General features: G+C 72.6%; 93 protein-coding genes and 1 pseudogene (2 of these 94 running past the window's edge). 61 read left to right on the top strand and 33 right to left on the bottom strand.

Going from position 1 to position 115343, the window contains the following annotated elements; genetic code table 11:
• Both ACFVGW_RS21170 and ACFVGW_RS21165 read right to left on the bottom strand, forming a co-directional pair.
• Positions 1-65 carry the 5' end (the start) of a flavin reductase family protein gene (locus ACFVGW_RS21170; protein WP_383223495.1) on the bottom strand. It extends 451 nt beyond the left edge of the window, so 65 of the gene's 516 nt are visible here — the first part of the coding sequence; it begins with the start codon at positions 63-65; its stop codon lies off the left edge, out of view.
• 197 nt (positions 66-262) lie between these two features.
• A complete protein-coding gene (locus ACFVGW_RS21165) occupies positions 263-580 on the bottom strand; it encodes a TlpA family protein disulfide reductase (RefSeq protein ID WP_385853082.1) in 318 nt (105 codons plus the stop codon).
• A gap of 225 nt (positions 581-805) precedes the next feature.
• Between ACFVGW_RS21165 and ACFVGW_RS21160 the strand changes: the two genes are divergently transcribed.
• Positions 806-1528 carry a lysophospholipid acyltransferase family protein gene (locus ACFVGW_RS21160; protein ID WP_352187585.1) on the top strand — a complete coding sequence of 241 codons (723 nt, stop codon included), beginning with the start codon at positions 806-808 and terminating at the stop codon, positions 1526-1528.
• A 212-nt stretch (positions 1529-1740) separates the two neighbouring features.
• Here ACFVGW_RS21160 and ACFVGW_RS21155 read toward each other — a convergent pair whose 3' ends face one another.
• From ACFVGW_RS21155 to ACFVGW_RS21135, 5 genes are all read right to left on the bottom strand, one after another.
• Positions 1741-2433, bottom strand: a complete 693-nt coding sequence (locus ACFVGW_RS21155) for a B3/4 domain-containing protein (RefSeq protein WP_385853081.1) — start codon at positions 2431-2433, stop codon at positions 1741-1743.
• Positions 2434-2446: 13 nt separating this feature from the next.
• Positions 2447-3025 (bottom strand): transglutaminase family protein, encoded by a 579-nt coding sequence (locus ACFVGW_RS21150; RefSeq protein WP_385853080.1) that lies wholly within the window; start codon positions 3023-3025, stop codon positions 2447-2449.
• Between the two features lie 82 nt (positions 3026-3107).
• Complete coding sequence (locus ACFVGW_RS21145; protein WP_385853124.1) at positions 3108-4187, bottom strand: threonine aldolase family protein; 1080 nt, start codon at positions 4185-4187, stop codon at positions 3108-3110.
• Positions 4184-4942, bottom strand: a complete 759-nt coding sequence (locus ACFVGW_RS21140) for an SDR family NAD(P)-dependent oxidoreductase (RefSeq protein WP_383223508.1) — start codon at positions 4940-4942, stop codon at positions 4184-4186. The genes ACFVGW_RS21145 and ACFVGW_RS21140 overlap by 4 nt, the downstream gene beginning before the upstream one ends.
• Before the next feature lie 29 nt (positions 4943-4971).
• A complete protein-coding gene (locus tag ACFVGW_RS21135; protein WP_385853079.1) occupies positions 4972-6378 on the bottom strand; it encodes a DUF6421 family protein in 1407 nt (468 codons plus the stop codon).
• Between the two features lie 361 nt (positions 6379-6739).
• On the opposite strand from ACFVGW_RS21135, the gene ACFVGW_RS21130 reads away from it, so the two are divergent.
• Positions 6740-7423: a glycerophosphodiester phosphodiesterase gene (locus ACFVGW_RS21130; protein ID WP_385853078.1), complete on the top strand. Its 684-nt coding sequence runs from the start codon at positions 6740-6742 to the stop codon at positions 7421-7423.
• Positions 7424-7517: 94 nt separating this feature from the next.
• Here ACFVGW_RS21130 and ACFVGW_RS21125 read toward each other — a convergent pair whose 3' ends face one another.
• Positions 7518-8069, bottom strand: a complete 552-nt coding sequence (locus ACFVGW_RS21125; protein WP_385853077.1) for a GNAT family N-acetyltransferase — start codon at positions 8067-8069, stop codon at positions 7518-7520.
• Positions 8070-8213: 144 nt separating this feature from the next.
• On the opposite strand from ACFVGW_RS21125, the gene ACFVGW_RS21120 reads away from it, so the two are divergent.
• From ACFVGW_RS21120 to ACFVGW_RS21105, 4 genes are all read left to right on the top strand, one after another.
• Positions 8214-8813: a DUF5134 domain-containing protein gene (locus ACFVGW_RS21120; protein WP_385853076.1), complete on the top strand. Its 600-nt coding sequence runs from the start codon at positions 8214-8216 to the stop codon at positions 8811-8813.
• An 86-nt stretch (positions 8814-8899) separates the two neighbouring features.
• Positions 8900-9835: a M56 family metallopeptidase gene (locus ACFVGW_RS21115; protein ID WP_385853075.1), complete on the top strand. Its 936-nt coding sequence runs from the start codon at positions 8900-8902 to the stop codon at positions 9833-9835.
• 54 nt (positions 9836-9889) lie between these two features.
• Positions 9890-10591: a phosphatase PAP2 family protein gene (locus ACFVGW_RS21110; RefSeq protein WP_385853074.1), complete on the top strand. Its 702-nt coding sequence runs from the start codon at positions 9890-9892 to the stop codon at positions 10589-10591.
• A gap of 129 nt (positions 10592-10720) precedes the next feature.
• On the top strand, positions 10721-11395 hold the full coding sequence (locus tag ACFVGW_RS21105) for a TetR/AcrR family transcriptional regulator (RefSeq protein WP_385853073.1): 675 nt from the start codon (positions 10721-10723) through the stop codon (positions 11393-11395).
• Here ACFVGW_RS21105 and ACFVGW_RS21100 read toward each other — a convergent pair.
• Complete coding sequence (locus ACFVGW_RS21100; protein WP_385853072.1) at positions 11371-12903, bottom strand: LVIVD repeat-containing protein; 1533 nt, start codon at positions 12901-12903, stop codon at positions 11371-11373. The genes ACFVGW_RS21105 and ACFVGW_RS21100 overlap by 25 nt on opposite strands.
• Before the next feature lie 202 nt (positions 12904-13105).
• Here ACFVGW_RS21100 and ACFVGW_RS21095 point away from each other — a divergent pair, with 202 nt between their 5' ends.
• Complete coding sequence (locus ACFVGW_RS21095; protein WP_385853071.1) at positions 13106-13765, top strand: DUF305 domain-containing protein; 660 nt, start codon at positions 13106-13108, stop codon at positions 13763-13765.
• Positions 13766-13865: 100 nt separating this feature from the next.
• Positions 13866-15245 (top strand): FAD-dependent oxidoreductase, encoded by a 1380-nt coding sequence (locus tag ACFVGW_RS21090; protein WP_385853070.1) that lies wholly within the window; start codon positions 13866-13868, stop codon positions 15243-15245.
• Positions 15246-15327: 82 nt separating this feature from the next.
• On the opposite strand, the gene ACFVGW_RS21085 is transcribed toward ACFVGW_RS21090, so the two are convergent.
• Positions 15328-15684 carry an ArsR/SmtB family transcription factor gene (locus tag ACFVGW_RS21085; protein ID WP_385853069.1) on the bottom strand — a complete coding sequence of 119 codons (357 nt, stop codon included), beginning with the start codon at positions 15682-15684 and terminating at the stop codon, positions 15328-15330.
• A gap of 118 nt (positions 15685-15802) precedes the next feature.
• On the opposite strand from ACFVGW_RS21085, the gene ACFVGW_RS21080 reads away from it, so the two are divergent.
• From ACFVGW_RS21080 to ACFVGW_RS21060, 5 genes are all read left to right on the top strand, one after another.
• The gene (locus ACFVGW_RS21080; protein ID WP_385853068.1) at positions 15803-16885 is read left to right on the top strand and encodes an NADH:flavin oxidoreductase/NADH oxidase; all 1083 of its coding nucleotides are present in this window, start codon (positions 15803-15805) and stop codon (positions 16883-16885) included.
• 179 nt (positions 16886-17064) lie between these two features.
• Positions 17065-18150: a WD40/YVTN/BNR-like repeat-containing protein gene (locus ACFVGW_RS21075; RefSeq protein ID WP_385853067.1), complete on the top strand. Its 1086-nt coding sequence runs from the start codon at positions 17065-17067 to the stop codon at positions 18148-18150.
• 34 nt (positions 18151-18184) lie between these two features.
• Positions 18185-18862, top strand: a complete 678-nt coding sequence (locus ACFVGW_RS21070; RefSeq protein WP_383223535.1) for a uracil-DNA glycosylase — start codon at positions 18185-18187, stop codon at positions 18860-18862.
• The gene (locus ACFVGW_RS21065; RefSeq protein WP_385853066.1) at positions 18859-19836 is read left to right on the top strand and encodes an N-acetylglucosamine kinase; all 978 of its coding nucleotides are present in this window, start codon (positions 18859-18861) and stop codon (positions 19834-19836) included. The genes ACFVGW_RS21070 and ACFVGW_RS21065 overlap by 4 nt, the downstream gene beginning before the upstream one ends.
• 87 nt (positions 19837-19923) lie before the next feature.
• A complete protein-coding gene (locus tag ACFVGW_RS21060) occupies positions 19924-20847 on the top strand; it encodes a hypothetical protein (RefSeq protein ID WP_352187603.1) in 924 nt (307 codons plus the stop codon).
• Positions 20848-20914: 67 nt separating this feature from the next.
• On the opposite strand, the gene ACFVGW_RS21055 is transcribed toward ACFVGW_RS21060, so the two are convergent.
• Complete coding sequence (locus tag ACFVGW_RS21055; protein WP_385853065.1) at positions 20915-21970, bottom strand: lactonase family protein; 1056 nt, start codon at positions 21968-21970, stop codon at positions 20915-20917.
• Between the two features lie 311 nt (positions 21971-22281).
• Positions 22282-23826 (bottom strand): FUSC family protein, encoded by a 1545-nt coding sequence (locus ACFVGW_RS21050; protein WP_385853064.1) that lies wholly within the window; start codon positions 23824-23826, stop codon positions 22282-22284.
• Positions 23827-24096: 270 nt separating this feature from the next.
• Here ACFVGW_RS21050 and ACFVGW_RS21045 point away from each other — a divergent pair, with 270 nt between their 5' ends.
• Together ACFVGW_RS21045 and ACFVGW_RS21040 are read left to right on the top strand one after the other, a co-directional pair.
• On the top strand, positions 24097-24579 hold the full coding sequence (locus ACFVGW_RS21045) for an Lrp/AsnC family transcriptional regulator (protein WP_352187606.1): 483 nt from the start codon (positions 24097-24099) through the stop codon (positions 24577-24579).
• 41 nt (positions 24580-24620) lie between these two features.
• Positions 24621-25316: an HAD family hydrolase gene (locus tag ACFVGW_RS21040; RefSeq protein WP_385853063.1), complete on the top strand. Its 696-nt coding sequence runs from the start codon at positions 24621-24623 to the stop codon at positions 25314-25316.
• Between the two features lie 29 nt (positions 25317-25345).
• Here the strand turns inward: ACFVGW_RS21040 and ACFVGW_RS21035 are convergent, their stop codons facing one another.
• The 3 genes from ACFVGW_RS21035 to ACFVGW_RS21025 form a co-directional block, all read right to left on the bottom strand.
• Positions 25346-26134 carry a TIGR01458 family HAD-type hydrolase gene (locus ACFVGW_RS21035; protein ID WP_385853062.1) on the bottom strand — a complete coding sequence of 263 codons (789 nt, stop codon included), beginning with the start codon at positions 26132-26134 and terminating at the stop codon, positions 25346-25348.
• 215 nt (positions 26135-26349) lie between these two features.
• Positions 26350-28782 (bottom strand): discoidin domain-containing protein, encoded by a 2433-nt coding sequence (locus ACFVGW_RS21030; RefSeq protein WP_385853061.1) that lies wholly within the window; start codon positions 28780-28782, stop codon positions 26350-26352.
• 211 nt (positions 28783-28993) lie between these two features.
• Complete coding sequence (locus tag ACFVGW_RS21025) at positions 28994-30025, bottom strand: LacI family DNA-binding transcriptional regulator (protein WP_385853060.1); 1032 nt, start codon at positions 30023-30025, stop codon at positions 28994-28996.
• A gap of 123 nt (positions 30026-30148) precedes the next feature.
• Between ACFVGW_RS21025 and ACFVGW_RS21020 the strand changes: the two genes are divergently transcribed.
• From ACFVGW_RS21020 to ACFVGW_RS21000, 5 genes are read left to right on the top strand one after another with little or no spacing between them, the layout of a single operon-like run.
• Positions 30149-31438, top strand: coding sequence for an ABC transporter substrate-binding protein (locus tag ACFVGW_RS21020; protein WP_385853059.1), 1290 nt, complete (start codon positions 30149-30151; stop codon positions 31436-31438).
• Positions 31439-31442: 4 nt separating this feature from the next.
• Entirely contained in the window at positions 31443-32315 is an 873-nt protein-coding gene (locus tag ACFVGW_RS21015) for a sugar ABC transporter permease (RefSeq protein WP_352187612.1), read from the top strand.
• A gap of 2 nt (positions 32316-32317) precedes the next feature.
• Positions 32318-33172, top strand: a complete 855-nt coding sequence (locus ACFVGW_RS21010) for a carbohydrate ABC transporter permease (RefSeq protein WP_385853058.1) — start codon at positions 32318-32320, stop codon at positions 33170-33172.
• Positions 33169-34458, top strand: a complete 1290-nt coding sequence (locus tag ACFVGW_RS21005; protein WP_385853057.1) for a glycosyl hydrolase — start codon at positions 33169-33171, stop codon at positions 34456-34458. Before ACFVGW_RS21010 ends, ACFVGW_RS21005 begins: the two co-directional genes overlap by 4 nt.
• 34 nt (positions 34459-34492) lie before the next feature.
• Positions 34493-37546, top strand: coding sequence for an alpha-mannosidase (locus ACFVGW_RS21000; RefSeq protein ID WP_385853056.1), 3054 nt, complete (start codon positions 34493-34495; stop codon positions 37544-37546).
• Here the strand turns inward: ACFVGW_RS21000 and ACFVGW_RS20995 are convergent.
• The 3 genes and pseudogenes from ACFVGW_RS20995 to ACFVGW_RS20985 all read right to left on the bottom strand — a co-directional run.
• A pseudogene (locus tag ACFVGW_RS20995) lies at positions 37537-38850 on the bottom strand (MFS transporter); the annotation flags it as partial. The gene ACFVGW_RS21000 and the pseudogene ACFVGW_RS20995 overlap by 10 nt on opposite strands.
• An 89-nt stretch (positions 38851-38939) precedes the next feature.
• Positions 38940-39299, bottom strand: coding sequence for an ArsR/SmtB family transcription factor (locus tag ACFVGW_RS20990; protein ID WP_385853055.1), 360 nt, complete (start codon positions 39297-39299; stop codon positions 38940-38942).
• A gap of 113 nt (positions 39300-39412) precedes the next feature.
• Positions 39413-39634, bottom strand: a complete 222-nt coding sequence (locus tag ACFVGW_RS20985; protein ID WP_383223567.1) for a hypothetical protein — start codon at positions 39632-39634, stop codon at positions 39413-39415.
• Between the two features lie 278 nt (positions 39635-39912).
• On the opposite strand from ACFVGW_RS20985, the gene ACFVGW_RS20980 reads away from it, so the two are divergent.
• The gene (locus tag ACFVGW_RS20980; protein ID WP_385853054.1) at positions 39913-40821 is read left to right on the top strand and encodes an ATP-binding cassette domain-containing protein; all 909 of its coding nucleotides are present in this window, start codon (positions 39913-39915) and stop codon (positions 40819-40821) included.
• 37 nt (positions 40822-40858) lie between these two features.
• On the opposite strand, the gene ACFVGW_RS20975 is transcribed toward ACFVGW_RS20980, so the two are convergent.
• A complete protein-coding gene (locus ACFVGW_RS20975) occupies positions 40859-41236 on the bottom strand; it encodes a VOC family protein (protein WP_383288475.1) in 378 nt (125 codons plus the stop codon).
• A 157-nt stretch (positions 41237-41393) separates the two neighbouring features.
• Positions 41394-44567: a BTAD domain-containing putative transcriptional regulator gene (locus tag ACFVGW_RS20970; protein ID WP_385853053.1), complete on the bottom strand. Its 3174-nt coding sequence runs from the start codon at positions 44565-44567 to the stop codon at positions 41394-41396.
• Positions 44568-44781: 214 nt separating this feature from the next.
• Here ACFVGW_RS20970 and ACFVGW_RS20965 point away from each other — a divergent pair, with 214 nt between their 5' ends.
• Both ACFVGW_RS20965 and ACFVGW_RS20960 read left to right on the top strand, forming a co-directional pair.
• On the top strand, positions 44782-45468 hold the full coding sequence (locus tag ACFVGW_RS20965) for a DUF6338 family protein (protein ID WP_385853052.1): 687 nt from the start codon (positions 44782-44784) through the stop codon (positions 45466-45468).
• Positions 45443-45610, top strand: coding sequence for a hypothetical protein (locus tag ACFVGW_RS20960; RefSeq protein ID WP_385853051.1), 168 nt, complete (start codon positions 45443-45445; stop codon positions 45608-45610). Before ACFVGW_RS20965 ends, ACFVGW_RS20960 begins: the two co-directional genes overlap by 26 nt.
• Before the next feature lie 20 nt (positions 45611-45630).
• On the opposite strand, the gene ACFVGW_RS20955 is transcribed toward ACFVGW_RS20960, so the two are convergent.
• Positions 45631-50574, bottom strand: coding sequence for a CHAT domain-containing protein (locus ACFVGW_RS20955; RefSeq protein ID WP_385853050.1), 4944 nt, complete (start codon positions 50572-50574; stop codon positions 45631-45633).
• Between the two features lie 85 nt (positions 50575-50659).
• Positions 50660-51355, bottom strand: a complete 696-nt coding sequence (locus ACFVGW_RS20950; RefSeq protein WP_385853049.1) for a TetR/AcrR family transcriptional regulator — start codon at positions 51353-51355, stop codon at positions 50660-50662.
• Positions 51356-51455: 100 nt separating this feature from the next.
• Here ACFVGW_RS20950 and ACFVGW_RS20945 point away from each other — a divergent pair, with 100 nt between their 5' ends.
• The 8 genes from ACFVGW_RS20945 to ACFVGW_RS20910 all read left to right on the top strand — a co-directional run bounded on the left by ACFVGW_RS20945 (position 51456) and on the right by ACFVGW_RS20910 (position 60995).
• A complete protein-coding gene (locus tag ACFVGW_RS20945) occupies positions 51456-53090 on the top strand; it encodes an amidohydrolase (RefSeq protein ID WP_385853048.1) in 1635 nt (544 codons plus the stop codon).
• Between the two features lie 251 nt (positions 53091-53341).
• Positions 53342-54976, top strand: coding sequence for an ABC transporter substrate-binding protein (locus ACFVGW_RS20940; RefSeq protein WP_385853047.1), 1635 nt, complete (start codon positions 53342-53344; stop codon positions 54974-54976).
• Entirely contained in the window at positions 54973-55926 is a 954-nt protein-coding gene (locus tag ACFVGW_RS20935) for an ABC transporter permease (RefSeq protein WP_385853046.1), read from the top strand. The genes ACFVGW_RS20940 and ACFVGW_RS20935 overlap by 4 nt, the downstream gene beginning before the upstream one ends.
• The gene (locus ACFVGW_RS20930; RefSeq protein ID WP_385853045.1) at positions 55923-56801 is read left to right on the top strand and encodes an ABC transporter permease; all 879 of its coding nucleotides are present in this window, start codon (positions 55923-55925) and stop codon (positions 56799-56801) included. Before ACFVGW_RS20935 ends, ACFVGW_RS20930 begins: the two co-directional genes overlap by 4 nt.
• 50 nt (positions 56802-56851) lie before the next feature.
• Positions 56852-57859, top strand: coding sequence for an ABC transporter ATP-binding protein (locus ACFVGW_RS20925; protein ID WP_385853044.1), 1008 nt, complete (start codon positions 56852-56854; stop codon positions 57857-57859).
• 65 nt (positions 57860-57924) lie between these two features.
• A complete protein-coding gene (locus tag ACFVGW_RS20920) occupies positions 57925-58692 on the top strand; it encodes an ABC transporter ATP-binding protein (RefSeq protein ID WP_385853123.1) in 768 nt (255 codons plus the stop codon).
• The gene (locus ACFVGW_RS20915; protein ID WP_385853043.1) at positions 58673-59566 is read left to right on the top strand and encodes an IS5 family transposase; all 894 of its coding nucleotides are present in this window, start codon (positions 58673-58675) and stop codon (positions 59564-59566) included. Before ACFVGW_RS20920 ends, ACFVGW_RS20915 begins: the two co-directional genes overlap by 20 nt.
• A 388-nt stretch (positions 59567-59954) precedes the next feature.
• Positions 59955-60995, top strand: coding sequence for an SGNH/GDSL hydrolase family protein (locus ACFVGW_RS20910; protein ID WP_385853042.1), 1041 nt, complete (start codon positions 59955-59957; stop codon positions 60993-60995).
• 242 nt (positions 60996-61237) lie between these two features.
• Here ACFVGW_RS20910 and ACFVGW_RS20905 read toward each other — a convergent pair whose 3' ends face one another.
• Both ACFVGW_RS20905 and ACFVGW_RS20900 read right to left on the bottom strand, forming a co-directional pair.
• Positions 61238-62476, bottom strand: a complete 1239-nt coding sequence (locus ACFVGW_RS20905) for a hypothetical protein (RefSeq protein WP_385853041.1) — start codon at positions 62474-62476, stop codon at positions 61238-61240.
• 674 nt (positions 62477-63150) lie between these two features.
• Positions 63151-64104 (bottom strand): hypothetical protein, encoded by a 954-nt coding sequence (locus tag ACFVGW_RS20900; protein ID WP_385853040.1) that lies wholly within the window; start codon positions 64102-64104, stop codon positions 63151-63153.
• Between the two features lie 649 nt (positions 64105-64753).
• Between ACFVGW_RS20900 and ACFVGW_RS20895 the strand changes: the two genes are divergently transcribed.
• The 7 genes from ACFVGW_RS20895 to ACFVGW_RS20865 all read left to right on the top strand — a co-directional run bounded on the left by ACFVGW_RS20895 (position 64754) and on the right by ACFVGW_RS20865 (position 74691).
• On the top strand, positions 64754-65509 hold the full coding sequence (locus ACFVGW_RS20895) for a (Fe-S)-binding protein (protein ID WP_385853039.1): 756 nt from the start codon (positions 64754-64756) through the stop codon (positions 65507-65509).
• Positions 65506-66939: a LutB/LldF family L-lactate oxidation iron-sulfur protein gene (locus ACFVGW_RS20890; protein WP_385853038.1), complete on the top strand. Its 1434-nt coding sequence runs from the start codon at positions 65506-65508 to the stop codon at positions 66937-66939. The genes ACFVGW_RS20895 and ACFVGW_RS20890 overlap by 4 nt, the downstream gene beginning before the upstream one ends.
• Positions 66936-67619 carry a lactate utilization protein C gene (locus ACFVGW_RS20885; RefSeq protein WP_385853037.1) on the top strand — a complete coding sequence of 228 codons (684 nt, stop codon included), beginning with the start codon at positions 66936-66938 and terminating at the stop codon, positions 67617-67619. Before ACFVGW_RS20890 ends, ACFVGW_RS20885 begins: the two co-directional genes overlap by 4 nt.
• Positions 67620-67702: 83 nt before the next feature.
• The gene (locus ACFVGW_RS20880) at positions 67703-68101 is read left to right on the top strand and encodes a CU044_2847 family protein (RefSeq protein WP_385853036.1); all 399 of its coding nucleotides are present in this window, start codon (positions 67703-67705) and stop codon (positions 68099-68101) included.
• Between the two features lie 2 nt (positions 68102-68103).
• Positions 68104-70308 (top strand): trypsin-like peptidase domain-containing protein, encoded by a 2205-nt coding sequence (locus tag ACFVGW_RS20875; protein ID WP_385853035.1) that lies wholly within the window; start codon positions 68104-68106, stop codon positions 70306-70308.
• Between the two features lie 82 nt (positions 70309-70390).
• Complete coding sequence (locus ACFVGW_RS20870) at positions 70391-71410, top strand: AAA family ATPase (protein WP_385853034.1); 1020 nt, start codon at positions 70391-70393, stop codon at positions 71408-71410.
• 8 nt (positions 71411-71418) lie between these two features.
• On the top strand, positions 71419-74691 hold the full coding sequence (locus ACFVGW_RS20865) for an SAV_2336 N-terminal domain-related protein (protein ID WP_385853033.1): 3273 nt from the start codon (positions 71419-71421) through the stop codon (positions 74689-74691).
• Positions 74692-74760: 69 nt separating this feature from the next.
• Here ACFVGW_RS20865 and ACFVGW_RS20860 read toward each other — a convergent pair whose 3' ends face one another.
• Entirely contained in the window at positions 74761-75069 is a 309-nt protein-coding gene (locus tag ACFVGW_RS20860; RefSeq protein WP_385853032.1) for a hypothetical protein, read from the bottom strand.
• Between the two features lie 354 nt (positions 75070-75423).
• Here ACFVGW_RS20860 and ACFVGW_RS20855 point away from each other — a divergent pair, with 354 nt between their 5' ends.
• From ACFVGW_RS20855 to ACFVGW_RS20830, 6 genes are all read left to right on the top strand, one after another.
• Complete coding sequence (locus ACFVGW_RS20855) at positions 75424-76191, top strand: GntR family transcriptional regulator (RefSeq protein ID WP_383223621.1); 768 nt, start codon at positions 75424-75426, stop codon at positions 76189-76191.
• Positions 76192-76237: 46 nt separating this feature from the next.
• Complete coding sequence (locus ACFVGW_RS20850) at positions 76238-76465, top strand: ferredoxin family protein (RefSeq protein WP_125741086.1); 228 nt, start codon at positions 76238-76240, stop codon at positions 76463-76465.
• Positions 76466-76479: 14 nt separating this feature from the next.
• The gene (locus ACFVGW_RS20845; protein WP_385853031.1) at positions 76480-77853 is read left to right on the top strand and encodes an ABC transporter substrate-binding protein; all 1374 of its coding nucleotides are present in this window, start codon (positions 76480-76482) and stop codon (positions 77851-77853) included.
• Positions 77850-78740, top strand: a complete 891-nt coding sequence (locus ACFVGW_RS20840) for an ABC transporter permease (RefSeq protein ID WP_385853030.1) — start codon at positions 77850-77852, stop codon at positions 78738-78740. Before ACFVGW_RS20845 ends, ACFVGW_RS20840 begins: the two co-directional genes overlap by 4 nt.
• The gene (locus ACFVGW_RS20835; protein ID WP_383310918.1) at positions 78737-79492 is read left to right on the top strand and encodes an ABC transporter ATP-binding protein; all 756 of its coding nucleotides are present in this window, start codon (positions 78737-78739) and stop codon (positions 79490-79492) included. The genes ACFVGW_RS20840 and ACFVGW_RS20835 overlap by 4 nt, the downstream gene beginning before the upstream one ends.
• Before the next feature lie 88 nt (positions 79493-79580).
• Positions 79581-82382: a fumarate reductase/succinate dehydrogenase flavoprotein subunit gene (locus ACFVGW_RS20830; protein ID WP_385853029.1), complete on the top strand. Its 2802-nt coding sequence runs from the start codon at positions 79581-79583 to the stop codon at positions 82380-82382.
• A gap of 14 nt (positions 82383-82396) precedes the next feature.
• Here the strand turns inward: ACFVGW_RS20830 and ACFVGW_RS20825 are convergent, their stop codons facing one another.
• Genes ACFVGW_RS20825 through ACFVGW_RS20815 form a run of 3 tightly spaced genes read right to left on the bottom strand, consistent with a single transcriptional unit; the run spans position 82397 to position 85116 of the window.
• Complete coding sequence (locus ACFVGW_RS20825; protein WP_385853028.1) at positions 82397-83173, bottom strand: class E sortase; 777 nt, start codon at positions 83171-83173, stop codon at positions 82397-82399.
• A 50-nt stretch (positions 83174-83223) separates the two neighbouring features.
• Complete coding sequence (locus ACFVGW_RS20820) at positions 83224-83934, bottom strand: hypothetical protein (RefSeq protein WP_385853027.1); 711 nt, start codon at positions 83932-83934, stop codon at positions 83224-83226.
• A 3-nt stretch (positions 83935-83937) separates the two neighbouring features.
• Positions 83938-85116, bottom strand: coding sequence for an ABC transporter substrate-binding protein (locus ACFVGW_RS20815; RefSeq protein WP_385853026.1), 1179 nt, complete (start codon positions 85114-85116; stop codon positions 83938-83940).
• Between the two features lie 246 nt (positions 85117-85362).
• On the opposite strand from ACFVGW_RS20815, the gene ACFVGW_RS20810 reads away from it, so the two are divergent.
• The 9 genes from ACFVGW_RS20810 (at position 85363) to ACFVGW_RS20770 (ending at position 98808) form a co-directional block, all read left to right on the top strand.
• A complete protein-coding gene (locus ACFVGW_RS20810) occupies positions 85363-86406 on the top strand; it encodes an iron-containing redox enzyme family protein (protein WP_385853025.1) in 1044 nt (347 codons plus the stop codon).
• A gap of 56 nt (positions 86407-86462) precedes the next feature.
• Complete coding sequence (locus tag ACFVGW_RS20805; protein WP_383223643.1) at positions 86463-87149, top strand: 2OG-Fe dioxygenase family protein; 687 nt, start codon at positions 86463-86465, stop codon at positions 87147-87149.
• Positions 87150-87224: 75 nt separating this feature from the next.
• Positions 87225-88145, top strand: coding sequence for a diaminopimelate epimerase (gene dapF / locus ACFVGW_RS20800; protein ID WP_385853024.1), 921 nt, complete (start codon positions 87225-87227; stop codon positions 88143-88145).
• Entirely contained in the window at positions 88142-89260 is a 1119-nt protein-coding gene (locus tag ACFVGW_RS20795) for a pyridoxal phosphate-dependent aminotransferase (RefSeq protein WP_385853023.1), read from the top strand. The genes dapF and ACFVGW_RS20795 overlap by 4 nt, the downstream gene beginning before the upstream one ends.
• 358 nt (positions 89261-89618) lie before the next feature.
• Positions 89619-92792, top strand: coding sequence for an amino acid adenylation domain-containing protein (locus tag ACFVGW_RS20790; protein WP_385853022.1), 3174 nt, complete (start codon positions 89619-89621; stop codon positions 92790-92792).
• On the top strand, positions 92785-94248 hold the full coding sequence (glyA, locus tag ACFVGW_RS20785; protein WP_385853021.1) for a serine hydroxymethyltransferase: 1464 nt from the start codon (positions 92785-92787) through the stop codon (positions 94246-94248). Before ACFVGW_RS20790 ends, glyA begins: the two co-directional genes overlap by 8 nt.
• Positions 94245-96680 (top strand): amino acid adenylation domain-containing protein, encoded by a 2436-nt coding sequence (locus tag ACFVGW_RS20780; protein ID WP_385853020.1) that lies wholly within the window; start codon positions 94245-94247, stop codon positions 96678-96680. Before glyA ends, ACFVGW_RS20780 begins: the two co-directional genes overlap by 4 nt.
• Complete coding sequence (locus ACFVGW_RS20775; RefSeq protein WP_385853019.1) at positions 96677-97492, top strand: alpha/beta fold hydrolase; 816 nt, start codon at positions 96677-96679, stop codon at positions 97490-97492. Before ACFVGW_RS20780 ends, ACFVGW_RS20775 begins: the two co-directional genes overlap by 4 nt.
• Positions 97489-98808: an MFS transporter gene (locus tag ACFVGW_RS20770; RefSeq protein WP_383288394.1), complete on the top strand. Its 1320-nt coding sequence runs from the start codon at positions 97489-97491 to the stop codon at positions 98806-98808. Before ACFVGW_RS20775 ends, ACFVGW_RS20770 begins: the two co-directional genes overlap by 4 nt.
• Here the strand turns inward: ACFVGW_RS20770 and ACFVGW_RS20765 are convergent.
• The 3 genes from ACFVGW_RS20765 to ACFVGW_RS20755 form a co-directional block, all read right to left on the bottom strand.
• The gene (locus ACFVGW_RS20765; protein WP_385853018.1) at positions 98795-100765 is read right to left on the bottom strand and encodes a BTAD domain-containing putative transcriptional regulator; all 1971 of its coding nucleotides are present in this window, start codon (positions 100763-100765) and stop codon (positions 98795-98797) included. The genes ACFVGW_RS20770 and ACFVGW_RS20765 overlap by 14 nt on opposite strands.
• Before the next feature lie 476 nt (positions 100766-101241).
• Positions 101242-101967 carry a LuxR C-terminal-related transcriptional regulator gene (locus ACFVGW_RS20760; protein WP_385853017.1) on the bottom strand — a complete coding sequence of 242 codons (726 nt, stop codon included), beginning with the start codon at positions 101965-101967 and terminating at the stop codon, positions 101242-101244.
• Positions 101951-102658: a sensor histidine kinase gene (locus ACFVGW_RS20755; protein ID WP_385853016.1), complete on the bottom strand. Its 708-nt coding sequence runs from the start codon at positions 102656-102658 to the stop codon at positions 101951-101953. Before ACFVGW_RS20755 ends, ACFVGW_RS20760 begins: the two co-directional genes overlap by 17 nt.
• A 1019-nt stretch (positions 102659-103677) precedes the next feature.
• Here ACFVGW_RS20755 and ACFVGW_RS20750 point away from each other — a divergent pair.
• The 3 genes from ACFVGW_RS20750 to ACFVGW_RS20740 all read left to right on the top strand — a co-directional run bounded on the left by ACFVGW_RS20750 (position 103678) and on the right by ACFVGW_RS20740 (position 107456).
• Complete coding sequence (locus tag ACFVGW_RS20750; RefSeq protein WP_385853015.1) at positions 103678-104412, top strand: MerR family transcriptional regulator; 735 nt, start codon at positions 103678-103680, stop codon at positions 104410-104412.
• 79 nt (positions 104413-104491) lie between these two features.
• Positions 104492-106069 (top strand): M28 family peptidase, encoded by a 1578-nt coding sequence (locus ACFVGW_RS20745; protein ID WP_385853014.1) that lies wholly within the window; start codon positions 104492-104494, stop codon positions 106067-106069.
• 187 nt (positions 106070-106256) lie between these two features.
• Positions 106257-107456, top strand: a complete 1200-nt coding sequence (locus ACFVGW_RS20740; protein ID WP_385853013.1) for a cysteine desulfurase-like protein — start codon at positions 106257-106259, stop codon at positions 107454-107456.
• A 203-nt stretch (positions 107457-107659) separates the two neighbouring features.
• Here ACFVGW_RS20740 and ACFVGW_RS20735 read toward each other — a convergent pair whose 3' ends face one another.
• Complete coding sequence (locus ACFVGW_RS20735) at positions 107660-108586, bottom strand: MurR/RpiR family transcriptional regulator (protein ID WP_385853012.1); 927 nt, start codon at positions 108584-108586, stop codon at positions 107660-107662.
• 177 nt (positions 108587-108763) lie between these two features.
• On the opposite strand from ACFVGW_RS20735, the gene ACFVGW_RS20730 reads away from it, so the two are divergent.
• The gene (locus ACFVGW_RS20730; RefSeq protein WP_385853011.1) at positions 108764-109540 is read left to right on the top strand and encodes a hypothetical protein; all 777 of its coding nucleotides are present in this window, start codon (positions 108764-108766) and stop codon (positions 109538-109540) included.
• A gap of 53 nt (positions 109541-109593) precedes the next feature.
• Positions 109594-110412: an SDR family NAD(P)-dependent oxidoreductase gene (locus ACFVGW_RS20725; protein WP_385853010.1), complete on the top strand. Its 819-nt coding sequence runs from the start codon at positions 109594-109596 to the stop codon at positions 110410-110412.
• A 59-nt stretch (positions 110413-110471) separates the two neighbouring features.
• Here the strand turns inward: ACFVGW_RS20725 and ACFVGW_RS20720 are convergent, their stop codons facing one another.
• Positions 110472-111014, bottom strand: coding sequence for an FABP family protein (locus ACFVGW_RS20720; RefSeq protein ID WP_385853009.1), 543 nt, complete (start codon positions 111012-111014; stop codon positions 110472-110474).
• 199 nt (positions 111015-111213) lie between these two features.
• Here ACFVGW_RS20720 and ACFVGW_RS20715 point away from each other — a divergent pair, with 199 nt between their 5' ends.
• The 3 genes from ACFVGW_RS20715 to ACFVGW_RS20705 form a co-directional block, all read left to right on the top strand.
• Positions 111214-113349, top strand: coding sequence for a DUF4139 domain-containing protein (locus ACFVGW_RS20715; protein WP_385853008.1), 2136 nt, complete (start codon positions 111214-111216; stop codon positions 113347-113349).
• 5 nt (positions 113350-113354) lie between these two features.
• Positions 113355-114980: a mucoidy inhibitor MuiA family protein gene (locus tag ACFVGW_RS20710; RefSeq protein ID WP_385853007.1), complete on the top strand. Its 1626-nt coding sequence runs from the start codon at positions 113355-113357 to the stop codon at positions 114978-114980.
• A 227-nt stretch (positions 114981-115207) separates the two neighbouring features.
• Positions 115208-115343, top strand: partial view of a VOC family protein gene (locus ACFVGW_RS20705; RefSeq protein WP_383223693.1) — the beginning only. 338 nt of this gene lie beyond the right edge of the window; the window shows 136 of its 474 coding nt (coding positions 1-136); its start codon is at positions 115208-115210; its stop codon lies beyond the right edge, outside the window.

Below are 115343 nucleotides of genomic sequence, written 5' to 3'. Positions count from 1 at the left end.
CGGAGGAGGTCGGGAGAGGCCAGGCGAGGGGCGCCGACGGTGCGGAGTTCGGGCGAAACCGTCATCGGGTTGTCCTTCTGCGAGGGGAGCGTTCGAGGGGTCCTGGGGTTCTCAGACACCCGGACAGCGCGCGCTCGCGTGACGGGCCAGGTCGACGTGGACCCGCCCGTGGAGAAGGAGTTCTGAAGGCACATCGTCAGACTGGCGATCGATGGCAGGTGCAGTCAAGTGGGTACCGGGATGTGGGAGATGTGTCACCGCGTCAGACCGCCCGCCCCAGCGCGGTGATCACGTCCGCGCGGCGAGGCTGCCCGGAGGCACGGACGACGACCCGTCCGGCGCGGTCGAGGACGAGCACGGTGGGCGTGCGGACGATGTCGTACTTCCGTACGAGATCGAGCCGTTCCTCGGCGTCTATCTCGACGTGCCCCACGCCCTCGACCATCCGGGCGACCTCGGCGAGGGTGCGGCGCGTGGCGCGACAGGGCTGACAGAAGGCGGTGGAGAACTGGACGAGTGTGGCCCGCTCACCCAGCTCGACCCCGTCCTCGCCGCCGAACCCCTCGGACTGTGCTGCCATGTCTCCGTCTTCCTGTCGCCCGCCACTCCCCCGTGCAGCGCCCCACGCCGCCGATCGATTCCCGTCACGGCCACCGGGCGTGACGATTATCTCTCCGTACGAAGCCGTCAGGACTGGTCACGGGGGCCCACATGGGGCACGATCTGCCCAAAGCCGAAAACCTACGGCTGCGTAACTTCCGCCGGGAGAACCCTCCCCAGGCACAGAAGAAGGGGTTCCTCTCAGATGGCAGAACTCGTGTATCGGCCGGTCATCGGTGCCGCACTGACCATGTTCAAGGCACTTGACCTCAAGATCGACACGCAGGGTTCGGAGCACATCCCGCGCACGGGTGGCGCGGTGCTCGTCAGCAACCACATCAGCTATCTGGACTTCATCTTCACGGGCCTGGCCGCGCTGCCGCAGAAGCGTCTGGTGCGCTTCATGGCCAAGGACTCGGTCTTCCGGCACAAGGTCTCGGGCCCGCTGATGCGCGGCATGAAGCACATCCCGGTGGACCGCTCGCAGGGCGAGCACGCCTACAAGCACGCGCTGGAATCGCTGAAGGCCGGGGAGATCATCGGCGTCTTCCCCGAGGCGACCATCTCCCAGTCCTTCACGCTGAAGAGCTTCAAGTCGGGTGCGGCGCGGCTGGCACAGGAGGCCGGGGTGCCGCTGATCCCGATGGCGCTCTGGGGCACGCAGCGGATCTGGACCAAGGGCCGTCCGCGGAACTTCAAGCGCAGCCACATCCCGGTGACGATCCGGGTGGGCGAGCCGGTGGAGGCTCCCACCGACCAGTACGCGGGTGCCATCACCCGGCGCCTGCGCGAGCGCTGCCAGGAGCTCCTGGAGGCGGCGCAGCGCGCCTATCCCGTCCGCCCCAAGGACGCGGGCGACACCTGGTGGGTGCCCGCGCACCTCGGGGGTACGGCGCCGACCCCGGCCGAGGTGAAGGACGCCGGCTGACGCCGGACCGCCGGCACCGGGCCCCACGGGCGGGCGCGGCCGGCCGGGCCGCCCCCACCCGAAGAAACGTCACTCCGGACGACCGGCGGTGAGCTGACGCGGGAAACCCTGCCGCCGTACAGCTGCCGCGGCACGCCGACCCCGGTGCGCTGGCCCCGGTCGCCGACCCCCGTGCGCCGGCCCCGGTCGCCGGCCCCGAACCGTAACGGGGCTTACTCCGGGTCGCGGACGGTGATCCGCGCCCCGGGGCTCAGCTTCTCCAGCGACTCGGCGAGCTCCGCGCCGGCGGCGAGGAGCTCGCTGCGCGTCATGGGCGTCAGCGACTCCAACAGGAAGATCGCGTCGACGGTGTCGTCGTCGATCCGCGTGCGCGGCCCCTGGCGCCAGTTCCAGCGGCGGCAGGTGACGCCCGCCTCGTCGCGCCAGACGATCTCGCCCGGCTCCGGGTGCTCGACCGTCTCCTCGCCGCCCGCCATGGTTACGAACGGCTCGTCGCCGGCGGCCCGTACGAGGCTCATGCCGCCCTGGATGCGGTCGAGGTCCTCGCCGCCGGCCGGGACGAGGTACGCGACGCTGATCGCGTTGTAGGCGTCGACGAGCCGGTTGATCCGGGGCAGTCCGCCGTCGGCGAGCGCCCGCCTGGCGAGGGCCTCCGCGGAGTTGCGCGTACGCGAGGGCTTGGCCCCGAACGCGGAGTACGCCGCGCGCCAGGCCGCGATGTGCGGGTCCTGGTCCGGGGTCCGGCCCGCGAGCCGCTCGGCGAGACGGCGGGCCGCGTCGTCGAGCAGGGCCGAACTGGTCTCGTCGCTGGGGCCGTTGACGAGCCCGTGGGCCTCGACGGCGAGGTGGGTGAAGCCGGGCACGAGGGCACGCACCTCGTCGGAGACCGTCAGGGTGAGGGGCATCGTCGTCCTTGCGTCAGAGGTCGGTCGGAAGGGTCCGCAGGAGCTCCAGACTGTCCGGCGCGGACCGCATGGCGCTCAGCACTCCCGCATGCGGTACAGAATACAGCACTGGATAGTCCATCTCATTGAACTCGGGGTCCGGCAGGAAGGCCAGCCGTTCCTGCTCCAGCGAGAACTCCGCCTCCTGACCCGGCAACCCCCCGCGCGGATCCTGCCGGTGCCACGTCTCCGTACCGGGCAACCGGATCGCGACCAGCCCGTGCAGCACCTCGAACTTCTGGTAGCAGAGCGCCGCCGGGATCGACTCGGCACGCAGCAGCGCGACGAGCGCGTGCGCCTTGGCGTGGCAGATTCCGGTGCGCCGCGCGAGGACGTCGGAGGCGCGCCAGGTGACGCGCGGGTCGCCGGTGTCGCTCGAGTGCGGGATCTCGTCCCGCACGTGAACGAACGCGGCCCGGGCGTATGCGTATACGTCAGGGTTCCCGGCCCGCAGCGCGGCGGCCGTCTCGCGCACGACGGGGTGCTCATGGTCGATGACCTCGTCCGCGACAAGATACGAGGAGAGGTCGGGGTGCTTCTGGATCAGCTCCATAGCCGGGGACCCTAGGAAAACGACCGGCCGGAAGTCAATGACTTTCCGGCCGGTCGCATACCTATGCCATGCGGGAGAGACGCTACCGCGCCATCTCCTCCTTCAGGGCCTGGAGGAAGGCGTCGACGTCGTCCTCCGTGGTGTCGAAGGAGCACATCCAGCGCACATCGCCTGCGGCCTCGTCCCAGAAGTAGAAGCGGAACCGCTTCTGCAGACGGGTGCTCACCTCGTGCGGGAGCCGCGCGAAGACCGCGTTGGCCTGCACCGGATAGAGGATCTCCACCCCGTCCACCTCGCGCACGCCGGCCGCGAGGCGCTGGGCCATCGCGTTGGCGTGCGAGGCGTTGCGCAGCCACAGGTCCTTGGCGAGCAGCGCCTCCAGCTGCACCGACACGAACCGCATCTTGGACGCGAGCTGCATGGACAGCTTGCGCAGATGCTTCATGTGGCTGACCGCGTCCGGGTTCAGGACGACCACGGCCTCGCCGAACATCATGCCGTTCTTGGTGCCGCCGTAGGAGATCACGTCGACACCGACCGCGTTGGTGAACGCCCGCATCGGCACGTTCAGGGAGGCGGCGGCGTTGGCTATCCGGGCGCCGTCGAGGTGCACCTTCATGCCCTTGGCGTGGGCGTGCTCCACGATGGCCCGGATCTCGTCCACGGTGTAGACGGTGCCCAGCTCGGTGTTCTGGGTGATCGAGACGACCTGCGGCATGGCGCGGTGCTCGTCCTCCCAGCCCCAGGCCTGCCGGTCGATCAGCTCGGGTGTGAGCTTGCCGTCCGGGGTGGGCACGGTGAGCAGCTTGAGGCCGCCCATCCGCTCCGGGGCGCCGCCCTCGTCCACGTTGATGTGCGCGGACTCGGCGCAGATCACGGCGCCCCAGCGGTCGGTCAGCGCCTGGAGGGCGGTGACGTTCGCGCCGGTGCCGTTGAACACCGGGAAGGCCTCGGCGCTCGGACCGAAGTGGCTGTGCATGATGCGCTGGAGGTGCTCGGTGTAGTCGTCCTCGCCGTAGGCGACCTGATGGCCGCCGTTGGCGACCGCGATGGCCGCGAGCACTTCCGGGTGGACGCCGGCGTAGTTGTCGCTGGCGAAGCCCCGGACCGACGGGTCGTGGTGACGACGGGCGTCGGTCCTGGAGGGCAGGGCCGGGGTCACGGCTTGGGGGTCAGCCACAGACGCTGTCCATTCACTTCCTGTGCGGGCCGGTCCCAGACGGCGACGATCTCGGCGGCCAGATCGTCGACGTCGGTGAAGCCCGCGAACTTCGCATTCGGGCGCTCGGCGCGCATGGCGTCGTGCACCAGTGCCTTGATCACCAGGATGGCAGCCGCGGCCTGGGGGCCCTCGTCGCCCCCCGCCTTGCGGAAGTCGTCGCCCATGGCGAGCGTCCACGCCTCGGCCGCCGCCTTGGCCGCGGCGTAGGCCGCGTTGCCGGCGGTGGGCTTGGAGGCGCCCGCGGCGCTGATCAGCAGATAGCGGCCCCGGTCGCTGCGGCCCAGCGCATCGCGGAAGGCCAGGGAGGTGGACTGGACCGTGCGGATGAGGAGCTTCTCCAGGAAGTTCCAGTCGGCGAGGTCGGTCTCGCCGAAGGAGGCGCTGCCGCGCCAGCCGCCGACGAGGTGGATGAGCCCGTCGATCCGGCCGAACTCCTTCTCGGTCTTGTCGGCCCACTCCCGGGCCGCACCGAGATCGAAGAGGTCGACCGTGTCGCCGATGACCGTGGCGCCGCCGTGGGCGTACCGCGCGGCGTCGACCGCCTCGGCCAGGCGGGCCGGGTCGGCGTCGGCTCCGACGACGATGGCGCCGGCGTCGGCGAGGCGCATCAGCGTCGCCCGGCCGGCAGGTCCGGCGGCTCCCGCGACCGCGATGACGGCACCCTCCAGCGGCCCGCCGTTCCCGTTGTCGTTCATGGTCGTCCCCTCCTTCTCCGTGACTGGGTTCACGCGGCAGCCTGCCCGGTCCGCGAAGCGTTCGCGGCGGTGATGCCCTTGGTGGAGGCGATCACGTTCTTGAGCTTCTTGGACAGGGCCTCATAGAACATGCTGAGCGGAAACTCGTCCGGAAGCACGTCGTCGACGAGCTTGCGGGGCGGGAGGGTCAGGTCCAGGGCGTCGGGGCCCTTGGCCCACTTCGATCCGGGGTGCGGAGCGAGGTAGGTGGAGACCAGGTCGTACGCCTTGAGCCAGTGGACCAGCTTCGGGCGGTCGATGCCGTCGCGGTACAGCTTCTCGATCTCGGCGCAGAGCTGGTTGGTGACCTCGGGGGCACGGTTCCAGTCGATCTTGAGCTTGTTGTCGGTCCAGCGCACGACGTCGTGCTTGTGCAGGTACGCGAAGAGGAGCTGGCCGCCCACACCGTCGTAGTTCCGGTTGCGGTCACCGGTGACCGGGAAGCGGAACATCCGGTCGAAGAGGACGGCGTACTGCACGTCACGGCCGTGGGAGTTGCCCTCGGCCTCCAGCTTCACGGCCTCCTTGAAGGCGGTGAGGTCGCACCGCAGCTCCTCCAGGCCGTACATCCAGAACGGCTGGCGCTGCTTGATCATGAACGGGTCGAACGGCAGGTCGCCGTGGCTGTGGGTGCGGTCGTGGACCATGTCCCAGAGCACGAACGCGGCCTCGCAGCGCTTCTGGTCCTGGACCATGGCCGCGATGTCCTCGGGCAGGTCGATGCCCAGGATGTCGACGGAGGCCTCGGTGACCTTGCGGAAGCGGGCGGCCTCGCGGTCGCAGAAGATGCCGCCCCAGCTGAAGCGCTCGGGGGCCTCGCGTACGGCGACGGTCTCGGGGAAGAGGACGGCGGAGTTGGTGTCGTACCCGGCGGTGAAGTCCTCGAAGGTGATGCCGCAGAAGAGCGGGTTGTCGAAGCGGGTGCGCTCCAGCTCGGAGAGCCACTCCGGCCACACCATGCGCAGCACGACCGCCTCGAGGTTGCGGTCCGGGTTGCCGTTCTGGGTGTACATCGGGAAGAGCGCCAGGTGCTGGAGCCCGTCCTGACGGTCGGCGGCGGGCTGGAAGGCCAGCAGGGAGTCGAGGAAGTCGGGGACCTCGAAGCCGCCCTTGGCCCACGTGCGCAGGTCGGCGACGAGCGCGCGGTGGTAGGCGGCGTCGTGCGGGAGCAGCGGGGAGAGCTGCTCGACCGCGTCGACGATCCGCTCGACCGTGCTCTCGGCCTGGGCGCGGGACGGCGCGCCCTCGGCCTCGAAGTCGATGGAGCCGTCCTTGCTCTGCCAGGGGCGGATCTCCTCCACGGCATTCTTGAGCTCGGGCCAGGCAGGGTGGTCGACCACCGGAGCAGCGGTGAGTATCCCCCCACCGGTCGCGTCCTGCACAAGAATTTCCGTCATGTCACTTCCTCCACAGGAGAACCTCGCGTCAAGACACCGTAACCGGCGGCGGTTCCTCCGGACAAGAGGGGGAAGAGAAATTATCCTGCCCCACCCCCATGGTCACCGTTAAATTTCCTGCGCGAGGGGGTTTGAGCGCTCGCATCCCTCGCTCTGGCGGCCGAGCCCCGGAGCCGCACACCACGGACGCCCCCGGGTCGGGCGAGGGCGGCGACGGGGGAGATCATCGGCCGGAGGGGGGCCTTCCGACGGCACGCGCGCATGCGCTTCCTTCTTGCGGTGAAGTCATTAGGCTGCGCCCCGAGCCGCACCGGGAGCCCGGAGGGACCTGGGCCCGGACATCGACGGAAGCGAGAAGATCTTGAGTTTCCTCACCATCGGTCACCGCGGAGTCATGGGCGTCGAGCCCGAGAACACCCTGCGTTCCTTCGTCCGCGCCGAACAGTCCGGTATGGACGTCATCGAGCTGGACCTCCATCTGAGCAAGGACGGCGCCCTCGTCGTCATGCACGACGCCGATGTCGGCCGGACCACCGACGGCAGCGGCCCGATCGCCGAGAAGACCCTGGCGGAGCTGCGCGAGCTCGACGCGGGGCACGGGGAGCGCGTCCCCGTCTTCGAAGAGGTCCTGGACGCGGTGCGGTCCCCGCTCCAGGCGGAGATCAAGGACGTCGCGGCTGCCAGGACGCTCGCCGAGGTGATGAACCGGCGCGACCTGGTCGGCCGCGTGGAGGTCCTCTCCTTCCACGACGAGGCGCTCGCCGAGGTCGCCCGGCTGGTCCCCGGAGCCCGTACGGCGCTGGTCGCGGAGGAGTGGGGCGCGGACATCGTGGACCGGGCGAAGGCCGTCGGGGCCGGCGCGCTCGTCCTGAGCATCCAGCACCTGACCCTGGAGACGGTCGAGCACGCCCACCGTGAGGGGCTGCGGGTGATCGGCTGGGTGGTGAACACCCAGGACCACCTGCGGCTGGTCCGCGCCCTGGAGCTGGACGGTGCGACCACCGACTATCCGGAGATCCGCCGCACCGGCCGCTTCACGGCCTGAGCCGCGGGTCGGGGGCCGCGGCCCCAGGCCGACGGGCCCAGGCCGACGGGCCCAGGCCGACGGGCTCAAGGCCCGCGGCTCCAGGTCCCCGGCCTCAGGCCAGCGGCTTCACCAGGAGCTCGAACTGCAGGTCGTCCCGCTGCGGGACGCCGAAGCGCTCGTCGCCGTACGGGAACGGCGTCATCCGTCCCGTACGGCGGTAGCCGCGCCGCTCGTACCAGGCGATGAGCTCCTCGCGCACCGAGATCACGGTCATGTGCATCTCGCCCACACCCCAGATCTCCCGCACCCGGCGCTCGGCCTCTTCGATGATGCGACGGCCGAGGCCCGCGCCCTGGAGCTCGGGGCGGACGGCGAACATACCGAAGTAGGCGGCCTCACCCCGGTGTTCGAGCTGGCAGCAGGCGACGATCCCGCCGTCCCGCTCCACCACCATCAGCCGGCTGCCCGGGGTGGTGATCACCGCCCGCACACCCTCCGCGTCGGTCCGCTGCCCCTGCAGGATGTCCGCCTCGGTGGTCCAGCCGGCCCGGCTGGAGTCGCCGCGGTACGCCGACTCGACGAGCGGCACGAGGGCCGCGACATCGTCCTCCACCGCGTCGCGGTAGGTGATCCGGTCGGTGTCCTGCGGCGTGGCGGTGTCCATGCTGTTCGGGTCTCCCCTCGGAGGCGCTGGCGATCCCCCCGAGCGTAGCGCCCCGGCGTGTGCTCCCCCACGTACGCCTGTGCGCTCGCGTGCGCCCGGCCGGGCGTGGGCATCGACGGGGAGGGAGACCTGGGGAGGTGTGCCGTGCACGGACCGGCCTTGTCGGCCTGGCTGATGCTGACGCTGTGCGGTGCGAGCGGGGCGTACTGCCTGCTGCGCGCGCGTCGCTGCGCGGGTGAGGAGCGCGGGGCGGCGGCGGGCGAGGCGGTGATGGGCTTCGGCATGGCCGCGATGGCGCTGCCCGCCGCGGTCGTGACACCACCGTCGTGGTGGTGGTCGGTGTACGCGGCGGTGTTCGGGGCGGCGGCGCTGCACGCGCTGGTGTCGGTGCGGCGCGGCGGACACCATCTGCACCATCTGGTGGGGTCGCTGGCGATGGTCTACATGGCGTGGCCGGTCCAGGGCGCGGCGCACGGGGCGCACGGGAGCGGCGGGGGCGGCGGAAGTGCCCCTCTGGTGACGGCGGTACTGCTCCTGTACTACGTCGCGTACGTGCTCCGCTCGGGCGCCCGACTGGTTCCGGTGACGGTCTCGACGGGGGCGCCGGCGGTGGCCTCGGTGACGGCCTCGACCGCTCTGTCCGCAGGCGGACCCGCGCCGGCGTGGGTCGTACGGCCCGAGTTCACGCTCGTGTGCCGGCTGTCGATGGCCCTCGCGATGCTGGCGATGCTCGTCGCGCTGTGAGCCGGCGCGCGGGGCCGGGCCGTGGCGTACGTCACTTGACGCGCCCGGCCGTACCCGCGCGTAGCACGGCCTCATAGTCTTGCGTCATGTTGGTCTCCCTCGCGTTGCTCGCGCTCGGCGTCCTGACGGCCGCCGTGGCCCCGCGGCTGCTGTCGCGGTCCGACTGGGCGGAACGCGAGCCCGTGGTGGCGTTGTGGATGTGGCAGTGCGTGGTGGCGGCGGTGCTGCTGTGTTTCGCGCTGTCGATGACGTTCAGCGCGGCGGCGGCCTGGCAGGGAGTGCGGGGCCACGTCTTCGTCGGCGCGCCGAGCCGGGTGATCGAGGCGTACGAACTGGGCGCCCACCAGCCCTGGTCGGGGGCGCTCGCCGTGATTCTCGCCTGTGGCGGGCTGTGGACCGGCGCGATGCTGACCCGGGAGATCCGGGGGGCGCGGGCGCGCCGTCGGCAGCGGCGCGGCGAACTGCTCGTCCGTTCCCCGCTGTTGCCCGGCGAGGAGCCGGGAAGCGGCCGACTGGTGGTCCTGGAGGGCGAACGTCCCGACGCCTGGTGGCTGCCGGGTACCACGCCGCAGTTGGTCATCACGACGGCGGCGCTGCGCCGGCTGAAGGGGCGCCAGCTCGACGCCGTCCTCGCCCACGAGCAGGGACACGCCCGGGCGCGCCACGACTGGCTGCTGCACTGCTCGGGCGCGCTCGCGGGCGGGTTCCCGGGGATCCCGGTCTTCGCGGCCTTCCGTGACCAGATGCACCGGCTGGTGGAGCTGGCGGCCGACGATGTCGCCTCGCGGCGGTTCGGGCGGCTGACGATCGCGCTGGCGCTGGTCGAACTCAACGAGGAGCGCGGGGTGTTCGGCCCCGGCTCGGCACCCGGCGCGGACCTCCCCGGGCGGGTGAACCGCCTGCTGACGGCCGCGCCCCGGCTCACCGCGGGGAGGCGGCTGCGGCTGACGGCCGCCGCGGCACTGGTGCCCGTGGTGCCGGTCCTGGTGGCGTTCGTCCCCGCGCTGAAGGCGCTCGGGTAACGCGGACGGCGCGGACGCGGGTGTGCCGGCGCGAACGTCGGGGAAGATCGGCCCATGCGCTCCTCCGCCCTGGTCTCCGGTGCCCTCGCCGTGCTGCTGCTCGTCCTTGTGGTGGTGGGCTGGCCCCCGCTTCTCTCCCTGGACCGGTCGGTCGCCGACGCGCTGCACCGCAGTGCGCTCGCCGAGCCCGGGTTCACACATGCCAACCGGATCCTCACCGACTGGGTGTGGGACCCGTGGACGATGCGCGCGCTGATCACCGCCACCGTCCTCGTGCTGTGGTGGCGCCGCGAGCGGTGGCTGGCCCTGTGGGTGGCGGCGGCGACGCTCTTCGCGTCGGGGGTCCAGCAGGGGCTGAAGGCGGCGGTCGGCAGGCCGCGGCCCGGCTGGCCCGACCCGGTCGACTCGGCGCAGTACGCGGCCTTCCCGTCCGGACACGCGATGACCGAGACGGTGGGCTGCGGGCTGCTGCTCTGGGTGCTCGCCCTGCACTGGCGGGAGACCTGGCGTGGCTGGAGCGTGCTCGCCGTGGCCGCACTGGTGTCGGTGCTCGGGGTGGGGTGGACCCGGATCTACCTGGGCGTGCACTGGCTGTCGGACGTCGTGGCCGGCTGGCTCCTGGGCTGGTGCGTGGCCGCCGCGGCGATCGTCACGTACCGCCGGTACGGCGCCGTGTGGCACGAGAGGGCCGCGAGGAGATCCGACCGGGCGGATCCTCCGGGGACGGACGGGGGCAGAATGGGAGAAACAACGTGAAGCCGCCTGTTCTGGACGATCCCCCGCGTCGCCCAGAACAGACGGCATACCCACTGACCAGCCATGAGGGCGCGACAGCAGGCTGCGCTGAGTATATTGGCTGTGAGCCAGTCAACGCAGGAGTCCAGCATGTCCCCGCGTAGCCCAGAGGTCAATGAAGAGCTTCGGCGACGCTCACGTGAGCGGCTTCTCCAGGCCACGGTCGAGCTTGTGTCGGAGCGCGGGTACGAGGCGACGACGCTGGGCGACATCGCCGAGCGGGCCGGTTCGGCCCGGGGACTGATCTCGTACTACTTCCCCGGCAAGCGCCATCTGCTGCAGTCGGCGGTGCACCGGCTGATGCACCTCACCCTGGAGGAGGCGCTGGAGCGCGAGCCGCGCACGGAGGACGGGCGCGAGCGGATGGCGCGCGCCATCGACGCCGTACTCGGCCTGGCCGTGGACCATCCGGTGCTGATGCGGACGCACATGGCGGGCATCCTCCAGGCCGAGGGCTTCGTGCAGTGCCCGGAGCAGCAGCGGCTGGCGTTCCTGCTGCGGGACACGATGGCGCGGTACGGCTCCGCGAACGTGGACGCGGACTATCCGCTGCTGCGCGCCCTGCTGATGGGCGCTGTCGTGGCGGTGCTGCTGCCGGGGGCGCCGATGCCGGTGACCCGGCTGCGGGGGGAGCTGTTCCAGCGGTACGGACTGGACTGGGAGCAGGGCATGCCGCCGGACGGTGGTCCGCCCGACGGCATGCCGTTCACGGCTTCGGTGTTACCGGTCCGTGTGCCGCGTCAGTCCTCGAAGTCGTCGAAGTAGTCCGGCTGGGTCTGGACGTTGAGCGCGTCCATCCGGATCCGCTTCGCCGGGTCCGTGCGACGGTCGTCGAGCTTCAGGACGTCGAAGCCCTTCGCGATGTCGTTCGAGTAGATGTAGCCGTTGTAGTAGTACGCGGACCACGAACCGCCCGTGCTGATGGTGGTGGCGGAGAGCGGACCGCGCTCGAAGTAGGCGATCTCCTTCGGCTTGCGGGAGTCGGTGAAGTCCCAGACGGACACACCGCCCTGGTACCACGCCTGGACCATGAGGTCCTTGCCCTTGACCGGGATCAGCGAGCCGTTGTGGGCGACGCAGTTCTCGGTGTCGGCCTGGTGGCGCGGGATCTTGAAGTAGCTGCGGAAGACGAGTTCGCGGTGCTCGCCCTTGCCGACGATGTCGTAGATGCCGTCCGCGCCACGGTTCGGGCCCACGACCTCGTTGCAGGTCGCGCCGCCGCCACCGCCGAGCTCGTCGGTGAAGACGACCTTGTTCGCCTTCTGGTTGAAGGTCGCCGAGTGCCAGAACGCGAAGTTGACGTTGTCCTGGACCCGGTCGATGACCTTGGGCCGTTCCGGGTCCTCGATGTCGAAGAGGATGCCGTCGCCCATGCAGGCGCCGGCCGCGAGGTCCTTGCTCGGCAGCACCGTGATGTCGTGGCAGCCGGTGGTCTTGGAGACGCCCGGGTTGGTCGGACCACCGGGGTTGCCGCCGCCGTCCGGGCCCTCACCGGGGAAGAGGACGGGGAAGGAGACGATCGCGGACTTCTCCGGGGCCTTGCGCGGCACCTTGATGACCGAGATGCCGTCGTGCGGCGGCTGGCAGTCCGGGAACGCCGCGTTGGGCGAGTAGGACGAGACGTAGACGTACACGTCCCGCTTCTTGGGCACCAGGGTGTGGGTGTGCGAACCGCAGGCGGTCTCGACGGCGGCGACGTACCTCGGGTTCCTGATGTCGCTGATGTCGAAGATCTTCATGCCCTCCCAGGAGGACTTCTCCGTGGCCGGCTGGCTGACGCTGGCACAGGAGTTGTCGCTGCGGGAGGAGTCGGTGGAGAGGAAGACGAGGTTACCGGAGACGGAGATGTCGTTCTGCGAGCCGGGGCACAGCACCTGGGCGACCGTCTTCGGGGCGCGCGGGTTGCTGATGTCGAAGATCCGGAAGCCGTCGTAGTTGCCCGCGAAGGCGTACTTGCCCTGGAAGGCCAGGTCGGAGTTGGTGCCCGCGAGAGCGTCCTTGGGGATGTTCACGAGGTGCTGGATGTTGTCGCTGTGCACGATCTCGTCCACGCCGGGTATCTCGCCGCTCTGGATGGCGGACCGGGCTTCGGCCGCCTGCTCCGAGGAGACGGTGCCCTGCGACGCGGTGGCGTCACCCGGGTCGGGCGTGGCGGCCGCGGGACCTGCGGCGAGCAGGCTGACCAGCAGTCCGGCCGCGGCGGTCGCCACACCCAGGCCTCTGATCCGAGCACGCGGGGTGCGCGTGATGCGGGTGGTTCGCAACGAAGTCACTCCGTCCTCCCTTGTATCCGTTCGTAGTTGAACGGTTGATGGACCCCGGCAGTATCGTCCTTAGCGTGCACATCTCAACAGATGGCAACACACATGTCATGAAGGTTTTTGATCGACTTCTCGTGGAAGCGTGCTAGGAACAGTCCCCCGGCCATGCCTCGGCCCCCTGCCCCTGCCCCCGGAACCACCCCTGGAGGTCGCCTTGTTGAACCGCCGTAACCGCGGAGCCGTCGCCGTGGCGCTCACCGCCGTCGCCGTGCTGGCGCTCGCCGCCTGCGAATCGGGCTCCGGCTCCGGCCCGGGAGGCGAGCCGCAGAGCCAGGGATCCACCGGGCCCGCGGTCGTGGCACCGGGGAAACCGGGCGAGCCGGCGCGGAGAATATCCCCCGCGGAGGCGTCCAAGCTGCTGCCCGACGGCAAGCCCAACGCGGCGGACTTCACCTACGCCCAGATGATGGTCGTCCATCACCGGCAGGCGCTCACGATGACCGCTCTCGTGCCGGAGCGGGCCGAGTCCGAGCAGATCAAGAAGCTGGCGGAGCGGATCGCGGCGGCGCAGAAGCCGGAGATCGGTGCGATGGAGGGTTGGCTGAAAACCAACGGCGGCCCGCGCGAGCAGACCGGGCACGACCACCACACGATGCCGGGGATGGCGACGGAGGCTCAGCTCACGGCCCTCAGGAACGCGAAGGGCACAGCCTTCGACGAGTTGTTCCTGAAGCTGATGATCACGCACCACGACGGCGCGGTGACGATGGCGGCGGAGGTGCTGGGGAACGGGAACAACGTGCTCGTGGAGGAGATGGCGAACGACGTGATCGCGCAGCAGACGGCGGAGATCAACCGGATGCGGTCGATGTAGGCGCGGGCCGGGTCGTGTCGCGCACCTCCCCTCAGGGGGCTTCCGGTGAGATGCTGGAAGCCTCTCGGCGGGCTTCCCCGCGGCGGGAAGGAGTACGGACGTGCTTCGTGTCGCTGTCGTCGGTTCCGGTCCCAGCGGGGTCTACACGGCCCAGTCGCTGGTCCAGCAGTCGACGGTGCCCGGGATCCGGGTCGACGTCCTGGACCGGCTGCCGTGCCCGTACGGACTGGTCCGTTACGGGGTCGCACCCGACCACGAGAAGATCAAGTCGCTGCAGCAGAACCTCCGCGCGGTCCTGGAGGACGAGCGGATCACCTTCGTCGGAGACGTCGAGATCGGCACGCGGGGGCTGACCCCGGCCCGTCTCCTGGAGCTGTACCACGCGGTCGTGTACTGCGTGGGCGCGGCACGGGACCGGCGCCTCGGGGTGCCGGGCGAGGACCTGGCGGGCAGCTGTTCGGCCACCGACTTCGTCTCCTGGTACAGCGCGCACCCCGACGCCTCCGCCAACGGTTTCACCGGCTCCGGGACCGGCCTGCACGGCCGTTCTGCGGTCGTCATCGGCGTGGGCAACGTGGCGGTGGACGTCACCAGGATCCTGGCGCGGGGCGTGGACGAGCTGCGGCCGACGGACGTGCCCGAGGGCGCGCTCAGGGCGCTGGAGGCCAGCCGGGTGCGCGAGGTGCACATGGTCGGGCGGCGCGGGCCCGGGCAGGCGAAGTTCACCACGAAGGAGCTGCGGGAGCTGGGCGGGCTCCCGGGTGTGCGGGTCGGGGTGGAGGCGGCCGACCTGGCCCTGGATCCGTCGTTCGCCGACCCCTCGGGCCTGCCCGCGGTGAACCGGCGGAACCTGGAGGTCGTCCGGGGCTGGGCGGCCGGCGACGCGGACGGGGACGACGTGGCGCGCGCGATCCGGCTCCGGTTCTTCCTGCGCCCCGTGGAACTGCTCGGCGAGAACGGCCGTGTGGCCGCGGTCCGTTTCGAGCGGACCGAACCTGACGGCGCCGGGGGCGTGCGGGGCACCGGCCGCTTCGAGGAGATCGAGGCCCAACTGGTCCTGAGGGCCGTCGGGTACAAGGGGGTGCCGCTGCCCGGGCTGCCCTTCGACGAGGCCCGGGGCACCGTACCGAACGAGGCGGGGCGGGTCCTGCGGGAGGGCTCCCCGTCACTCGGCGAGTACGTGGCCGGCTGGATCAAGCGGGGTCCGACGGGCGTCATCGGCACGAACCGTCCGTGCGCGAAGGAGACGGTGGCGTCGCTGCTGGCCGACGCGGCGGAGCTGGCGGACCGCGAGGTGGCGGGAGACCCGCTCGGCGCGTTGCGCGACCTGGGGCACGAGCCGGTCGCCTGGCGGGGCTGGCTCTCGATCGAAGAGGCGGAGTCGGCCCTCGGTCACGCGCTGGGCCGCGGCCGAGTGAAGATCCCCGACTGGGCGGGGCTGCGGGCCGCCGCCCGCGAGGACGCGGCCGGGCACGGCTGAGAGGGCCGTACCCGCCGAGCAGCGTTGGCGGGCTCCGGCGGTGCGGCGCCCGACCGTTTCCGGTCGGGCCGTGGCTGGCTGTTCAGCTGTGCGACCTGTTCAGCCGGGCGACCTGGGCCTCTGCCGCTGCCAGGACGCTGTCGAGGAGGCCGGGGAAGAGAGCGTCGAGGTCGTCCCGGCGCAGGGCGTTCAGCTTGGCGGTCCCCTGGTAGCCCTGCCGGATGACGCCGCTCTCGCGCAGCACGCGGAAGTGGTGCGTCGTCGTCGACTTGGTGACCGGCAGGTCGAAGAACGAGCAGCTCAACGCGGTTCCCTCGCGGGCCATCTCGCTGACGATCCGCAGCCGCACCGCGTCCGACAGAGCGTGCAGCACACCTTCGAGCCGGATCTCCTCGCGCGCGGGGTGGTCGAGGGCGCGAGCGCTGGTCGCGGTCGTCACGGCGGCTCCACTTCGTTCGGGGACCACCATTGTACGATGACAGTCGTAGTTTGACAGGTGCCGTACTACGACGGCTATCGTACGAACGACCCGAAGGCCCCGCAGGAGGAGTTCCGTCATGACCGTCGCCCTGTTCGAGCCGTACACCCTCAGGTCCCTGACCATCCCGAACCGGGTGTGGATGGCCCCCATGGACCAGTACTCGGCGGAGCCGTCCGGTCCGGAGACGGGCGTCGCGAACGACTGGCACTTCGCCCACTACGCCGCCCGCGGCACCGGAGGGACCGGACTGATCGTCGTCGAGGCGACCGCGGTGGCCCCCGAAGGCCGGATCAGCCCCTTCGACCTCGGCATCTGGAACGACACCCAGGCGGAGGCGCTGGGCCGGATCGCGCGCTTCCTCAAGGAGCACGGCACCGTGCCCGCCCTTCAGCTCGGCCACGGCGGCCGCAAGGCGTCCACCCGGCGCCCCTGGGAGGGCCGCGGCCCCGTCGCCCCCGGCGACCACGGCTGGCAGCCGCTCGCGCCGAGCCCGCTCGCGTTCGCCGAGGGCCATCCCGTCCCGACCGAGCTGACCATCGACCAGATCGCCGCGATCCCCGGCATGTTCGCCGAGGCGGCCCGCCGCGCGCTCGCCGCCGGCTTCGAGGTGGTCGAGGTGCACGGCGCACACGGCTATCTGATCAGCAGCTTCCTCTCCCCGTACGCCAACCACCGCACCGACGCCTACGGCGGCTCCTTCGAGAACCGCACCCGCCTGGCCCTCGACGTCGTGGACGCGGTACGGGGCGTGTGGCCCGACGAGCTGCCCCTCTTCTTCAAGATCTCGGCCACCGACTGGCTGGAGGGCGAGGGCTGGACCGCCGACGAGACCGTCCGCTTCGCGCACCTGCTGCGTGCGCACGGAGTGGATCTCCTCGACGTCTCCAGCGGCGGCAACGGCGGACCGGCCCGGATCCCGCTCGGCCCCGGCTATCAGGTGCCGATGGCGGCGCGGGTCAAGGCCGAGACCGGCCTGGCCGTCGGAGCCGTCGGGCTGATCACGGAGAGCGGGCAGGCGGAGAAGATCGTCGCCAACGGGGAGGCCGACGCCGTCCTGCTCGGCCGTGAGCTGCTCCGCGACGCGTCCTGGGCCCGCCGCGCCGCGCGCGAGCTGGGAGCCGAGACGCACGCACCGGCCCCGTACGCCTGGGCGATCTGACGCCGCCGCGCGTCCCTTCGCCCTCTCCCGTTCCCTCCGTCCCCGCGTCCCCCTTCTCGTCCCTCCCCAGGCCGGAACACGCCGCTGACCTGGGGAGGAGCCCCTTCCGGGAGCCACTGTCAGTGGTCGGGTGCAGACTGGCCCGTATCCGCGACAACGGCGTCCTGGAGGTGTCGGCCATGCCCGACGTAGTACTGACCGTAGGTACCCGCAAGGGTCTGTTCATCGGCCGACGGCGCGACGGCCGGTGGGAGTTCGACGAACCCCACTTCAACGCGCAGGCGATCTACTCGGTCGCCATCGACACGCGCCGCGCGACACCGCGGCTGCTCCTCGGCGGGGACAGTTCGCACTGGGGTCCTTCCGTCTTCCGCTCCGACGACCTCGGCGCCACATGGACCGAGCCCACGAAGCCGGCCGTCAAGTTCCCCCAGGACACGGGTGCTTCGCTGGAGCGGGTCTGGCAGCTGCACCCCGCGCCCGCGCACTCCCCCGACGTCGTCTACGCCGGGACCGAGCCCGCCGCCCTGTTCAGATCCGAGGACGGCGGGGAGTCGTTCGAGCTGGTCCGTCCCCTCTGGGAGCACCCCACCAGGTCCCAGTGGGTGCCCGGCGGTGGCGGCGAGGCCGTGCACACGATCGTCACCGACCGGCGCGACCCCGCGGCCGTGACGGTGGCGGTCTCGACGGCCGGGGTGTTCCGCTCCCGGGACGGCGGGGCGAGCTGGGCCCCCGCCAACCAGGGCGTCTCGGCGGTCTTCCTGCCCGATCCCGACCCGGAGTTCGGCCAGTGCGTGCACAAGATCGCGCAGGACGCCGGCGACCTGGACCGGCTCTACCTGCAGAACCACTGGGGGGTGTACCGCAGCGACGACGCGGGCGGGAAGTGGACCGACATCGGCGCCGGTCTGCCCTCCGACTTCGGCTTCACGGTGGCCGCGCACCCCCATCGGGCCGATGTGGCCTATGTGTTCCCCATCAACGCGGACGCGGACCGGGTGCCCGCCGGCCACCGCTGCCGGGTCTACCGTACGAGTGACGCCGGGGCGCACTGGGAACCGCTGAGCACGGGGCTGCCCGAGGGCGACCACTACGGCACGGTGCTGCGGGACGCGATGTGCACGGACGACGGGGACCCGGCCGGCGTCTACTTCGGCAACCGCAACGGCGAGGTGTACGCGAGCGCCGACGACGGCGACAGCTGGCGGCTCCTGGCCGAGCATCTGCCGGACGTGCTCTGCGTACGGGCGGCGGTGATCGCGTGAGAGGACAGGACACTGCGCCAGTAGAGTGACGGCCGTGGCAGCACGACCGTTGAATGAGATCGTCGAGCCGGGCTGGGCGCACGCGCTCGCGCCGGTGGCCGACAACATCGCCGCGATGGGCGACTTCCTGCGCGGGGAGATCGCCTCCGGGCGTACCTACCTGCCCGCCGGAGCGAACGTCCTGCGCGCCTTCCAGCAGCCCTTCGACGAGGTGCGGGTCCTGATCGTCGGACAGGACCCCTACCCGACGCCGGGGCACGCGGTGGGGCTGAGCTTCTCGGTGGCGCCGGAGGTGAGTCCGCTGCCGCCGAGCCTGGAGAACATCTTCCGGGAGATGCACACCGATCTGGGGCTTCCGCGGCCCTCGAACGGTGATCTGACCCCATGGACCCGGCAGGGGGTGCTGCTGCTCAACAGGGCGCTCACCACGGCTCCGAGGAAGCCCGGGGCACACCGCGACAAGGGCTGGGAGGCGGTGACCGAGCAGGCCATCCGCGCGCTGGCCTCGCGGGGCAAGCCGCTGGTGTCCGTGCTGTGGGGGCGTGACGCGCGCAATCTCCGTCCGCTGCTCGGCAATCTGCCGGCGATCGAGTCCTCGCACCCCTCCCCCATGTCCGCGGACCGCGGCTTCTTCGGGTCGCGGCCCTTCAGCCGGACCAACGAACTGCTTCTGCGTCAGGGGGCGCAGGAAGTGGACTGGCGGCTGCCGTGACGGCCGGGGCCGGGGCCTGGGTCGTCGGGGTCGACTCGGGCGGTTCCGGGCTGCGCATCGCCCTGGCACGCGCCTCGGACGGGCGCGCCGTGGAGACCGTGGAGTCCCGTGAGCCGGTGCGAACGGGTCCGGGCGGGATCGAGGCGGCTCATCTGCTCGGCCAGTTGCTGCCGGCCGTGGAGTCGCTGCGGGGCCGCGCGGGGGCCGGACCCGTGGTCGCCCTCGCCGTCGGCGCCGCCGGTATGGCGACGCTCGGCGAGGAACTGCGGGCGGTCCTGCCCGGCGCGCTGGAGGAGGCCCTCGGCGTACGGCGCCTTGCCCTGGCGGCGGACGCCGTCACGGCGTACGCGGGAGCGCTCGGGCAGCGCCCCGGTGCCGTCGTCGCGGGCGGCACGGGCCTCATCGCGCTCGGTACGGATCTGACGACCTGGCGCCGTGCCGACGGCTGGGGCCATCTGCTGGGCGACTGCGGTGGCGGTGCCTGGATCGGCCGCGCCGGCCTGGAGGCCGCGATGCGCGCGTACGACGGCCGGCGTGGCGGTTCGGCCGCGCTGCTCGCCCGAGCCGAGGCGCGGTTCGGGCCGGCGGCCGGTCTGCCGGGCGCGCTGTACCCGCGGACGGACCGTCCCGCCGTGCTCGCGTCGTTCGCGCCCGACGTGGCCGGCTGCGCCTCCGACGGCGACCCGGTGGCGACGGGGATCCTGCGGCTGGCGGCCGGGCATGTCGCCGAGGCCGCGGCCGCCGTGTGTCCGGCTCCGGGCGCGTACGAAGTGTCTCTGACGGGTGGCCTGTTCAAGCTGGGTGAGCCTCTGCTCGTACCGCTGCGCGCCGAGCTGGCGGAGCAACTGCCGCACGCCCGGCAGACGTCGGCGGCCGGGGATCCGCTCTCCGGAGCGCTCGCCCTCGCAACCGCGCTGGCGACGGATTCACTACGGCTGCCGGTGGAGCCGAAGTTGTTGCATGTAACCGCGTAAGCCGCGGTTCGGACAAAGAGGGGCAGATAACGCTCTGCTGCACCTCACCGCAGTGCTCGGCGGTCAAAACCAGTAGCATGCGGCGCCATGAGCTCCCCCACTGGGCCTGCTTCCGGCCTGCCTGTACGAATGCCGCGACCCCGCCAGCCCGGACGACACCGTCGCCCCGAACCCGTGGCGGCGCCCGAGGGCGCTCCCGCGCTGGTTCTCGCTGTTCCCGGTGTGCCGTCGGCCGCCATACGCTCGCTGGCCGAAGAGGTCGTGAGCATCGCCCGTTCCGAGCTGCCGGGCCTGGAGGCCGCGATCGGCTACCTCGACGGGGACGACGCCGAGTACCCGACCCTGGGAAGCGTGCTGGCGCGCGCCGAGGCGCTCCGCACCGAGCGGTACCAGCTGGCCCTGGCCGCCGGCCGTGAGGCCAGCGCCCCGGAGGGTCCCGCCGCGGTCGTCGTACCGCTGCTCGCCGGCCCGGACAGCGCGCTGATGCGCCAGATCCGGCAGGCCGTGATGGACAGCGGCAACGTTGCCGAGCTGACGGACGTCCTCGGTCCGCACCCGCTGCTCGCCGAGGCGCTGCACGTGCGCCTGTCGGAGGCCGGTCTGGCCCGCGCGGACCGCGCGCGGCTCTTCACGGTCGCCACGGCCGCCGACGGCATCGTCCTCGCGACGGTCGGCGGCGAGGAGGCCGTGCAGGCCGCCGGCATCACCGGCATGCTGCTGGCCGCGCGCCTGGCCGTCCCGGTGATGGCCGCCGCGCTCGACCAGGAGGGTTCGATCACCGCGATCGCCGAGCAGCTGCGCGGCTCCGGCTCGGAGCAGCTGGCGCTGGCCCCGTACCTGATCGGTCCCGAGCTGGCCGACGGCCTGCTCGACGCCGCCGCCAAGGAGGCCGGCTGCGCCGCCGCCGAGCCGCTGGGCGCGTACCCGGCGATCGGCAAGCTGGTGCTGTCGCAGTACACGGCGGCGCTGGGCATCGCGCCGCAGCAGCCGCAGGGTGCTCAGGCTCACTGACCCGTACACGGCGAAGGGCCCGCACCGGACGTTTCCGGTGGCGGGCCCTTCGCCGTGTCCGGATGGGTCAGGCGTGAGGGCGGAAGACCACGCAGGAGGCCGCCGGGGCGTCGACGGAGCCCGCGCGGTGCGGGATGCCGGTCTCCGGGTCGAGGTCGAACCAGGTCACGTCGCCCGAGCGCTCGTTCGCCGCGTACAGCCGTCGGCCCGAGGGGTCGAGGGCCAGGTCGCGCGGCCAGCGGCCGCCGCACGGCACGGTGGTGCGGAGTTCGGCCTTCTCGCCGCTCGGGTCGACGGCGAGGACCGCGATGGAGTCGTCACCGCGGACGGCGGCCCACAGGAAGCGTCCGTCGGGGGAGGCGACGATCGCCGAGGGGTAGTCCGGTCCCGCGGCCCCTCCGGCGACCACCGGGGTCTCCCCGAGCGGCTCCAGGGTGCCCGTCGTGGCGTCCCAGCGGCAGACCGTCAGGGTGGGCTCCAGCTCGTTCAGGACGTAGGCGTGCGTCCCGGCGGGGTGGAAGGCCAGGTGGCGCGGGCCCGTGCCGGGGCGGAGCGGGGCCTCGCCGTGCGGCCTCGGCGCCCCTGAGAGGGCGTCCAGGGCATAGATCCGCACGGAGTCGGTGCCGAGGTCCACAGCGGCCGCCCAGGGCCCTCCGGGGGCCGGGAGGACCTGGTGGGCGTGCGGGGCGCTCTGGCGGTCCGCGACGGGCCCCGAGCCCTCGTGCAGGGCGACGACGACGGGGTCGCCGAGGGACCCGTCGGCCGCGACGGGCAGGGCGGTGACGCTGCCGGAGGTGTAGTTGGCCGTCAGGACGTGGCCCGCGGCGACGGCGAGGTGCGTCGGTCCCGCGCCGCGTACGGCCACGGGAGCGCCGAGGGGCCGGGGCACGTCGCCCGAGACGTCGAAGGCGGTCACGGCGCCCTCCTCGGCCTCGGAGACGGCGTAGAGGAAGGATCCGGCGAGGGCGAGGTAGGAGGGGTCGGGGACGGCGTCCGTCGCGCCGGTGACGGTGAGGGCGCCGGTGGCCGGGTCAACCTCGGCGGTGAGAATTCCGCGGCCCCCCGCGGACGTGAAGGAGCCGATGAAGGCCCGGCCCGGTCCGCGCACGTCTGTCCCACTCATGGCGTCTCCCCATCACGGCAGGGGGCGGTCGTCCGACGGCCCCGCGGTCGGGGCCGACGTTAGCAGGCGGTCTAGACCAAGTTGGATCATGTGGCGACCCGGCCACGGCGGCGACGCCGCCGCGTCGCGGCGCCACCCGGCCGGCCGGGACCCTCAGAGGGCCGGGACTCTCAGACGGTCGGTGCCCAGGCAACCGGGACCCAGACCACCGGGACTCAGGTGGCCGGGACCAGCGGAGCGCCGGGACCCAGACCGCCGGGACCAGCGGAGCGCCGGGACTCAGGCGGCCGGGACCAGTGGAGCGCCGGGGCTCAGGCGGCCGGGACCAGTGGAGCGCCGGGAGAGGTGCGGACGGGGGCCTTCAGGGCCACCAGGGCCTCTTCCAGGCCGTGGAGGTGGCCGAGTGCGGCCTCGGCGCCCGGGTGGTGGGTCGGTGCGCCCTGCTCCTCGACCGTGACCCGGTGCGCCGGGTCCACCGGCGGGACCAGCGCGTGCACGGCGGCCTCGACCCGCCAGGCCGCCGCCGCGAGACGGGCGTCGTGCGAGGCGTCCGGATCCGTGGCGACCGCCGCCAGGCCCCTGATCTCGCGGGCGCAGTCGTCGAGCAGCGCGAGCACCCGGCGGGCGCGCGCCTTGCGGGCCCGCAGCGGGCTCAGCGGGTGGACCAGTGGCGCCAGCGAGAGCCGGGCGCGGCCCAGCAGGACCTCCAGCTCGGCGGCGAGCGGGGCCGGGTCGGCCTCCGGATCGCCGGCGAGCCGTCGCGCCGCCGCGGTGGTGCAGGCGTGGACGCAGGTCACGGCCCGCTCGATCCACGCGTTGGTGGCCGCGTGCGTGGTCACCGGCAGGAGCGCCACACCGACGGCCGCGCCGAGGGCGCCCACCGCCGTCTCCTCGAACCGGAGCACCAGGAGCCCGGGGTGCAGCACCCCGAGGAGCCCGTACAGCAGCCCGGCCATGACGGTCACGAAGAACATCATCCAGCTGTACGAGAGGGGGGCCGTGTAGAAGATCCCGAAGACGCAGACGGCGACGAGTGCGGCCGTCGGGGCGGGTGCGCCCGCCAGCGGGATCGCGATCAGGAATCCGGCGGCGATGCCGGTCACCGTTCCGACGACCCGGCGGAAGCCACGGACCAGCGTCTCCCCGCGCGAGGCGGTGTTGACGAAGATCCACCACGCGGTGCCGACGGCCCAGTACCAGCGCTCGTGCGAGATGAACTGGCCCGCGGCGAGCGCGACCGCGCAGGCCACCGTCGCCTGGAACGCCTGCCGTGTCGTGGGCCGGTCGAGACCGCGGCCGGGCAGCTGGGCGGGCGCCGCGGGCGGCGGCACGCGCCGCTCGATGCACCAGGCCACGAAGCGCACCGCTCCCGCCGCGGCGAGAGCCAGGGCCACCGCCCCGTACAGCTCCGGCAGCTGCGCGGGCAGCGCGTGCAGGAACTGGGTGACGAAGAACATCATGAACGCGAAGATGCCCAGCGCGTGCCCGCGCGGGCCCCAGCGGCGCGCGTACACGCCCGCGAAGATCACGAGGAGCCAGGAGGCGTCACGCAGCAGCGGCGCGCCGTGCAGCGTGGTCGCGAGGGCCAGGACGGGGAAGCCGACCGCGGGAAGCAGCGCCGTCGTCACGGCCTGGCGGCGGACGGTGGGGTCCGCGACGGTGAAGAGCGCCAGCAGGGCCGCGAGACCGCCGGTGATCGAGGCGGTGAGGGAGAGTCCGCAGAGCTCGGCCGCGGCGACGGCGAGTCCGATGGCGAGGACGGCGCGCGAGGAGACGCGCAGCCGGACGCGGCCCGGATCGGGCGCCACGAACACCAGCCTGACCAGCCGGCGACCGGTCGCCCGGAGGTTCTTCACGACGGTAGTTCCGCCCCCGCTGCCGTACACACACCCTCTTCGCGTCTTCTCGTGCCCCGGCCTGCTTGTGGCGGCCCCAGGACATGGGAAAGGCGCCGCGGTCCGGTCACCGGCATCGTCGCCGGTCCGGCGCTCGCGCGGCGCCATGTCTTCACTACTGTTCTCAGAGGAAAGCACCTGGGCACCCAGTGGCTCAACCGAGGTGCCGAAGACTGGACCATTGGTACAGTCGAGACAAGCCCAGCACAGCCAGAAGGGAGCCAACGGACCATGGCGGTGGACGAGCTCGACACCCGGATCCTGCGCCTCCTGATCGAGCAGCCGCGCACCAGCGTGCGCGAGTACGCGCGGATCCTCGGGGTGGCCCGCGGAACGGTGCAGGCCCGGATCGACCGTCTGGAGCGGGACGGCGTGATCACGGCGACCGGTCCGGTCCTCTCCCCCGCGGCGCTCGGCCACCCCGTCCTCGCGTTCGTGCACATCGAGGTCACCCAGGGACACCTGGACGAGGTCGGCGACGCGCTCGCCGCGGTGCCGGAGATCGTCGAAGCGTTCTCGATCACCGGCGGCGGGGATCTCCTGACCCGGGTGGTGGCGCGGGACAACGGGCACCTGGAGGACGTGATCCAGCACTTGATCCAACTGCCGGGCGTGGTCAGGACCCGTACGGAGATGGCGCTGCGCGAGCGCGTGCCGCACCGGCTGCTGCCTCTCGTGGAGTCGGTGGGACGGGCCTCGGCGCGCAGGGGGTGACACCGCACCGGACCCTGCCGCCGCGTTGAGATGCTGGACCCATGAGCACCTCCCCCGCCTCGGTCATCTTCGATCTCGACGGCACGCTGGTGGACAGCGAGCCGAACTACTACGAGGCCACCCGGCGCACGCTCACGGCCTTCGCCGGTGCGACGGACTTCGACTGGGAGCGGCACACGCGGTTCATCGGGATCGGGACCCGCGAGACGCTGGAGATCCTGGCCGAGCGGTACGGGATCGACGCGGACGTCGACACGCTGCTCGACGCCACCAACCGGAGCTATCTGGACCTGGCGCGGGCCTCGACCCCGGTCTATCCGGAGATGCGGACGTTCGTGGAGCGCCTGCACGCGGCGGGTGTGCCGATGGCCGTGGCCTCCGGTTCGTCCCGCGCCGCGATCGAGGCGGTCCTCGCCGGCACCGGGCTCGACGCCTTTCTGACGACGCTCGTCTCCGCGGAGGAGGTCGGGCGCGGCAAGCCGGAGCCGGACGTCTTCCTGGAGGCCGCGCGGCGGCTCGGCGCCGAGCCGGCGCGATGCGTGGTGTTCGAGGACGCGGCGCCGGGCGCGCTGGCGGCACGGGCGGCGGGCATGCGGTGCGTGGCGCTGCCGTACGTCGCGGACACGGCGGACGATCCGGCGTTCCTCGCGGCCGATCTGCTCTTCCCGGGCGGCCAGGCGGAGTTCACGGCGCACGCGGCACTGGACTGGCTGGACCCGCCGGCCAGGACGCGCTGACACGTAGGCGGCGCGCACCTGCGGAACGGTCACCCATCGCTCGTCCGGAGGAGAGCGGGCACATCGGCGAAGGAGTCGAGGACGTGATCCGGTGAGCCGGAGGCAGCCCGATGGGTCTCGGGCAGGTACTTCCCCGTCTTCACCAGGGCGCCGGTGATCCCGCAGCGCTGGGCGGCCAGGACGTCCGACTCGATGTCGTCGCCCACCATCAGGGTGTCTGCGGCCTCGGCGCCGAGGTGCGCGAGGGCGGCCTCGAAGAAGGCCCGCGACGGCTTTCCGGTGATCGCCGCCTCGACCCCGGCGGCCCGTTCGAGACCGACGAGGAAGGCCCCGGTGTCCAGGTCGAGGCCGTCGGCGGTACGCCAGTACAGGTTGCGGTGCATGGCCACCAGCCGTGCACCGTCCCGTACATGACGGAACGCGCGGTTGAGCGTGGCGTAGTCGAAGTCCTCACCGGCCCCGCCGAGGACGACCACGTCCGGCGGGTCGCCCTCGCCGACGAGTGTCAGGCCGGCCAGGTCGTCCCCCACGTCCCCGGTGTTGATCAGCAGGCATCGCGCGCCGGGGTGGTGCTCGCGCAGATGGGCGGCGGTGGCGGCGGGCGCCGTGAGGATGTCGTCGGCGGTGACGGGAAAGCCCTCGCCGGCCAGTGCGGCGGCGAGGGAGGCCCGGCTGCGGGAGGTCGTGTTCGTGACCAGCGCGAGCGGAACTCCGCTCTCCCGCAGTCGCTCCATGGCCGCCACGGCGCCCGGCAGCGGTTTCCAGGAGACGGTGAGCACACCGTCGATGTCGATCAGGACCGCTTCGATACGGGGCACGGGGAGGAACCTCCACACATGCAGTCCCCGGTAGTCCGTCTCCGCACTCGGTCGTCTCGGTCGTCGCCGATGGGCCTGAGTTCCGGGAGGATCTGCCGGGGGCCTGGCCAGAGCCAGCGAGTGGGTCACGCGGGTCGGCGAACGTCTTCGCCGACGGGTGCGGCTCGCTCTGGTTTTCTGGTGTATTAGGGATTTTCCTCCTTATTTCCCCCTCGTCAAGCCCCCCAGACCTCGAACTCGTAGATCCGTGCGGCGGGGTCGCTCGTCTGTGTGGGCCGGGTGATCTGGAGACGTACGTAGCGTGCCGTGGCGCTCACCGCGTGCGTCGTCGTGGCCGCCGTGTTGCCGGTGACGGTCGCGACGGACGTCCAGGGCTCGGCGGTCGAGTCCCGGACCTGGAGGGTGAAGTCCCGGGTGTTCCAGGTCGCGCTCTCCCCGCCCGCCGCCGCGTGCTTCACGGTGAGCCGGTCGATACCCCGGGCCGCGCCGAGGTCGACCTCCAGCCACTTGGCCGAGGTCGTGGTGCACCACTTGTCGGCCGTACCGGCGGAGACGGAGCCGTTGACCGCCTTGGCCGGCGTCTCGCTCCCGTTGCACTGGCCGGAGGCGGTCGCCGGGCGGCCGAGGGCGAGGTTGGACTCGGTGCCCGGGGACCAGCCGACGGTGGTGGTCGCGGCGGGCGAACGGCCGTACTCGGTGGAGACGGCCTCGACCTCCAGCGTCGTCGACGGCTCCGTACCGGCGCGGTCGAGCCGGGGCACGAAGAGGGCGTCGTTGGGGGTGGCACCGAGGAAGGTACGGGTGGAGTCGGCGTTCCGCCGGTACACCTCGTAGTGGTGGACGGAGCCGGAGGCCGAGGGAGTCCAGGCGAGCCGCAGGGACTTGGCGCCGGCGCTCACGTCGGTGGCGCCGAGGACGGTCACCGCGGTCGGGGCGGCGGCGGCGTCCACGGCCCCGTCGTGGACGGCGAGTTGGCCGACCCGGATGTCGTACGAGGGGACGGACGACCCGGCGGCCTGCAGACCGATCTGGGCGATGGTCCGGCCGGAGAAGGCGGACAGGTCGAGGGTCTTGCGCTCCCAGCCGGTGGTGGTGGTCGAGCCGAGGTCGAGGGTGGTGAAGGTGGTCGGCGCGTCGGTGAAGGAGATCGCGGCCTTCAGTCGGGTGGGCCCCGCGGCCGGGGTCTTCAGGACCACCGACAGTCTCGTGTCGGCGGCGACCGGCAGCCTGGTCTGGTAGAGCCGGACGGTGTTCACGGCGTCGAGTGCGCCCGTCAGACGCAGCGAGGAGCCGCCCTCGTAGGCGTCGGCGAAGTCGATGGACGGGGTCAGCCTGGAGCCGGTGGAGGTGACGAGCCAGCGGTAGGTGGGCGGCACGTCCTGGAGGGAGAGGTTGTTCCAGCCGGCCGACGAGACCCGGACGCCGCCGGAGTGGAAGAAGTCGCCCTGACCGGCGCCGAAGGAGGTGACGAACGGCTTGGCGGTGACGGGCGACGACTCGGGGACGTAGTGGGCGAGGCCCTTCCAGGCCGAGGTCGTCGTGGTGTTCGACGGGTCGCCGTTGGCACCGTCCCAGTAACGGGCCTCGCGGGCATGGGAGTCGGCGCGTCCGGTGGAGGAGGTGAAGGTCCACTCGGGCCGGTAGATGCCGAGCGAGGTGACGTGCGGCCGGCCGGCGGGGAAGACCGATTCCCAGGGGACGGAGGTGTTGTGCCCGTTCGCCTCGGTGTCGATGCCCGAGTACAGCTCGTACTCGCTCCTGCCGAGGCTCCGGGCGAGGGTGCGGGAGGAGTCCAGCCCGGAGGCGCTCCAGCCGAAGTCGAGGAACATCGAGTCGGAGGTCCGCTGCGAACCCTCCTGCAGGAACGAGTCGTTGGCGGCGGTCAGCGAGTCCTGCCAGGTCACGGCGCCGGACTCGGTCATCGCGTCGTACCACATGAACTCGACGGGGCCGAGAGAGCGGGCGTAGCGCATCTCGTTGCGCAGTTCGGTGGCGAGCGACGCGTCGCCGCCCGCCGTCTCCTGGTTGATGAACCAGCCGTCGAAGCCGTAGTACTGCGCCACTTGGGCGAGTTTGTCGGCGACCGGGTAGGTGGAGCCGGACTTCCGGGCGAAGTCGCGCACCCACTGGATCTGGCCGCCGTAGGCGGTCGGCGGGAAGAAGACGGTGCCGTAGACCTTGACGCCGTTGCGGTGCGCGGCGTCGATCACGGTCGCGTTGGGGGCGAGGATCAGGCCCTCGCTCGCGGAACCGCCCCAGAAGACCAGCTTGTCGATGTACTGCCAGTGGCCGAAGGCGTAGTAGTGCGGGTTGGCGGAACCCTGCGCGGGGTTGTTCGAGGTGGGGCCGAAGGAGACGAGCGCGGCGATCTTCCCTTCGCCCGCCCGGGCGTTGGCGTTGGCCTTGAGCGCCGGGTCGGAGACGCGGGGCCGCAGCGGGACGCGGGAGCGGTTGAACCGCGCGTCGGGGTCGGTGGCCGGATCCCAGTTCAGGAGGGTGTCGGGGTGCCAGTACGAGGCGTAGGGCTGGTCGCCGGCCGCGGCGGCCCGGGCCGGGGCGGCGGCGCGCGCCTCGGGGGTGTGGGGGGTGAGGCCGAACAGGGCGGCGAGGAGCGCCGCGACCGTCAGCAGGGGAAGGTGTCGTCTCATCCGATACTCCGGTCCAGCGGGAGGGGTGGGGGTGCTGGGTGTACGGGAGGTGCGGCGGTACGAGCGTGCGGCGGAACGAACGAGCGGCGATGCGAACGTGCGCGGCGCGACGAGCGCGGCGGTGCGGGCCCTCGGACAGGTGGCGCGTGCGCCGGTAGGTGCGCGTGCGTGGGCGGGCGGGCCGCGGTCTCGCCCGGGAGGCTAAACGGCTTTAGTTGGCCCGGTCAAGGGCGGGCGGCGCCGTGGACTCGCGGACCGTGAGCCGCGGTGTGGGGTTCTTGATGTCCCGCGCCGCGGCCGGGTCGTCGACGAGGGCGAGGAGCGCACGCGCGACCTGCTCGCCGAGGGCGAAGGTGTCGCGGGAGAGCGCCGTGAGCGAGGGGTGGACGATCCGGGTGAGGGCGGAGTCGTCGAAGGAGACGACGGACAGTTCGCCGGGGACGGCCACACCCATCTCCGTGGCGACGCCGAGCCCGGCGACCGCCATCACGTCGCTGTCGTAGATGATCGCCGTCGGCCGCTGCGGCCGGGCGAGCAGGGCGCGGGTCGCAGCCGCCCCCTCGGCGTCGCTGAAGTCGGTCGGCAGCGAGACGGCCTCGGTGAGGCCGAGGCGCCGGGCGCTGTCCCGCACCGCCCGGATCCGGCGCTGGGTGTGCTGGAAGGCCGGGAGTCCGGCGAGGTGCGCGATGCGCCGGTGGCCGAGGGCGGCGAGGTAGTCGACGATCGAGATCATCGCCTCGCGGTCGTCTGCCCAGACGCTCGGCAGACTGCCGTGCCGGCCGGGCCCGCCGAGCACGGTCGTGGGCACCCCGAGCTCTTCGAGGACGCGGATCCGGGGATCGCGGACCTGGAGGTCGACGAGGACGAAACCGTCCACGCGGTGCTCCGACGTCCACCGCCGGTAGACCTCGATCTCGGCCGCCGTGTCCTCGACGACCAGCAGGTTCAGGGCTGTGCCGCGCACGGAGAGTCCGGCCTGGAGTCCGCTGAGGAGATGGCTGAAGAAGGGTTCGAGGCCGATGGTCCGCGCGGGCCGGGCCAGGACGAGGCCGACCGCGCCCGCCCGGGCGCCGCCGAGGGCACGCGCGGCGCTGTGGGGGCGCCAGTTCATCTCCTCCGCGACCCGCAGGATGCGCTCGCGGGTCGCGTCGCTCACCCCCGGCCGGCCGTTGAGGGCGAAGGACACGGCGCCCTTGGACACCCCGGCCCGGCGGGCGATGTCGGCGATCGTCGGTCTGGCCACGGGCGCCCCTTCCCTCGTGCGCACTGTCTTGACAGCGGAGTGTAGCCGGAGCATAGTCCCCCATCGCTAGACCGGTTTAGTAGCTCTGCCTCGTCCGCCAGAACAGACCGGGAGACCTCTCAGATGCGAACAAGCAGCCACTGGATACGGCTGGCCGTGGCCGCGGTCGCCGCGGCGACCCTCGCCGGCTGCGGCCTCGGCGATCCGAACGGAGCGGACGGCGACGCCGCCGGAGGAGGCGGGGGCGAGGTGAACGGCAGGGTCTCGCTCCAGACCTGGGCGCTGAAGCCGAAGTTCACCGCGTACATGGAGGGCGTGATCGACGCCTTCGAGAAGAAGCACCCGGGCGTCGAGGTGGAGTGGCTCGACCAGCCGGGCGACGGCTACTCAGAGAAGGTGCTCAGCCAGGCTGCGGGCGGCACGCTGCCCGATGTGGTCAACCTGCCGCCGGACTTCGCACTGCCGCTGGTGAAGCAGAACATGCTGCTCGACGTGGCGGGCGCGGACCCGGAGCTGGACGCCGACTACGTCGAGGGCGGCACCGCCGCCTACCGGTTCGCGGGCCACGACGGTACGTACGGCTATCCGTGGTACCTCAACACCGACGTCAACTACTGGAACTCCGAGCTGCTCGCCCGGTACGGCCTCGACCCGAAGAAGCCGCCGGCCACCCTGGACGAGCTGATCACGGCGGCCAGGACCGTCAAGGAGAAGTCCGGCGGCGAGGTCTACCTCATGAGCCGCAAGCCGGGGCTGATGGACTTCGCCAACGCCGGGGTGAAGCTCATGTCCGACGACGGCACGTCCTTCACCTTCAACACCCCCGAGGCCGCCGCGCTCCTGGACACCTACCGCGCCGCGTTCAAGGAGGGGCTGCTGCCCAAGGACGTGCTGACGGAGACGTACGCGGGCAACACCAAGCTCTTCTCCTCCGGCACGGCCGCCTGGACTACGGCGGGCGGCAACTACGTCACCTCCCTGGCAACCGACAACCCGAGCCTCGCGCCCAAGGTGGTCTCCTCCCCGGCGATGGGCACACCGCCGCTCTACGTCCAGGGCCTGTCGGTCTCCCGGGCGACGAAGAACCGGGCCACCGCGCTCGCGCTCGCCCGCTGGGTCACCAACGCCGAGAACCAGGCCGCCTTCGCCCACCTCACCAGCATCTTCCCGTCCACCAAGGCCTCCGCCTCGGACGCCTTCTTCAGCAGGAGCGACGGGACGAACGCCGGGGACGCCAAGGTCACGGCGTTCACGTCACTGGCGACGGCGAAGATGCTGGAGCCCGTCCAGGCCAACGACGCGATCAAGACGGTGGTCAACCAGCAGATCGCCCTCGCCCTGAACGGCCAGGCCGGCTCCAAGGAGGCGCTGGACACGGCCGTGGAGCGCGCCGACCAGCTGCTGAAGGACTGAGCACATGACACACCGGCGCTGGTTCACCCCGTGGCTGCTCGCCGGACCGGCCGTCGTCTGGCTCGCCGTCTTCAACCTGTGGCCGGCGGTGAACACCGTGATCCTTTCGTTCACCAACGCCAAACCACTGGGCGGCGGCCGCTTCACAGGCCTGGCCAACTACGAACGCGCCCTGAACGACGCCCAGTTGACGGACGCACTGATCAACAGCATCGTCTATCTGCTCATCTGCCTGCCGCTGCTGACCCTGCTGCCGCTGCTGCTCGCGCTGCTGGTGGAGCGGAGGCTGCCGGGGATCACCTTCTTCCGTACCGCCTTCTACACACCGGTGGTCGCCTCCGCCGTGGTGGTGGCCCTGATCTGGGGCTGGCTCCTGGACGACCGCGGCCTGCTCAACGGCGTGCTCGCCGGGCTCGGGCTCACGGACCGGCCGGTCGACTTCCTCACCGACCGCTGGCTGCTGCTGTTCAGCGCCATCGGCCTGACCGTGTGGAAGGGCCTCGGGTACTACATGGTCATCTACCTCTCCGCGCTCGGGAACGTGGGCCGCGAGCTGCACGAGGCCGCCGCCGTCGACGGAGCGTCCGCCGTACGCCGCTTCTGGCACGTGACCCTGCCGGGCGTGCGGACCACGATGATGCTGGTCTCCGTCCTGATCTCGGTCTCCGCGCTGCGCGTCTTCTCCGAGCTCTACGTCCTCTCCCACGGCACCGGCGGCCCGGGCGGCCGGGACATGTCGGTGGTCATGCTCATCCAGATGTACAGCCGCGGCTTCACCGGGCACATCGGCTACGCCTCCGCCCTGAGCCTGCTGCTCTTCGTGATCACCATCGGCCCGATGCTGCTCCTCGCCCGGCTGAACCGGAAGGCGGCCTGACCATGCCCGTACGAGCGTCACGGGGTTTCGGGACCCCCGGCCCGGCCGCGCAGTCGGCCCGGTACGCGCTGCTCGCCTTCGTCCTGCTGCTGACGATCGGGCCGTTCCTGTGGCAGCTGTCCACCTCCCTGAAGGGCCCGGGCGAGGACGTCTACTCCCGTACGCCGGACTTCCTCCCCCGCGACCCGACGCTCGCCAACTTCGCGCAGGTCGCCGACACCGTCCCGGTGTGGACGTACGCGCTCAACTCGCTGACGGTGGCGGCGATCGCCGTGGCCGGGAACGTCGTCGGGGCCACCCTCGCGGGCTTCGCCCTCTCCCGGCTGCGGTTCCGCGGCGCCCGGCTCGTACTCGGCCTGTTCGTCGCCACGCTGGTCCTGCCCGGTGAGGTCACGATCGTCTCCCAGTACGTGACGGTCCGCAGCATGGGCCTGACCGACACCCTGCTCGGAGTGGCGCTGCCCGGGGCCGTCGCCATGCTCAACGTGCTGCTGATGTACACGGCGTTCCAGGCCGTTCCGCCCGAGCTCGACGCCGCCGCGCTCGTCGACGGGGCGAACGTGTGGCAACGGCTGGTCCATGTGGGGCTGCCGAACGTACGGGGCATGCTGAGCGTGGTCGTGATCTTCACCTTCATCGGCGCCTGGGACGACTTCCTGTGGCCGCTGATCGTGCTCAACGACCCCGCGCGGTACACCCTCACCGTGGGGCTGCAGTACCTCGACGGCACGTTCACCGCCAACCCGCGGCTGATCGCGGCCGGAACCATGATCGCCTTCCTGCCGGTCGTGGCCGTGTTCGCCGCGCTCCAGCGGTTCTTCTTCAGGGGCGTCGAGGAAGGCGCCATCAAGGGATGACCAACGCAGAGGACGTGATGCGGAGAATGATCCCGCTGCCCGCCGCCCCGCGCTTCGGCGTCAACTACACGCCGAGCCGGGGCTGGTTCCACCACTGGCTGGACTTCGATCTCGACGAGGTCCGCACCGATCTGGACGCGATCGCCGCCCTCGGCCTCGACCACCTCCGGGTCTTCCCGCTCTGGCCCGTCTTCCAGCCGAACCGCACCCTGATCCGCCCGCGCGCCGTCGCCCAGCTGGTCGCCCTGGTGGACGCGGCGGCGGAACGGGGCCTGGACGTGGCCGTCGACGGGCTGCAGGGCCATCTCTCCAGCTTCGACTTCCGGCCCTCCTGGACGCTCACCTGGCACCGGCGCAACCTCTTCACCGATCCGGACGTGCTCGACGGTCAGGCCGCCTATCTGCGCACCCTCGCCTCGGCACTCGCGGACCGCCCCAACTTCCTCGGCATGACGCTCGGCAACGAGATCAACCAGTTCTCCGGCGATCCGCACCCCGATCCCGACCGGATCACCCCGGACGAGGCGGAGAGCTGGCTGCGGCGCATGCTCGAAGAGTGCGAGCGGGCGGCGCCCGGACGGCTGCATCTGCACGCGGAGTACGACGCCGCCTGGTACCTGGACGAGCACCCCTTCACACCCGCCCACGCGGCCCGGATCGGCGCGGTGACGGCCGTGCACTCCTGGGTCTTCAACGGCACCGCCCAGCGCTACGGCGCCGAGTCCGTCGCGACCGGGCAGCACGCCGCGTATCTCATCGAGCTGTCGAAGGCCTGGGCCGAGGATCCGGGCCGGCCGGTGTGGCTCCAGGAGGTGGGCGCGCCCGCCCCGCACATCGCGCCGGACCGGGCCGCGGACTTCACCCGTACGACCGTGGCGGCAGCCCTCGACTGTCCGGACCTCTGGGGCATCACCTGGTGGTGCTCGCACGACGTCGACCGCTCGCTCGCCGACTTCCCCGAACTGGAGTACAGCCTCGGCCTGTTGACCGGAGACGGTGCGGTGAAGCCGGCCGGACGGGCACTCGCCGACGCCGTGGCGGAGTTCCGTGCCCTCGCCCACCGGCCGCGTCCGAGGACCACGGCCCTCGTGCTCGATCTGCCGGACGAGGCGGCCAAGCGTTCGGCGTGCGCGCCGGGCGGGGCGTTCTTCGAGGCGTTCATGCGACTCGCCGCGGACGGCGCGCGGCCGGCCGTCGTACTGGCGTCCCGGGCGTCGGACCGCGATCATCTCACCGCACGCGGGATCACCGAGACGGTCACCGTCGACGACGTCGACAGGCCCTGACGACCACCCTCTCTTACGTGATGGAGCGACTGGCATGCATGACGACCGCACCCTGATCGAGTCCCGTCTCAAGCGCGTCCTGGAGGAGCGCATCCGGCCGGCGATCCATCCGGAGTCCGTACCCCTGGAGGTGGGGATCTGGACCGCGCCGGACGAGCCGGTGCCGGTGGCCGAGGGGATCGCCGCGCCGCGTACCCCGATCGCGGCGGGCGGGGCGTGGGGCGCTCCCTGGGGTACGAGCTGGCTCACGGTCTCCGGGCGGGTTCCGGAGGCCTGGGCGGGGCGGACGGTGGAGGCCCTGATCGACCTCGGTTTCGACGCGAACATGCCGGGCTTCCAGTGCGAGGGGCTGGTCTACCTGCCGGACGGCTCGCCGGTGAAGGGCCTCAACCCGCGCAATCAGTGGGTGCGGATCGCCGACCCGGCGGTCGGCGGCGAGGAGGTGCTGCTGCATGTGGAGGCCGCGTCCAATCCGGTGATCCTGGACTACCACCCCTTCCTGCCGACCGAGCTGGGCGATAAGGAGACGGCGGGCGACGCGCCGCAGTACCGGCTCGCGCGGATGGACCTGGCGGTCTTCGACGAGACCGTGTGGCAGCTGGTGATCGACCTGGAGGTGCTCGGCGAGCTGATGGCGGAGCTGCCGGTGGACGGCGCGCGCCGCTGGGACATCCTGCGGGCCGTGGAGAGCGCGCTGGACGAGGTCGACCTCCAGGACGTCAACGGTACGGCGGAGGCGGCCCGTTCGCGCCTCGCCGAGGCGCTCGCCTCGCCGGCCGAGCCGTCGGCGCACCGGATCAGCGCGGTCGGCCATGCCCATATCGACTCGGCCTGGCTGTGGCCGCTGCGCGAGACGGTCCGCAAGGTGGCCAGGACGACCGCGAACATGACGGCGCTCCTGGAGGACGAGCCGGACTTCGTCTACACGATGTCGCAGGCCCAGCAGTACGCGTGGATCAAGGAGCATCGTCCCGAGGTCTACGCGCGGGTGAAGAAGGCGGTCTCGGAGGGCCGGTTCGTGCCGGCCGGGGGCATGTGGGTGGAGTCCGACACCAACATGCCGGGCTCCGAGGCGATGGCCCGTCAGTTCGTGTACGGCAAGCGGTTCTTCCTGGAGGAGTTCGGCGTCGAGAACGAGGAGGCGTGGCTGCCGGACACGTTCGGCTTCGCGGGCGGGCTGCCGCAGATCATCAAGGCGGCCGGGTCGAAGTGGCTGCTGACGCAGAAGATCTCCTGGAGCCAGGTCAACTCCTTCCCGCACCACACGTTCTGGTGGGAGGGCATCGACGGGACGCGGATCTTCACGCACTTCCCGCCGATCGACACGTACAACTGCTCGATGCGGGGCAAGGAGATCGCCCACGCCGTCCGCAACTTCAAGGACAAGGGCCGGGCCCGGCACTCGATCGCTCCGACCGGCTGGGGTGACGGGGGTGGCGGCACGACCCGCGAGATGGTCGCGAAGGCGGCCCGGCTGCGGGACCTGGAGGGTTCGGCCCGGGTGCGCTGGGAGCGGCCCGCGGAGTTCTTCGCGAAGGCGGAGGCGGAGTATCCGCACGCCCCTGTCTGGGTGGGCGAGTTGTATCTGGAACTGCACCGGGCGACGCTGACGAGTCAGGCGCGGACCAAGCAGGGCAACCGGGCGAGCGAGAACCTGCTCCGCGAGGCGGAACTGTGGGCGGCCACGGCCGCCGTGCGGGCCGGAGTCCCCTATCCGCACGAGGAGCTGGACCGGATCTGGAAGACGGTGCTGCTGCACCAGTTCCACGACATCCTGCCGGGCTCCTCGATCGCGTGGGTGCACCGCGAGGCGGAGCGGACGTACGCGGCGGTCGCCGAGGAGCTGAACGGCATCATCGGCCGGGCACAGCGGGTGCTCGCCGGTGACCCGGTGGCGGGCGGCGAGACGGTCTTCAACGCGGCCCCGCACGAGCGCGCGGGGGTGCCGGCGGGCGGGGCGGGGGCCGTCACGGGGGTGGTGTCCGGCTGCACCGCCGAGGAGCGGCCCGGCGGCGGGTTCGTCCTGGACAACGGGCTGCTGCGCGTGACGGTGGACGGGCGCGGACTGGTGGTGTCGGTGCTCGACCTGGTGGCCGGGCGGGAGACGCTCGCCCCGGGGGCCGCGGGCAATCTGCTCCAGATCCATCCCGACTTCCCGAACATGTGGGACGCCTGGGACGTCGACCAGTTCTACCGCAACACCGTCACGGACCTGACCGGGGCGGACGAGGTGACGCTCGCCGAGACGAGCACCGGCTCCGTGTCCGTACGGGTGACGCGGTCGTTCGGGGCCTCGCGCGCCGTGCAGACGCTGACGCTCGCCGCGGGGGCGGGACGGCTCGACCTGGAGACCGAGGTCGACTGGCACGAGACGGAGAAGTTCCTCAAGGTGGCCTTCCCGCTCGACCTCCACACGGACCGGTACGCGGCGGAGACCCAGTTCGGCCATCTGTACCGGCCCACGCACACCAACACCAGCTGGGAGGCGGCCAAGTTCGAGGCGTGCAACCACCGCTTCGTGCACTTCGAGGAGCCCGGCTGGGGCGTCGCCGTGGTGACGGCGTCGACGTACGGGCACGACGTGACCCGTACCGTACGGCCGGGGGACGGCGGCACGACGACGACCGTACGGATGTCCCTGCTGCGCGCCCCGCGGTTCCCCGATCCGCACACCGACCAGGGGGTGCACCGCTTCCGCCACGCGCTGGTGCCGGGTGCCTCGGTCGGGGACGCGGTCCGCGAGGGATACCGGATCAGCCTGCCGGAGCGCCGGGTCCCCGGGGGCGCGGACGTCGCCCCGCTGGTCGTCCTGGACGACGACGCCGTCGTGGTGAGCGCCGTGAAGCTGGCCGACGACCGGGGCGGTGACGTGGTGGTCCGGCTCTACGAGTCCCGGGGCGGACGGGCGCGGGCGCGCCTGAGCACCGACTTCGCCTGGGACGGGGTGACGGTGTGCGACCTGCTCGAGCGGCCGCTCGCCGACGTGCCACCCGGCACGGCGCGTGCGGAGGACGGCGCCGTGGAGCTGGCCCTGCGCCCCTTCGAGCTGGTCACGCTGCGCTTCACGGGGGCGGGCCAGCGCGGGTGAAGGGCGTCTATCCGGAAGTCGTGCACATGACGCCGGCCCGCGCCCGCCAGATGCGGATGGTCGGTGGCCAGCTCGGGGTGGCGGTGCTCCAGCTCGTCGGGGTCCGTGCGCGGCCAGAGCCGTAGGGCGGCGACGGCGGCGAGAAGGGCGAGGAGGCCCAGCGCGCCGGCGGCGGCAGCGAGGCCGGCGCGGGCGGCCGTCCACCCGGCCAGCGGGTAGGCGAGCAGCCAGCAGCCGTGGGCGAGGGAGAACCGGGCGGCGAAGACGGCGGGCAGGTCCGCGCTGCCCGCCGAGCGCCGCAGCAGGCGCCCGCCGGGGGTCAGGACGGCGGAGGTGGCGGCGCCGAGGACGAGCCAGGCGGTGAGCAGGGCGGGCCAGGACCAGGGGCCCGGGCCCGCCGCCAGGCCGGCCGGGAGGAGGACGAGGACCCCGGCCGTCACGAAGGCCGCGGGGAGCATCAGGGCGCGGTCGCCGGTCCGGTCCAGGACGCGGGGCAGCACCAGCGCCGCGGCCATCGAGCCCGCTCCGTACGCGGCGAGGGCGAGCGTGACGTGACCGACGGGCCGTCCGAGGACCTCGCGGACCAGGACGACGGTGTTGACGAGGACCATCGCGCCGCCGGCGGCGACGACGAGATCGAGCGCGAGGAGGGCGCGCAGACGCGGGGTCGCCAGGACGAGCCGGATGCCGAAGGCGGCCCTGGCGTACGCGCCGCCGGTCCGTTCGGCCGGTGCGGGGGTGGGGAGGAGGACGGAGGCGACGAGGGCGGCGGAGGCGAGGAAGCCGACCGCGGTGCCGGTGAAGAGCAGGCCGGACGGGACGAGGACGAGCAGGGCGGCGGCCAGCGCCGGGCTGAACAGGTTCTCCAGGTCGTAGGCGAGGCGGGAGAGCGAGAGGGCGCGGGTGTAGTCGCGCTCGTCGGGCAGGATGTCGGGGACGGTCGCCTGGAAGGTCGGGGTGAAGGCGGCGGAGGCGGCCTGGAGCAGCAGGATCAGGACGTAGACCTGCCAGACCTCGGTGACGAAGGGCAGGGCGAGGGCGGCGGCGGCGCGCGTGAGGTCCATGGCGACGAGCAGCGCGCGCCGGGGTATCCGGTCGGCGAACGCGCTGACCAGTGGGGCGATTCCGACATAGGCGACCATCTTGATCGCGAGCGCCGTCCCGAGGACCGCGGAGGCGTCGGCGCCCGCGAGGTCGTAGGCGAGGAGGCTCAGCGCGACGGTGGCGAGGCCCGTACCGGCGAGGGCGACGACCTGGGCGGTGAAGAGGCGACGGTAGGTGCGGTGACGCAACACGGACAGCATGAGGCCCGCCCTCGTTCGGCTCCGGGGGTCGTGACCACGGTAGCGGACATGTGCATAGTTGCGCACATGTCAGATGCGGAGGGATCGGTTCAGTCGTGCCAGGGCTCGCCGGTCACCTGGTGGTCCGCGTGGTTGATCGCCTCGACGACGAGACGCCGCATATGGCCGTCCGGGAGCGTGTACACCACCCGGCGGCCGTCCTTGCGGTGCTGGACGAGCCCGCCGAGCCGCAGCTTCGCCAGATGCTGGCTGACCGCGGGCCGGGCCGCGCCGCAGGCCTCCGCGAGGGCGGTGACGTCCGACTCGGCGCGCGACAGCAGCCACACCAGATGCAGCCGGGTCGGGTCCGCGAGCAGCGCGAACACCCCGGCCGCGGCGGCGAGCTCAGGGGCGCCGGGCGTGCGCTGATGCACCACGCTCGCAGGTGAGGATCTCTCGCGTTCAGCCATGGGGCCATCGTAGGCGCGGCCGCGGAAACGGAAGGCGCCCCGGCGTGGAACGGAAACCGCCCCGGCGCGATGTGCGGCGCCGGGGCGGGTCCGTGAAGGCTGTCGGAGCTCAGTCAGAGCTTATGCATGCCCTTGTAGGGGCTGAGGACTCGGACCTGGGAGGCCCCGAAGTCGACGAGCAGCGCACCCGTCGGCTCCTGGCCGATGATCTTCCCGAGGCCGTGACGATCGTGGGAGACGCGGTCACCGACGGCGAACTCCTTGATCACGGGATCGACGGGAGCCGCGAAGGGGCTGGTGGACAGGTGGCGCCGGGGCGCGGATCGGTTCGTCATCGTCAAGCCAGTATGCCCTTCGGGAGGCCGCGGGCACAGACGCGAACGGTCCCGGGATCCCCGGGCGGCGATCACCGCGGACCCCGATCCGGCGGACGGTCACGCCAACACCCGGGCAGCGCATCGGTGTTGACCGGTTCACGGGACCGGAAGAACCGGAATGCCCTCCTCGACAGCAGTCGTGATCCCGCCGGGCGCACCGCTGTCACCCGACGATCAGCGTGCTGTCAGCGCCGCCGCACACCGTGTGACGTGTCGGTCGAGCACGAGGAGAGACGATGACCCACGTCATCCGGGCCGAAGGCCTGGTCAAGAGGTACGGGACCACGGCCGCCGTGGACGGTGTGGACCTGGAGGTCCGGGCCGGCGAGGTGGTGGGCCTGATCGGCCCCAACGGGGCGGGCAAGAGCACGGTCGTGCGGATCCTGTCCGCGCACGACCGGCCCGACGCCGGCCGGGCCACGGTCTGCGGTCACGACGTCGTACGAGAGGGACGGCGGGTCCGCGCGCTGCTCACCCCTGCGGGGGCCGCGGAGGGTGCAGGGGGCACGGGTGACGCCGGGCGTGCGGGGGCCGCGGGGGCCGACGGACTTCTCGGATGCTTCGCGCTCACCGGAGCCGTCGGCCGTCCGGTCGACACGCTCTCCGACGGGGAGCGGCGCGGCCTCGAACTGGTGGCGCGGCTCTCCGCAGGCCCCCAGGTGCTGATCCTGGACGAACCGGACAGCGGGCTCGACGTCCGGGCGCGGCGGGCGGTCCGGGACGTCGTCCGCCGGCTCGCGGCGGAGGGGACGGCCGTGCTCTTCACGACACAACACCCGGACGAGGCGGACGGCCTGGCCGACCGGGTGGCTCTGCTCGACCGCGGCCGGATCGTCGCCGAGGGACGGCCGGAGGAGGTCGGGCGCCGGGCCGGGGAGGCGTCGTTGCGCGTCCGGCCGAGCCTGGCGGGGGACGGGGACGCGGTGTCCCGGATCCTGACGGAGCTGACCGGTGCCGCCCCGTCGTACGAGCCGCACACCGGCACCCTGTCCGCCCCGGCCGCCGACCCGATGCTCCTGTCCGCACTCGTACGGCGCCTGGAACGCTCCGGCATCGGCACCGAGACCCTGGGCCTGCACCAGCCGACCCTCCAGGACGCCCTCGCCGCGCTCGCGTACCGGCCCACCGCGCGCCGGACGGAGTGACGGCCGCCCCCGTCCGAGGGAGGCACGCCGCCGTGGGTCAGAGGGGCCGGACCCGGGAGCGCAGGAGGCAGAACTCGTTGCCCTCGGGGTCGGCCAGGACGTGCCAGCTCTCGGTGCCGGTCTGACCGACGTCGGCGGGCCGGGCGCCGAGAGCGAGCAGCCGCTCCAGCTCGGCGTCCTGGTCACGGTCGGTGGCGTTGACGTCCAGGTGCAGCGGGAGCTTCCCGCTGCGCGGGGCGGTGCTCCGGCTGAGGACGAGGGTGGGCCCCGCCCCGTGGGGATCCGGAGGCCCGATCTCGATGCTCCCGTCCTCCTCGCGGTCGCGTTCGACGTAGCCGAGGACCTCGCTCCAGAACGCGGCGAGCCGCTCCGGGTCTGCGCAGTCGATGACGAGCTCGGTGATGCGGCATGCCATGCCGGTCAGTGTACGGAGCGGGCGGCCGTTCCGGCCGGACGGGCGGTGAGGGGGAAGACGGGCCGGGAGGCGGGCCGTCACGTGATGTCCACGCCCTCCCCCGTCACACGGCGTCCACGCCCTCCACCCTTCAAGGGACTTCCACGTCCTGCCCCCGTCACACGGTGTCCGCGCCCTCCGCTGTCACGAGCCCCAGCGCCTCCTGTCGCGGGAGGGTCGCGCCGCGCTCGTAGGCCTCGGCGTACGCGGACTCGCCCAGCGTCTCCGTCAGTCCGGCGGCCAGGGCCCGCAACTCCGGGTCACCGAAGTCGAACGCGCCGCGGATCGCCCTCGTCATGCCCAGGGCGGTCGCCGCGCCGACCTGATCACCCTCCAGGGCGATCAGCAGCGCGCGTTGCTCCGTGACCCACGTGATCCCGTTGTTGTCGCCTCGCGCGACATAGCCGCGCACCGCTCGGGGCAGGAGGGCCCTGGCCTCCTCGGACGCTCCCCTGGTGATCAGGTTCGCCATCCTGCCGGCGGTGATGATGTCCCGGCTCGTCTGCTCGGGGTACGGGAGCCGGTGCACGACGGCCTCCATCCGGTCCAGGGCTTCCTCGGCCAGGCCCAGCGCGCCGGCGACACGGTGCGCGTAGGCGAGCTGGGGCAGGAGCCCGACCTCCATCCGGCGAAGACCGCGATCCCTGGCCAGTCGCCGGGCCGCGTGGATGTCGCGCACGGCGCCTTCGTGGTCCCCGGAGCGCGACCGCTCCTGCGAGAGGCGGAACTTGGTCCACGTGAGGTGTTCCTCGGTGCCCAGTTCGGAGCTGATCGCCACCGCCCGTTCGAACACCGCAAGGGCGGGGCCGTACTCGGCCCGCAACGAGTGGTCACGGCCGAGCGGGAGCAGGCTCATCAACAGCCCCCAGCGGTCCCCGACCTCCTCGAAGCCGCGCAGGGCCGCGGCGCGTGCCTCGGCTCCGCTCTCCAAGTCTCCCTGCTCGGTGAGGACGAAGTCGTGCGCCCAGTGGGCGCTGGCCCGGACCCAGGGGTCCGTGGAGCGCAGGGACTGCCGGAGCCCCCGCTCCCGCTGGTCCGCGTCGCCCGCGAGCTGGGACATCCGCAGCAGAGGAAGGGCCGGATGGAAGCCGAGCACCTCGGCGGTGTCGACGCTCGCCGGGTCCGTCGGCGTGTCCTCCCGCTCGGCGTCCGGGGTGCCGGCGGCGGTGCGGACGAGTCCGAAGGCGACCCTCGCCTCCTCGGGCAGGGCGTCGCCGAGCTCGAGCACGGCTCCGAGGAAGGTCTCGAACTGGGTGGTCATCCCGCGGATCCCCCAGTACCAGAACATCGCCCGGACGAACCGGGCCGCCTTCGCGGCGTCCCGGGCGTCGAGGACCGACCGCAGTGCGGCCACCATGTTCTCGTGCTCGGCGTCGAACACCGCGATCGCGCGCAGCTGTTCGCCGGTGCGCAGCAGGGGTTCCAGCTCCTCGGCGAGGGCCAGGAAGTGGTCGGCGAACGGAAGGGAGACCCCGTCCCCGGCCCGGGCGAGCCGGTCGGCGGCGAAGGCCCGTACGGTCTCCAGCATCCGGTACCGGGGCTCGCCCTCGCCGGAGGAGGTCACGAGGGACTTCTCGACGAGGGCGCCGAGTACGTACACCACGTCCTCGGCGGGGAGGGTGTCGTCGGCGCAGACTCCCTCGAGGGCGGCGACGGTGGCTCCTCCGGGGAAGACCGACAGCCGCCGGGCCAGGAGACGTTCGGGCTCGTCGAGGAGGTCCCAGCTCCATTCGACGAGGGCGAGCAGGGTCCGCTGACGGGGCAGGGCGGTGCGGCTCCCCGACGTGAGGAGCCGGAAGCGGTCGTCGAGGCGGCGCGCGATCTGGTCCACGCTCATCGAGCGCAGCTTGGCCGCGGCCAGTTCGAGGGCGAGCGGCATGCCGTCGAGGCGACGGCAGATCTCGACGGTGGCGCCCGCCGTGGTGTCGTCGAGCGCGAAGTCGGGGCGGACCCCCACGGCCCGGTCGACGAAGAGCCGTACCGCGGCCGCGTCGCGGGCCTCGGCCGTCTCCCGCGAGGGGTCCGGGAGTTCCAGCGGACCGAGCGGGCAGAGTGCCTCGCCGGTGATGGCGAGGGCCTCTCGGCTGGTGGCGAGGATCCTCAGCAGCGGCAGCCGGTCGAGGAGTTCCTCGGCGAGTTCGGCCGCGGCCTCGACGAGGTGTTCGCAGTTGTCGAGGACGAGGACGGCCTCGCCGCCGTCGAGGAGCTCGGCCAGCCGGTCGACGGGCGTCGCGCCCGCGCCCTGCGCGCCGTTGTACACGCGGCCGTCCTTGGAACCGAGCGCGCCCAGCACCGCGTCGGCCAGCCGGTCGCCGTGGCTCACACCGGCGAGGGGCGCGAACCAGACCCGGCCGCGCTCGTGGGCGCGGTGCCGGGTCGCGGCCTCCAGGGAGAGCCGGGTCTTGCCGGCGCCGCCGAAGCCGACGACGGTGACGAGGCGGGAGGAGGACAGCAGGGCTGCCACACGCTCCAGTTCGCGGTCCCGGCCGACGAAGCTCGTCAGCCGGGCCGGAAGGCGGCTCGCCGCCGCGGTCTCGGGACGGTCGGCGGGCGCGGTCAACTCGCCTCGCAGGAGCGCCATATGGACGTCCTGGAGTTCGGCGGACGGGTCGACGCCGAGTTCCTCGCCGAGCCGGCCGCGCATCTCCTCGTACACGGCGAGCGCGTCGGACTGGCGGCCGGCGGCCGACAGCGCCTTCATCCGCAGACCGGCGATGCGCTCGCTCAACGGGCGTTCGGCACCGGCTGTTTCGAGGTCAGTGAGGACCTCGGAGTACCGTCCGATACGCAGTTCGGCGTCGAACCGGTCCTCGGCGGCGGAGGCCCGCACGTCGTCGAGACGGATGGCGACGGTACGCGCGTAGGGGGCGTCGAGGACGTCGGCAAGCGCCGGGCCCCGCCACAGCGCGAGGGCCTCGCCGAGCAGCGAGGCGGCCTCGTCCGCGCGCCCGGCCGCCAGAGCGCGCCTGCCGCGTGCCGCCAGTTCCTCGAAGCGGTGGGCGTCCACGTCCTCGTCGCGTACCGACAGGCGGTAGCCGCCGGCGACGGACTCCAGCGTGGCGACGCCCCGCAGGGCCTTGCGCAGCCGGGACACCAGCGCCTGGAGGGCGTTGCCCACCTCGGCCGGGGAGTCGGCCCCCCACAGGCCATCGACGAGCGTGTCCGCAAGGACGGGCCGGCCACCCTCCAGCGCGAGCCTGGCCAGCAGCATCCGCAGCCGGAGACCTCCGATGTCGACCGGCGACGCGTCGTCGGTCAGGGCCTCGACCGGACCGAGCAGGACGATCTTCACGACGGTGGCCTCCCCCAGGCGCAGCGAACCCCGCCATCCTAGCGATCTTGCCCGGCCGGGGCTCCTCGAATGCCCGCGCCCCACCACCCCCTCGCCGCGGCCGGACGGGCCGTTGGCCGGATCGGCGTGTCGCGCGGTGGATCACCGACGTACGGTGTGAGCCGGGGAGTTCGTGGCGCGGGCGACGGGAGGGCGAGCGATGGTTCCGGGGACGGTGCAACAGCTGACGATCCTGCTGGTCCTGGTGCTGCCCGGGGTCTTCTACCAGGCCGTACGGGAGCATCTGCGCGGGGCCGTCGCGGCGGAGCAGGAGCCGCAGAACCGGATCGTGCGGGCCGTCGCGGCCGGGGCGCTGCTCGACGCCGTGTACGCGGCGGCCGCGGGCCCGTGGCTGGTGCGGCTGCTCACGGGGGACGGCCGGGGGCCGGTCGCCGGGATGCTCGAACGCCCACGGGAGGCGGGCCTGGCAGCGCTGCTCCTGGTGGTCGCGGTGCCGTCGGGGATCGCCTGGGCGGAGGCGGTGCGGGACCGGCGACGGCGGCGGGCGCGGTACGAGCCGACGCCGACGGCCTGGGACGCGCTGTTCCGCGACCGCGGGTCCTGCTTCGTCCGGGCCCGGCTCAAGAACGGTCTGTGGGTGGGTGGGTGGCTGGGATCGAGGTCGGCGGTCTCCGCCTATCCGCACCCGGGTGACCTCTACCTTCAGTCCCAGTACCGGATGGCACCCGACGGCGCGTTCCTCGGAAAGGTCCCCGACACCGGCGGGGTCTATCTGCGGGCCGCCGACATCGACGTACTGGAAGTGCTGCTGGCGCCGCCGGCGCCGCCGGTCGTGCCGGAGCAGCAGCCCCGGGAACAGATGGAAGGAGCAGAGGATGACGCGACATCACCGGTCGTCTGACGAGCCGGAGTGGGAGGACATGATCGCCGAGTTCTCCGAACGGCGGACGTACCGCCCGTCCGACGAGGCGCCGGAGCCCGACGACGTGCCGCAGGCGCCGTCGGGCACGGCGGTGGGCGACGGGGCGACGACGCAGGAGTGAGCCGCGTCGCCGCGCGTGCGTCACGGCCCGGTGTGGATGTGCGCGGCCCACAGGTGCGGGGCACGGGCGAGGCGCCGGCGCAGCTCGCGGACCGGGCGGTGCAGCGCCGTCGCCGGATCGATCGGACGGCCGCGCGGGAGGTCCTCGGTCAGCGCCGTGTACAGCTCCTCCGTCAGCCGCGTCGCCACCTTGTCCGCGACGGGCCACAGCGTGCCGATCACATGCGGGTACCCGGCCAGTTGGAAGGCGGACGCCAGCTGCACCGACTCGTCGGGAAGCGTGAGTCCGCCCTGGGAGGTGGAGCAGGCCGACAGGACGGCGAGGACCGCCTCGCGCGGGCGCTGCTCGGCCGCGTCGCGGACGGTGAGCCGCCCGTCGTGGAGGATCAGTCCGCTCTCGGACGGCCTGTCCGGCTCGCTGACCCCGTGACAGCTGAAGTGGACCCACGGGTGGGCGGGTAGCGCCTGCCGCACCGCGTCGACGGTGGCGGCGGGACCGGCGAGTTCGAGGTGCGCCGGGAACAGCTTCCGCAGCAGCTTCGCCTCCTGGGAGGCCCCGGGCAGGGAGGGGGCTCCGGGTGTGTCCGCGAGGGTGACGATCAACGGGGCGGGCGTGGCCACGGCGGTGCCCGAGGGCGCCTGCCGGGCGCGGTCCAGGGCGCGCAGCGTCGGTGTGTACGAGGAGACGACCCGGTCCATCACGCTCGCCCCGGAGCCCGGCCCCGACCGGGTTCCGGCGTCGGAGCGGCCCGCCGCGTGCAGGGGCAGCAACGCCAGCCACCCGGTGGGGCACCACCACAGCCGGCTCCACGACGCGTCGTCGGGCGGGGCGGTGTGCAGGCCGAGGCGGTCGAGGACCGGCTCCGCGACGGCGGTCCACAGCCACTCCAGGGTCTCCGACAGCGTCCCCATCGCGGAGAAGGCCTGCCGGGTCCCCTGGTCCCCGTACGCGTCGTCGACGGCCTGGAGGAACGCCGTGGCCCGGTCGAGGACGCCGGCCGGGGTGAGTGCGGGCAGCGGGACGACCTCGATGCCCCGGTCGGCGGTGACCACGAGCGCGTCGGAGCGGTACCGGCTGACGTTGACCACCACGACCGGGCCCCCGGAGGCCGCGCCGATCAGCTCCGCCACGCGCGGTGCGGCCAGGAAGCCTTCGAGGCCGGGGAGTCGGCGGATCCGGTCGAGGAGGTCGTCCCACGTCCGGGCGAGGGCGTGCCGTGACTCGGCGAGCAGCCCGGCCTCGTGGCCCGAGTACGCGGGGTCGGCGGGCCCCAGACCCCCGGGCGACGCGGGGCGGGGCGGTCCGGCGCTCAGGGAGTCCCGGACGCGTTCGAACTCGGTGGCCAGGGCGGGGTCGGCCGTACGCAGCCGGGAGAGGTCGCCGCGGGCCTCCAGGCCCTGGGCGAGCAGCACGCCCCGCCCCTGTTCGAGGAGCGTGAGCGCGGCCTGCGGGTCGCCCTGCCGCAGCGCGAGCGCGGCCGCGTCGGAGGCGAGTCCCGTACCGGCGACCAACCGGTCCTCCTGGTCGGCGCGTTCGAGGCCGCGCGGGGCGAGGCGGGGCAGGAGGCCGACGGCGTACGTGTAGCCCCCGAGCGCCTCGGCGTCCTGGCCGGCGGCGACGGCCGCCTCGCCCCAGGTGCGGGCGGCGAGCAGCCGCTTGGCCACGGAGGCGACCGGGTTGCGGGCGGCCTGCCGGGCGAGGCGGACGGCCTCGGCGAGTTCCTGCGGGCCGACGCTGTCGTCGGCGAGGTGGGTCTTCGCCAACTGGGTCCGGGCCAGGACCCATTGGACGTGGGAATGGTGGGGGTGGCTCTCGGGCAGCCGGTCGAGCGCCTCCCGGGCGGCGTCCGCTCCGCGGGCGAGAACGGGCGCGAGCGCCGGATCGGCGGGGTCCTCGGCCACCTCCGCGGTGATCATGCTCGTGGCGGCGAGGTTGATCAGGGCCACGGTACGCCGTGGGTGACGGTCGTCGAGTCCGGCGACGGCCTCCTCCAGGACGCGCCTCGCCTCGGCGAGCAGCCCCGGATCCGTGGCGTCGCCCGGGCCGCCGAGTGCGGTGCGGTGCAGCAGGACGCCGAGGTTGACGCGCGCGATGTCCCTGCCGTGCCGTTCACCGCCCGCGAGGGAGACCGCCTCGCGCAGCAGCCCCGCCGCCTCGTCGGCGGCGCTCCGGTCGTGCGTGGCCTCGTACCGGATCCGTAGCGCCTCGGCGAGGTTGGAGAGGTGGGCGGCGCGCTCGAAGGAGGTGGGCGGGCTCTGCCGGACGGCGTGGCGCAGGACGTCCACGCCCTCGTCGAGCCATCTGCTGTCGCCGGTGAGGCGGGAGCGACGGGTGAGGGCGAAGCCCAGGTTGGTGAGGACGCCCGCCCGTCCCCTGTGCCCGGCGGGGACGACGGCGGCGGCTTCCCGCAGGATGCCGATCGCGGTGCCCATGAGCGTGTCGTCGGCGGTGTCGGCGGCCCGGCCGCACAGCGCGGTGCCGTAGCTGGTGAGGAGGGCGTGGCGCTCGCCGGGATCGTGCGGGCTCGCGAGCGCCGCGCGGTAGTGGTCCAGGGCCTCGTCGCGCAGGTCTTCGTCGTAGGTGCGGAGGTGGAGCTCGGCGAGGACGTTGGCGAGGCCGGAGCGGGCGCGCGACCCGGACGTGTGGCGCGTGCCCGTCCCGTACGTGTCCGTGCGGTGGGAGCCGGTCTCCTCGGCGACGGCGACCGCCTGGCGGTGCCACTGGACGGCCTCTTCGAGCGGGGCGCCGTCGCCGGTGAAGCGGGAGAGGGAGCGCAGGGCGGCGCCCAGGCGGGAGAGGTTCTCGCCCCTGCCCGGCGTGGTGGGCCCCGAGATCCGTACCGCCTCGCGCAGCACGTCCACGGCCTCCGTGACGAGGCCGGCGTCCGAGCGGATCTGGGCGAGGTCCTCCAGGGCGTCGCCCAGGTTCCCGAGGCGGTGTGCGCGGTAGTGGTCGCCCGGCGCGGTCGCGGCGACGGCGTCCCGGTGCGCCCGCACGCCCTCGGCCAGCAGCGCCTCGTCGGCGGTCAGGGCGCCGGAACTCACCAGGGCGACGCCGAGGTTGGAGCTGCTCACCGCTCTGTCGTGGCCGCCGGTGCGCGACGCGGCCGCCACGGCCAGGCGCAGGACGCGCACGGCCTCGGCGTGTCCGTCCGGGTCCCGCTTCGTGATGGCGAGGTGCAGGTGGATGCCGCCGAGTGCGGACAGGTACTCCGCGCGTCGCGGGTCGTCGTCGCCCAGCAGGCCGAGGGCCCGCCGGATCAGGGCGATGCCCTCGCTCCGCTTCTCCTCGGCGCCCGGGCCGGGGGCGCCCTCCGCCGCTGCGCGCTCGGAGAACCGCCAGGCGAGCGCGTGCCCGAGGGCGTAGGTCACGCCCGTCGTGTCCCCGCCGGTCGCCTCCGTGAGGGCGAGCGCCTCCCGGAACGTCCGCTCCGCCTCCGCCGCGGCGGCTTCGGCGGTCTCCCCCCTGCCGTCCGCCGACGCGTCCAGGGTCCTGGCCAGTTCGAGCAGGACGCGGGCGCGTTCGGCCGACCGCGGTGGGGTGTCCGCGGCGAGCCGGCGCAGCAGGGCGAGCGGTTCGGCGAGCGCGCCGGACGGGCCGCCGAGGGCGTCGGCGTGCAGGCGCAGCAGGGCGGCGAGCTCCAGGGCGCGGCCCGTGTGGTGCCGGTCGTCTCCCCCGGTGGCGTCCATGGCGCTGCGCGCGTGCCCGATCGCGGCCTCCAGGTCGGCGAGGACACCGGTCTCGGCGTACCGGGAGCGCAGGACCTCGGCCAGGACGTACTGGGCGTGGGTGTGGGCCGGGTGACCGGGCGGGGCCGCGGCCAGGGCGTCGCGCGCGGCGCCGTGCGCGTCGTCGAGGGCGGAGGGGTTCCGGGCACCGGCCGTGCTGCCGTTGAGCGCGTGGGCCAGGTTGGCGAGGTAGAGGGAGCCCTCGACGGGGTTGTCCGCCGCCGCGGCGGCGCGTCGGCAGGTGGCGATGCCCTCCGCGTGGAGCGCGGTGCGGTCCTGTGCGCCGGGAGCGTCCAGGGGTGCCATCGAGAGGGTGACGAGCGCCATGCCGAGATCGTTCAGGTGCGCGGCGGGCGGAGGCTGGTCCGGGTTCGCGGCGGTGGAGCGGCGCAGGGCGTCGACGGCCTCGGGGAGGAGAGCGGGGTCGCGGAGCTGCGCGGCGGCGTTCAGGAGCGCCGTGCCCAGCAGGGCGAGGTGGAGGGCGTGGTGGGGATCGTCCGGTCGGCTCGCGCGCACGGTCCGGCGCAGCACGTCGACGCTCTCCCGCGCGACGGCGGGGTCCCCGGAGGCCTCCGCGGCGTGGTTCAGGACGAGCCCCAGGTTGCCCGCTCTGCGGGCCTGTTCGACCCGCTCACCGGGTGCGGCGGCCACGGCGGCGCGGCTGTGGTGGACGGCCTCGGCGAGGATCTCCGGTCCGCCGCCGTCCCGGAATCCGTACAGCATCGTCAGACCGAGGTCGGAGAGGCAGGTGCCCTGTTCGGCGCTGCCGTCGGGGAATCCGGCGACGGCGTGGCGCAGCAGCGCGGCCGCGGCGGGCAGCGGTCCGGGGTGGCGGTGGCGGGTGTAGAGGGCGAGGATTCCGGCGCCCGCCTGGTACGCGTCGCCCGGGTCCGCCTCCGCTCCGGCGGGCTCGCCCGCGAGCAGCGCGAGGACCGGGCCGAGGACGGGCGGTACGTGGGCGGGCGAGGCGCGGTGGACGTCGAGGAAGCAGAGGACGGCGGAGCCGAGGGCCGCCATGTCCGCGCCCTCGCCGGCGAGGTGGCGGCACCATTCGTAGTACCCGATCGCGTTGACGGCGACGAGCAGGACGTTCCCGTCCGGCAGCGTCCCGGCGCGGCGTATGCCGTCGGCCGTCGCGGCGGCCTCGTCGGTCAGGAACCAGCGCAACGCGCCGGGATCGTGGTCGGCCCGTAAGACCCGGTCCATCATCCGCTGAGCCGTCGCTTCGACGTTCATCCCTGGTCGCCGCTCCCCGTCGGAGTTCTCGTCCTCGGAGGTCAACGTAGCCCAGCACAGGGGGAGTTCCCCCGGGCGGCCTCGGCTACGGCAGCCGGGCCGCCGCGGCGTCCAGCATCAGGTCCAGGGCGAAGGGGTAGCCGCTGTCGCGCATGTCGGCGGCGAGGATCGGGAAGGTCGCCGCGATGTTCGGGTGGGTCTCCGCCGGCAGTCTCCCGTACGAGGCGCGCCACACCTCCTCGTCCGCCACGCGCGCGGGGTCCGGCAGGGCGAGCGCGGCGGCGTCCAGGGCCGCGAAGGCCAGAGCCTGGTCGACGAAGGCGTGGTACAGCGGTACGGCCGTCGTGTCGGGGAAGCCGGCCCCGCGCAGGATGCCCAGGATCTTCTCCACGGCCGCCGTCTCGTGGGCGCGGCCCGTGGTCCGGTGCGCGGCGAGCAGCGCCGCCTGCGGGTTGGCGAGGTACACGGCGTGGATCCGCAGCCCCATGTCGCGGAGGTCCGCCCGCCAGTCGCCGGTCGCCCGCCAGCCCTCCTGCGCGCGTCCGACGAACTCGTCCGCCAGCGCGAGCAGCAGGTCGTCGGTGTTGCGGAAGTAGCGGTAGAGGGAGCTGGGGTCGGCCCCGAGGGCGGCGCCGAGCCGCCGTACGGACAGGGCGTCCGCGCCGTGTCCGCCGACGAGCCGCAGCGCGGTCTCGATGATCAGCCGTTCCGAGAGGACGGCGCCTTGTTTGGTGGGCCTGCGGCGCCGCCGCTGCCCTTCCGGGACCACTCGCTCGACCATGCGACCCACCTTATGACAACACCATTGACGTGTAAACGGCTCGCCCAGTTCCATGTGCGTTCACCAGGCACGCCTCCTTCTCCCGTTCTGGAGCATCCCCATGACCAAGGCCGATCTGGTCTTCACCCAGGGACCCGTCCACACCGGCGATCCCGCCCGCACCCGGGCGAGCAGCCTCGCCGTCACCGGCGAGCGCATCACCGCCGTCGGTCATGACGAGGTGCGCCAACTCATCGGGCCGGACACCGAAGTCGTCGACCTCCGGGGAAAGCTGCTCCTTCCCGGCTTCCAGGACGCACACGTCCACGCCGTGTTCGCCGGGACGGAGCTGGCCGAGTGCGACCTGACCGGCACAGTCGGCGTCGAGGACTACCTGACCCGGATCCGGGAGTTCGCCGAGGCCCACCCGGACCGGCCGTGGATCACCGGCGGCGGCTGGTCGATGGAGAGCTTCGAGGGCGGCCTGCCCACCCGGCAGCTGCTCGACTCGGTCGTCCCCGACCGGCCGGTCTATCTCGTCAACCGCGACCACCACGGCGCCTGGGCGAACACGCGTGCCCTCGAACACGCCGGGCTCACCCGGGAGACCCCCGACCCCGCCGACGGGCGGATCGAGCGTGAGCCCGACGGCACCCCGAGCGGCACCCTTCAGGAGGGCGCCACCGGTCTGGTCTCCCGGCTCGTCCCGCCGAGTTCCGCCGCCGACCGGCTCACCGGACTCCTGCGCGCGCAGAAGCTGCTCCACTCGCTCGGCATCACCGGCTGGCAGGACGCCATGCTGGGGATGTACGGCGGTCACCCCGACCCCTCCGACGCCTATCTCGCGGCCGCCCGCGCCGGGACGCTCACCGCCCGGGTCACCGGCGCGCTGTGGTGGGACCGCGAGCGGGGGGACGAGCAGATCGACGACCTCGTCACCCGTCGCAAGGAGCTGACGTACGGGCGGTTCCGGGCCGGCTCGGTCAAGATCATGCAGGACGGCGTCGCCGAGAACTTCACGGCCGCGATGACGACTCCGTACCTCGACGGGTGCGGCTGCGCCACCGCCAACTCGGGGCTCAGCTTCGTCGACCCGGTCGCGCTGCGCTCGTACGTGACCCGCCTCGACGCCCTCGACTTCCAGGTGCACTTCCACGCGCTCGGCGACCGCGCGGTGCGGGAGGCCCTCGACGCCGTCGAGGCCGCGGTCGAGGCCAACGGCCGGCGCGGCAACCGGCACCACCTCGCCCATCTGCAGGTGGTCCACCCCCACGACCTGGACCGGTTCGCCCGCCTGGGGGCCATCGCCAACATCCAGCCCCTGTGGGCCGCGCACGAGCCGCAGATGGACGAGCTGACGATCCCCTTCCTCGGACCCGAACGGACCTCCTGGCAGTACCCGTTCGGCTCCCTGCTGCGCGCCGGGGCCACCCTGGCGGCGGGCAGCGACTGGCCCGTCTCCAGCCCCGACCCGATCGCGGGCATCCATGTCGCGGTGAACCGGAAGGAGCCCGGCACGTCCGACGAGCGGATCTTCCTGCCGGAGCAGCGCCTCGACCTGGCCTCCGCCGTCGCCGCGTACACGGCCGGTTCCGCGCATGTGAACGGGCTCGACGAGACCGGCACGCTGCTCCCGGGGAACCTCGCCGACCTGGTCGTCCTCGACCGTGACATCTTCACCGCGCCGCCGGAGGAGATCGCCGAGGCCCGGGTCCTCAGCACCTACGTCGGCGGCACGCCGGTCCACACGGCCTGACGCCACCCCGCCTGCGGCCCACCGGCCCGGCGGCCACCCCCGCCCACGGCCTGTCGCGTCTCCGCGGCAGCCCGTCGGCCCGTCGGCCCGTCAGCCCGGCGCACCCGCGCCCCGCACAGCCGCACCGCCGCACAGCCCCACCGCGCCCCACCCCCCACTCCGCAGTACCACCCCCACGCCGCTCCACCGCAGCCCCGCACCACGCTCCATCCCCCAGCGCCCGTCACTACACCCGTAAGGGGTGGGTCTCCTTGCGCATCTCCAGAACCACCGCACTGCTCGTCTGCACCGCCGCCGTCGCGGCCGCCACCGCCGGCTGTTCCGGCGCGACCGGATCCGGATCCGGCGGCGGCGCCGCCTACACCGTCACCCCCACCTCCCCCGCCGCGAAGGGCACCATCGGCGCCCTCACCTGGTCGCTGTACGCCGAGCCGTACACGCTCGACTACGCCCTCGCGTACGACTACCCGCCCAACACCGTGCTCGCCAACGTGTGCGAGCAGCTCCTGCGGGTCACCCCCGACCTGAAGATCGAGCCCGGGCTCGCCGTGAAGTACGCCAACCCCGATCCGAAGACCTGGGTGTACACCCTGCGTCCGGGCGTGACGTTCCACGACGGCACGACCATGACCGCCGACGACGTGGTCGCCTCCCTGAAGCGCCACACGGACCCGGCGACCGGGTCGCCCTGGGGGTCGGCGTTCAGGAACGTCACCTCGATCACCAGCAGCGGTCCGCTGGAGGTGACGATCCGGCTCTCCCGGCCCGACGTCCTGCTCAACGAGCTGATGGCGGCCTCGCCGGGCACCGTCGAGAGCGCCGCCTTCCTGGCGAAGGCCGGCAAGGACTACGGCGGCCCCAAGGGGAAGGTCAACTGCACCGGCCCGTACGCCCTGGACGGCTGGGCGCAGGGCGAGAGCGTCACGCTCAAGAAGTACCCGGGGTACTGGGACACCTCCCTGGCCCCGAAGAACGACACCGTCACCTTCACGTTCGTCGAGGACCCGGCCGCCCGTACCAACGCCTTCCTGTCGGGCACGGCCGACGGCGGCTACATGGTGCCCGCCACCTCGCTGACCCAGCTGCGGTCCACCCCGAAGGGGAAGGTGTACTTCGGCCCCAACACGGCGGCCGCCGACCTCTCCGTCCTCGACTTCAAGGGCCCGCTCGGCGACCTGAAGGTCCGGCAGGCACTCTCCATGGCGCTCGACCGGAAGAACATCGTCAAGGCGGCGGCCGGCGGCGTCGGCGTCCCGGCCAAGGCGCCCACCGCACGCGGTGCGTGGGCGCTCGTGCCGGAGAGGACCGACGCCTACTTCGACGCCCTGCCCGAGCCGGTGTACGACGTGGCCGCCGCGAAGAAGCTGGTCGAGGAGGCCGGTGCCACCGGGCGGAGGATCACGCTCGTCACCAGTTCGCTCGCGCCGGAGATCAGTGTCGTGGCCAACGCCGTCCAGGCGGCGGGGCGGCAGATCGGGCTCGACGTCCGGTTGAAGTCCGTCGCCCCGGAGGCGTACAGCAGCATCTTCGTCGACCCCGAGGCGCGCAAGGGCCTGGACCTGGTCATCACCAACGGGTACGACAACACGCCCGATCCGCTGGAGTTCTACCAGTACCTGAGCAGCGGCCACGTCGGGAACTACGGCAACTGGTCGAACGCCGAGTACGACGCGGCCTTCGACCGGGCGAACGCCGAACCCGATCCGGCCCGCCGGGCGGACCTGACGGCCGAGCTGCAGAAGATCGCCGTACGCGAACTCCCCGTCATCCCGCTGTACGAAGCCCCCTACTCGGTCTTCCTGGGGAGCGGAGTCACCGGCGCGCCCACCGGGATCGCGCAGCTGTACTACCCCTGGGCCGCGACGATCGGGGCCGCACAGTCATGACGCGCTATCTCGCGGGCCGGCTCCTCGGACTGGTGACGGTCCTGCTCGTCACGTCGGTCCTGGTCTTCGCCGCCGTGCATCTCGCCCCCGGCGACCCGGTGTCCTTCCTGCTGCACGGCCGTCCCGCGACGCCGGAGGCGGTGGCGGCGCTGCGCAGCCAGTACCACCTGGACGATCCGCTTCCGGTCCAGTACGCGAAGTGGCTGGGCGGGGTCCTGCACGGCGACTTCGGCCGCTCGGCGCAGTTCCACCAGGACGTCGGTCCGCTCATCGGCTCGCGTCTGCCGGGCACGGCCGTGCTCGTGGGGTACGCGGCGCTGCTCGTCGCCGTCCTCGGGGTGTCCGCGGGCGTCCTGGCGGCGCTGCGGCCCGGGGCCGTGGACCGGACGGTGCTGCTCGGGACCGGTGTGGCGACGGCGACCCCCTCGTTCGTGAGCGCCATCGCGCTCGTCTCGCTCTTCTCCGTCCAACTGGGCTGGTTCCCCGGGCCCGGTGGCACTCCGGAGGGCTTCACCGACCGGGTGTACCACCTCACGCTGCCGGCGTTCGCCCTGGCGATCACCTTCGCCGGGATGCTCGCCCGGGTCACCCGGTCCGCGATGCTCGACGAGATGGGGCGCGAGCACGTCGAGGTGGCCCGGGCGCGTGGGGTCGCGAGCGCGTCCGTGGTCCGCCGGCACGTGCTCCGCAACGCCCTGGGGCCGATCGTGACCGTCGGCGGCACGATGCTCGCCGGTCTGCTGATCAGTACGTCGATCGTGGAGACCGCGTTCAACGTGTCCGGCATCGGTTCGCTGCTCGTGCAGTCGGTGACGGCCAAGGACTTCGCCGTCGTCCAGGCGATCACCCTGCTGAGCGTGACGGCGTTCGTCGTCGTCAATCTCGTCGTCGACCTGCTCGTTCCGCTGGTCGACCCCCGGCTGTCCGTCCACGGGGAGGCATCCCGATGACCACCACCGTCTCCCCCGCATCCGGGGCGCTGCGCCGCCGCCCGGGTCTGGGCGCGCTGCGCGTCCTCGGCCAGGGGCCGCTCTTCAGCGCCGCCGTCGTCGTGCTGGCCGGGCTCGTCCTGGTCGCCGTGTTCGCGCCCGTACTCGCGCCGTACGACCCCGAGGCGCTCGATCTGTCGGCGAGCCTGGTGGGAACCGGCGGCGACCATCTCCTCGGCACCGACCAGTCGGGCCGGGACATCCTGTCGCGACTGCTGCACGGTGCGCGGACGGGGCTGCTCGGACCGCTGCTCGTGGTCGGCGTCTCGACGCTGCTCGGCACCCTGCTCGGGCTGGTCGCCGCGTGGCGCGGCGGCTGGGCGGACGTGCTGCTGTCCCGGTCGATGGACCTGGCCTTCGCGATTCCCGGGCTGCTGTTCGCGATCCTCCTCGTGGCCGTGCTCGGTTCGGGCATGACCGCGCCGGTGATCGCCATGGCGGTGGCGTACACGCCGTACGTGGGGCGGCTCGTGCGGGGGATCGCCCGCCAGGAGAAGGCCCGCGCGTACATCGAGTCGTACCGCGTGCAGGGCTGGTCGGGCTGGACGATCTGTCTGCGGCATCTGCTGCCCAACATCGCCCCGACGGTGTTCGCGCAGTCCGCGATGAACTTCGGGTACGCCCTGATGGACCTCGCCGCCCTGTCGTTCCTCGGCTTCGGCGTGCAGCCGCCCACGGCGGACTGGGGCGCCATGATCAACGAAGGCCAGGCGGCGCTCCAGCAGGGGGCGATGCTGCCCGCGCTCGCGCCGTCGTTCTGCGTGGTCCTCGCCGTGGTGGCGTTCGGCATCGTCGGCGAGGGCCTCGCCGACCGGATCGCGAAGCGGGAGCGGTGAACACCATGAACCCAATGAATCCCATGGGTCCCATGGGTCCCATAGGTCGCATGGACGACGTGGATCCCGTCGGACTCGAGAACATACGGCGGTCCCCCGTGCTGGAGATCGACGGCCTGGGGGTCCGGCTGCCGGACGGGCAGGCGGCCCGGCCGCTCCTCGACGGCGTCACGCTCCGGGTCGCCGCGGGCGAGACCGTCGGTCTGGTCGGCGAGTCCGGTTCGGGCAAGTCGGTCGCGTGCCGCAGCGTGCTCGGACTGCTGCCGGCCAAGGCGCGGACGACCGGTGCCGTACGGGTGGGAGGCGGTGACGTCCTGACGATGGACCGCGCGGAGCTGACCCGGCTGCGCGCGCGGCGGGTCGCCATGATCTACCAGGACCCCCGCGCCTCCGTGAACCCGCTGCGCCGGATCGGCGACTTCCTCACGGAGGGCCTGCGCGCCGCCGGTACTCCCGCGGCGACGGCGCTCGCGCGGGCGGAGGAGCTCCTCGACGCCGTCGGCATCCGCGACCCGCGAGGCGCGCTGCGCCGCCATCCGCACCAGTTCTCCGGCGGGATGCTCCAACGGGTGGTGATCGCCGCGGCTCTGGCGGGCGAGCCGGAACTGCTGGTGGCCGACGAGCCGACCACGGCGCTCGACGTCACCACGCAGGCCGAGATCATCGCGATCCTCACCCGGCTCCAGGCCGAACGCGGCACCGGTCTGCTCTTCGTCACCCACGACCTGGAGCTGGCGTCGGCGATCTGCGACCGCGTGTACGTGATGTACGCGGGCCGGATCGTCGAGACGGCGGACACCGCCTCCCTGTTCGACCGGCCGCGGCACCCGTACACGGCGGGGCTGCTGGCCTGCACGCCCCGGATCGAGGCCGGCGCCTCGGCCCCACGCCCCATCCCCGGCCGGCCCGTCTCGCTCGCCGAGGCCCCACCGGGGTGCGCCTTCGCGGCGCGCTGCGTCCACGCGCAGGCGCGGTGCACCGAGGAGACACCCGTACTGGCGCGCCACGGCGACGGTCTGGCCGCCTGCCACCGCGCCGACGAAGGGATCACACGGTGAGCGGAACCACGCACGACCCGGAAGAGCTCGTGGTCGAAGGGCTGCGCAAGCGGTACGGGGACCACATGGCCGTGGACGACGTGTCGTTCACCCTCGCCCCGGGCGCCTCGCTCGGCATCGTCGGCGAGTCGGGCAGCGGCAAGACGACGACCGTGCGGATGCTCGTCGGCCTGGAGCGGCCCGACGGCGGCACGGTCCGGGTCGGGGGCCGGGACCGCTCGGCGCCGGCCCGCGGCCGGGCCGAGCGCCTGGCGCGGGCCCGGGAGATCCAGATGGTCTTCCAGGATCCGTACCTCTCCCTCGACCCGCGCGTGCCGGTGGGCCGGTGCGTGGAGGAGGTGCTGCGCCTCCACGTCCCCACGGACGCGGCGTCGCGAAGGGCCCGGGTAGCCGAACTCCTCGACCAGGTCGGCCTCGGCGAGCGGGAGGCGGCGGCCCTGCCGGGCAGGCTCTCGGGCGGTCAGCGCCAGCGGGTGGCGATCGCCCGCGCGCTGGCCGCCGAGCCGCGCTTCCTCGTCCTCGACGAGGCGGTGGCGGCGCTGGACGTGTCGATCCAGGCGCAGGTGCTCGAACTCCTCGGCCGGATCCGGCGCGAGACGGGCATCGGCTTCCTCTTCGTGACGCACGACCTGGCCGTGGTCCGGCACATCACGGACGAGGTCATGGTCCTCAAGCAGGGCCGCGTGGTGGAGAAGGGCACCACATCGGCCCTCCTCGACGCACCGGCCGACCCCTACACCCGTCTGCTGCTCGACTCGGTCCCCCGCCGCGGCTGGAACCCGAGGAAAGGAGGGCCGCCTCACGACACGCCCGATGCCCAGGCCGTGTTCTAGGTGGGTCTTCCGGCTGGCGTCCTGCACCGGGATGATCGGCCTTGTGGGGCGTGGGGATCTTTCCGATGAGCAGTGGGCGGTACTGGAGTCGTTGCTGCCCGCGGTGGGCGTCAGCCGCAGGTCACCGGGCCGGCGGCGACTCGTGGACGGCGTGCGATGGCGGGTACGAACCGGTGTCCCATGGCGCGACCTGCCGCGTGAGTACGGGCCCTGGCAAACCGTCTACGGGCTGTTCCGCAGATGGCAACGGCGGGGAGTGTGGGCCCGGTTGCTGACGTTGCTGCAGGCACAAGCCGATGCGGCCGGGCTGATCACCTGGGAGATCAACGTCGACTCCACGGTCTGCCGCGCCCACCGGTACGCAGCTGGTGCCCGCCGGAACGGCGCCGAGCAGAAGGAGCCGCCCGGCGGAGTCGGGCACAATCCGGGCGACCACGGACTGGGCAGGTCCCGGGGCGGGTTCACCACGATGATCCATCTGACGTGCGAGCAGGGACAGAAACCGTTGTCGCTGCTGGTCACGGCAGGCCAGCGGGGCGACAGTCCTCAGTTCGAGCCGGTCCTGAACGCGATCCGGGTTCCCAGGCCCGGTGCTGGCCGGCCACGGACTCGCCCGCTGCGGGTGCGGGGAGACAGGGCGTATTCCTCTCGCGCGAACCGCGCTTACCTGCGCAGACGTGGGATCAGGTGCACGATTCCCGAGCCGGCCGGCCAGGCGCGCAACCGCAAGAGTCGTGGCCGTACGGGTGGCCGCCCGCCTGCCGTCGACTGGCAGGACTACAAGGCCCGGCACGCGGTCGAGTGCGTGATCGGCCGCCTGAAGGTTCCCGAGCCTCTCCTCGTCCGACGATCAAGAGTGAGACGGCCCGGGTGACCCCGACGCAGGCGGAATTCTGGCCGGTTCGAGCTGCGCAGCCGTGTCGACTGCTGCGCACGTCTGCGACGGCCGCCCCTGCGTTCGACAGGAACAGTCGTGTGCCGACTCCCGTCGCCCCACCAGCAGGCGGCCTCGCAGTCCGGCTCGCAGCGCGGCCACACCCGCCCTCCCCGTTCGGGTCATGAACGTTCTCGATCTCGGCAGCCGCTCCTCCTCGGCACCCCCACTGAGCAGGCGAGACGACCCGGCGTGACGAGGCTGACCAAGATCGCCCGGTTGCGCTTCGCCGCCGCTGGACCATCGCTTTCCGCTTATGAATGAATACCTGGCGTTACATCCTTCTCTCATTCCCTCTTCTCGTGGGCCCCGACGAAAGGGCACAGCCATGTCTTCTGCCATGCGTAAGGCGATCACTCCCAGGGCGCGGCGGCTGGCCGCCGCTACGATCGCGCTCGGCAGCTGCCTCGCACTCGCCGCGCCGGCGGGAGGTGCCGCCGCGGCGCCCGCCGACCCGGTGCCGACCGTCTTCTTCGGCGACTCCTACACCGCCAACTTCGGCATCGCTCCCGTGAACAACCAGGACAGCGAGAGGGGCTGGTGCTTCCAGGCCACGGACAACTATCCCGCCGTCGCCACCCGGAGCCTGGCCGACAAGAGCATCACGCTCGACGTCCAGTCGGACGTCTCCTGCGGAGGCGCCCTCATCCACCACTTCTGGGACAAGCAGGAGCTGCCCTTCGGCGCCGGAACGCTCCCGGCGCAGCAGGACGCGCTCAAGCAGGACACCCAGCTGACCGTGGGAAGCCTGGGCGGCAACACGCTGGGCTTCAACCGCATCCTGAAGCAGTGCTCCGACGAGCTCCGGAACCCCTCTCTGCTGCCGGGAGACCCGGTGGACAAGGACGAGCCGGCCGCCAAGTGCGGTGAGTTCTTCGAGACCGGGGACGGAAAGCAGTGGCTGGACGATCAGTTCGAGCGGGTCGGTGGGGAGCTGGAGGAGCTGCTCGACCGCATCGGCTACTTCGCCCCCGACGCGAAGCGCGTCCTGGTCGGCTACCCCCGGCTCGTTCCCGAGGACACCACCAAGTGCCAGACCGCGGCGCCCGGCCAGACACAGCTGCCGCTCGCCGACATCCCCCAGGACGCCCTGCCGGTCCTGGACCAGATCCAGAAGCGGCTGAACGACACCATGAAGAAGGCCGCCACCGACGCCGAAGGCGGCGCCGACTTCGTCGACCTCTACGCCGGCACCGGCGCCAACACGGCGTGCGACGGCGCCGAACGCGGCATCGGCGGCCTGCTGGAGGAGTCCCAGCTCGAACTCCTCGGCACCAAGATCCCCTGGTACGCGCACCCCAACGCGAAGGGCCGCGACATCCAGGCCAAGCAGGTGACCACCAAGATCGAAGAAGTCCTCAACCGCTGACCGGCCCCACAACCGCTCTCCCCGCATGAACGAAGCCCCAGGACCCGCCATCGGCCTGGGGCTTCGCAGCACTGATGACTCCAGGAGCCTTGCCCCAACTCGCCCTCACCACCGCACGGTGCGCCTGGCAGCACTCACCTCGAACGGCTCCGCTCCGCACCGGCCCAGCCGGCGGACCACCTGACAGAACAGGGCCTCGTAGGGGGACCGCCGGTGATCCGGCACCTCCTCGCGGCCGGGCATCAGGTCATGCCGGCGCGGAGGTGGGCGTGGATGTAGTGGTCGAAGGGATGGGCCTTCTTGAGGGAGAGGTCGGGGTGCGGGTTCTGGAACTCACCCCCGAGGAACGCCGGGTCGGCCGCGTACCACCGGTCGACAATGGTGGCCTGTTGCTCGATTCCGTACGCCGACCACGGCCTGCTGGGGTCGCCGCCGGGTTCGTAGGTGCTCTCGAACACGCCCTGGCAGAAGTACGTCGTGGCAGGCCAGCGGCTGGCCTGCCACACGTGCGTCAGTTCGTGGATCAGCATCTGTCCGCGCTCGGTGTACTTCCCGCCCTTGGCCGCCATCGGATCGGCGAAGTCGTCGCCCAGGTTGACCAGGAACGAGCCGCCGGCGCCTGGGACGACGAATGCCCGATCGTCCAGCCCGCTGATGTTGGTCAGGATGATCTGCTCACGCTGGGGAAGCGTGGGTCCGAAGACCTTGGCGGCGAACGCCGCCTCCTCCTCCAGCAGTGGCCGGTGATCGACGAGACCCTCGGCGGCGACCCCCGCTGCCAGTGCCGGGACGATCGCCGCCGGGCCGAAGACCAGAAGCACCCCGGAGGCGATCGTCACTCCGACGGGCAGCGCCGGGAACGGCCAGGGCTCCCCCGCGGCCTCTCCGAGCTGGGAGCCGATGACCAGCGCCGCGGCCATGCCACCGGCGCCCGTGACGGCTGCGACGCCGACGACCTGGGCGACCGCGGTCGCGATGTCTCCCAGCGTGCCGAGGACCCCGTCCACCTCCCATTCCTTGCGGACCGTGAGCCGGGCGTCGCGGGCGAAGGTGAGCCAGTTCTGCCGGATGGCCTCGTTGCGGCCGTCCTCTGCCCAGTTCTTCTGACGGTCGCCCGGGGTGTCGGTGCCGAAGACCCGCCCCTGGTGCACCGCCAGGGCACGGAACCGTCCTCCGCCACCTTCCACGACGGGGTGGACGACGAAGGAGAACGACGGGAAGCCGGTGGCGCGCATGTGCCCGGTCGAGCTGTATGTGCCGTCGCTTCGCAGGACCATGTCGACGTGCCCGCCGAGCGCGGTTTCGGTGGTGACGGATTCGGCCACGTGCAGTTCTACCGGCACCTCGTCGAGTCGGCGCATGACGTCACGTACGGAGACCGGGCCTTCGGCCCCGAGGCTGTCGGCCACCTCACGGAGGCTGATGACCCGTGGGGCCGCGTAGAGGTGGAACCTGCGGAGGCTCTGTGTCAGAGATGTCATGGAGCGCCTCGATCGGTCGGGACCGCCCGACGAGGACCGGCGCAGGGGCCGGTTCTCGCGAGCGGGGAGACGGACTTACGGGCAGGGGAGCGTGACGGTATTGCTCCACAGAACCCCCGTAAGATCGTTTGAGTCCGGGCGACTGTCCGTCGCCGATACGTGCAACGGGAGACCGGACAGGCACGGGACGTGCTGACGCATGTGCAGCTCCCCCTCGGAATCGGAGGTCTGCTGGAAACTTCGCTGCGCCAGAGCGTCGTCGACGACCCTCACCGTCACGGTGGCATCGGCGACGAACCGAACGCCGTCGATGACGAAGACCGAGGAATCGCCGGACCCTTCGGTCGCCACTGTGATCGCCGGTTGCGGGGTCACAGGAGTTGGTCCGACGGGAGAGTCCCGAGGTTCTTCCACGATGTGCAGGCTGTCCAGGAACACGACCAGGTGGCGCGTGGAGATGGGTGCGAGCATATCGAGGCGACGCACGAGTTGACGGACATTTCCATCCGCCCTGTACTGAGGTAGCACGCCTCTGTCACGAGCGCTGTGAATTGCCGTTCGCAGTCTTGGCATTTCGGCGATCCCATCATTTCGACTCGGAGCACAACCCAACGGCGTGGGGTCCGAGCGTCGCTCGGTGGAGGGGCGGCGCTCGGGACCGCATGTGGACGTTCTCAACCCAGTCCGACGAGGACCAGGACCATGCCGGTACCCGCCGACAGAGGAGTGAGGGCCTTGCCGAGGACCGCGCCGAATGCGGCCTCACGGTCGGTAGCAGCCATGGTGTGACCGGGAGTCGACGAGGTCGTCAGCAAGTCGCCGACTCGAATGGCCTGCGACGACGCATCGGCGTGGCACCAGACCTTTCCGACGACGGCGATGGCTCGACGGCAGGCATCGCCGTGGCCCGACCGGGGCTCCCTACGATCCAGAACGAGCGCCGGCACCCGGTCTCCCGCGCCTGACACCACACCCGCCACACACGAGTCGTAGACCTGCGTGCAAGGTGCCAGCGCGCCCTCGTCGTCGAGGACGACGACCGCACCCGGCACCATCTCAGCGGTGTCGTCCCTGTCAGCGACGTCGAACTGCTCGGCCACGTCCCCGCCTGTGAGGACGAGGTCACCGGTGACCTCGAGGTCTCCTTCGAAGAGTCCGGCGAGGCGGCCTCCCCGGGCGTGCACGCCGACGCCTTCCGCGCTGAAGCCGATCGTCCCGGTACCGGCGCCCTTGTGCTCCCCCCAGACGCCGCTGCCGCCGTTGGTGCTCGCCGACTCCCCGTAGACGCCCACCCAGTTCTTGGACTTGCCTGCCGCGCCGGCGCCGTTCTCGGCCTCGCCGAGTACGCCCTGGCCTTCGGTACCGCTGTGCTTGCCGTACACGGCGGGGTTGAAGCGGCCCGAGGTCTCGCCGACCACACCGGCGCCGCCGGCGGAATTGGCGCCGTAGACTCCGGCCCCTCCGATCGTGCTGGTACTCAGGCCCTCGACGCCGTGCCAGCGGTCGCCCCTGCCCTGGACGCCCACGGCGTCTCCCCGCCCTCCGACTCCGACCGTTCGCTCGCCCGGGGTGGCTGTCCCGGTGATCGCCACGCTGTCGTTGCCCGTCACTGATTCGTTGATGGCCATAACGGTTCTCCGTCCCCGCAGGCCCGGTCAACCGTGATCGGGACCGCTTCGGATGAGGTCCTCGCACCGGATGTCGATGGATGTGAAGTGAGCGCGACGCGCTTCCTCTTCAACTCTCGTGCGCCGGGCGGGCAGACGCAAACGGGGGCGAAAGGCACGCCGTGGCGCTCGGGAGGACGCTCGGTGCGAGGGCGCGCCCACGCAGGGGTCGTCCGCACGGCACGGCCGGCCTCAGGTCGCCTTGCGCCACAGGAGATGCGCTGCGTGAAGGCTGGTTGAACCGCGCCCGTCCCGGTCCGCGACGCGACGTTCGCATTCGACCCCCGCGATCCGCGCCCCAAGTCGCGCTCTGCTGGCCGGCCTTGCGTCGCATCCCGTGTCCATGGCGAACGCCAACCCGTCTCCGGCCAGGTCGGTGAGAAGGGAGATGGCCGGCCCGAAGACGGCGGAGGACATCTGGTCCTCTCCGCGGCGCAACCGTCCGCGGTCACGCGAGCCGACAGCTCACTGCTCGTCACGGGCGTTCACTCGCACGGGTACCAGGGGCGCCGCATGCACCCTTTCCGTCCGGAAGGCGGTCGCGGGCGGGCCGCCCCACGAGCTACGTTCCGGGGGACGAATCGATCTCTTGATCCGCGAAGGAGCCGCGATGCGTATCGCTCTCTTCCTGACCTGCGTCAACGACACGCTCTATCCGGACACGGGTCGCGCGGTCGTGCGGCTGCTGACCCGGCTGGGTGTCGACGTCGACTTCCCGACGGGGCAGACGTGTTGCGGGCAGCCGCAGTACAACACCGGCTACCGACGGCACGCCGAGCCGCTCGCCCGTCGCTTCGCCGAGGTCTTCGGCGGGTACGACGCGATCGTCACCCCCTCCGGGTCGTGCGGGGCCATGGTCCGCGAGCTGTATCCGCGCATGGGCGAGCGGGCCCGGGCGGAGGGCCGCGGCGACGGGCTCGCCCTCGCCGTGGCACCGGTCGTGCCGAAGACGTACGAGCTGACCGAGTTCCTGGTCGACGTCCTCGGCGTGACGGACGTCGGCGCCTCCTACCCCCACAGGGTCACCTACCACCCCACCTGTCACGGTCTGCGCGGCCTCGGCCTGGCCGACCGGCCGTACCGTCTGCTCTCGGCGGTCAAGGGCCTCGACCTGGTGGAGCTGCCGGGCGCCGAGGAGTGCTGCGGCTTCGGCGGCACCTTCGCCGTGAAGAACCCCGACGTCTCGGCGGCGATGGGCGCCGACAAGGTCCGCAACGCCGTCTCGACCGGGGCCGACGTCCTGTGCGCGGCGGACAACTCGTGTCTGATGCACCTCGGCGGCACGATGAGCCGGCTGCGGGTCGGCGTCAGGCCCGTCCACATCGCCGAGATCCTGGCGAGCACGGAAGAGGAGCCGACGGCGTGAGCGGTACGTTCCTGGGCATGCCGGCCTTCCCGGAGGCGGCGCGCGAGGCGGTGCGGAACACCACCCTGCGGGCGAACCTGCGGCACGCCACCCACACGATCCGGGACAAGCGGGCCAAGGCCGTCGCCGAGCTGGACGACTGGGCCGAGCTGCGCGAGGCCGGCAAGCGGATCAAGGACCACACGCTCCGCCATCTCGACCGCCATCTGCTCCAGTTGGAGGAGTCGGTGGTACGGGCCGGGGGCACCGTCCACTGGGCCGCCGACGCGGCCGAGGCGAACCGGATCGTGACCGGTCTGGTGCGGGCCACGGGTGAGAGCGAGGTCGTCAAGGTCAAGTCGATGGCCACGCAGGAGATCGGGCTCAACGAGGCGCTGGAGGCCGAGGGCATCGCCGCGTACGAGACCGACCTCGCCGAACTGATCGTGCAGCTGGGCCACGACCGGCCCTCGCACATTCTCGTCCCCGCCATCCACCGCAACCGGGGCGAGATCCGTGACATCTTCCGGTCCGAGATGGGCCGTTGGGGCCGTCCGGCGCCCGAGAACCTGACCGACAGCCCCGCCGAACTGGCCGAGGCCGCCCGACTCCACCTCCGCGAGAAGTTCCTGCGTGCCAAGGTCGGGATCTCGGGCGCGAACTTCATGGTCGCCGAGACCGGCACGATGGTCGTGGTCGAGTCCGAGGGCAACGGCCGGATGTGCCTGACTCTGCCCGAGACCCTGATCTCCGTCGTCGGCATCGAGAAGGTCGTGCCGACCTGGCGGGACCTGGAGGTCTTCCTGCAGACCCTCCCGCGCTCCTCGACGGCCGAGCGCATGAACCCGTACACCTCCATGTGGACCGGCACGACGGAGGGTGACGGGCCGCGGACCTTCCATCTCGTCCTGCTCGACAACGGCCGCACCGACGCGCTCGCGGACGAGGTCGGCCGCCAGGCCCTGCGCTGCATCCGCTGCTCGGCCTGTCTGAACGTCTGCCCCGTCTACGAGAGGGCCGGCGGCCATGCCTACGGCTCCGTCTACCCGGGGCCCATCGGGGCGATCCTGAGCCCTCAACTCCGGGGAACCGCGAGCGAGATCGACGCCTCGCTGCCGTACGCCTCCTCCCTCTGCGGGGCCTGTTACGACGTGTGCCCGGTCGCCATCGACATCCCCGAAGTCCTCGTCCACCTCCGCGAGAAGGTCGCCGAGGGCGAGGGCCACCGGATGGAGAAGGCCGCCATGGGTGCGGCCGCATGGGCGTTCGGCCGGCCCCGCGTCTACGCGGCCGGGCAACGCCTCCTCTCCCTCACCCGGAGGTTCCACCCCTCCCGCCTGCCCGGTCCCGGCCGGGCGTGGACGGACAGCCGCGATCTGCCCGAGGTCCCGGCGGAAGGCTTCCGCGACTGGTGGAAGCGTGAGCACGAGCGGAAGGAGGGGTCCGAGTGAGCGGCAGAGAACTGATCCTGCGCCGGATCCGCGAGGCGCTGTCCGACGTACCCGCGGCCGACGCGCCGCCCTACGACCGGGCCGTCGAGAGGAACTACGCGCGTGAGCACGGGAATCGGGACACCGAGGAGACCGTCGCCCTGCTGGCCGAGAACCTGGCGGACTACCGGGCCGTCGTCCACCGCTGCCGCCCCGACGCGCTCCCGGAGCTGATCGGACGCCTGCTGGCCGAGCGGGGCGCGCGCCGGGTGCTGGTGCCCGTGGGGCTGCCCCCCGCGCTTCTGAGCGGTACGGACGCGGCCGTCGTGGACGACCGGGCCGAGCTCACCCCGTACGACCTCGACGGGGTCGACAGCGTCGTGACGGGCTGCGCCGTCGCCGTCGCGGAGACCGGCACGGTCGTCCTCGACGCCGGGCCGGACCAGGGGCGCCGCCGCATCACCCTCGTGCCCGACCACCACATCTGCCTCGTGCGCGCCCCCGAGCAGGTCGTGGCCTCCGTACCGCAGGCACTCGAACGCCTCGACCCCGGACGCCCTCTGACGTGGATCTCGGGCCCGTCGGCGACGAGCGACATCGAACTCGACCGCGTCGAGGGGGTCCACGGCCCGAGACGACTGGACGTCGTCCTCGTCGACCCCGCCCCCTTCACCGGAGGGACGGACCAGGCGGGAGGCTGAGGTGAACGTTTCACCTGGTGAGAAGCGGACGGACTTCCCACAACCACCCCTCCCATCGGGTTCGTTCGTGCAGAATGCAGCTCATGCCCGAATACCTCGACCTCGAACTCGGCGGCGCCGCGTTACGTGTGGAGCTGGCCGACGCCGGCGAACCCGCTGCCCCGTTCGTACCCGCACCGTCTCCCGAAGCCGCGGATCTTCCCGACGGCTTCGGTACAGCCACACCCGTCGCCCGCGGGCGGGGTGCCGCCGCTCTCGCCCAGGACGTCCTCCAGACCGCGTTGCGTCCCCTCGGACCGCTGCTCGAAGAGGTGCACGCCGCGGTCACGGGCACGGAGCACCCGCCGCAGGAGCTGACGGTCGAGTTCGGCATCCAGATCGGCCAGGACTTCAAGCTCGGGATCGTCGGGGCGAACGGACAGGCCACGATGACCGTCAGCGCCACCTGGCAGGACCAGGGCACCGGCTCTCCGCGGGCTTAGGGATGGGTTGGTTCCACCGCCGGGCGAGCCCCGGTTCCCACACGGCGGTGCTGCGCGCGAGCGACTCCAGGGCCGCCGGATCCGCCGTACTGCTCTCCCCCGGTCGTCTCCTGACCTGTGCCCATGTCGTCAACGACGCTCTGGGACGGGAGCTGCTGAGCGCGGCCGAGCCCGAGCCCGATCAGCTCTTCACCGTCGCGTTCCGCGGCGCCGACACGGCAGCCGGACGGGGTACGGCCCGACTGTCGCTGTGGCTGCCGCCCAAGGCACGGGCCGACGGCATCGTGTGGGAGGGCGACCTCGCCGTGCTGGACCTCCAGGAACCCGCTCCGGACTGGACCAGGCCGGTGGTGTGGCGGGAGATGGCGGAAGGCATGGAACTCCGGGCCTGGCACGGCGGCGGCGCGTCCATCGCCTATGCCGACACCGTGGCCGGCTTCCAGGAGTCGGGCTGCTGCTACCTCGACGGCGCTCCGACCGGTGCCGCCATCGGACCGGGCTACAGCGGGGGTCCGCTGTGGGTGAAGTCCGACTCCACCGTGGCCGGTGTCGTCGTCGGCCAGGTCATCAAGCAGTCGGGCCCACTCCAGGCGCAGGACACCGTCCGGCGGGGCTGGGCGGTGCCGTGGCAGACCGTGCGGGAGGAACTCTCCCGCGCGGGTGCGTCGCATGTCGTCGAGGAGTGCGAGGTATCCCGGCCGGGTCGTCTCACCGGGGCGCGGACGAACGAGGCCTCGGTGCGCGCGATGGTGCCCGTCCTGCGGACCCTGATGGAAGACCTGACCACGCGCGCCGACCACTGCCGGGACCTCGCGGCCAGCCTGGGGTGCGAACCACCGTCCTACAGCGAGGAGCCCGCCCCTGCCCTGGAAGAGCTCGCGACGGTACTGCTGACGGAAGAGCGCGCTCTGGCCGCGCTGACGGAGTCGTTGGCTCCCGTGGCGGAGAACCAGCAGTCGCTCCGCCGGCCACTGAGCGATCTGCTGGCACTCGGCCGCGTGGAGCCCGGCGTCCGGCTGCTGTCGTTCGCCGAGTTCCGGCAGCTCCTGACGGTGCTGCGTACCGTCGTCGTGGCGGATTCCGGTCTTCTCCCACGAGCCGCACGGGAGGCGCTGCGCTTCATGACGCTCCCTGCGTCACTGGCACACGCTTCCCGGTTGAACGCCTCGGACGTGGAGACCGTCGTCCTCGGCCTCGAGGACTACTCGGACGGGCGGGCCGGCTCTGCTGCCTCCATCCCCGTTCCGGCGCTGTTGAGACTCGCCGAGTTCACGGCGGCGTCGTCGCGCGACGCGAAGAGCCGCGCGACCCTGCGCGCCTGGTGCGACCGAGTGGCTGCTCGCCTGGGTATCAGCCCGTCGGCCTTGGGGGAACGGCGTACGGACGCGGAGGCGTGGGCGGCTCACCGGCCTTCCCCCGTCACCAGGATCGTCGCTCGCCTGACCGACGCATCCGGGAAGCCCGGGGAGTTCCACTGCGAGATGTGGCTCAGTCATCGAGACGGCACACGGGCGAGCATCGCCACGCCGAAAGGGCCCATGCCGCCCGGGGACATCGGCCGCCTGATACGCCGGACCGCCGACGGCAGCAGGGTGGGGAGCGATCAACCCCTGTCCCAGGTGGATGTCGTGGTCGGACCCGGCAACCTCGAGACGCCGGTGGACGGCTGGGAGACGGGCAGCGAACTCGCCGACGCCATCCCGGAATTCAGCGAGTTGAGCCTGCCGCTGGGAAGCCGGTACCAGGTGGCCCTCCGCTGCCCCGAACTGATCAGCACCGTTCCCACCGCCGACAGCGCGATGCGGCGGCGATGGGCCGCGGGAGATCCCCGTTCCCTGGTGGTGGACGATCCATCGGTCGACCCGCACCGCCTCTACGGGATGCTGAGCAGCCCGCAGCACCAGGACACGGCACGCGTCGTGCTGCACGGCCCCCCACAACTACGGCGGCGGCTGCTACCCGTGTGCCTGGCCATGGGAGTCCCCGTCGTCCTCTGGGACCGGGCTGCCGAGTCGTACCACGACGCCCCTCGGATGGACGGTCTCGATCCGACCGGCCCGCTCGACAAGCTGCCCCAACGGCTGCAGAGCTTCCGGGCGGCCGCCTACGCCGCCGAGGCCGAGTCCACGGAGGCGCGGCCGACACTCGTCTGGCACGACGGGGAACTGACCCTGCCGGATCCGCTGCACCTCGCGGATCCCCCATGACAGCCGGGCATCCCCTGCCTGATCGCGCACCAGCGCCCGAACTCACCGACGCACGGACTCGAACTCAAGGAGCGGACACCCGATGACGGCCCAGGCACCTCATGGGACCCACGGCGCAGACGGCGACGGGCAGGATGCCGACTGGCGGCTGTTCAAGGGTGACGGCCTCGCGCGGACCGTCTCCTTCCCCGAGGCTCCGCCGTGGCGGCGTTTCGGCGAGACGGAGAAGGCGGTCGCCCCTCGCCACCGGCCGTACCTGATCGGCCCCCAGGAGGCCGACGTCGTCAACGCCGCGTTGCTGCTGCGCAGGCCGTTGCTGGTGACGGGACATCCGGGGACGGGCAAGTCGTCGCTCGCGCACGCCCTGGCCCACGAGCTCTCCCTGGGCCGCGTCCTGCACTGGCCGGTCAACAGCCGTACCACCCTCCAGGACGCGCTGTACCGCTACGACGCGATCGGACGGCTCCGCGAGACGAACATGCGCCGAGAACCGGAGGGCGCCGACGCCCCGGCGGAGGACCCGGGAATCGGCTCGTACGTGCGGCTCGGCCCCCTCGGAACCGCACTGGTGCCGTCGGCGACCCCGCGGGTGCTGCTCGTGGACGAACTCGACAAGGGCGACGTCGACCTGCCGAACGACCTGCTCAACGTCTTCGAGGAGGGCGAGTTCGAGATCCCCGAACTCGCGCGGCTTCCCGAGGAGCACGCCCACGTGCACGTCATGACGGCCGACCCCGACTCATGGACGGCCGTCCGCCGTGGTCATGTCCGGTGCTCCGAGTTTCCCGTGGTCGTGATCACCAGTAACGGAGAGCGCGACTTCCCTCCCGCCTTCCTGCGCCGATGCGTCCGGCTGGACCTCCCGGAACCCGGCGAGGACCGGCTGCGAGCCATCATCTCCGCTCATCTGGACGCGGAAGGCGGACACGGGGGCACGGACGGCATCGACGACCTCATGCGTGCCTTCCTCGCCCGCCGAGCGCGCGGTGAACTGGCGACGGACCAACTCCTCAACGCCGTCTTCCTGCGCCGTGGAGGCGTCGAGCTCGACGCGGACGGACTGCTGGACGCCGTCCTGCACCGCCTCGGCCGAACGGTGTGACCGGGCCCGTGCTGCACAGGATCCGCACTGTTCTGTCGGGCGACGACGAGCTGCTGGACGCCGAGGAACTCCTCGACGCGCTGTGGCTGGCGACCCGCCTGCCCCCGGCCGCGGCCACGGTGATGGCACGGGTGGCGGCTGCGGAGCCGGCTGCCGCGGCCCCCGCCCGGCGGGAGGCCGTCGGCTCCACCGGGCAGCCCGATTCCGGACCGGCCGACAAGAACGGTGCGGAGCCGGCCCTGCCCAGCGAGGAGGACGGCTCCGCCTTCCCGGGGGCGGGCGACACCGCCCTGCACGCCGCGCCCGCTTCCCCTCATCAGCAGCCCGCCCGCTCCGACCGGGCAGCGATGGCCGTGCGCACCCCGGGGATGAAGGCACTGGGCGGGTCCGAGCTCCACCTCGGTCGCGCACTGCGCCCGCTGAAACAGCTGCGCCCCGACGCCCTGCGCACCGAACTCGACATCGACGCGACGGTCACGGCCATGGCCGAGACCGGCCTCCCCGACGCCGTGGTCCGCCAGGCGAGAACCCGGTGGCTCGATCTGGCGATTCTGGTCGACGACGGTGTCTCGATGCTCCTGTGGCAGCGGCTCGCGGGCGAACTCCGAGGCCTGATGGAGCGTTGCGGAGCCTTCCGGCACGTACGCGTCCATGGCCTCGACACCCGCGACCCCGCCGGCCCCCGCCTGAGAGGCCGACCGTACGGCGCCCATGACGCGGCGCTCCCGATGTCCACGGTGCTCGACCCTTCGGGGAACACCCTGCTCCTCGTCCTGAGCGACGGGGTCGGCAGGGCGTGGCGGGACGGCTCGATGCACCAGGCCCTTGCCCGCGCCGCCTCGCTCGGACCGACCGCTGTCGTGCACGCACTCCCCCAGCGGCTGTGGGCGGGTACGGGGCTCGACGCCCGGAACTGGAGAGTGACGACACGGCGACGGGGTGCGGCGAACCGCACCTGGCACATCGAGGATCCGATGCTGCCTCCCGAGCTCGCCCCCTACGTCGGCGTACCGGTGCCGGTGCTGGCCACGGACGGCGACGTCCTGGGCACGTGGGCCCGGCTGATCGGCTCCCCCGGGGACACCGCCGTGTTACCGCTGCTCACCCTGCCGGCCTTTCCGACGCCCACCTCCACCCCGCACACCTCATCGTTCCCGGACGGACCGGGCGGCGCGGAGGAGGCTGTTCTCCGATTCCGGGAGAAGGCGTCCACCGACGCCTACCGGCTGGCCGCGCATCTGGCCGCCGTGGCACCGCTCCCCGTACCGGTGATGCGGCTCGTCCAGCACGCGGTGACGCCTCCGGTCGACACCTCGCATCTGGCCGAGGTCTTCCTCGGTGGGCTCATGCACAGCGCCGACGCGGAGGAACATCTGCCCCACCAGAGGACGTTCGACTTCGCCGAGGAGACGCGGCAGATCCTGCTGGGCCTGGTGCCACCCGCCGAACTGGTGCGCACCACCCGTGCGGTGACGGCGTTCCTCGGGGAACTGCCGGGCTCCTCGGCCGGGTTCCCCGCGTGGCTCCCGCACCCCGAAGGAACCGACCGGGTGAGGCCGGGAGCCCGTCTGCCGTTCGGTTGGGTGGACGAGACGCTCATGCGCAGGCTCGGCATCTCGCCGCCCGACCCCACGTCCACGCCGCCGCCCCCACCACCGCCCAGCCCCACGGACGGGCTGAGGGAGATCCCGTTCGGCTTCGACTTCGACCCCGAGGCGACCGGATGGCGCCGCCTCACCGTCGCGGACCCCCGTTTCGAGGGCCGGGGGGCTCTGCCCTACGACGTCTTCGCCGAACACGACGGAGGCTGGTCGCAGATCGGGCTGTTCCTCGCACACGACGGGGAGGGACGCATCCTGGTCATCCGCCGACCCGACGTACCCCACGCCCACGACCTGGTGTACAGGGAAGTCACCGCGTTGCGGCGGATGGACAACGCCTACGCACCCCGGCTGACGGCGTGGAACACCGGCCACGAGCGGCCGTGGCTCGCCGTCGATTGCGCCCTGGACGGTGGAACGGAGCCTGCCCCGAACCTGCGTGGCTTCGCACGGCAACACGGGCTGCTGCACCATGCGGGGCTGCTCACCGTGGCCCGCCAGCTCGCGAGCGGACTGACCAGGGCTCACGGCCAGGGACTGATCCACGGTTCGCTTACTCCGAACAGCGTGCTGATCGCGGGGCGCGAGGTGCAGATCATCGGATGGATGACGGCCTCTCTGGACCGAGTGCCCAGCCCGCACAGGTCGAGGCATCGCCAGAACCACCGTTACCGGGCGCCGGAGTTGGACCGTCCCTCGGCCGTCCCCACCCAGAAGGCCGACGTCTACGCGCTCGGCTGCATCCTGGTGGAGGCGGCGACCGACGTGGCCCCGGACGAGGGTCTCCTCGACGCTCTCACGGCCGCGCGGGGACGGCTCGAACCAGGTCTCGTTCATGTCCTCCGCACCTGTCTGGACCACGATCCGACCCGCAGGCCCGACGCGCGCACGCTGCTCCAGGCCCTCGAAAGCCTCGCCCACGACCAGGTCGCGGGACTCCACCCGCTGACAGGAGTCCTTGGGTTCGACAGCGAGCTGACCCCGGTGAGACTCGCCTTGGAAAGTGCGCACCGTGGCGGCCAAGGCCCTCACCTCCTCTGCCGGGGACGGCCGGCGGAGGTACGCAGAGACCTCGTGCGCCGTCTTCTGGACCAGCTGACGCGACAGGCCCGCGCGGGGATCAAGCTCGTCCTCGCCGACTTCGACGGCCGGAGCGGTCTCGACCGCTTCGTGGCGTCCGCGAGCAGCCGCTCGTCCTTCCTGGACCTGCGCAGCGACAGGACCGGCGTGCTCGTCCTCTGCGGAAGACTCATGGCCGAGATCGACCGTCGCCGTGAGGTGTTGGAGAAGGAAACCGGGTACCACGACATCGGCAGTCTGGAGAGGGAGGCCGTCAGTCGGTCCCTCCTCCGCAGCCTGCCACGATTCGTCGTGGTCATCGACGACTTTCCTCGCATTCAGCGGCTGGCGCCGGAGATGCGCACCGCTCTGAAGCGTGTCGCGGAGTGCGGGGCGCAGTTGGGCATCCACTTGATTCTTCTCACCGACGACGTCGACCGGACAGAGAGCGACAAGGCCTTCCTGGAGCTGTTCCCGACCCGGATCGATCTGCTGTCACAGCCCGCCAGGAACGGCGGCCCGTGGGTGGACGGTGCGGTGCTCCACGCTCCGTCCCTCCCAGGGCCGGTCCACTTCAGCACGGGACACGAATCGCACGGAGGCCGGTCACCGGGCCTTTGACACGCACCCGCTGGCACGAGCGGGCGCCCGCGGCGGAGGAGCCACGGGCCGCGCGCGATCACCCCTCGCTCAGGGCCCGTACACGAGGGGCTCGCGACGTGCTTCCGGCGTGGGGGCGGTCCGGTCCCGGGCCGCCGTTTCGTCGACCAGCGTCAGCGGGACGGAGAGGCTGTCGCACATCCGCTTCGCACGCGCGACCGCGCTCAGCGTCGCGGCGGTCGGGGGGCCGGCGGGCAGTTCCAGGACGACTCCCACCGGACGGTGGGAGTCGACGAGGGCCTGGAGCAGCAGGGCCGCTGCCGCCCGGTTCGTGACGTCGAGGTCCTCATGCAGCGTGACGTACAGCGTTCCTGCGTCGATGTGGTGGCTGAGCAGCATCGCGACCTCCAGACAGAACCTCGGGTACGCCCCGGCCGCCGTGCGGGCGGGGCGATGGGCAAAAGGGCAGGTTCCCGGCATTCGACCCGGGAAAACCCTGGTCAGGCACTGTTCCCGCGTGTGGCCGCGTCATCGTGACACGCGAGCTCCCCGAGCGGCCTGCGGCCACGGGGTGCGGAACGAGGGCGAGCTGCCCGCATCCTGGGCACACAGTGTCCACCTGGTGGGCCGCCCGGTGGCGGATCTACTCACTTCGCCGAGGAAACCGCAGGTCACAGCCGCGCCTTCGGAGCGTCAGGTGGCGCAATGTAGCCGCAACACCATCCGCGCGACTCCCCCGGTACGTTCCCGGACATGCCAGCCGAACCCGCCCCCGCCTCCCTCCCGGTCGCCGCCGCGCGCCGCCGGCGACTCCGTGCGGACCGGGCCCGGGAACTCGCCGACCTGTTGCGCCACCAGATCCTGACGGGCGGCTTCCCGGGCGGTGTCCTCCCCCTGGAGGACACCATCGCCACCGACTTCCGGGCCAGCCGCAACACCGTCCGCCAGGCCCTGGACCTGCTGCGCGGCGAGCAACTCGTCGAACGGCAACCGGGGGTCGGCACGGTCGTGGTGTGCGAGAAGTACCCGCACGGCCTGGACCGGCTCCAGGGCCTGGCGGAGACCCTGCACGAACACGGCAGGGTCACCAACGAGGTACGCACCGTCGGGCCGGTCGCCGCCTCCGGCCCGGTGGCGCACCGGCTGGGCCTGCCCGAGCACACGGACGTCCTCTGCATCGAGCGGCTGCGCCGGCTGGGCGGGCTGCCGCTCTCGCTCGACCTGTCGTACCTGCCGATGGACATCGGCGGTGAACTCCTCGGCTGCGACCTGGAGAACACCGACGTGTTCCGGCTCCTCGAATCGCTGACCGGCGGTCCGCTGGGCCATGCCGAGATCACCCTCGAAGCCGTCAACGCCGACGCCCACTCCGCCGCGGTGCTCCAGGCTCCCCGCGGGGCCGCCGTCCTGATGCTGGAGCGGCTGACATGTCTGCCCGACGGGCGCCCCGTGGACCTGGAGTTCATCCGGTTCCGCGGCGACCGCATCACCATGAGCGGCGTCCTGCACCGCTCCGTCTGAACCCCCTCACCGCCGACGCTCTTTCACCACCCTCCGGGAGACAGCCATGCCTCTGGTGCCGCAACGCGCCGACGTGCCCGTGACCATCGACGAGTCCAAGTGCATCGACGGCTGCACCCTCTGCGTCGACATGTGTCCGCTCGACTCGCTCGCGATCCGTGAGGACAACGGCAAGGCGTACATGCACGTGGACGAGTGCTGGTACTGCGGCCCCTGCGCGGCCCGGTGTCCCACCGGCGCGGTCACCGTCAACATGCCCTATCTGCTCCGGTGAAAGGCCCGACTCCCATGCCCGGCACCCCCGCTCTCCCGACCCGTTCCCCCGTCCGGCTCGTCTCCCTCTCCCTCGCGGCTCTCCTCGTCTCCGCCTGCGGCGGCGCTGCGGGCGCCGACGACACGGCCGGCGCGCGCACCGTCACGGTGACCGTCGGCTACCAGTCGAAGACCATCAACACCGTCACCGCCGGCACCCTGCTGCGCTCGCTCGGCTACTTCGAGGAGGAGCTCGCGGCGCGCGGGAAGAAGGACGGCGTCACCTACAAGGTCGCGTGGCAGGACTACGCGACCGGCGCCCCGATCACCGCCCAGATGACAGCCGGGAAGATCGACATCGGTTCGATGGGCGACTTCCCGCTGCTCATCAACGCGGCCCGGGGCAAGCAGCTGCGGCAGCCCACCCGGCTGGTCGCGGTCACCGGCTACAACCTCCGGGGCGGCCTCAACACCGTGGTCACGGCGCCCGGTTCCGCCGTACGGTCGCTCACCGACCTGCGCGGCAAGAAGGTGTCGACCAGCGTCGGCTCGGCGGCGGACGGGACTCTGGTACGGGCTCTGCAGCGTGCGGGGCTCGACCCGGAGAAGGACATACGGAAGCTGAACCAGCAGCCCAGTGTCGGCGCGTCCGCGCTGGCCGCCGGCAGCGCCGACGCCCTGTCGCAGTTCGTGGCCTGGCCCGGGCTGCTGGCGTACCAGGGCCGTGCCAGGGCGGTGTACGACGGCGCCGAGCTCAACCTGCCGACCTTCCACGGAGTCACCGTCCGGGAGAAGTTCGCCGGGGAACGTCCGGGAATCCTCGACGACTTCCTGAAGGCGCAGCGGCGGGCCACCGACCATCTGCGGGAACAGCCGGTCGCCGCCGCCGAGTCGGTGGCCGAGGAGACCGGGCTGCCCGCCGAGGTCGTCTACCTCTACAACGGCGCCAACGGCATCGCCACCTTCGACCCCGCGCTCCGGCCTGAGTTGATCGACGCCCTGAAGAAGGACGTGCCGGTGCTGAAGGCCGCCAAGCTGGTGGGCGACGTCGACGTCGACGCCTTCGTCGACCGGGCCCCGCTGGAGCGGGCCGCGCAGGCTCCCTCGTACCCGAAGGCGGCCGGCGCGAAGCCCGAACTGTGGCTGAAGGGGCAGACCGCCACGCGTACGTTCGACAGCCCGAAGGCCCTGCTGAAGGCGGTCGGGGCGGCGAAGGCGACGGATGTGCGGGCCGCGTACGTCCCCGACGCGGTGACCGGCACCCCGTGGTTCGCCGACAAGGCGGTGTGGGTCGCCGACGGGGCCGACCTGCGGGCCTTCGTCACCCCGTCCGGCGCACAGGCGTACGTCGGCACGCACCCGGGATCCCGGGTCGTCGCCTACGCGACCGCCGTCGGCCTGGCGTCATGAGCGCGGGACGGTGGCTGCTGCGGGCGGTCTCGCTCGGCGCGGCACTCGGCCTGTGGCAGCTGCTGACCTCCCTGGACGTCAACCTGTGGCTGCGGTTCGAGCAGTTCCCCACGGTCGGCGAGGTGGCCTCCGCCGCGGCCGACCGCGTCGGCACGGACGTGTACTGGCAGGACCTCGGGCACAGCCTGCGCCGGATCATGGTGGGGTTCCTGCTGGCCTCGGTGGCGGGAGTGGCGGTCGGCACGTTCGTCGCCCGCTCCCGGTGGGCCGCGGATCTCCTGGGCCCGATCCTGGAGGTGGCGCGGCCCGTGCCGGCCATCGCCCTGGTGCCGGTCGCGATCCTGCTGCTGCCCAGCAACGAGCAGGGCATCGTGTTCATCACCTTCACCGCGGGCTTCTTCCCGGTCCTCGTCTCGACCCGGCACGCGGTGCGCGCCCTCACCCCGGTGTGGGAGGAGGCCGTGCTCACCATGGGCGGCGGCCGGACGCGGGTGCTGTTCTCCGTGGTGCTGCCCGGGGCGCTGCCCGGGATCTTCGGCGGCCTGTCGGTGGGCATCGGCGTCGCGTGGATCTGTGTGATCTCCGCGGAGATGATCTCCGGCGAGTACGGCGTCGGATACCGCACCTGGCAGGACTACACGGTCGTGGACTATCCGGGCGTCTTCGTCGGCATGGCCACCATCGGCGCCCTGGGCTGGCTCACCTCCACGGCCGTGGAGCTCCTCGGCCGCCGCGTCACCTCCTGGCTGCCGCGCCCGGCCGCGCGCCCGGCGGCCGGTGCGGCGCGCACGGCGCCCCGCCGTCCCGCCTCCCGTACGGCCGTCGCCTCGGCGCCCGTATCCGCATCCGCATCCGCACCCGTCGTCGAGAAGGAGTCGGTCTCATGAGCAGCGCGCCCCCGGGCGTCGCGCCCGCGCGAGCCGGGGCGGAGCTCGCCCTGCACGACGTACGGCTCGGTCACGCCGACGGTGCGACGGTGTTCGCCGCCGCCGAACTGCGCGTCGAGCCCGGCGAACTGCTGGCCGTGGTCGGCCCGTCCGGCTGCGGCAAGTCGACCCTGCTGCGCACCCTCGCGGGTCTGCTCGCCCCGCTGGAGGGACGGGTGACCCACGACGGCGAGCCGGTCGAGGGACCTGCCGCCGACCGCGCGCTGGTCTTCCAGGACGACGCGCTGCTGCCCTGGCGTACCGTGCGCGCCAACGTGGAACTGCCCCTGGCGATCCGCCGGGTGCCGCGTGCCGAGCGGCGCCGGTCCGCCGCCGACTGGCTGGAACGGGTCGGCCTCGCCGACCACGCGGCCAAGCTGCCGCACCAGCTGTCCGGAGGTCAGCGACAGCGGGTGCAGCTGGCCCGCGCGCTGGTCGGCAGGCCCCGCGCGGTCCTGATGGACGAGCCCTTCGGCGCGCTCGACGCCCACACCCGGGCGGGCATGCAGGACCTCCTCGTGGAGATCCTGCGGGGCACGGGCGCCACGGTCGTCTTCGTCACGCACGACGTCGACGAGGCCCTCCACCTGGGCGACCGGGTCGCCCTGCTGCCCTCCGGCCAGGTTCTCGACGTTCCGGAGCCGCGCCGGCGCGACGCGCGGCAGTCGCCCGCCACGGCCGAGCTGCGCCGCCGCGTCCTCGCCTCCCTCTGATCCCGGCAACTCCCCGATCCCCGGCACCCCCTGCCCCTGCCCCTGCCCCTGCCCCTGCCCCCGCCCGAAGGCTCCCGAAAGGCTTCCCGTGGACACCCCTCTGGCCATCCCCGACCTCGCCGACGCGACCGAGCTGTCCTGCGACGTCCTCGTCATCGGCGGCGGAACCGCCGGCACCATGGCCGCGCTGACGGCGGCCGGGCGCGGCGCGAACGTGCTGCTCCTGGAGAAGGCCCACGTCCGGCACTCCGGCGCGCTGGCCATGGGCATGGACGGGGTCAACAACGCCGTCGTCCCCGGCCGGGCCGAGCCCGACGACTACGTCGCCGAGATCACCCGCGCCAACGACGGCATCGTCGACCAGTCCACCGTCCGGCAGACCGCGACCCGCGGCTTCGCGATGGTCCAGCGCCTGGAGTCGTACGGGGTGAAGTTCGAGAAGGACGAGCACGGCGAGTACGCGGTCAGGCAGGTGCACCGCTCCGGCTCGTACGTGCTGCCGATGCCGGAGGGCAAGGACGTCAAGAAGGTCCTCTACCGGCAGTTGCGGCGGCGGGAGATGCGGGAGCGGATCCGGATCGAGAACCGGGTGATGCCGGTACGGGTGCTCACGCACCCCGAGGACGGGCGGGCCGTCGGGGCGGCCGGGTTCAACACGCGCACCGGCGAGTTCGTCACCGTACGGGCCGGGGCCGTCATCCTGGCGACGGGTGCCTGCGGTCGGCTCGGACTGCCCGCCTCCGGCTATCTGTACGGGACGTACGAGAACCCCACCAACGCCGGTGACGGCTACGCGATGGCGTACCACGCGGGTGCGGCCCTGACCGGCATCGAGTGCTTCCAGGTCAACCCGCTGATCAAGGACTACAACGGGCCCGCCTGCGCCTACGTGGCGAATCCGTTCGGCGGGTACCAGGTGAACCGGCACGGCGAGCGGTTCGTGGAGTCGGACTACTGGTCGGGACAGATGATGGCCGAGTTCGCGGCCGAACTCGCCTCGGACCGGGCCCCGGTGTACCTGAAGCTCAGTCATCTGCCCGAGGAGACCATCAGCGCCGTCGAGTCGATCCTGCACACGACCGAGCGCCCCACCCGCGGCACGTTCCACGAGGGGCGCGGGCACGACTACCGCACGCACGACATCGAGATGCACATCTCGGAGATCGGGCTCTGCGGCGGGCACTCCGCCTCGGGCGTACGGGTGGACGCGCAGGCCCGCACGACCGTGCCCCGGCTGTACGCGGCCGGCGACCTCGCCTGCGTACCGCACAACTACATGATCGGGGCCTTCGTCTTCGGGGACCTGGCCGGGGAGGACGCGGCCCGGTACCGGTCGTACGAGGGGGAGTTGCCGCAGGACCAGCTCGCCGCTGCCCATGAACTCGTCTACCGCCCGCTGCGCCACCCCGACGGGCCGCCGCAGCCGCAGGTGGAGTACAAGCTGCGGCGGTTCGTGAACGACTACGTGGCGCCGCCGAAGACCGGGGCGAAGCTGTCGCTCGCGGTCGAGGCGTTCGACCGGATGTCGCGCGAGATCGAGGGGCTGGGCGCCCGTACCGCACACGAGCTGATGCGGTGCGCCGAGGTGTCGTTCATCCGGGACTGCGCGGAGATGGCGGCGCGGGCGTCGCTGGCGAGGACCGAGTCCCGCTGGGGCCTGTACCACGAGCGGCTCGACCACCCGGAGCGTGACGACTCGGGCTGGCTGCACCACATCGATCTGCGCAAGTCGCCGTCCGGAGCGATGGAGTTCACGGCCCGGCCCATCGAGCCGTACGTGGTTCCCGTCCCGGAGTTCGCGCCGGAGGCCGGGCCCGAGCGGTGGCTCGGCGAGGTGACGCTGGTGCCGACGGCCACGGCGGGCAGGCGGGACGCCGCCCCGGCGGCGGCCGGGAGGGCGGCTCAGGCGGTGGCGGCGGAACCGGTTCCGGGGACGGGAGGCGCCGCGGGCGGACCGAGCCCGGCGCTGCTGCGCCTGCTCACCCTCGCCGAGGAGTCCCCCGATCTGGCCGCGCTCGGCCCCTACCTCACCGACGCCGATCCGGCCGTCCGGTCGGCCGCCGTCGCGGCCCTCGGGGAGACCGTGCCGGCCGGGGCGGGGCCCGCGCTGGCCGCACGGCTCCGCGACACCGCGCCCCAGGTCCGGCACGCCGCCGCCGGCGCCCTGCGCGAGCTGGTCGAAGTGCTGCCCGCGGACGCCGAGTTGGGGGTGGCGCTGCGGGAGGCGCTCGGCGAGGCCGACCCGGTCGTCCGCTCGGCCGCGCTCGAGGTCCTGCGCGCGCAGCGCCTCGGCGACGCCGCCGTGTACGCAGGGGCGCTCACCGACACGGACATCGGCGTACGGATCCACGCCGTCCGCGGTCTGGTCGCGGTGGACGCCGTCCCGGAGCTGGCGGTGGCCGCCGCCGACGCCGCCCGCGAGGTCCGGGTCGCCGTGGCCCGCGGCCTGGCGGCCGTCCGTACACCCGCCCCCGATCCGCTGCTCCCGCTGCTGGACGACCCGGATCCGCTGGTCAGGGGCGCCGCCTTCGCCGCGCTCGCCGTCACCGGCTGCCCGCCCGCGTACGCGGAGTCCGCCGCCGCGGCGCTCGCCGCCTCCGCCTGGCAGGTACGGGCCGGTGCCGCGACGGCGCTCCGCGCCGCGGCGGCCGGGCAGGCGGTCCCCGCGCTCGCGAAGGCCGTGGCCGACCCGAACGCGGACGTCCGCAAGGCCGCGGTCCTCTCGCTCCACCCCCATCGCACCGACCCGGAGGCCCGTGCCGCTCTCGCCACGGCCGTCACCGATCCCGACGCCGACGTCCGCGCCCACGCCTCCCGCGCCCTGTCGCGCCCGGCGCCGCCGACGGCCCCCGTGGCGGGCACGACGCCCGCGGCGGGCACGAGGTCCTAGGCGGGCACGAGGTCCTAGGCGGGCCGCTCCGAGGTCAGGACGCCTATCTTGTCGATGCGGTGCTCGGGGTTGCCCTGGGCGTCACGCCAGAAGTTGCCCGCGGCGTCGTCCTCCGGTGTCGCGCAGGTGGAGAGGGTGATCATGGCGCGGGTGGGCTTCTCCCCCGGTTCTCCCGGCACGGCGGCCCGCTGCTCGGCGAGTGAGCCGGCCGAGCGGAAGGAGGTGGACCGCGTCTCGACGATCTCGTACGTGTACACGGTGCCCCGGGCGGTGACGTACACCTTGTCGCCGACGTCGACCGAGGGCAGCGCCCGCAGCGGGCCGCCGGCGGAGAGCCGGTGCGCGGTCACCAGGTAGTTGCCGACGTCCCCCGGTCCGACGCCGCCCCGCTCGCCGTACGGGCTGGCGGCCACCCCGCGGTCCTGGATCCGGGTGCCCGCCGCGTCGTCGGTCGTCCCTTCGTACGGCAGCACGTCGAGGTCCTCGACGCCGATGGCCGGTATGGACAGCTCGGCGGCGACGGGGGGCCGCGGTGAGGGCTCCGAGGGCGGCGGTGGCGCGGCCTCGGGGGCCGGGGGGACGGCGGGGACCTGGGCCGGGGCGCGGGCGTCGACGGAGGTGCCCGTCGTGCTGCGGACGTCGGCGGACGTCCCGCCGCTGCCGCCCACGAGCGCGGCGACGGCCGCGACGATCGCGGCGACCACGCCCACGGCGGCGACGGCCAGAGCGCGGTGCACGCCCCGGCCCTTCGGCGGGCCCTTGCGCAGGGGCCCGCGACGTTGGGCACCCATACCCCCAGGATCGCCCACGCGCGCCGCCCCGGCACCCCGGGCGCGGGCGGTCAGCCGACGCGGTCCCCGGCCGCCACGCGATGGGTCTCCAGTCCGGGCGTCCTGAGCAGCTCGCCGATCAACTCCTCGGAACCGCCGACGTAGGTGGAGACCAGGTCGACGTCACCGCCGACGCACCAGACGCGGTCCTGCGGCCACCACAGGTCGGGGAGTTCCGTGAACGGGTCGGCACGCTCCGGGGTCAGGACGTCGGTCAGCGGTCCCGAGAGCAGGATCTCGTCCCGTTCCGGAGTCGGGAAGGTGGGAGTCCCGGCCCACTCCCGCCGGCCGTACCCCTCCCACAGGCCGAACCAGCACCGCTCCGGCGTGGCGGTGTGCCGGGCGAGGACGGGCGCCAGGACCTGCGCGACCCCGACGGGCGTGGGGCCTTCGGCGGGGTGCTCGTCCCAGACGCCGGGCAGGCCGTACTCCTGCGCGTTCTGGTAGAACCGGTCCGCTCCGATGACCTCGTACCAGTCGGTCAGCGCCGCGACGCGACGCCCGTGGGCGGCGGCGACGGTCTCCCAGCGCACCGGCCGGTCGTCGAGGCCCGCCGGGTGGAGGAGACGCGCGTACGCCGCGAAGCCGGGCGCGGCGACTCCGGCGACAGTCCCGAAATCGCCGTACCCGGGGTGCCTTTCGGCCAGCCAGCGCGCGGGCGCGAGGTCCGCCTCGACGCGCAGGCTTCCGTACGGGGGCTCGGCCCCGCTCGTCCCGTTCACGCGCTACTCTCCGTCGCCGTCCGTCACGGCCGCCCGGTCCCGGGCGGTGTGGAGGATCCGGAAGCGGTCGGGATCCTCCGGATCCCGGTCGACGACCTGGATCGGTGCCCGGTCCCACTGCCACACGCCCACGCCCGGAGTGCGGGAGAACCGGATCGTCCCGCGGGTGCCCTCGACCGCGACGCGCGGCCAGGTCTCCGTCATGCGCGTCCGGTCGGCGGCGTACCCCCCGTGCGTGCCGTGCGCGACGCCGTGCGAGCGGAGCATCTCGGCGAGCACGGTGATCGTGTCGTAGCCCTCGAAGGCCACGAAGGAGGGCGCCTCGTCCAGTCGCTCGCGGAGGGCCGACCCGACCCGGGCGCCGAGTGGGCCGAGGCGCTCGGGCAGGTAGCGCAGGAACGGGATCGCGGCGCCGTTCTCGCCGAGGAGCCTCGTCCATCCGGCGAACTCCGGTTGCCCCGCCGGGGCGCCGATCAGGAGGTCGGCGAGGCGCCGGTCGCGACGGACGGCCTTCACGATCGACACGGCCGGCTCCGGGATGCCGGCCAGCAGGAGGAGGGCCGTCGCGCCGTGCCCGACGAGTCGGTCGCACACCGCCGCGGGCGCGAGTTCGCGCGCGTCGAGTTCGACGACGGTGCCGCCGCGCGGGGCGAGGTGGTCCCGGAGGACGCGCGTTCCGGAGGCCCAGTAGACGCTCGGCTCGGCTGCCACGGCGATGCGGCTGTGTCCGGCGCCGAGGAGGAAGTCCGCGTAGGTCCGCCAGCCGTGGGACTGCGGCGGGGCCAGGCGCGCGACCCGTTCCGTCGGCTGCTCGGTGAGCGCGTCGAGCACCGCCGACGAGCAGAGGAACGGAACGCCGAGAGCGTCCGCCCGCGCGGCTGCGGCGCGCGCGACGACGCTGTGGTACTCCCCCGCCACGGCGGCCACGCCCAGACGGGCCAGTTCGTCCACGGCCGCCTCGGCCCTCCGCGGATCTGCCGCGGTGTCCCGGACCACCAGCTCGATCGGGCGCCCGCCGACGCCGCCGGCGGCATGGACGTCCTGGACGGCCAGTTCGAGCCCGGCGAGGAGGTGCCGGCCCGCCTCGGTCCAGCCGGGCCGGGACAGCGGGACGAGTGCCCCGATCCGGACGGAGGACCCGTCGGCCGGCGCTGCTCCGGACCGTGATGGTGGCGTGTTCATGCGGTGACGTCTCCCGACGGAGGATCCGGTGGGCGTTCGGGCGCCGAGCCTAACCGAGCCGCTCACCGGCCGGTTCCGGCGCCCCGTCCCGTCGTACAGAGCACGTACATATTCCGTCCAGCGGGCCCCTTGCAGAATGGCAACGCCCGCCGCCCACGCGGCCCAGCAAGAACGTATCGCCGCAAGTCTGGTACGGCAGGCCTTCGTCGGAAATCTGATTCGTCCAGTGAATCCAAGGGGAAACACATGCCTGAAGTCGGCGGCTCCAAGGGTCTGACCGTATCCGGTGACCCGTTCCTGTCCACCGTGGACAGGGTGTGCGCATGGCTCGGTTCCGCTCCTGAGAAGGTCGACGCTCTGTCGGGCAGCGAGCGCAGCCGCGTCCTGGGCGAGGTGGCCGACATCAACAACGCCGCTGCCGGGGGTGACATGGGCGCCCTGTACGCGCAGCAGTACCTGCTCGACCGGATCTACCAGCTGTACACGAAGATCCCGCAGCAGCAGAGCGCCGAGGGCTCCGTCGTGGTCTACGAGATAGCCCGCCTCCTGGAGACCGCCACCGCGGCCGCCCAGGACCGGCTGATCGAGCCGGGCCTGCTCGAGGACGCGCCCACCGAGCCGCGGGAGTACCTGACCTGGCTCAAGAACACCGCGCGCAGCCACCGGGTGTACAAGCACCCCTACTACCACGAGTTCATCCGCAACACGGCCACGCACGACGACCTGCGGAACTACGTGATGCAGGAGTCCGTCGTCGACGGTCGCTTCGACGACCTGCTCGCCATGATGCAGGTGGGCACCGCCGGCCCGGCGAAGATGGAGATCGCGGCCAACTTCTGGGACGAGATGGGCAACGGCAAGCCCGAGGAGGTCCACACCCACCTCTTCAACAAGATCTACGAGGTCTTCGAGATCTCCGAGGACGAGCTCGCCCGCTCGCTCACCGCCACCTCGCTGCTCAACGGCAACCTCGCGGTCATGCTCTGCCGTCACCGCACGCTCTACCCGGAGGCCGTGGGCTTCCTGGGCATGACCGAGTGGATGGCGCCGGACCGCTTCGTCCAGGTCGTGCACGCCTGGGAGCGCCTGGGCCTGCCCGACGTCGGCATCGTCTACCACAAGCTGCACATCACGATCGACTCCCAGCACGCGCAGGGCTGGTTCCACAACGTGGTGCTGCCCGCCGCCGAGTCCGCGGACATGCGGCGTGCCATCGCGCGCGGCATCCTGTGGCGGCTCAACTCCTCTGCCGCCTACCTGGACGAGCGCATGCCCTCCGTCGCCGCCTGACGCCGGACGCTCTTCGTCCGACTCCGACGACACCACCCTTTTCTGGAGGAGAGATCATGGCCCTTGGCAGCGAACGCTTCGTCATCATCGACCTGCCGGAGGTCTCGGCCGACATCCTGCCGAGCTACGACGACTGCCCGGTCGACGAGTACATGGGCAACGGCACCCGCTTCAAGCGCTTCTCGCAGTACCGCCTCCGCCCGCAGGGCGACGAGGCGTGGTCGTTCGAGCGCCTCGCGCACCGCGACTACACGACGTACAAGAAGTTCAACTCGGTCGGCGGCGGCATCCGCCGCGTCTACGAGCCGATCAAGGTGGACTTCACCCCGCTGATCGAGCACGGCGTCCGTGAGCTCGGACTCGACCGGTCCGAGGACTGGCAGATCAACGTCCACCAGAACCGGACCCGTGCCGACGGCGAGAAGCCCGGCCCCCTCACGCCCGAGGGCGTGCACCACGACGGCCACGAGTTCGTGATGATCGCGATCCTCAACAAGGTCAACGTGGCCGGCGGCACCACCCGGCTGTGGAACCCCGGCGCCGACGAGCCCTTCTGGAGCGGGACGCTCGAGCCGGGTCAGGCGGTCCTCCTGGACGACCGGGAGCTGGCCCACGACGTCACCGACGTGCTCTCCGCCGACGGCGGTCCGGGCCACCGCGACATCGTGATCATCGCCTTCTCCCGGTGGGCGGAGAAGTGGTACGGCGAGGAGCACGACGCCGCCGCGCTCTCCGAGCAGTGATCCCGGGCGCCGCCCCGAGGTGAGGCACCACGCCTCGGGGCGGCGCCGCGCCCAGCAGCCAAGGGAGATCATCCCGTGATCGACTTCTACAAATACCAGGCAGCAGGCAACGACTACTTGGTGATCGACCCCCGCAGCACGGACTTCCCCCTGACCCGTGAGGCGATCCGGCTGGTCTGCGACCGGCACCGGGGCATCGGGGCGGACGGAGTCCTGTACGGACCGCTGGAGACGCCCCGCCCGGGTGTTCCGGTCCAGCTCGACCTGTACAACTCCGACGGGTCCGACTGCGGCAGAAGCGGCAACGGTCTGCGGATGTTCGCGCTCCACCTCGCCGCGCAGGAGGCCGGCGCCTGGTCCGACGGGCGCGAGTTCACCCTCCGTACGGCCGCCGGCGACTGCCCCGTGCGGGTCGTCGACGCCGCCGAGGGCCGGGTGGAGGTCGGCATGGGCCGTCCCAGCTTCGACGCCGCCGATCTGCCCCTGCTCCGGGAGGACGGCGCACCGTACGGCGGCCGGGCGGTGCGCGTGCCGCTGGCCGTGGACGGCGAGGAGCTGACCGTCACCTCCGTCTACAACGGCAATCCGCACACCGTGGTCCTGGTGGACGCCCCGTCCGCGGACCTCGCCCGCAGGCTCGGCCCGAGGATCGCCCGGCACCCGCGGTTTCCGAACGCCACCAACGTGCAGTTCGCGCGGATGGCGGACCGGTCCGTGATGGAGCTGGAGGTCTTCGAGCGGGGTGCCGGATATGTGACGGCGTCCGGCAGCAGTGCCTGCGCCGCGGTGTCGGCCGCCCGCGAACTGGGGCTGTGCGACGCCCGGGTGGAGGTCAGGATGCCGGGCGGCAGTGTGGAGATCACCGTCGCCGAGGACGGCGCGGTCACGATGACCGGCGACGCCGAGCAGGTCGCCGCCGGCTCCTTCGCACCGGCCCTCCGCGCCCGGCTCGACCGGACCGTTCCGGCGGACGCGACCTCGGGGACCGTACGGTGACTCTCTCCTCGTACGCGCCGGAGTCGCGCGACTATCCGATCCAGAAGTGGGTCTTCGAGGACGCCGCCGGCCGCTTCGACATCGACCTCGGGGACAGCAACATGGTCCCCGGACGTCTCGACGCGCTCAACGTGCCGCCCGGGCTCGAACTCGACTACGGACACGACCGGGGCCTCGCCTCGCTGCGCACCGCCGTCGCCGGCCTCTACGGCGGCTCGGCCGAGTCGGTCCTCGTCACCGTGGGCGCGCAGCAGGCGCTCTACCTCGTGTACGCCGCACTCCTGACCCCGGGGTCCCGGGTGATCGCCTTCCGGCCGGGCTGGCAGCAGTCCTGGGACGTGCCGCCCGAGTTCGGCTGCACAGTGGAGCTCGTCGGGTTCCGGCCGGATCTCAGCTTCGACATCGAGGCCGCCGAGGCGGCGGCCGGGCCGGACGTGAAGCTGATCGTCGCCAACAGCCCGTGCAACCCGACCGGTCGGCGCATCGCGGAGGAGGACCTGCGCGGTCTCCTCGCACTGGCGTCCCGCACGGGGGCGCATCTGCTGCTCGACGAGGAGTACGCGCTCGACCTCTCGCGCTCCGCGGCCGTGGGCGCCGACCGGGTGATCTCGGTGTCGAGCCTCTCCAAGGTGTACGGCTTCCCGGGGCTCCGGGTCGGCTGGCTCTACGGCCCTCCGGACGTCGTGGAGCTCTGTGCCCGGCGCAAGTTCCTGTCCACCATCTCCAACTCGGTGCTGTGCGAGACGCTGGCCGTCGACGTCCTGGCCCACCGCGAGGAGCATCTGCGCACCTACCGCGAGATCACCCGCCAGGGTCTCGGACTCGTACGGGACTTCGCCGGGCGCAACGCGGACGCGGTGACCCTCGTGGAACCCGAGGACACCCCGTTCGCCTGGCTCTGGCTCACCACCGGCGAGGAACCGCTGGCGATGTGCCGCAGAGCCCTGGACCTGGGCGTGCTGCTCATGCCCGGCGAGACGCTGGGGGCCAGCGACGGCTTCCGGATCTGCTTCGCGCGCTCCGCGGAGGCCGTGGCCGAGGGGCTGGGCCGCGTGGAGCGGGTCCTCAGACCCTCGGCGCCCGTCCCGGGGCAGGCGCCGGCTCCGGCCGCCTGACCGCTCCACCGCCCGGCCCCGCCCCTGCGACAGCCGCACGACCGCTGAACCGCACCACAGGTGAACCGCGCCACCGCCCCACCGCCCCACCGCTGAACCGCCCCACCGCACGGGGCGCCCTCCCGGCCGGCCGAGCCGCCGGAGGGCCGCCCCGATGCGGGCCGCCGACCCACGGCCGCCGCACCCGGCCCACCAGGTTCCGGCCCCGCTCTTCCCTCTCCCGTACCGCCACCGCCCTACCCCGCCATGCCCCGACCTGCCCTGCCCGCTTCCTGCCGCACCGGGGTGCGAGGGCCCGGGTCGCTTCCCCGCGCCCGCTGGGCGACCACCGTGAACAGCCGAACGGAGTTCTGTGACGATGAGCATGCACACCGCCGAGTCGCGCATCCAACTGTCCTTCGGACAGGAGCAGTTGTGGTTCCTCGACCAGATGAGCCCCGGTGAGACCACCTACAACGTCCCCCTCGCCTACCGGCTGCGCGGTGCGCTCGACACGGCCGCCCTTGAGGGCGCGCTCAACCTGCTGGTGAAGCGCCACGAGCAGCTGCGGGTGACCTTCCACGCGGCCGACGGCGTCCCCTACCAGGTCGTCTCGCCGGCCGAGGACCGGCCGCTGCCGCTCCGGGACCTGTCCGGGCTCGCACCCGACGAGGCGGAGAACGAGCTGCGCGAGGCGCTGCAGACCGAGGCGGACACACCGTTCGACCTGGCGGCCGGTCCGATCTCCCGGTTCCAGCTCTTCCGGCTGGCCGACGACCACCACGTGCTCGGCCTGAGCTTCCACCACATCATCACCGACGGCTGGTCCGGCGGTGTGGTCAGCCGAGAGATCTCCCAGGCGTACGGGGAGCTGGCCGCGGGCCGGACGCCCGCGCTGCAGGAGCTGTCCATCGGCTACGCCGACCACATCCAGCGCCAGCGCAAGCAGCGGGCCGACGGGGTGTGGGAGGAGGAGCTGAAGTTCTGGGAGGAGCGGCTGGCCGGTCTCGAGGCGCTCGAACTGCCCGCCGACCGGCTGCGGCCGGCCGAGCCCACGCAGAACGGCGAGACCTTCGTGGTCGACTTCCCGGCCGAACTGCTGACGAAGGCCCGGGCCCTGGCGCACGAGCAGGGCGCCTCCCTCTACATGGTGGTCGCCGCCGCGCTGAACGTCGTGCTGAGCCGCTACAGCGGCCAGGACGACATCGCCCTCGGCGTGCCGATGCTGGGCCGTACCGACCCCGAACTCGAAGACGTGGTCGGTCTGTTCATCAACATGACGGTGCTGCGCTGCGACCTGTCGGGCGATGTCACCTTCGCCGAGCTCCTGGAGCGCATCGCCGACGCGAACCTCGACATGTACGACAACCAGGACGTGCCGTTCGACCACGTCGTGGACCGCGTGCAGACGACGCGGGACGCGGGGCGCAACCCGCTGTTCCAGATCGCCTGCCAGCTGCTCGGCGAGGCCGCGACGGGCGACTCCCTGGAGCTGGCCGGGCTGACCTCCGAGTCGATCCCGCTCGCGACCTCGCGCTCCCGGTTCGACCTCTCCTTCAGTTTCGTGGAGGGCGCCGAACGGCTGCGCCTGATCGTCGAGTTCGCGACCGACCTGTACGACCGCTGGCGCGTCGAGGCCATGATCGGGCACTTCCAGAACGTGCTCGACGCGGCCTCGGACGCCCCGGAGACCGCGGTCGCGGCGCTGCCGCTGCTCGCCGAGGAGGAGCGGGCCGAGCTCCTGGAGGTGGGCCGCGGCGCCGACTTCGACTACCCGACCGAGCCGGTGCACGCCACGATCGCCCGGATCGCGGGGGAGAACCCCGAGCTGGTCGCGGCGGTCTGCCGCGGCAAGGAGATGACGTACGGCGAGCTGATGCGCAAGGCGGGCAAGCTCGCCCGGTACATCCGTTCCCGGGGCGTGCGCCAGGAGGAGGTCGTCGCCATCGCGATGGACCGCGACCTGGACGCGCTGGTCGCGATCCTCGGCGTCATGGTGTCCGGCGCCGCGTACACGATCATCGACCCCTCGCACCCCAACGCCCGCCTGGACCACATGCTGCGGGACACCAAGAGCCCGCTGGTCATCACGCGGGCCGGCTCGGTGGGCGACCTGCCGGAGTCGTGCGGCTGGGCGAGCGTCAACATCGACACCGACTGGGACGCCATCGAGGCGCAGCCGGACGACGAGCCGCTGGAGGAGTGGGCCCGGCCGGAGTCCCTGATCTACGTCCTCTACACCTCGGGGTCCACCGGGCGTCCGAAGGGCGTGATGATCGAGCAGCGCGGTCTGCGCATGTTCATCGAGGCGTACCGGCGCAGCTTCGGCGAGTGGACCACCGAGGACCGGCTGCTGCAGCTGCCCGCGCTGACCTTCGACATGTCGCAGGGCGAGATCTTCGCCGGCCTGATCAGCGGTTCGGCCCTGGTGCTCGTGGCGCCGGAGGACGCCTCGTCCCCGGAGTCCCTCGGCTCCCTCATCCGTGACCAGCGGGTGACGTACGCCGGCCTCTCGCCCGCGATCCTCTCGGTGGTGGACGCGGGGCCGTACCCGGACCTGAAGTACATCATGGGCGGTGCGGAGGCGCTTCCGGCCGAGCTGGTCAACAAGTGGAACCTGCCGGGGCGCAAGTTCGTGAACCTCTACGGCCCCACCGAGGCGTCGGTGGCGACCACCGAGTACCTCTGCGAGCACAAGGAGTGGCTGTCCTCGCCGCCGATCGGACGGCCCGAGTTCGGCCGTCTGCACTACGTGGTGGACAAGGAGTTCAACCTGGTGCCGGTCGGTGTCCCGGGTGAGCTGCTGATCGGCGGCGACGAGGGTCTGGCCCGCGGCTACCTCAACCTGCCGGAGATGACGGAGGAGAAGTTCGTCCCGGACCCGTTCCTGGGCGAGGGCCGGGTCTACCGCACGGGCGACCTGGTGCGCTGGACCCGCGATCTGCAGATCGACTTCATCGGGCGGCTCGACAACCAGGTCAAGCTGCGTGGTCTGCGGATCGAGCTCGGTGAGATCGAGTCCGGCCTGCTGACCCACCCGAAGGTCCGGATGGCCCTGGTCCTGCTGCGTGAGGACTTCGGGGAGAAGCAGCTCGTCGCGTACTACACGGTCCTCGGCGACACCCCGCCGACGGTGGCTGAGCTCCGTGAGCACCTGGGCAGCACGATGCCGGAGTACATGGTGCCGACGGGCTGGGTGGAGCTGTCGGAGTTCCCGCTGACCCCGGCCCGCAAGATCGACCGGGCCAAGCTCCCCGCACCGGTGTCGGGTTCGGGCGACGGGACGGCCAGCTTCGTCGCCCCGGTGACGGCGACCGAGGAGAAGGTGGCCGAGGTCTTCGGTGCTGTACTGTCCATGACACAGATCAGCGCGGACGGCAACTTCTTCGAGCTGGGGGGCAATTCGCTGCAGGCGATGCGGGTCGTGAGCCGGCTCAACAAGCACTTCGGCGTCAAGGTCAACGTCCGCTCCCTGTACGGAGGCGCCACCGTCGCCACCGTCGCCGGCGCCATCGACGCGCTGGTGGAGTCCAAGGCGGGCGCGCGTGCTTGAGGTCCCACGGGTGGCCATCCCGTCCCCGCAGGCGCACACCTCCCAGAACGGCTCCGGTTCCGGCTCCGCCCACGACTCCGCGCAGGCCGTGCTGCTGCACCAGGGAGTGGCGCTGCTGAACCGGACCGACCCCGAACTGGCCCTGCTCCTCGACCGCGAGGTCCAGGAGCAGGCCATGACGCTCGCCATGGTGGCGTCCGCCAGCGTCGCGAACCCGGCCGTCCTGGCCACGGGCGGCGCCGCCCTGTCGAACGTGACGGCCGAGGGCTATCCGGGGGCCCGCTACCACCCCGGCGCCGGGCGGTTCGACGCCGCCGAGCGACTGGCCGTCGAGCGCGCCGAGCACGCCTTCGGGGCACGGTACGCCAATGTGCAGCCGCACTCCTGCTCCTCGGCCAACCAGGCCGTACTGGCGGCGCTGCTGCCCCCGGGCGGGGTCCTGCTCGCCCTCGACCTGGACTCCGGCGGCCATCTGACCCACGGGTCGGCCGCCTCGGTCACCGGACACCACTACCGGGCCGTCCACTACGGCCTCGACGACCAGGGGTTCATCGACTACGACCAGGTGGCCGAACTGGCCCTGGCCCACCGCCCCCAGGTGCTCATCGCGGGAGCCAGCGCCTATCCGCGGACGCTGGACTTCGCCCGGTTCCGCGCGATCGCGGACTCGGTGGGTGCCTATCTGGTGGCCGACATCTCGCACATCGCCGGCCTGGTGGCCGCCGGGGAGCACCCCAGTCCCATCGATCTGGCGCATGTCACGACCACCAGCACGTACAAGCAGCTGGGCGGGCCGCGCGGAGGGCTGATCCTCATGGGCGCGGAGCACCGGGCGCCCGGCCCGGACTCCCGACGGACCCCGCTCGACCGGCTGATGCAGCGCGCGGTCTTCCCGCAGTCCCAGGGGACGCCGAGCCCGGCGTCGGTCGCCGCCAAGGCGCACGCCCTCAAGCTGGTGGCGGAGCCGGAGTTCCGGGCGACCATGCGGCTGGTGCGCGACGACGCCGCGGCACTCTCCGACGCCCTGGCCGAGTACGGCTACCGGGTGCTGACCGGCGGCACCGAGAACCACATGGTGCTCCTGGACATGTTCGACCGCGGCATCACCGGTGTCGTCGCCGAACGCGCCCTGGAGGCGGTCGGAATCCTCACCAACCGCAACCGCATCCCCAAGGACACCAAGGCCCCGCTCGTCGCCAGCGGTCTGCGTCTGGGCACGAACGTGCTGGCGCAACGCGGCATGGGTCCCGGCGAGATGCGGGTCTGCGCGGCTCTGCTGCACGAGGTTCTCATGGCCACGACGGTGCTCGGCGACACCGAGTTCCGTACCGACCCCGGGGTCCGCGACCGCGTGGCGGCCGAGGTGGCCGCCCTCTGCCGCGCCCACCCCCTGCCCTTCGGCGCCGGCCTCGGCCCCGCCGAGGGCTCCGACCGCGAGCCAGGAGAGAGGTCTTGAGCCGGAACACCACTCCCGTGACGCCTCCCGCGCATGCGCAGGCGCCCGTACCGGCGCCGCCCGCGCTGCTGCCGGCGGACCGCCCGCGACTGCCCGGAGCCGCTCCGGACCGCAGCGACTCCGTCCGGCTGACGCTGGGCCCGTCGGCCCGTTCCGCCTCGGAGGAGATGCTGCTGGCCGGGTTCACCGCGCTGCTCCACCGCTGGACCGGTCAGGCCGCGTTCGGCTTCCTCGTCACGACCCCCGCTTCGGGGACGGTCCGGCTGAGCCGGACCGTCCCCGGGGCGGCGGCCCTCACCGGGCTCGCCCTCGGCGCGGAGGCCGGGCGGGAGCCCGTCGACGGATCGGGGCAGGACGAGTTCGAGCTGGTGCTGCACGCCCCGGGCGAGGAGGACGACAAGCTGCCGGGCGCGGAGCTGCGGTACGCCCCCGAACTCTTCGACCGGGACACCGCCGTCCGCCTCCTCACCTCCTACCGCACGCTCCTGGAGGACGGGCTGACCGACCCGGAGCGTCCGGTGGCGGAGCTGCGGCTGCTGCCCGAGGACGAACTCCGCCGGATGCTCGTCGAGTGGAACGACACCGCGGCCGACCTCCCGCACGACGTGTGCCTGCACTCCGCCTTCGAGGCCCGTGCCGCCGAGGCCCCCGACGCCCCGGCTCTGCTGGGCAGCGGCGGGACCCGGACGTACCGCGAGGTCAACGAGGCGGCGAACCGGCTCGCCCACCACCTCAGGAGCCTGGGTGTCGGCCCGGACCGGCGCGTGGGCATCTGCCTGGACCGGAGCGCCGAGCTTCTGGTCGCCGTGCTCGGCGTGCTCAAGGCGGGCGGCGCCTATGTGCCGCTCGACCCCGACTACCCGCGCGAGCGCCTCGCCACCATGGTCGCGGGCACGTCCTGCGCGGTCGTGCTCAGCCGGACCGGGCCGGCGGAGAGCCTGCCGCTGCCGGACATCGACCCGGCCACACCCGTGGTGCTCCTCGACCGGGACGAGGCGGTCCTCGCCGCGCTCCCCGTGCACGACCCCGAGGGCGGGGCGACGCCCGAGGATCTCGCGTACATCATCCACACCTCGGGCTCCACCGGCGCTCCCAAGCCCATCGCCCTGCGCCACCGCGGGGTGATGAACAACATCGCGGACCTCAACACCCGCTTCGGCGTGGGTCCCGGTGACCGGGTCCTCGCCCTGTCGTCGCCCAGCTTCGACATGTCGGTGTACGAGTTCCTGGGGCTGACGGCCGCAGGCGGCACCGTGATCCTTCCGGAGCCGGAGCGCGCGAAGGACCCGGAGCACTGGGCCGACCTGCTGGCCGAGCACCGGGTCACCGTGTGGAACTCCGCCCCCGCCCTCCTCGACATGGTCGTCGACCATCTCGAGAGCACCGGCGCGCGGCCGCTGGACGATCTGCGGCTCGCCCTGCTCGGCGGCGACTGGATCCCCGTGTCGCTGCCCGACCGGGCCCGCGCGAAGGCCCCCGCCCTGCGCTTCGTCGCCCTCGGCGGGGCCACCGAGTCGTCCATCCACTCGACGATCTACGAGGTGGTGAAGACCGACCCGCGCTGGACGAGCATCCCGTACGGCCGTCCCATGGCCAACCAGCGCACGTACATCCTCGACGAGAACCGCCGGCCCGTACCCCCCGGTGTTCCGGGTGAACTCCACCTGGCGGGGATCGGTCTGGCCCGGGACTATCTCGGCCGGCCGGAGCAGACGGCGGAGCGGTTCTTCGACTGGTCCTGCGGCGAGGTGCAGGGCGAGCGCCTGTACCGGACGGGCGACATCGCCCGCCACGGGCCCGACGGTCTGATCGAACTGCTGGGCAGGGCGGACTTCCAGGTCAAGCTGCGCGGTCTGCGGATCGAACTCGGTGAGATCGAGGCCGTGCTGCGCGGCCACGACACCGTGCGGGAGGCCGTCGTCACCGCGCACCCCGACGGTTCGGGCGACCGGCGGCTGGTCGCGTACCTCGTCGCCGAGGCGGACCGGACCGTGGAGCCGCAGACGGTCGCCGAGCACGCCGCCCTGTCGCTGCCCCGCTTCATGGTGCCGAGCAGCCTGCTCGTCCTGGACGAGCTGCCCCTGACGCCCAACGGGAAGGTCGACCGCAAGGCCCTCCCGGCGCCGCCCGACGACCCGGGCGAGCCGGAGGAGAGCTACGCGCCCCCGGCCACGGAGACCGAGAGGACGGTGGCGGGGATCTTCGCGGCCGTGCTCGGCGTCGCGCGGGTCGGCGCGGACAGCGGATTCTTCGCGGTCGGCGGCAACTCCCTCCAGGCCATGCGTGCGGTCACCCGGCTCAACAAGCACTTCGGGATCAGGGTGAACGTCCGCCTGCTGTACGGCGGAAGCACCGTCAGGAGCATCGCGCTCGTCATCGACGAGCGGCTCGCGCAGCCCGCACCGACCCCGAACGGAGCGTCCGCACCGTGATCGAACCGTCCGTCGGCAGTCTCGTCGCCCTCCGGGCGGAGGGCGACCGGCTCCCGCTCCACTGTGTCCATCCGGTCTCCGGTTCGCCGTTCTGCTACTCGGCGATGGCGCACCGGCTCCGGGACGGGCAACCGGTGTTCGGCTTCGAGGCACCGGGGTTCGACGGCGCCTCCGAACCCCTCACCTCCATCCGGGCCCTGGCCGAGCTGCACACGGCGTCCCTCCGCGCGGCCCGCCCGCACGGTCCGTACCAGCTGCTCGGCTGGTCGCTGGGCGGTGTCGTCGCCTACGAGATGGCGCGGCTGCTCGCCGCCGAGGGGGAGGAGGTGCCGCTGCTCGTCATCGTCGACGCGGCGCTTCCCGGGACGCAGTCGGTGCCGCCCGACGACGAGCTGGCCCGCTACTTCCTGTACGACTTCCTCGGCGTGACCCGTGACCGGGCCCCGGGCGTCGACAAGGCGCTGGCCGGTGTGCGTCCGGGGGCGGAGCCGGCCGAAGTCTTCGAGGCGGCCGAGCTCCACGGGGCCGTACCGGAGGAGTTCGACGCGGAGTTCCTGATGGAGCGCTACGCCCTGTTCCGTACGCATGTCGTGGCCATGCGCGAGCACCGTCTCGACGCGGTCCACGACGGTCCGGCGATCCTGATCAAGGCCGAGGACTCGGTGGAGCGGCTGCTCGACTGGAGTCCGTACGTGAGCCGGCTCTCCGTGCGCACGGCACCGGGCGACCACCACTCGGTGTGGCAGGGCGCGGGGCTCACGGCCATCAGCGCCATCGTCGACCAGGCTCTGGGGGAGGCGACCGCGTCATGACGGAGCATGGCACGCCCACCGCCCCGGCCCCCGCGGCCGAGGCGGAGGGCCCCCCTCGGTCGCTCTGGCGCGACAGGGACTTCATGGTGTTCTGGACGGGCGAGGCGCTCTCCCTGTACGGCACCCAGATCACCCAGCTCGCGCTTCCGCTGACCGCGGTCCTGGTCTTCGGTGTGGGTGCCGGGGAGCTGGGCATGCTGCGGTTCGCCCAGCTCGTTCCCTTCCTCGGCCTCGCGCTGCTCTTCGGCGTCTGGGTGGACCGGATGCGCAAGCGCCCGGTCATGCTGGGTGCCAACGTGGTCAGGATGGTGCTGATCGGCCTGGTGCCCGTCCTGTACGAGTTCGACCTGCTGACGCTGCCGACGCTGTACGCCCTGGCGCTCGGCATCGGGATCGCGACGGTGCTCTTCGACGTCAGCTGGATGTCGTACGTCCCCGTCCTGGTGAAGGACCGGCGCAGTCTGCTGGAGGCCAACACCAAGCTGAACGCCACCCTTTCGTCGGCGGACATCGCCGGGCCGGGACTCGCCGGCACGCTGGTGAGCGCGTTCTCGGCGCCGTTCGCCATGACCGCCAACGCGTTCTCGTACGCCCTGTCGGTGCTGTCGCTGATCCTCATCAGGAAGCCCGAGCCGGCGCCGGAGCCACCTGCGGAGAAGCGCCGGCTGGGCGCGGAACTCGCCGAGGGCCTGCGGTGGGTGTTCGGCAACCGGTGGCTGCGGGCGATCGGTCTGGTCGGCTGCTCCTGCAACTTCCTTCTCACCATGGTGCAGACGCTGTTCCTCCTGTACGCGGTGCGCGACAAGGAGCTGTCCGCCGCCGCGGTCGGTTTCGTCATGGGCGCGGCAGCCGTGGGCGGGCTGCTGGGCGCGCTGGTGTCGGGCGCGGTGGTGCGCCGGCTGTCGGTGGGCACCGCCTACCGGGTGTCGGTGTCGGTCATCTTCCTCGGCCCGCTGCTCGTCCCGGCGGCGGGCGGCCCGCGCTGGCTGCTCGTGGGCCTGTTCGTGGCCTCCTTCTTCCTGGAGTACTTCGGCGCGAGCGTCTCGAACGTCCTCATCGTGAGTCTGCGTCAGACCATCACCCCGCAGCACCTGATGGGACGGATGACGGCCGCGATGCGCATGCTGCTGTACGGCGGCGGTGCGCTGGGCGGCCCGGTCGGCGGTCTGCTCGCGGCGATGGCGGGGCTGCACGGCGCCCTGTGGATCGGTGGTCTGCTCTCGGCCGCGATGCTGATCCCGATCTTCCTCTCCCCGGTCGGCGGACTGCGCACCATGCCGACCGGGCCGGAGGACGAAGCCCTCACCTCGCGGTGAGGTCCGTCGGCCGCGTGACGTCGTCGTGCTGGCGGAACGCGGCCCTGCGGAGCACCGCGGCGCGGCGCAGCACCACGGCGTAGCTCTCGCCCCGGTCCTTCTCCGCCGGCCGCTCGTCCAGGACGACCGGCTGCGCCTGCGCGAGGCGCGCGAGGGCGGCCCGCCGGTTCAGCACCGGCTCGCTCTGCGCGCACTCCGCCGCGTAGATCCCCAGGAGGTCGTGGAGGCGGTAGCGATGCCCGTGGTCCTCCAGGAGATGGTGGGCCACGAGCGTGTCGAGCAGCTGCCGGGCGGTGTCGCGGTCCGTGTCGGCGAGGGCCGCCGCGACGGTGCCGGTGATCGGTCCGTCCTTGGCCAGGCCCAGGAAGCGGAACATCCGCGCCGCCTCGGCGGGCAGTGCCTGGTACGAGGTCTCGAACGCGTCGCGGACGCTGGCCAGGGCGTCGTCCCCCACGGTGAGGCGGTCCAGCCGGCCGCTCTCCAGGGTGTACTGCTCCACCAGCGTCGCCAGCGGGACGTCGGGGTTGGCCGCGATCCCCTCGGCGATGATGCGCAGGGCGAGCGGCAGTCCGCCGCAGAGTGCCGCCAGTCGCCGTGCGGTCCGGGGCTCCTGGGAGAGCCGGCCCGCGGAGAGGGCGGTGAGCAGCTGCGCCGCCTCGTCGACGGCGAGCGGGCGCACGGTGTGGGTGCGTGCCCCGTCGCGGGCGGCGAGTCCGCCGAACCGCTGCCGGCTGGTGGCGACGACGCAGGACGCGCCGCGCGGTATGAGCGGGCGGAGCTGGTCCACGCTCAGGGCGTCGTCGAGGACGACCAGCATCCGTCTGCCGTACAGCAGGCTGCGGTAGAGCGTGGCCCGGCCGGCGAGGTCGCGCGGGATACGGGTGCTGTCGGCGCCGAGGCTGGTGAGCAGCTGGAGCAGCGCGTCGGAGGCGGTGAGCGGCCTGCCGCGCAGGCCGTTGCCGCAGAGGTCGACGTAGAGCTGGCCGTCGGGGAAGCGGTCCGAGAGCCGGTGGGCCAGTTCCAGGACGAGAGCCGACTTGCCGACCCCGGCGGGGCCGTCGACGACGATCACCGGAGTGCTCGGCCGGGTCGCCCGGCTCGTGAACTCGTCGTCGAGGAGACCCTCCAGCTGCTTCAGCTCGGTGTCGCGTCCGGTGAAGCCACGGGCCACCGGCGGGAGCTGGGCCGGTAAGGGGACTCCGGCGCCGAGCCCCTCCCGGGGCCGGGGGGTGAGGCCGCCGCCGGGGAGCCGTAACTCCCGCTGTCCCGCGAGGATCCGCCGGTGGAGGTCCTGAAGTTCGGTCCCCGGCTCGATGCCCAGCTCCCTGCGCAGAAGCTGCCGGGTCTCCGTGTACACGGCGAGGGCGTGTGCCTGGCGGCCGGCGTGGTAGAGCGCCAGCATCAGCAGCCAGCGGAGCTTCTCGCGCAGCGGCTCCTCGGCCGCCGCGCGGGAGAGGGCGTCGACCACCTCGGCGTGCTCGCCCGCCTCGACCATGACGGCCGCCCACTCCTCGACGGCGGTGAGGCGCAGGTCCCGCAGACGGACGCCCTCCATCGCGGCGAAGGGGCCGGGCACTCCGGAGTACGCCTCGCCCCGCCAGAGCGCCAGGGCGTCCTCGTACAGCCGTAACGTCGTCTCGGCGCTGCCGCCCTCGCGTGATCTGCGGGCGTGGCCGTGGCGTTCGACGAAGAGCGTGGCGTCGACGTCCGTGGGTTCGAGCCGGAGGCAGTAGCCGCCGGGCTCCGAGGAGAGCACCGTGCTGGCCGCCCTGTTGCCGCGTCCCGGCTCCAGTGCGCGGCGCAGCCGGGCGACATAGGTGTGGACGCCGTTGGCCGCCGTCTGCGGGGTGTCGCTGCCCCAGAGGGCGCTGGTGATGGTGTCCCCGCTCACCACCTCGCCCGCCCGGCTGGCCAGCAGGCTCAGGACCGCCCGCTGTTTGGGCGAGCCCAGCGCCACTTCCTCACCGTGCCGCCAGGCCCGGATCGGCCCTAAGAGCTGTATGCGAAGAGGTGCCCCCGTGCAGGTCATGTCCCGTTCACCCCTCAGGGTCGCGTGCTGTTCATGTCGGTTCCCGGTGGTGGCCGTTCGGGCCCCGGGGGTGCGCGAAGGCGGCGAGTTGCGCCGCGTATCGCGTTGTTCATGAAGAGCCGGTGTGTCCGCGGGAGGCGGCCGGCGCGGGCAGGAGACCTGCCCGGTCGCTCAGGACGCGCGCGGCGGCCACGAGCGCGGGCCGCACAGGCCCTTGCTGTGGCCATGACACGCGCCGGACACCGGATCCGCGCCGCGTGCCGGCAGGTGAGTCTCGCGAGGCGTCACTCGAGGCATGGGCCGAATCTAAACCGGACACCGGTGCGACACCAGGCCTTCAGGGAGCATCGGGCATGCTCCGAAAGGAGTAGGCCGATCGCCCTTGTACGGGCCGCCCTTCGCGGTCACATGACCCGGCGGCACACCAGCTCCGGTACCGACAGGGGCCGCGCGCCCTTCCCGGCGGGGTCGATGAGGCGCGCCTCCACCGCCTTGTTCACGGCACCGATGCGCGAGGCCACCCCGAGCTTCTCGAAGATGTTCCGCAGGTGGCGCTTCACGGTGGCCTCGGTGATGCCCAGCCTGGTGGCGATCTGCCGGTTGCTCAGCGCGCCGGCGACCTGGGTGAGGACCTCCCGCTCGCGGGGCGAGAGGGAGTTGCCGGCCCCGCGGATGGCCGTCTCCGGAGTGGCCCTGCCGGGCAGGGCGATCATGACCTGCGGGTCACGTGCCATGGATCCGCGGATGGCGCAGAGCAGCGAGTCACGCGGCGAGCTCTTGTGCAGATAGCCGTGGGCCCCGCGGGCGAGCAGCTCGTGCACGAGCGGGCCGTGGTCGTGCATGGACAGCATCAGCACCCGCAGACGCGGGAAGCGCACGGTCAACTCGCTGACCACACTGGGGGCGTGATGGTGGGGCATCTCCACGTCGAGCAGCACGACGTGCGCTCCGGTGGTGGCCACGAGGTCGCCGAGCCCCACGGACGTGTCCGCCTCGGCGACGACCCGGAGGTCGTGCTCCGTGTCGAGGAGCTGGCAGAGGGCGTCGCGCAGCAGGGAGTGGTCGTCGACCGCGATGATGCGGATCGGCTCCCCCGGCCACGGCGGCCTGGTCTCATCGGGCGTCCGCATGCCACTCCTCGCCCGCCGGGACCGTGAAGGCGAGGGTCGTGCCCGCGCCCGGAGCGCTGTCGATCTCCATCCGGCCGCCCAGGATCCGGATCCGTTCGGCCACGGACGCCAGGCCGTTGCCGAACGTCCACTCCCCGGGCAGGCCGACTCCGTCGTCGCTCACCCGGGCGTCCAGCCCGCGTACGTCACACCGCACGTCGACGGTCACCCGGGACGCGCGGGCGTGCGCCAGGGCGTTGCGCAGGCACTCGCGCAGGACGAGGAAGAGCTGCTCGCCGAGGGCCCCGGGCAGCGGATCGCCGAAGTCCTCGATCCGGATCTCGACGACGGGCCGCTCGACGGCCATGGCCGTGACGAAGGCCGCCAGGGCCGCCTGGAGGGAGCCGGCGGAGTGTGCGCCGGTCCGCAGTTCGGTCACCACGTCCCGCGTGCTGTGCATCGTCTCCAGGATGGCCTGCTTCAGGCTGTCGAGGCGGGGGTCGGTCGCCGAGGAGACGTTCTGGGTCAGTTCGTAGAGCTCCAGTTGGCGCAGAGCCAGGCTGGCCGCGCTGCCGATGCGGTCGTGGATCTCTCTCGCCATCGCGTCGCGACTCTGCCGGGCGGACTCCCGGAGGAGGTCGAGAAGGTGGAGGTCGGGGCCCTCCGCATCGCTCTCCAGGGAGCGGGCGACCGCCGCCTGGAGCGTCGCCATGAGTCGTGTGGCGCTCAGCTCGCCGTCCGGCCGACGGGTGAGCGACCGCTCCAGGAACTCGGCGACGACCTGGACCAGTACAGCCCCCGCACGCAGGGCGTGGACCGGTACCGTCCCCCGTTCGCTCCACGCTCCCCCCGGACGGCGTGGCGCCGGATCCGGCCCGGGTCCGCCCTCGCGGGGCGCGGCGGCGCCGCTCCCCAGTGCGGCGCGGCATTCGGAGAGGATTCCATGAACCCGCGCACATACGGAATCCCAGACTTCCACATTCGTCCCGATCGGATTCCGCTGCTCGACCAGCCTGCTCCGATAGACGTCCAGCAACTCGGGCTCGCGGGCGACTAATTCCGCGACCAGTCCCCCGTCTTCGTCACAAGGACCTTGGCGCGGATTTCCCTGCGCCGACGCGTCGGACACGTCTCCCCCTCCCCCATACCCTTCCCCCTCCGCCGGCCCCCTCGTCGCGCAGTCGGTGCAAAACGGAGAGAAAGGCCGGAGATCGTCATGATCATGCCGTACCGGCAAAAGGACGTCAAGTGCCGCGCCCGCGGAATCCAGACCTCTCCACGCCATTGATCCGCCAGGCAAATCCGACGAAAGAACTCGGACGGCGACGAAGGCCCGGCATATCCACTTCCCATGAGTACCAGGGGGCGCCGAACACGAACCGAGTGGCGGACGAACGCGCGCCGAACACCGCGGCGGCCCCCCGTGGCAGCGCCGGACGATCCTCCCGCCGCACACCCTCCCGGCAGGCACGTCAACAGCTTTTTCCGGCCGAACCGGGGGCACCCGCGCCGATCGGTCCTCCGCCCGGACCCGCCGCCGTCCGGAAGGCTCCGCGACGAGACGCATCTCCCCCGGGACAGCGAAACTCCCCTTTGAGCCAACTCCCCGACCGCGACCATCACCGCGCTTGTGCCCCTGCATTCGAGCCGCATAGGGTCACCGCGACCCGGAATTCCCAGTCCGGCCGCGAAGCACATCGTCCCCAGTATCCGACCGAATCCCGGTGGAATATGTCTCCGCTCTCCGCTCTGAGCCGCAGGACCAAAGTCCCGGTGCGCACACTCCGTTCCTATCAGGACCTCGATCTCCTTCCCACACTTCCCGAATACGATGAGTCACATGTACGCAGGGTTGCACTGGTAAAGGCGCTTCTGAACATCGGTGGACTTCCGCACGCCGAGGTACGCAGACTCGTCAGGCACGTCGAGGACGAACGACCACCGGCGAGCGAATTGCTCCGCATCACGCAGTACGCCTTACCCACCCCCGGCTCCGCCTCGCACGACCTGGAGTGGGAACGGGCTCAGGCCAGGGTGTCCGACCTGATCCGGGGCTGGGGCTGGCAGGTGAGCCCGGACAACCCCGCCTGGCAGACGCTCTGCCAGGTGACCATCGCCTGCACATCGCTCGGTCACCATGAAATTCCACGGTTGTTCCACGCGTATGCCGAACACCTGGAGCGGATCGCACGGCTCGAGGTGCAAATTCTCGGCGAACAGGGCCACCCGGAAAGCGCCGCGACAAGTCTCGTGGCGGTGACGGCACTCGGCGACATCGCCGTGTCCGCGCTGCGCCGGCTCGCCCACGAGCATTTCCTGGCGTCGGCAGGGAGCGGAACGGAACACTCCTCCCCCCGCGAGGCGGGCCCCGGCAGCAGGGCGGACTCCCCTCCGGCCGAGGCGACGCCGGACGCCCATCCACCCCGGCTCCACGAGATCACCACAACTGTGCATGAAATAAAGTGAGTTCTGGCACATGTGTTCACAGAACACCCCAGAGATCGCTAGCTTCCCCTCAACATCGTTCGCACCGGGAAGGACCTCTGTGAACGCATCACCTCGCAGAGCCGCGGCCACCCTGACCGCAGCTGCTCTCGCGACCCCGCTCCTGCTGGGCTCCGCCTCACCCGCCTCCTCCCAGCAGGACAGGCCGGGCAAGGACGCCGCCGCGCTCTCGAAGGCGCTCGTCCGCGAGGCATCCGCCAAGGACGCCTACAAGCACCTGCAGAAGTTCCAGGCGATAGCCGACTCGGCCGGCGGCCACCGCGTCGCCGGCTCGCTCGGGCACGACGCCTCGGCGGCCTATGTCTACCAGCAGTTAAAGAAGGCCGGGTACAACGTCTCGTACCAGAAGTTCTCCTTCGTCTACACGCAGACGCTGGCCGAAAAGCTCTCCACCGTCACGCCCGCCCCGCGTGACATCGAGATCAAGGCCCTCACGTACACCAAGTCGACACCGGTCGGCGGGGTCGGGGCCGAGCTGGCCGCCGTTCCGGTCGACGCGGACGGCACCACGGGCTGCGAGCCCGGCGACTACGCCCCGGGCGCCTTCACCGGCAAGGTCGCGCTGATCAAGCGCGGCGGCTGCGCCTTCGCCGTCAAGCAGGAGCGGGCCGCGGCCGCGGGCGCGATCGGCGCCCTCATCTACAACAACATCGACGCCGGCTACGGCCCCCTCTCGGGCACGCTCGGCGACCCCGCCGCCGCGAAGATACCCACCGGCGGTCTCAGCAAGGCGGACGGCGAGAAGCTCACGGCGGACCTCGCAGGCGGCCCGGTGAAGCTCTCCCTCGAGATCCGCCAGCTCCAGGAGAATCGTTCCACCAACAACGTCATCGCCGAGACCAAGGGCGGCAACGCGGCCGACACGGTGATGCTCGGCGCCTCCCTGGACTCGGTGGTCACGGGCCCCGGCATCAACGACAACGGCTCCGGCTCGGCCGGACTCCTCGACGTCGCGCTGAAGCTGGCCGCGAAGGAGAAGAGCCCCCGCAACAAGGTGCGCTTCGCCTGGTGGTCGGCCGCCGAGAGCGGCCTGGTCGGCTCGCACCACTACGTCGCGAACCTGACGCCGCTCGACAAGCGGGAGATCAAGCTCTATCTGAACTTCGAGCTCATCTCCTCGACCAACGGGGGCATGTTCGTCTACGACGGCGACAACTCGGACGGCGCCAACACGCAGGCCGCCCCTGCGGGCTCCGCCCGGCTCGAGCAGGACATCACCGCGTTCCTCGGCAAGCAGGGCCTGCCGCACGCCGGAACGCCGTTCGTCTTCCGCTTCGACTACGGCCCGTTCCTCGACGCCGGCATCCCTTCGGGCGGCACGTTCTCCGGAGCCGAGGCGCTCAAGACGCAGGCCGAGGCCGAGAAGTTCGGCGGTACCGCGGGGGTCGCGTTCGACCCGAACTACCACGCGGCCGGCGACACCCTCCGGAACGTCGGAATGGCGGTCTTCGACCGCAACATCGACGTCATCGCCAACGCGGTGGGTACGTACGCGCACGACATCAGCGGGCTGAAGCAACAGCCCGCCGGCGCGCGGACGGCCGCGGACGCGACCCCCGGCGTCACCGCAGGCGTCACCGGCCCGCGCGGGTCCGGCGCCCACGGCGTGACCGAGTAGTACGGCGCAGAGTCCAGGCCCCCGGTGCCGGCGTCCCGACCGACGGACCCGGCACCGGGCGGCGCCAAACCACGAGGCGCCACGCACCGGGGGCGGTGCCCCACCGGGCACCACGCTCCCAGGCAAGCCCACAGCACAGCCGCCCCACCTCGTCGCCCCACCCGTCGCCGGACAGAAAGCAGACGCCATGGCCTTCGACGTCACCGCCCTCCGCGCCCACTTCCCCTCCCTCGACCACGGCCTCGCCTTCTTCGACGGGCCGGGCGGTACGCAGACCCCCCGCCCCGTCGGCGACGCGATCGCGGCGACGCTCACCGGACCTCTCTCCAACCGGGGGACGGTCAGCCCTTCGGAGCTCAACGCCGAGCGGTCCGTGGCGGACTTCCGCGCCGCCTACGCGGACTTCCTCAACATGCCCGCGAACGGCATCGTCCACGGGCGCAGCGCCACCCAGCTCACCTACGACTTCTCCCGCACCCTGGCCAAGGGGTGGAAGGCGGGGGACGAGATCATCGTCAGCCGTCTGGACCACGACACCAACGTCCGCCCCTGGGTCCAGGCCGCCGCGCACGCGGGCGTGACGCTCCGCTGGATCGAGATCGATCCGGAGACGGCGGAGATCGACCTGGAGTCGTACGAGCGCGCCCTCTCCCCCAGGACGCGGCTGGTCGCGGTGACCGCGGCATCGAACGTCCTCGGCACCAAGCCGCCCGTCCGCCGGATCGCCGACCTGGCCCACGCGGCCGGCGCCCTGCTGTACGTGGACGGGGTGCACTACGCGGCGCACCACCTCGTGGACGTCCCGGCGCTGGGCGCGGACCTGTTCGTCTGCTCGTCGTACAAGTTCCTCGGGCCGCACGGCTCGGTCCTCGCCGGAGCGCCGGAGCTCCTCGACACCCTCCGCCCCGACAAGCTGCTGCCCTCCTCCGACGACGTACCGGAGCGCTTCGAGTTCGGGACGCTCCCGTACGAGCTCCTGGCGGGCGCCCGCGCGGCGGTGGACTTCCTCGCCGAGGTGGACCCGGGCGAGGGGGTCACGCGCAGGGAGCGGCTCGCACACTCCTGGGGCTCCCTGCACGCGCACGAGCTGGCGCTCCGTACGAGGCTCGAGGAGGGGCTCCGGGCCCTGGGCGACGCCGTCACCCTGCATTCGAAGGCCCAGGACCGGACTCCGACGCTGCTGATGACGCTCGAAGGACGGGACGAGCGCGAGGCCCAGATCCATCTGGCGGCCCGGGACGTCCTGGCCACCGCCGGCCAGTTCTACGCGTACGAGCCGTTCACCGCGCTGAAGCTGGAGGGCCCGGCGCTGCGGGCGGGTCTGGCGCCGTACAACACGGTCGAGGACGTGGACCGCCTGCTCGACGGTCTCGCTTCGTTCCTCTGACATGACGAGTGTGCGGCGGCTCCGGCCCAGGGGTTGACCGGAGCCGCCGTGCCGTTCAAAAACAGGGGGTCTGAGGAGGAGGGGGCGACCCGCATGTTCTGTTCGGGCCCGTGGGGGCACCCACAGTAAATATATATACCGTCGAGTAAGCAAGGTGCATGAAAAATTTCATGCACCTTCAGGGCATGAAAATCAGCGGCCGGTCAGTCGTCCAGGAAGAAATCGTGCTGTTCCGCCGCCTGCTCGTACTTCTCCAGCCGGAGCTGCGTCCGCTCCGGATCCGCGTCCGCCATGGCCTGGAGCAGGGCCGCGGAGAGCACGCCGGGCGCCGCGTACGAGTCGAAGACCAGCCGTGACCCCGTACCGGCGGTGAACACCACGTCGGCCTCGTCGACAAGGGGGCCGAGCGCCAGGTCCGTGATCAGCACGACGCGCAGCCCGGTGCGGCGGGCGGCCCGGACGACGGCGAGGGTCTCGTTGGCGTGCCGGGGCATCGCGAACGCCAGCACCCACGTCCCGCCCGCCTCGCGCGCCTGGAGCAGCCCGTCGTAGGCGACGCTGCCGCCCCGCGTCACCACCCGCACATCGGGGTGGATGCGTCGTGCGGCGTACGCGAAGTACTCGGCGAGCGTGACCGAGATCCGCAGGCCGACGACGGTCAGGGGGACGGACCGCGCCAGCTCGCGGCCGATCTCCAGGATCTGGTCGGGGTCGGCGAGCACCCGCCGCAGGGCGGTCAGGTTCTCGATCTCGGCGTCGACCGCGGACTGGAGTTCGTTGCCGAGCCTCTCCTCCGCCTCCTCGGGCGCGCCGGCGATCGCGCTGAGCGCGATCGGCTGCAGGGCCTCCCGGAGCGCGGGGTACCCGCTGAACCCGAGCGACGTGGCGAACCGGGTCACGGACGGCTGGCTGACACCGACGCGCTCGGCCAGCTCGGTGATCGACAGGAACGCGGCCTCGGTGAGGTGGTCGATGAGGAACTGGGCGATGCGCCGCTGCCCGGGGGACAGCCGGTGCCCGCCGAACAGTGCCCGCACCCGCTCGGCGGGAGAAGCGACCTCCGCGTCCGACGAGCGCCTGCCCGGTGTGATCGCGGCTGCCTGTGCGCGCGCCTGCTGCCCAGATGGCACGGGGTGCCTCCTTCTCGTCCCACTGCTGCCCAAGATAGTTCACACGGGCCGGGCTTGACCGGCCCGGACGCGCGCGGGCGTCAAGGGCGGCTCGGGAGGGAAGGCGCTCGGCGGCGCACCCACCGACCCCGGTGGGACGAGTGCCCACACCGATGTCGTGAAGGGCAGGATTCCCCCATGAGACTCACCCTCGACGACGGCTGGACCGCGACGGTGGAGGGCGGCCCGCTGCGCGTCGCTCCGCGCTTCGACTTCGCCGACCAGCGGGTCCGCGTCGCGGCGTACGCGGACGTGGAGGAGCGCGAGCGGTTCCTGAGGGACACCTTCGGCAGTGGTCCGTGGCTCTGGGACACCCCCGACGAGCTCCGGTTCGACGCGCGGAGCCGGGAACTGGTCGGCGCCGAGTTCCAGTTGCCCTCCCGGGTCGCCGACGCCGAGGACTCCGCGCGGGTTCCTCCCACGCCCACCGCCCGGCCTGGCGGCCTGCTCGCGGACGAGGCGCGGGACTTCCGTCTGGAGGTGACCGCGGAGCTCTGCCGCGCGCCCGGCGACACCGCGCTGACCTGTCTGCGCGACCTCGGCGTCCTCGACCGGCCGCTCGAGGCCCGCGTCGGCATCGCCCGCGACGTGGCGCTGCTGATCCAGGACGGGACCGTCGTCGGCTGGAGTCTGACCGACCCCGCGACCTCTCTGACCACCGGCTTCGCCGCCCCCGACCCGGCACCCGCCACGCCCGCGACCCGGCTCCTGTTCACCGCGTGCATGGACCTGGTCACCACACCGCTGCTCGACCGGGTGAAGGACCGGGACCCGGACGCCCTGACCGGACTGCGGGCGCTCGACCACGCGCTGCGGGAGCAGAGCGAGGACCGCCACCGGGCCGACGCCCTGCACGCGCTCATCGCAGGCCTGGTCGAGGACTACGCCGACCGTCCGGGCGGCCGGAAGCCGTGAAACGATCGTGACGAGACGGCGGACGACGGCGGACGACGGAGGCTTCGACGACCATGGCTGATCAGCGCGTGTACCTCGTGACCGGCGGAGGGACGGGCATCGGCGCCGCGACCGCCCGTCTCCTGCGGGAGGCCGGCCATCACGTGGCGGTCTCCGGGCGCCGCCCCGAGCCGCTCCGGCTCGTGGCGGAGGAGTACGGCGCCCTGGCCCTTCCCTCCGACATCGGCGACCCCGAGGCCGTGCGCGCGCTCGTCGAGGCGACCGTCGAGGAGTACGGCCGGCTCGACGGGCTCGTCCTCAACGCCGGCATCGGGCGCGGCGGTGGTGTGGGCGAGGTGACACCGGAGGACTGGGAGGCGGTCATGCGGACCAACCTCACAGGCCCGTTCCATCTGCTGCGCGCCGCGCTCCCCCATCTCCTCGACGCCCGGGGGGCGGTGGTCGCGGTCGCATCGGTCTCGGCCCTGCGCAACGGCGTCGGCAACGCCGCGTACGCCACCTCCAAGGCGGCCCTGCTCCAGCTCTGCCGCTCCCTCGCGGTCGACTACGGGGCCGCCGGACTGCGCGCCAACACCGTGTGCCCGAGCTGGGTGCGCACCGACATGGCGGACCGCCGGATGAGCCGGTTCGCCGACGAGGCGGGGCTCGGGACCGGAGGTGTCGACGCCGCGTACGAGGAGGTCACCCGCGTCCTGCCCGCCGGGCGTCCGGGCGAGCCGCGCGAGGTCGCCGAGGCCATCGCCTGGCTGCTCTCGCCCGCCTCCTCCTTCGTCAACGGCGCGGTGCTCACCGTCGACGGCGGCGTGACCGCCGTCGACCCGGGCACGCTGGCCTTCGACTTCCGCATCGAGCCGCGGGGCCCTCACGCCTGACCTCGTGTCAGGAGCGGTTCCCCAGAGGCGAGGTCGGCAGCTGCTTCCCTGACGTGAGGTCAGGGGCGGCGGCGCAGGCGCACCGACAGGTGGTGCTGCAGCGGCTGTCCGACCGCAGCGAGGTCGTGGACGAAGTCGAGCGTGCCCTCGTCCACCAGGGTGTAGCGGCGGCGCGTCCCGTTCACCTCCTTTGCGGTGGGCGTCAGCGCCACCTCGTGGCTGGAGAGATCGACCGTGCCGGCGCCGGCCCGCCCGACGAGGATCTCGGCGATGCCCGTGGGCTGGGTGACCAACGCCTCGACGCGTCCCTCGGGTTGGATGCGCCACCAGCCGCTCTCCCGGGCCGACGGCCGCAGCGGGGCGCCGTCCGCGTCGAGCAGCCAGGCACGTGCCTCGTAGTGGAGGAAAGGGCGCCCGTCGTGGCTGAAGGTGACCTCCTGCGCGTACGTGAACTCCTCGTCGAGCGTCGGGTACCCGCCCCGGCCCTCGCCGGACCAGGTACCGAGCAGGCCGGTCACCGGCGCGAGCTGCGGGTGCGCTGCGGGAGCCTCGTCCGGTCGCAGGGCGTCGGGGAACGGGTACTTCCGGGCGGGGTCGAACATGATGCGCGCTCCTGGATCGTGGCGGATGCCGGCACCGATGCCGGTGCGGTGGCCGGTGCCGGACGGCAGCTTAGGAGGACGCGGCCGCTCCGCCGTCGGGGCGCGAGGCGCCGGAAGGGTCTTCCCGGTCCGGGGCGGACGCGCGGGGCCGCCCGGGCGTAGGCTTCGACCGGCAGGAACGCGACGGGGGCGGGAGCACATGGCGGCTGAGCGGGCACAGCGGTGGGAATCGACCCTGGATGCGGTCGTGGTGTACGCCCAGGGCGCGCTCTGCAGCCGCCTGGCCAGGGGCGAAGTGCCGGCCGACGGCCGGGTGCGGGTGACGGGACTGCCCCGCTCGCTCGACCCGGGCTCGCTGCGGGCCCGTGTCCTCGGCGCCTCCGGGGTCCGTGTGACGGAGGCCCGGGTGGAGGTCGAGGCCGAGCCGCTCGGCACGGATGCCACGGGCGGCACGGCCGACGAGTTGCGGCGCGAGGTGGAGCGGCTGAGCGACGCGTACGCGGCTGCCCGGGCCCGCCGGGACCGTCAACTGAGCCTGATCGAGGAGATCAAGGCCCTCCACCCGGTCCCGCCCGCCCGCAAGCGCGACGACCCGCACCGCCGTACCCCGGCCGATGCGTGGCTGGAACTCGCCGACTTCGTCGACAACCGGCTGACGGGGCTGCACAGCCGTCTTGTCGAGCTGGAGGAGACCCTGCGCGACGTCGAGCACGCACTCGATGTCGCGCACGACCGGCACGCCCGCGCCTCCACCGCCGCGTCGTCCGCGTACGTGGAGACGACCGTGTCCGCGGTCCTGAGCCTCGACACCGCCGGCTCCGACGACGCCGACGCGGGCGCCCGGGCGGTCGTGGAGGTGGAGCTGGAGTACGGGGTTCCGGGCGCCGTCTGGGTGCCGGCGTACCGGCTCACACACCGTCAGGGCGACGGCGGCGGACGCCTGGTGCTGCGCGCCTCGGTCGCGCAGCGGACCGGCGAGGACTGGACCGGCGTACGCGTCGCTCTGGCCACGGCCGATCTGCGCCGCCGCACCGACCTGCCGAAGCTCCGCTCCCTGCGCATCGGACGCCGTCAGCCCGCCCCCGCGCCCTCCGGCTGGCGCGAGCCCCCGGCGGGGCTCGCCGATCTGTTCGCGGGGTACCAGGCGGCCGGCCCCCGCCCCGCCGCCTCCGCGGCCGTCGCGGGCGGCGCCGGGACCGTCTCCGTTCCGCTGCCGCCTCCCCCGGCGCCCGCCGCGCAGGGCTACGGTGCACAGCCGCCCGGAGCGCTCCCGGTGCCCGGCGGCGCGTACGGCTCCTCCTCCCCGGAGACGCTGAGCGTCGGGATGCCCGCCCCCGTCCAGCCGGGCGGGCCTCCGCCGAGCGCCCGGTCGCGTACGGGCGGCGGGTTCGGCGGCGCCCCGGTGCCTCCCCCCATGGCAGCCGCCGCACCCATGGCACCCGCCGCACCCGGCGGGCCCCCGCCGCCACGGTCCCCCGCCCCCGCTCCGGTCGCCGGTCCACCGCAGCCGAGCGGCGCCGAGCTCGACTACGCCGCCCTCGTCCTGTGCGGCCCGGACGAGCCGGGCAGTCGCCGGGGCAGGCTGTTCCCCGACTCCTCCTTCGACCCGTTGGCGGCCGAGCACCGCCGCCGGGCCGAGGCGGTGGCGGCGTTGCCGCTGCCGGGTCACGCCGTCCGCCCCCGCGAGTCGGCGGGCTCCTTCGACCACCGCTTCGACGCCGCCGCCCGCGCCGACATCCCCTCGGACGGCACCTGGCACACCGTCACCGTCGGGGAGATCCCGGTCGGTCTGCGCACCGAGTACCTCTGCGTGCCGTCCGTCGAGCAGACGGTGTACGGGACGCTGGTGCTCTCCAACGCCACCGACCAGGCCCTCCTGGCCGGGCCGGTGGAGGTGACCGTCGACGACGAGTTCCTGCTGACCGCAGCCCTGCCCACGCTCGCCCCCGGCGGTGTCCGCCGGGTGGGGCTCGGCCCTGCCGAGGGCATCCGGGTCACCCGCCGTACGAGCCTGCAGGAGTCGACCTCCGGTCTGCGCAACAACACCACCGTGCTGGCCCACCAGGTCCACGTGGAGCTGGCCAACCGGCTCGCGCGGCCCGTCACCGTCGAGATCCGCGAGCGGGTGCCGGTCACCTCGGAGGCCGACGTACGGATCGAGGAACGGGCCGACTGGTCGGCGCCCGGGGAGGACACCGGGCCGGACCGCCACGCACCGGGCAGCCGCGTCTGGCGGGTCGACCTCCCGGCGGGCGCCACCACCGCCCTCGACGGCGGCTACGAGATCCGCATCCCGGCCGGCAAGGCCCTGGCCGGCGGCAACCGCAGGAGCTGACGCACATGTCCACGGCCCCGAAGCCGATCGCATCCCCCGCGAACGCCGTCCCCACGAGCCCCGTCCCCGCGACCGCCCTCGCCCCGATCGCCCTCCCCGTCACCGCCGTCACCTGCCTCGAAGACCGGGCGCACGTCGAGCGCACCGCCCTGCTCGACCTGCGGGCCGGAGTCCAGCGCCTGCGTCTCGGGCCGGTCAGCGCGCTCGCCGTCGACCGGACCCTCCATGCCGAGCTGACCGCCGACCACCCCGCGAGCGTGCTCGACGTACGGATCGTCCGCAGCTGGACGCCCCGCGCGCCGCTGCCCTCGGCCGAGGACGACTCCGCCCTGCGCCACCGCGTCCACGCCCTCGAGGAGGAGCGGCTCACTCTCGCGCAACGTCGCGAACGGCTGCACGCCCGGCTCGGCCTGCTCGGCCGGCTCGCCACGGATCTGCTGCGGGACATCGGCGAGGGGGCGGGCTCCGGGGAGACCGAGCGGGACCGCTGGACCCGCGAACTGGACCGGGTGGACGCCGAACGCGACGCGCACGGCGAGGAACTCCGCACCGTCGACGCCAGGTCGGCCGAGCTCGCCGCCGAACTGGGCGAGGCCCAGCGGGCCATGAACCTCTCCGAGGAGGAGCCCGCCGAGCTGGTCGGCCATGTCGAGCTGACCGTGGAGGCCGCGGCCGCGGGGCCCGCCGGGCTCCGGCTGAGCCACCTCACCCCGTGTGCGCTGTGGCGGCCCGCGTACCGCGCCGTACTCGACGGGGACTCCCTGACGCTGGAGACCGAGGCGATGGTCTGGCAGCGCACCGGCGAGGACTGGACGGACGTACGGCTGACCCTGTCGACGGCGCGTTCGGCTTCGGCCACGGAGCCGCCGCGGCTCGGTGAGGACCGGCTCACGCTCACGGACCGCTCGGCGGCAGAGCGCCGTACGGTCGACGTGGAGCTGCGCGAGGAGGAGATCGGCGACCTGGGGCCCGCGGCCCCGGTACTCGGTCTGCCGGGGGTCGACGACGGCGGCGAGGCGCGGGTCCTGCGCGCCCCCGCGCCGGTGTCGGTGCCCGGCGACGGCCGCGCCCACCGCGTGCCGCTCTCGGCCTTCACGACGGCCGCGCGCAAGGAGTACGCCTGCTCCCCCGAGCTGTCCCCGCTGGTCACGCAGGTGGTGCGGTGCGAGAACCGCTCCGGCCACGTGCTGCTCGCCGGGCCCGTGGACCTGGTCCGCGGCAGCGGGTTCAGCGGGCGCGGAACGCTGGACTTCACGGCGGTCGGCGCCCCGGTGGAGCTCACGTTCGGCAGCAGTGACGACTACCGGGTGGTCAGGCGGTCCGAGGAGTCCCGCGAGACCACCGGGCTCGCCCAGCGCACCGTGGTGACCCGCACGGTGCGCCTGCACGTGTCACGGTTCTCGGCCCCCGGGGAGCAGGGCGAGCGCGTGGTCGCAGTGCGTGAACGCCTCCCGGTCTCCGAGGTCTCTGCGGTGGAGGTACGTCTCCACAAGGACGCGTGCTCCCCGCCGCCCGACGCGGTCGACGCCGAGGGCATCGCCCGCTGGGAGGTCGCGCTCCCGCCGGGCGGTCGCCGCACGATCACGCTGGTCTACGAACTGTCGGCGAGCTCGAAGGTCACAGGGCTCTGACCGGAGGGCGCGGGACTCCGAGCGGGCGCGGGGCGACCGGCGGGCCTGGGGCTCCGAGCGGCGGGCGCTGAGCCGCCCCCCGGGCGGCCCGGGTGCCCGAGCCGCCACGGAGCGGGTCACGACGGGGTTGCGCGGATTCGGGCGGCTCCGGAGCGATGATTTCCGGGCCGCTCGACGGTCGTACCCATGAGAGCCGCAGCGCACCCGACGAGACCCAGGAGTCCGCGATGCCCAGGATCACGCCCAACCTCTGGTTCGACACGCAGGGCAAGGAGGCCGCGGAGTTCTACTGCTCGGTCTTCCCCGACTCGGAGATCAGGAGGATCTCCTACTACGGCGAGGCGGGCCCCCGCGAGGCCGGAA

Origin of the sequence: Streptomyces sp. NPDC127129 (assembly GCF_042671585.1) — a bacterium.
Classification (GTDB): Bacteria; Actinomycetota; Actinomycetes; order Streptomycetales; family Streptomycetaceae; genus Streptomyces.
This window is presented reverse-complemented; position numbering and strand designations above follow the sequence as displayed.

Coding starts and splice junctions, on each gene's coding strand:
- ACFVGW_RS21080 (WP_385853068.1), top strand. CDS start 15,803: ATGACCGTCGCCCTGTTCGAGCCGTACACCCTCAGGTCCCTGACCATC.
- ACFVGW_RS21160 (WP_352187585.1), top strand. CDS start 806: ATGGCAGAACTCGTGTATCGGCCGGTCATCGGTGCCGCACTGACCATG.
- ACFVGW_RS21020 (WP_385853059.1), top strand. CDS start 30,149: ATGCGAACAAGCAGCCACTGGATACGGCTGGCCGTGGCCGCGGTCGCC.
- ACFVGW_RS21115 (WP_385853075.1), top strand. CDS start 8,900: ATGTTGGTCTCCCTCGCGTTGCTCGCGCTCGGCGTCCTGACGGCCGCC.
- ACFVGW_RS20835 (WP_383310918.1), top strand. CDS start 78,737: ATGAGCAGCGCGCCCCCGGGCGTCGCGCCCGCGCGAGCCGGGGCGGAG.
- ACFVGW_RS20810 (WP_385853025.1), top strand. CDS start 85,363: ATGCCTGAAGTCGGCGGCTCCAAGGGTCTGACCGTATCCGGTGACCCG.
- ACFVGW_RS21040 (WP_385853063.1), top strand. CDS start 24,621: ATGAGCACCTCCCCCGCCTCGGTCATCTTCGATCTCGACGGCACGCTG.
- ACFVGW_RS21055 (WP_385853065.1), bottom strand. CDS start 21,970: ATGAGTGGGACAGACGTGCGCGGACCGGGCCGGGCCTTCATCGGCTCC.
- ACFVGW_RS21045 (WP_352187606.1), top strand. CDS start 24,097: ATGGCGGTGGACGAGCTCGACACCCGGATCCTGCGCCTCCTGATCGAG.
- ACFVGW_RS20855 (WP_383223621.1), top strand. CDS start 75,424: ATGCCAGCCGAACCCGCCCCCGCCTCCCTCCCGGTCGCCGCCGCGCGC.
- ACFVGW_RS21165 (WP_385853082.1), bottom strand. CDS start 580: ATGGCAGCACAGTCCGAGGGGTTCGGCGGCGAGGACGGGGTCGAGCTG.
- ACFVGW_RS20720 (WP_385853009.1), bottom strand. CDS start 111,014: ATGTTCGACCCCGCCCGGAAGTACCCGTTCCCCGACGCCCTGCGACCG.
- ACFVGW_RS20985 (WP_383223567.1), bottom strand. CDS start 39,634: ATGACGAACCGATCCGCGCCCCGGCGCCACCTGTCCACCAGCCCCTTC.
- ACFVGW_RS20980 (WP_385853054.1), top strand. CDS start 39,913: ATGACCCACGTCATCCGGGCCGAAGGCCTGGTCAAGAGGTACGGGACC.
- ACFVGW_RS21000 (WP_385853056.1), top strand. CDS start 34,493: ATGCATGACGACCGCACCCTGATCGAGTCCCGTCTCAAGCGCGTCCTG.
- ACFVGW_RS20990 (WP_385853055.1), bottom strand. CDS start 39,299: ATGGCTGAACGCGAGAGATCCTCACCTGCGAGCGTGGTGCATCAGCGC.
- ACFVGW_RS20840 (WP_385853030.1), top strand. CDS start 77,850: ATGAGCGCGGGACGGTGGCTGCTGCGGGCGGTCTCGCTCGGCGCGGCA.
- ACFVGW_RS20805 (WP_383223643.1), top strand. CDS start 86,463: ATGGCCCTTGGCAGCGAACGCTTCGTCATCATCGACCTGCCGGAGGTC.
- ACFVGW_RS20925 (WP_385853044.1), top strand. CDS start 56,852: ATGGACGACGTGGATCCCGTCGGACTCGAGAACATACGGCGGTCCCCC.
- ACFVGW_RS20815 (WP_385853026.1), bottom strand. CDS start 85,116: ATGAACACGCCACCATCACGGTCCGGAGCAGCGCCGGCCGACGGGTCC.
- ACFVGW_RS20910 (WP_385853042.1), top strand. CDS start 59,955: ATGTCTTCTGCCATGCGTAAGGCGATCACTCCCAGGGCGCGGCGGCTG.
- ACFVGW_RS21155 (WP_385853081.1), bottom strand. CDS start 2,433: ATGCCCCTCACCCTGACGGTCTCCGACGAGGTGCGTGCCCTCGTGCCC.
- ACFVGW_RS20930 (WP_385853045.1), top strand. CDS start 55,923: ATGACCACCACCGTCTCCCCCGCATCCGGGGCGCTGCGCCGCCGCCCG.
- ACFVGW_RS20950 (WP_385853049.1), bottom strand. CDS start 51,355: ATGGTCGAGCGAGTGGTCCCGGAAGGGCAGCGGCGGCGCCGCAGGCCC.
- ACFVGW_RS20760 (WP_385853017.1), bottom strand. CDS start 101,967: ATGCGGACGCCCGATGAGACCAGGCCGCCGTGGCCGGGGGAGCCGATC.
- ACFVGW_RS20770 (WP_383288394.1), top strand. CDS start 97,489: ATGACGGAGCATGGCACGCCCACCGCCCCGGCCCCCGCGGCCGAGGCG.
- ACFVGW_RS20740 (WP_385853013.1), top strand. CDS start 106,257: ATGGCCTTCGACGTCACCGCCCTCCGCGCCCACTTCCCCTCCCTCGAC.
- ACFVGW_RS20900 (WP_385853040.1), bottom strand. CDS start 64,104: ATGGCCATCAACGAATCAGTGACGGGCAACGACAGCGTGGCGATCACC.
- ACFVGW_RS20725 (WP_385853010.1), top strand. CDS start 109,594: ATGGCTGATCAGCGCGTGTACCTCGTGACCGGCGGAGGGACGGGCATC.
- ACFVGW_RS20895 (WP_385853039.1), top strand. CDS start 64,754: ATGCGTATCGCTCTCTTCCTGACCTGCGTCAACGACACGCTCTATCCG.
- ACFVGW_RS21010 (WP_385853058.1), top strand. CDS start 32,318: ATGCCCGTACGAGCGTCACGGGGTTTCGGGACCCCCGGCCCGGCCGCG.
- ACFVGW_RS20905 (WP_385853041.1), bottom strand. CDS start 62,476: ATGACATCTCTGACACAGAGCCTCCGCAGGTTCCACCTCTACGCGGCC.
- ACFVGW_RS20920 (WP_385853123.1), top strand. CDS start 57,925: ATGGCCGTGGACGACGTGTCGTTCACCCTCGCCCCGGGCGCCTCGCTC.
- ACFVGW_RS20945 (WP_385853048.1), top strand. CDS start 51,456: ATGACCAAGGCCGATCTGGTCTTCACCCAGGGACCCGTCCACACCGGC.
- ACFVGW_RS20870 (WP_385853034.1), top strand. CDS start 70,391: ATGACGGCCCAGGCACCTCATGGGACCCACGGCGCAGACGGCGACGGG.
- ACFVGW_RS20915 (WP_385853043.1), top strand. CDS start 58,673: ATGCCCAGGCCGTGTTCTAGGTGGGTCTTCCGGCTGGCGTCCTGCACC.
- ACFVGW_RS20875 (WP_385853035.1), top strand. CDS start 68,104: ATGGGTTGGTTCCACCGCCGGGCGAGCCCCGGTTCCCACACGGCGGTG.
- ACFVGW_RS21125 (WP_385853077.1), bottom strand. CDS start 8,069: ATGGACACCGCCACGCCGCAGGACACCGACCGGATCACCTACCGCGAC.
- ACFVGW_RS20880 (WP_385853036.1), top strand. CDS start 67,703: ATGCCCGAATACCTCGACCTCGAACTCGGCGGCGCCGCGTTACGTGTG.
- ACFVGW_RS21075 (WP_385853067.1), top strand. CDS start 17,065: ATGCCCGACGTAGTACTGACCGTAGGTACCCGCAAGGGTCTGTTCATC.
- ACFVGW_RS21060 (WP_352187603.1), top strand. CDS start 19,924: ATGAGCTCCCCCACTGGGCCTGCTTCCGGCCTGCCTGTACGAATGCCG.
- ACFVGW_RS21005 (WP_385853057.1), top strand. CDS start 33,169: ATGACCAACGCAGAGGACGTGATGCGGAGAATGATCCCGCTGCCCGCC.
- ACFVGW_RS20850 (WP_125741086.1), top strand. CDS start 76,238: ATGCCTCTGGTGCCGCAACGCGCCGACGTGCCCGTGACCATCGACGAG.
- ACFVGW_RS20955 (WP_385853050.1), bottom strand. CDS start 50,574: ATGAACGTCGAAGCGACGGCTCAGCGGATGATGGACCGGGTCTTACGG.
- ACFVGW_RS20730 (WP_385853011.1), top strand. CDS start 108,764: ATGAGACTCACCCTCGACGACGGCTGGACCGCGACGGTGGAGGGCGGC.
- ACFVGW_RS20790 (WP_385853022.1), top strand. CDS start 89,619: ATGAGCATGCACACCGCCGAGTCGCGCATCCAACTGTCCTTCGGACAG.
- ACFVGW_RS21015 (WP_352187612.1), top strand. CDS start 31,443: ATGACACACCGGCGCTGGTTCACCCCGTGGCTGCTCGCCGGACCGGCC.
- ACFVGW_RS20710 (WP_385853007.1), top strand. CDS start 113,355: ATGTCCACGGCCCCGAAGCCGATCGCATCCCCCGCGAACGCCGTCCCC.
- ACFVGW_RS20715 (WP_385853008.1), top strand. CDS start 111,214: ATGGCGGCTGAGCGGGCACAGCGGTGGGAATCGACCCTGGATGCGGTC.
- ACFVGW_RS21030 (WP_385853061.1), bottom strand. CDS start 28,782: ATGAGACGACACCTTCCCCTGCTGACGGTCGCGGCGCTCCTCGCCGCC.
- ACFVGW_RS21150 (WP_385853080.1), bottom strand. CDS start 3,025: ATGGAGCTGATCCAGAAGCACCCCGACCTCTCCTCGTATCTTGTCGCG.
- ACFVGW_RS20845 (WP_385853031.1), top strand. CDS start 76,480: ATGCCCGGCACCCCCGCTCTCCCGACCCGTTCCCCCGTCCGGCTCGTC.
- ACFVGW_RS20935 (WP_385853046.1), top strand. CDS start 54,973: ATGACGCGCTATCTCGCGGGCCGGCTCCTCGGACTGGTGACGGTCCTG.
- ACFVGW_RS20860 (WP_385853032.1), bottom strand. CDS start 75,069: ATGCTGCTCAGCCACCACATCGACGCAGGAACGCTGTACGTCACGCTG.
- ACFVGW_RS20750 (WP_385853015.1), top strand. CDS start 103,678: ATGTCTCCGCTCTCCGCTCTGAGCCGCAGGACCAAAGTCCCGGTGCGC.
- ACFVGW_RS20825 (WP_385853028.1), bottom strand. CDS start 83,173: ATGGGTGCCCAACGTCGCGGGCCCCTGCGCAAGGGCCCGCCGAAGGGC.
- ACFVGW_RS21135 (WP_385853079.1), bottom strand. CDS start 6,378: ATGACGGAAATTCTTGTGCAGGACGCGACCGGTGGGGGGATACTCACC.
- ACFVGW_RS20755 (WP_385853016.1), bottom strand. CDS start 102,658: ATGGCGACGCTCCAGGCGGCGGTCGCCCGCTCCCTGGAGAGCGATGCG.
- ACFVGW_RS21140 (WP_383223508.1), bottom strand. CDS start 4,942: ATGAACGACAACGGGAACGGCGGGCCGCTGGAGGGTGCCGTCATCGCG.
- ACFVGW_RS21110 (WP_385853074.1), top strand. CDS start 9,890: ATGCGCTCCTCCGCCCTGGTCTCCGGTGCCCTCGCCGTGCTGCTGCTC.
- ACFVGW_RS20960 (WP_385853051.1), top strand. CDS start 45,443: ATGACGCGACATCACCGGTCGTCTGACGAGCCGGAGTGGGAGGACATG.
- ACFVGW_RS20975 (WP_383288475.1), bottom strand. CDS start 41,236: ATGGCATGCCGCATCACCGAGCTCGTCATCGACTGCGCAGACCCGGAG.
- ACFVGW_RS21105 (WP_385853073.1), top strand. CDS start 10,721: ATGTCCCCGCGTAGCCCAGAGGTCAATGAAGAGCTTCGGCGACGCTCA.